At 46.0% G+C, this 104455-nt stretch carries 81 protein-coding genes (1 of these 81 running past the window's edge); 20 read left to right on the top strand and 61 right to left on the bottom strand.

Features of this window, described 5'->3' with window-relative positions; genetic code table 11:
* Window positions 1-388: 388 nt before the first annotated feature.
* Entirely contained in the window at window positions 389-1177 is a 789-nt protein-coding gene (locus AC58UU_RS17870) for a DUF2935 domain-containing protein (protein ID WP_497317823.1), read from the bottom strand.
* Window positions 1178-1365: 188 nt separating this feature from the next.
* The gene (locus AC58UU_RS17865; RefSeq protein WP_497317821.1) at window positions 1366-2316 is read right to left on the bottom strand and encodes a DMT family transporter; all 951 of its coding nucleotides are present in this window, start codon (window positions 2314-2316) and stop codon (window positions 1366-1368) included.
* 150 nt (window positions 2317-2466) lie between these two features.
* Between AC58UU_RS17865 and AC58UU_RS17860 the strand changes: the two genes are divergently transcribed.
* Window positions 2467-3807, top strand: coding sequence for an aminotransferase-like domain-containing protein (locus AC58UU_RS17860; protein WP_497317820.1), 1341 nt, complete (start codon window positions 2467-2469; stop codon window positions 3805-3807).
* 102 nt (window positions 3808-3909) lie between these two features.
* On the opposite strand, the gene AC58UU_RS17855 is transcribed toward AC58UU_RS17860, so the two are convergent.
* On the bottom strand, window positions 3910-4497 hold the full coding sequence (locus tag AC58UU_RS17855) for a TetR/AcrR family transcriptional regulator (protein WP_497317818.1): 588 nt from the start codon (window positions 4495-4497) through the stop codon (window positions 3910-3912).
* 385 nt (window positions 4498-4882) lie between these two features.
* Between AC58UU_RS17855 and AC58UU_RS17850 the strand changes: the two genes are divergently transcribed.
* Window positions 4883-6079 carry an asparaginase gene (locus AC58UU_RS17850; protein WP_497317816.1) on the top strand — a complete coding sequence of 399 codons (1197 nt, stop codon included), beginning with the start codon at window positions 4883-4885 and terminating at the stop codon, window positions 6077-6079.
* Window positions 6080-6143: 64 nt separating this feature from the next.
* Entirely contained in the window at window positions 6144-7985 is a 1842-nt protein-coding gene (locus tag AC58UU_RS17845; RefSeq protein ID WP_497317814.1) for an asparaginase domain-containing protein, read from the top strand.
* Window positions 7986-8044: 59 nt separating this feature from the next.
* Here the strand turns inward: AC58UU_RS17845 and AC58UU_RS17840 are convergent, their stop codons facing one another.
* Window positions 8045-9094 carry an NAD(P)/FAD-dependent oxidoreductase gene (locus tag AC58UU_RS17840; RefSeq protein WP_497317812.1) on the bottom strand — a complete coding sequence of 350 codons (1050 nt, stop codon included), beginning with the start codon at window positions 9092-9094 and terminating at the stop codon, window positions 8045-8047.
* 196 nt (window positions 9095-9290) lie between these two features.
* On the opposite strand from AC58UU_RS17840, the gene AC58UU_RS17835 reads away from it, so the two are divergent.
* Genes AC58UU_RS17835 through AC58UU_RS17820 form a run of 4 tightly spaced genes read left to right on the top strand, consistent with a single transcriptional unit; the run spans window position 9291 to window position 13024 of the window.
* The gene (locus AC58UU_RS17835) at window positions 9291-10136 is read left to right on the top strand and encodes an ABC transporter ATP-binding protein (RefSeq protein ID WP_497317810.1); all 846 of its coding nucleotides are present in this window, start codon (window positions 9291-9293) and stop codon (window positions 10134-10136) included.
* Window positions 10087-11010, top strand: a complete 924-nt coding sequence (locus tag AC58UU_RS17830) for an iron-hydroxamate ABC transporter substrate-binding protein (RefSeq protein WP_497317808.1) — start codon at window positions 10087-10089, stop codon at window positions 11008-11010. Before AC58UU_RS17835 ends, AC58UU_RS17830 begins: the two co-directional genes overlap by 50 nt.
* A complete protein-coding gene (locus tag AC58UU_RS17825; protein WP_497317806.1) occupies window positions 11007-12017 on the top strand; it encodes a FecCD family ABC transporter permease in 1011 nt (336 codons plus the stop codon). Before AC58UU_RS17830 ends, AC58UU_RS17825 begins: the two co-directional genes overlap by 4 nt.
* Complete coding sequence (locus AC58UU_RS17820; RefSeq protein WP_497317804.1) at window positions 12014-13024, top strand: FecCD family ABC transporter permease; 1011 nt, start codon at window positions 12014-12016, stop codon at window positions 13022-13024. Before AC58UU_RS17825 ends, AC58UU_RS17820 begins: the two co-directional genes overlap by 4 nt.
* A gap of 67 nt (window positions 13025-13091) precedes the next feature.
* Here AC58UU_RS17820 and AC58UU_RS17815 read toward each other — a convergent pair whose 3' ends face one another.
* The 23 genes from AC58UU_RS17815 to AC58UU_RS17705 form a co-directional block, all read right to left on the bottom strand.
* Window positions 13092-14852 carry a sensor histidine kinase gene (locus tag AC58UU_RS17815; protein WP_497317802.1) on the bottom strand — a complete coding sequence of 587 codons (1761 nt, stop codon included), beginning with the start codon at window positions 14850-14852 and terminating at the stop codon, window positions 13092-13094.
* An 18-nt stretch (window positions 14853-14870) separates the two neighbouring features.
* Window positions 14871-16442: a response regulator gene (locus AC58UU_RS17810; RefSeq protein WP_497317854.1), complete on the bottom strand. Its 1572-nt coding sequence runs from the start codon at window positions 16440-16442 to the stop codon at window positions 14871-14873.
* A gap of 78 nt (window positions 16443-16520) precedes the next feature.
* Window positions 16521-18179, bottom strand: coding sequence for an extracellular solute-binding protein (locus tag AC58UU_RS17805; protein ID WP_497317800.1), 1659 nt, complete (start codon window positions 18177-18179; stop codon window positions 16521-16523).
* 63 nt (window positions 18180-18242) lie between these two features.
* A complete protein-coding gene (locus AC58UU_RS17800) occupies window positions 18243-19139 on the bottom strand; it encodes a carbohydrate ABC transporter permease (RefSeq protein ID WP_497317798.1) in 897 nt (298 codons plus the stop codon).
* Between the two features lie 33 nt (window positions 19140-19172).
* Complete coding sequence (locus tag AC58UU_RS17795) at window positions 19173-20060, bottom strand: ABC transporter permease (protein WP_497317852.1); 888 nt, start codon at window positions 20058-20060, stop codon at window positions 19173-19175.
* A 372-nt stretch (window positions 20061-20432) separates the two neighbouring features.
* Window positions 20433-23408 (bottom strand): galactose-binding domain-containing protein, encoded by a 2976-nt coding sequence (locus tag AC58UU_RS17790; RefSeq protein WP_497317796.1) that lies wholly within the window; start codon window positions 23406-23408, stop codon window positions 20433-20435.
* Between the two features lie 20 nt (window positions 23409-23428).
* Window positions 23429-25264, bottom strand: coding sequence for a hypothetical protein (locus AC58UU_RS17785; protein WP_497317794.1), 1836 nt, complete (start codon window positions 25262-25264; stop codon window positions 23429-23431).
* Window positions 25265-25289: 25 nt separating this feature from the next.
* Window positions 25290-27086: a sensor histidine kinase gene (locus AC58UU_RS17780; RefSeq protein ID WP_497317792.1), complete on the bottom strand. Its 1797-nt coding sequence runs from the start codon at window positions 27084-27086 to the stop codon at window positions 25290-25292.
* On the bottom strand, window positions 27086-28141 hold the full coding sequence (locus tag AC58UU_RS17775; protein WP_497317790.1) for a response regulator transcription factor: 1056 nt from the start codon (window positions 28139-28141) through the stop codon (window positions 27086-27088). Before AC58UU_RS17775 ends, AC58UU_RS17780 begins: the two co-directional genes overlap by 1 nt.
* Before the next feature lie 86 nt (window positions 28142-28227).
* On the bottom strand, window positions 28228-29799 hold the full coding sequence (locus AC58UU_RS17770) for an extracellular solute-binding protein (protein WP_497317788.1): 1572 nt from the start codon (window positions 29797-29799) through the stop codon (window positions 28228-28230).
* A 46-nt stretch (window positions 29800-29845) separates the two neighbouring features.
* The gene (locus AC58UU_RS17765) at window positions 29846-30715 is read right to left on the bottom strand and encodes a carbohydrate ABC transporter permease (RefSeq protein WP_497317786.1); all 870 of its coding nucleotides are present in this window, start codon (window positions 30713-30715) and stop codon (window positions 29846-29848) included.
* A gap of 33 nt (window positions 30716-30748) precedes the next feature.
* The gene (locus tag AC58UU_RS17760; RefSeq protein ID WP_497317784.1) at window positions 30749-31705 is read right to left on the bottom strand and encodes an ABC transporter permease; all 957 of its coding nucleotides are present in this window, start codon (window positions 31703-31705) and stop codon (window positions 30749-30751) included.
* A 424-nt stretch (window positions 31706-32129) separates the two neighbouring features.
* A complete protein-coding gene (locus AC58UU_RS17755; protein WP_497317782.1) occupies window positions 32130-34430 on the bottom strand; it encodes a polysaccharide lyase 6 family protein in 2301 nt (766 codons plus the stop codon).
* 20 nt (window positions 34431-34450) lie between these two features.
* The gene (locus AC58UU_RS17750) at window positions 34451-36826 is read right to left on the bottom strand and encodes a helix-turn-helix domain-containing protein (protein WP_497317780.1); all 2376 of its coding nucleotides are present in this window, start codon (window positions 36824-36826) and stop codon (window positions 34451-34453) included.
* Window positions 36827-36901: 75 nt separating this feature from the next.
* The gene (locus AC58UU_RS17745; RefSeq protein ID WP_497317778.1) at window positions 36902-37777 is read right to left on the bottom strand and encodes a carbohydrate ABC transporter permease; all 876 of its coding nucleotides are present in this window, start codon (window positions 37775-37777) and stop codon (window positions 36902-36904) included.
* A 13-nt stretch (window positions 37778-37790) separates the two neighbouring features.
* On the bottom strand, window positions 37791-38759 hold the full coding sequence (locus AC58UU_RS17740) for an ABC transporter permease (protein WP_497317776.1): 969 nt from the start codon (window positions 38757-38759) through the stop codon (window positions 37791-37793).
* A 30-nt stretch (window positions 38760-38789) separates the two neighbouring features.
* A complete protein-coding gene (locus AC58UU_RS17735; protein WP_497317774.1) occupies window positions 38790-40412 on the bottom strand; it encodes a type 2 periplasmic-binding domain-containing protein in 1623 nt (540 codons plus the stop codon).
* A 319-nt stretch (window positions 40413-40731) separates the two neighbouring features.
* Window positions 40732-42285, bottom strand: coding sequence for an extracellular solute-binding protein (locus AC58UU_RS17730; RefSeq protein ID WP_497317772.1), 1554 nt, complete (start codon window positions 42283-42285; stop codon window positions 40732-40734).
* Between the two features lie 73 nt (window positions 42286-42358).
* Window positions 42359-43234, bottom strand: coding sequence for a carbohydrate ABC transporter permease (locus AC58UU_RS17725; protein WP_497317770.1), 876 nt, complete (start codon window positions 43232-43234; stop codon window positions 42359-42361).
* A 12-nt stretch (window positions 43235-43246) separates the two neighbouring features.
* Complete coding sequence (locus AC58UU_RS17720; protein WP_497317768.1) at window positions 43247-44212, bottom strand: ABC transporter permease; 966 nt, start codon at window positions 44210-44212, stop codon at window positions 43247-43249.
* Between the two features lie 127 nt (window positions 44213-44339).
* Complete coding sequence (locus AC58UU_RS17715) at window positions 44340-46184, bottom strand: cache domain-containing sensor histidine kinase (RefSeq protein ID WP_497317766.1); 1845 nt, start codon at window positions 46182-46184, stop codon at window positions 44340-44342.
* Between the two features lie 15 nt (window positions 46185-46199).
* Window positions 46200-47816, bottom strand: a complete 1617-nt coding sequence (locus tag AC58UU_RS17710) for a response regulator (RefSeq protein WP_497317764.1) — start codon at window positions 47814-47816, stop codon at window positions 46200-46202.
* A gap of 94 nt (window positions 47817-47910) precedes the next feature.
* Window positions 47911-48975 (bottom strand): LacI family DNA-binding transcriptional regulator, encoded by a 1065-nt coding sequence (locus AC58UU_RS17705; RefSeq protein WP_497317762.1) that lies wholly within the window; start codon window positions 48973-48975, stop codon window positions 47911-47913.
* A 205-nt stretch (window positions 48976-49180) separates the two neighbouring features.
* Between AC58UU_RS17705 and AC58UU_RS17700 the strand changes: the two genes are divergently transcribed.
* Window positions 49181-50587 carry an FAD-dependent oxidoreductase gene (locus AC58UU_RS17700; protein ID WP_497317760.1) on the top strand — a complete coding sequence of 469 codons (1407 nt, stop codon included), beginning with the start codon at window positions 49181-49183 and terminating at the stop codon, window positions 50585-50587.
* Window positions 50588-50606: 19 nt separating this feature from the next.
* Window positions 50607-51218 carry an SGNH/GDSL hydrolase family protein gene (locus AC58UU_RS17695; RefSeq protein WP_497317758.1) on the top strand — a complete coding sequence of 204 codons (612 nt, stop codon included), beginning with the start codon at window positions 50607-50609 and terminating at the stop codon, window positions 51216-51218.
* Window positions 51219-51312: 94 nt separating this feature from the next.
* Here the strand turns inward: AC58UU_RS17695 and AC58UU_RS17690 are convergent, their stop codons facing one another.
* Complete coding sequence (locus tag AC58UU_RS17690) at window positions 51313-52683, bottom strand: sigma-54-dependent transcriptional regulator (protein WP_497317756.1); 1371 nt, start codon at window positions 52681-52683, stop codon at window positions 51313-51315.
* A complete protein-coding gene (locus AC58UU_RS17685) occupies window positions 52676-54307 on the bottom strand; it encodes a transporter substrate-binding domain-containing protein (protein WP_497317754.1) in 1632 nt (543 codons plus the stop codon). The genes AC58UU_RS17690 and AC58UU_RS17685 overlap by 8 nt, the downstream gene beginning before the upstream one ends.
* A 255-nt stretch (window positions 54308-54562) precedes the next feature.
* Here AC58UU_RS17685 and AC58UU_RS17680 point away from each other — a divergent pair, with 255 nt between their 5' ends.
* The 5 genes from AC58UU_RS17680 (at window position 54563) to AC58UU_RS17660 (ending at window position 59068) form a co-directional block, all read left to right on the top strand.
* Window positions 54563-55450 (top strand): DMT family transporter, encoded by an 888-nt coding sequence (locus AC58UU_RS17680; protein WP_497317850.1) that lies wholly within the window; start codon window positions 54563-54565, stop codon window positions 55448-55450.
* A 295-nt stretch (window positions 55451-55745) separates the two neighbouring features.
* Window positions 55746-56579 (top strand): transporter substrate-binding domain-containing protein, encoded by an 834-nt coding sequence (locus AC58UU_RS17675; protein WP_497317752.1) that lies wholly within the window; start codon window positions 55746-55748, stop codon window positions 56577-56579.
* 19 nt (window positions 56580-56598) lie between these two features.
* Complete coding sequence (locus tag AC58UU_RS17670; RefSeq protein ID WP_171645718.1) at window positions 56599-57276, top strand: amino acid ABC transporter permease; 678 nt, start codon at window positions 56599-56601, stop codon at window positions 57274-57276.
* Window positions 57273-58034 carry an amino acid ABC transporter ATP-binding protein gene (locus AC58UU_RS17665; protein ID WP_497317749.1) on the top strand — a complete coding sequence of 254 codons (762 nt, stop codon included), beginning with the start codon at window positions 57273-57275 and terminating at the stop codon, window positions 58032-58034. The genes AC58UU_RS17670 and AC58UU_RS17665 overlap by 4 nt, the downstream gene beginning before the upstream one ends.
* Before the next feature lie 41 nt (window positions 58035-58075).
* A complete protein-coding gene (locus AC58UU_RS17660) occupies window positions 58076-59068 on the top strand; it encodes an agmatinase family protein (protein ID WP_497317747.1) in 993 nt (330 codons plus the stop codon).
* Between the two features lie 105 nt (window positions 59069-59173).
* Here the strand turns inward: AC58UU_RS17660 and AC58UU_RS17655 are convergent, their stop codons facing one another.
* Complete coding sequence (locus AC58UU_RS17655) at window positions 59174-59482, bottom strand: hypothetical protein (RefSeq protein WP_497317746.1); 309 nt, start codon at window positions 59480-59482, stop codon at window positions 59174-59176.
* 166 nt (window positions 59483-59648) lie between these two features.
* Between AC58UU_RS17655 and AC58UU_RS17650 the strand changes: the two genes are divergently transcribed.
* Window positions 59649-60548, top strand: coding sequence for an SDR family oxidoreductase (locus tag AC58UU_RS17650; protein ID WP_497317744.1), 900 nt, complete (start codon window positions 59649-59651; stop codon window positions 60546-60548).
* 67 nt (window positions 60549-60615) lie between these two features.
* Here the strand turns inward: AC58UU_RS17650 and AC58UU_RS17645 are convergent, their stop codons facing one another.
* Both AC58UU_RS17645 and AC58UU_RS17640 read right to left on the bottom strand, forming a co-directional pair.
* The gene (locus tag AC58UU_RS17645; RefSeq protein ID WP_497317742.1) at window positions 60616-61806 is read right to left on the bottom strand and encodes an oxalate decarboxylase family bicupin; all 1191 of its coding nucleotides are present in this window, start codon (window positions 61804-61806) and stop codon (window positions 60616-60618) included.
* 213 nt (window positions 61807-62019) lie between these two features.
* On the bottom strand, window positions 62020-62616 hold the full coding sequence (locus AC58UU_RS17640; protein WP_497317740.1) for a TetR/AcrR family transcriptional regulator: 597 nt from the start codon (window positions 62614-62616) through the stop codon (window positions 62020-62022).
* A gap of 198 nt (window positions 62617-62814) precedes the next feature.
* Here AC58UU_RS17640 and AC58UU_RS17635 point away from each other — a divergent pair, with 198 nt between their 5' ends.
* Window positions 62815-63573, top strand: a complete 759-nt coding sequence (locus tag AC58UU_RS17635) for an MBL fold metallo-hydrolase (RefSeq protein WP_497317738.1) — start codon at window positions 62815-62817, stop codon at window positions 63571-63573.
* Between the two features lie 110 nt (window positions 63574-63683).
* Here AC58UU_RS17635 and AC58UU_RS17630 read toward each other — a convergent pair whose 3' ends face one another.
* The 10 genes from AC58UU_RS17630 to AC58UU_RS17585 all read right to left on the bottom strand — a co-directional run bounded on the left by AC58UU_RS17630 (window position 63684) and on the right by AC58UU_RS17585 (window position 80719).
* Window positions 63684-65876 carry a heparinase II/III domain-containing protein gene (locus AC58UU_RS17630; protein WP_497317736.1) on the bottom strand — a complete coding sequence of 731 codons (2193 nt, stop codon included), beginning with the start codon at window positions 65874-65876 and terminating at the stop codon, window positions 63684-63686.
* On the bottom strand, window positions 65873-66640 hold the full coding sequence (locus tag AC58UU_RS17625) for an SDR family NAD(P)-dependent oxidoreductase (protein WP_497317848.1): 768 nt from the start codon (window positions 66638-66640) through the stop codon (window positions 65873-65875). The genes AC58UU_RS17630 and AC58UU_RS17625 overlap by 4 nt, the downstream gene beginning before the upstream one ends.
* 42 nt (window positions 66641-66682) lie before the next feature.
* Window positions 66683-67723, bottom strand: coding sequence for an SGNH/GDSL hydrolase family protein (locus tag AC58UU_RS17620; RefSeq protein WP_497317734.1), 1041 nt, complete (start codon window positions 67721-67723; stop codon window positions 66683-66685).
* 138 nt (window positions 67724-67861) lie between these two features.
* Window positions 67862-72532, bottom strand: a complete 4671-nt coding sequence (locus tag AC58UU_RS17615) for a chondroitinase-B domain-containing protein (protein WP_497317732.1) — start codon at window positions 72530-72532, stop codon at window positions 67862-67864.
* 291 nt (window positions 72533-72823) lie between these two features.
* A complete protein-coding gene (locus tag AC58UU_RS17610) occupies window positions 72824-74629 on the bottom strand; it encodes a cache domain-containing sensor histidine kinase (protein ID WP_497317730.1) in 1806 nt (601 codons plus the stop codon).
* The gene (locus AC58UU_RS17605) at window positions 74629-75642 is read right to left on the bottom strand and encodes a response regulator transcription factor (protein ID WP_497317728.1); all 1014 of its coding nucleotides are present in this window, start codon (window positions 75640-75642) and stop codon (window positions 74629-74631) included. Before AC58UU_RS17605 ends, AC58UU_RS17610 begins: the two co-directional genes overlap by 1 nt.
* 82 nt (window positions 75643-75724) lie before the next feature.
* Window positions 75725-77305, bottom strand: a complete 1581-nt coding sequence (locus AC58UU_RS17600) for a type 2 periplasmic-binding domain-containing protein (RefSeq protein WP_497317726.1) — start codon at window positions 77303-77305, stop codon at window positions 75725-75727.
* A gap of 108 nt (window positions 77306-77413) precedes the next feature.
* Window positions 77414-78280: a carbohydrate ABC transporter permease gene (locus tag AC58UU_RS17595; RefSeq protein WP_497317724.1), complete on the bottom strand. Its 867-nt coding sequence runs from the start codon at window positions 78278-78280 to the stop codon at window positions 77414-77416.
* A 17-nt stretch (window positions 78281-78297) separates the two neighbouring features.
* Window positions 78298-79209, bottom strand: coding sequence for an ABC transporter permease (locus tag AC58UU_RS17590; RefSeq protein WP_497317846.1), 912 nt, complete (start codon window positions 79207-79209; stop codon window positions 78298-78300).
* Window positions 79210-79486: 277 nt separating this feature from the next.
* Window positions 79487-80719 carry an alpha-L-fucosidase gene (locus AC58UU_RS17585; RefSeq protein ID WP_497317723.1) on the bottom strand — a complete coding sequence of 411 codons (1233 nt, stop codon included), beginning with the start codon at window positions 80717-80719 and terminating at the stop codon, window positions 79487-79489.
* Window positions 80720-80837: 118 nt separating this feature from the next.
* Here AC58UU_RS17585 and AC58UU_RS17580 point away from each other — a divergent pair, with 118 nt between their 5' ends.
* Entirely contained in the window at window positions 80838-81674 is an 837-nt protein-coding gene (locus AC58UU_RS17580) for an AraC family transcriptional regulator (protein WP_497317721.1), read from the top strand.
* A 73-nt stretch (window positions 81675-81747) separates the two neighbouring features.
* Here AC58UU_RS17580 and AC58UU_RS17575 read toward each other — a convergent pair whose 3' ends face one another.
* The 8 genes from AC58UU_RS17575 to AC58UU_RS17540 all read right to left on the bottom strand — a co-directional run bounded on the left by AC58UU_RS17575 (window position 81748) and on the right by AC58UU_RS17540 (window position 91215).
* Window positions 81748-82194 (bottom strand): hypothetical protein, encoded by a 447-nt coding sequence (locus AC58UU_RS17575; RefSeq protein ID WP_497317719.1) that lies wholly within the window; start codon window positions 82192-82194, stop codon window positions 81748-81750.
* A 17-nt stretch (window positions 82195-82211) separates the two neighbouring features.
* A complete protein-coding gene (locus AC58UU_RS17570) occupies window positions 82212-84032 on the bottom strand; it encodes an ABC transporter substrate-binding protein (RefSeq protein WP_497317717.1) in 1821 nt (606 codons plus the stop codon).
* A gap of 60 nt (window positions 84033-84092) precedes the next feature.
* Window positions 84093-85076 (bottom strand): ABC transporter ATP-binding protein, encoded by a 984-nt coding sequence (locus tag AC58UU_RS17565; RefSeq protein ID WP_171690210.1) that lies wholly within the window; start codon window positions 85074-85076, stop codon window positions 84093-84095.
* Window positions 85073-86044, bottom strand: coding sequence for an ABC transporter ATP-binding protein (locus AC58UU_RS17560; RefSeq protein WP_497317716.1), 972 nt, complete (start codon window positions 86042-86044; stop codon window positions 85073-85075). The genes AC58UU_RS17565 and AC58UU_RS17560 overlap by 4 nt, the downstream gene beginning before the upstream one ends.
* A 15-nt stretch (window positions 86045-86059) precedes the next feature.
* Entirely contained in the window at window positions 86060-87568 is a 1509-nt protein-coding gene (locus tag AC58UU_RS17555) for an ABC transporter permease (RefSeq protein WP_497317844.1), read from the bottom strand.
* 12 nt (window positions 87569-87580) lie between these two features.
* The gene (locus AC58UU_RS17550) at window positions 87581-89053 is read right to left on the bottom strand and encodes an ABC transporter permease (RefSeq protein ID WP_497317714.1); all 1473 of its coding nucleotides are present in this window, start codon (window positions 89051-89053) and stop codon (window positions 87581-87583) included.
* Window positions 89054-89333: 280 nt separating this feature from the next.
* Window positions 89334-89840: a GNAT family N-acetyltransferase gene (locus tag AC58UU_RS17545; protein WP_497317712.1), complete on the bottom strand. Its 507-nt coding sequence runs from the start codon at window positions 89838-89840 to the stop codon at window positions 89334-89336.
* 25 nt (window positions 89841-89865) lie between these two features.
* Complete coding sequence (locus tag AC58UU_RS17540; RefSeq protein ID WP_497317710.1) at window positions 89866-91215, bottom strand: LLM class flavin-dependent oxidoreductase; 1350 nt, start codon at window positions 91213-91215, stop codon at window positions 89866-89868.
* Window positions 91216-91406: 191 nt separating this feature from the next.
* Here AC58UU_RS17540 and AC58UU_RS17535 point away from each other — a divergent pair, with 191 nt between their 5' ends.
* The 3 genes from AC58UU_RS17535 to AC58UU_RS17525 all read left to right on the top strand — a co-directional run bounded on the left by AC58UU_RS17535 (window position 91407) and on the right by AC58UU_RS17525 (window position 93820).
* On the top strand, window positions 91407-92192 hold the full coding sequence (locus tag AC58UU_RS17535; protein WP_497317708.1) for a methionine ABC transporter ATP-binding protein: 786 nt from the start codon (window positions 91407-91409) through the stop codon (window positions 92190-92192).
* Window positions 92189-92857, top strand: a complete 669-nt coding sequence (locus AC58UU_RS17530; RefSeq protein ID WP_497317706.1) for a methionine ABC transporter permease — start codon at window positions 92189-92191, stop codon at window positions 92855-92857. The genes AC58UU_RS17535 and AC58UU_RS17530 overlap by 4 nt, the downstream gene beginning before the upstream one ends.
* A gap of 75 nt (window positions 92858-92932) precedes the next feature.
* Entirely contained in the window at window positions 92933-93820 is an 888-nt protein-coding gene (locus AC58UU_RS17525; RefSeq protein ID WP_497317704.1) for a MetQ/NlpA family ABC transporter substrate-binding protein, read from the top strand.
* 243 nt (window positions 93821-94063) lie between these two features.
* Here the strand turns inward: AC58UU_RS17525 and AC58UU_RS17520 are convergent, their stop codons facing one another.
* The 11 genes in view from AC58UU_RS17520 to AC58UU_RS17470 are tightly spaced (at most 51 nt apart) and all read right to left on the bottom strand, a layout consistent with a single transcriptional unit that may run on beyond the window.
* The gene (locus AC58UU_RS17520) at window positions 94064-95104 is read right to left on the bottom strand and encodes a mannose-1-phosphate guanylyltransferase (RefSeq protein WP_497317702.1); all 1041 of its coding nucleotides are present in this window, start codon (window positions 95102-95104) and stop codon (window positions 94064-94066) included.
* Between the two features lie 18 nt (window positions 95105-95122).
* Window positions 95123-96097, bottom strand: coding sequence for a beta-ketoacyl-ACP synthase III (locus AC58UU_RS17515; protein ID WP_497317700.1), 975 nt, complete (start codon window positions 96095-96097; stop codon window positions 95123-95125).
* Between the two features lie 25 nt (window positions 96098-96122).
* A complete protein-coding gene (locus AC58UU_RS17510) occupies window positions 96123-96659 on the bottom strand; it encodes an NADPH-dependent FMN reductase (RefSeq protein ID WP_497317698.1) in 537 nt (178 codons plus the stop codon).
* Window positions 96660-96683: 24 nt separating this feature from the next.
* Window positions 96684-98294, bottom strand: a complete 1611-nt coding sequence (locus AC58UU_RS17505) for a nitrilase-related carbon-nitrogen hydrolase (protein ID WP_497317697.1) — start codon at window positions 98292-98294, stop codon at window positions 96684-96686.
* A complete protein-coding gene (locus AC58UU_RS17500) occupies window positions 98263-99222 on the bottom strand; it encodes a sll0787 family AIR synthase-like protein (RefSeq protein ID WP_497317695.1) in 960 nt (319 codons plus the stop codon). The genes AC58UU_RS17505 and AC58UU_RS17500 overlap by 32 nt, the downstream gene beginning before the upstream one ends.
* Window positions 99197-100366: an MSMEG_0565 family glycosyltransferase gene (locus tag AC58UU_RS17495; RefSeq protein WP_497317693.1), complete on the bottom strand. Its 1170-nt coding sequence runs from the start codon at window positions 100364-100366 to the stop codon at window positions 99197-99199. The genes AC58UU_RS17500 and AC58UU_RS17495 overlap by 26 nt, the downstream gene beginning before the upstream one ends.
* 27 nt (window positions 100367-100393) lie before the next feature.
* Window positions 100394-101329: a methylenetetrahydrofolate reductase gene (locus AC58UU_RS17490; protein WP_497317691.1), complete on the bottom strand. Its 936-nt coding sequence runs from the start codon at window positions 101327-101329 to the stop codon at window positions 100394-100396.
* 38 nt (window positions 101330-101367) lie between these two features.
* Window positions 101368-101880, bottom strand: coding sequence for an MSMEG_0572/Sll0783 family nitrogen starvation response protein (locus tag AC58UU_RS17485; RefSeq protein ID WP_497317689.1), 513 nt, complete (start codon window positions 101878-101880; stop codon window positions 101368-101370).
* Between the two features lie 51 nt (window positions 101881-101931).
* The gene (locus AC58UU_RS17480; RefSeq protein WP_497317687.1) at window positions 101932-102888 is read right to left on the bottom strand and encodes an amidohydrolase family protein; all 957 of its coding nucleotides are present in this window, start codon (window positions 102886-102888) and stop codon (window positions 101932-101934) included.
* A complete protein-coding gene (locus AC58UU_RS17475) occupies window positions 102845-103330 on the bottom strand; it encodes an MSMEG_0567/Sll0786 family nitrogen starvation N-acetyltransferase (RefSeq protein WP_497317685.1) in 486 nt (161 codons plus the stop codon). The genes AC58UU_RS17480 and AC58UU_RS17475 overlap by 44 nt, the downstream gene beginning before the upstream one ends.
* Window positions 103331-103333: 3 nt before the next feature.
* Window positions 103334-104455, bottom strand: partial view of an MSMEG_0568 family radical SAM protein gene (locus AC58UU_RS17470; RefSeq protein WP_497317683.1) — the 3' portion only. 18 nt of this gene lie beyond the right edge of the window; only the last 1122 of its 1140 coding nucleotides appear in the window; its start codon lies off the right edge, out of view; the stop codon is at window positions 103334-103336.

The following is a 104455-nucleotide window of genomic DNA, read 5'->3' as shown; positions in this document are numbered from 1 at the left end:
TGAAAGCTGAAATGCTCATTGACTTGCTAGCGAGATTTTGCAATCTCTTTTTGAACGATTTCTCGTTCGTGCTTACTCACTCGTTGTTCAGTTTTCAAAGATCAATTTCTTTCGTTCACTGCCGTGTTACCGAAGCAGCGAGAAGTAATATACCATACTGATTTTTCTTTTGCAACTACTTTTTTTCGAGTTACTTTCACCAGCCTGTCTTGCGGCCGGAGTGATAATATACCATGGTTATTGAACGTAATGCAATGTTTTATTTTTCCAATTTAAATGTTTTTTTAAATATAAACAAAATAGGCAGATTCCAATTAGGAACCGCCCTTTTTTATCGTCTTCTTATCGCCTTTCTTATCGTCTTCTTAATAGAGATTCTTTTTAGGAACTACATAACCCTAGGTTTTGTGGGATCACAATTCTGCGGGGGAACAACTCCGCTTTGAGACAACTTCAATAAATAGTAGCACTCTTCGCGATACATATGATCCGGCACGAGAGGGTTAATCCGCGATAACAGCTCAGCACTTAGCCCAAGCTCCTCGACTTCTTTCAAGAAAGCCATGAATATAGACATTTCCATATTAACATCCGAATGGAATTTGTTAATTGAAGGGTAACTGGCTCGCAACGTACGTAAATAACCTGTAAGTTCAATCGCTTTTAAATAAAACTCATTGAAATTCTTCTCAAATTGCTCGCTTTTCTTGATTAATCTCTTCTCTACCACATCCAAGTCCGTCGCAATAATTGCCGCATGACCAGCAGCATCAGTCAGCCAAAGCAAATCATGATGCAAAGGAGCATACTTCGGGACCGGCTTACCCTCCATGAGCACGATAAGTATTTTGAAGTACTCCTCAAGCTCATTCACCATATGATTGAGAAATGTCGGTGTTAATCCAAGCTTTATTTGCCCGAGCAAAGAACGATCTAAAAGATTCAGTTTATACTCGCGTAAATTTGCCGTTAAATCGTAAGCTTGTTTGTTTAATTGAGCCAAATTGGCATCTTCCTTCATTCGCGCTTGACCAAGGAGTTGATCATATTGGTTTATGTAGGAATAGGCGATAGCAATATCATTGAGCTCCACAGGAGCAAGGGCATTATAAATAAACCTCGCATGATCCCCTAAAATTTGCAGCCAAAATCGATGCTCAAACAACGTTTGTTCCATCAGTTCGTGCCCCTTTCCCGCTAATACTTTACCTAATTGTATGTAACGATCTAATTATAAAAACCAATCCCTGTTACTTTTAAGATAAAACGAAAAAAGACGCCTCATGGCGTCATAGCGGGCAGCAACTACTTTTCTTATATAGAAGCTTCTCCAGAATCTCATCATATTTAGGAAAGGGTTAATCCTCACCCTCTTACACGATTAGCTTTAACCTTTGGTAAAGCCACTTTATATCGACCCAAATATTGCGTCCCGATCACTCCCGCTAGAATCATCACAGAGCCGATCAAGTGATATACCGTCACTTTTTCCCCAAGAAAAAGGGCTCCCGCAGCTATGGAGACAATGGTTGATAAATTAGTGAACACGCTCATTTTGGATGCTTCTATCTTAGACAAGACATAGTTACCTGTCAAAGCTGTCACCAGTGAGGAGATCAAGCCTAGGAAGAGAATGGCCACAATGAATGTCGGGTTAGACAATGGTGAAAGAAAGGCCTCAAACGTCCCCGCACTAGCATGACTCGAAAGCGAAACAACAAGAAAGGTAGCAAATCCGATACCGAGCATAAAATAACTGATCTCCGCTGGGCTAAACTGCTTCGAAAGCGAACGAGCCAGAACACTGTATCCAGCAAAGGCCACACAAGTAAGAACCAACAGGATGATCCCTGTCATGTTTGACAAATCTACCGTGCTCCCCTTCATGATGAAAATAAATAGTACGCCGAATACAGAGAGGAAAATCGACAGTTTCTGGAAGATGTTTGTGGTTTCCTTCAGAAACAATGAAGCCAACACCATCGTTACGATCGGCGTGAATGCGTACAGGATGCCTCCCTCTGCCGAAGAGGTATGCTGCAGCCCATACGCTTGAAGCGTGAAGAATCCTAGTGGATATGTCGTTGCCAGCAATAGAGCTTTGATTAGCGGTTTGCCACGGTAATTCAGCTTAACCAAACCTAGTGCAACAGGGATAGAGAAGACTGCGAACGAAACGGCAAAACGATAGGTGAGCGTATCGAGCGGGTTGGCATGATCAAGAGCTATTTTGGCAAACAAGAAAGAAAATCCAATGATCACCGCATTTAGTATGGCAAATATATAGGCAAGTTTGATTCCTTTTCGGTTATTCATAATTTCCCCCCGCTTCCTAACGAATTATGGTACTTTATTGGTATTGATGCCGGCCGGCTGTTGGTTACAATCATAGAACGAATACTGTCGAACTACAAACTATTTACGGACCAACTGTACCGGTACAATTAAAGGGCGGGGGACATATATATGCATAAATATTCGCTTATTTTCAATGACATCGAACGGCGAATTGAGAATGGACAAATACGATCCGGACAAAAGCTACCGTCAATAAGGGAGCTGTCTATCACCTATTCTTGCAATAAGAGCACGGTCATTCGTGCTTATACTGAGCTTGAGAATCGCCATCTCATTTACTCTATCCCCCAAAGCGGGTATTATGCGGTACAGAAGAGAACAGATGGCATCCATCCTACGGAACAATCAGCCTATGATTTCTCTTCGGGTGCTCCGGACCCTGAGCTGTTTCCTTATCTGGATTTTAAACATTGTATTAATAAAGCGATTGATACCTATAAGAACGAATTGTTCGTATACGGAACTCCGCAAGGACTGCCATCCTTATTAAAGGTGTTAACCAAGCATTTGGCCAACTATCAGGTGTTCACGAATCCAAGCGACATTCACGTTACATCAGGCGTGCAGCAAGCCTTATCCGTCTTGGCTTTGATGCCTTTTCCGAATGGAAGACGAGGGGTGTTGCTTGAACAACCTAGTTATTATTTGTTTATACGCCTTTTGGAGCTTTATCAAATCCCTACTTTTGGCATCACAAGAACAGTCAGCGGCATCGATCTAGATGAATTAGAGCGCTTGTTCCGTACTGAAGATATTAAGTTCTTCTATACTATGCCCCGCTTCCATAACCCTCTCGGCAGTTCTTATTCGGAACAAACGAAGAAAGCAATTGCCCAACTAGCCAAACGCTATGACGTCTACATCGTTGAAGATGATTATCTGGCTGACTTGGAGAACGATACGAAATCTGACCCCATCTTCGCTTATGCTTCAACCCATGTTGTATATTTAAAAAGTTACTCCAAGATCTTGTTTCCAGGATTACGAGTGGGCGCAGCCGTCCTCCCTACAGACCTCACGCCCACGTTCAGTAACTACAAGAAATTATCGGACATCGACAGTTCCATGCTCTCGCAAGCAGCATTAGAAATTTATATTCAAAGTGGTATGTTTGAGCGGCGCAAGCGAAAAATCAGAGATTCTTATTCGCGTAGACTGATGCATCTGAATAAATCCTTAGTTGCAAACAGTGACACTGCATACCTACCTCCATCTGAAGTGATTTCGGGTGTGTACACCCATATCATCGTCCCAGCACATCTGCACATCCCAACCCTGCTGGATAGATTGCGTAAGAAGCGTGTTATTCTGCAGGACCTCCAACCTTATTACTTACCTGCGTTTAATCCTGCGCATTTGTTAAGTCTTAGCGTAACGCAAGTATCAGAGGAGCGGATCGAAGCCGGCGTACGACTTATTGCGGATGAGATCAAGCGGATGCTTGGGTGAAACGAAGTTCCTTCGCTCCCCGAAGGCAATCAAATACCTATTTAAAAGCAAAAGCCCTTCTGATTACTTTCATCAGAAGGGCTTTATTTATACATTCATCTGCTAGGAGATTCCGTAGAGAAGCAGATCCCAAACCGAAGCAAATTCCTGTTCAATCGTGTCTGATGACCATTCCTTCGCATGTGCAGGATGATGAAAACGGGAAGTAGCGATAAAAATAGCTCTCGCAGTAACGATTGATTCAACGGATTTGAACTCCTGGGACTTCATTCCTTCTTCGATAATGCGGGCAATTTGATCGATTAATTGATTGACATGCGTATTTATCATTTCGACTGCATCTAATGTAACAGCCGCGTACATGGCAAACATTTCGGAATCATTGATTGCATAGGCCTTCTTCGTACTGATCAAGGTTTCAAACCACGTGCGCAAACGCTCTGTAGCACTACCACCAGACTGGACGGCAATAGCTTCTAAGGGATCTAAGATGATTTTGTGCAGCCATCGCTCAGTTACCGCCTCTCTTAATGAGGCTTTACTTGCAAAGTGTCGATAAAGAGTACCATGGCTAACTTGAAGTGCTCGAGCCACATCGACAACGGAAGTTTTGTCAGGTCCATAACGCCGAAGCACCTGTTCCGCCGCGTCTAATATGGTTTCCTTCGTTAGCGGAAGATCATTGGACATGTTGCTCCCCCTCTCTATTAGTAGTTCCATGATATCACAGTAAGTATCAAAAAGAAAATGACAATATCGTTATTTTGTTTTATGTTTTTATTTTATGGGAAGCAACCATGCCATAGGCATTAAAAATAAAAGCTACAGACTTTCAAATGTAACATTACATAACATAAACCTATGAATTCCCTATTATTATATTGCTTTTCCAGATCATTGGAAATAAAATATCACCCTGAAAAAACATAGAATAACAGAGTATAAGATAGATTATCGTATATAACACAGATTTGTTATCGCTTTCTAGGAGTTTGATTAATTTGTCAGTTTATCTAACACCATATAAGATTATCTTGTCTTACATACCATTATCATCCACAGGAGGTAATATTTCATGACATTGGATCGAAGCAAAAAAGTTTTCAAGCGTGTCCTTTTCTCTTTACTTACTATCACCATGTTGGGGAGCAGTTCTTCACTAGCTTTCGCAGCGGATGCTCCAGCTCAACCGGCTAGCTTTCCGATTCCTGCTCTTTCGGACTCATTTAAGCAATCATCACTCTCCAACGTGATCGTCATCGGAACTGGCGGCACCCTAGCCGGCAAAGCAGAAGATAGCACAAGCTTTCAGAACTATAGAGCTGGTACATATCTGATTGAAGATTTGGTGAAACAACTGCCGGGTAAACAGAAAATCGCGGATGTGACAACCTACCAATTCGGTAACAAAGGATCAGGCGGCTACACCATCGCTGATTTGTACGATCTTTCCCTTACTGTGGATCAAGCGCTTCAGGTTTATGACAGTGCCGTAGTTACAACTGGAACCGATACCATGGAAGAAATCGCCTACTTCCTTGATCTGACTGTTCGCAGCGAAAAGCCAGTCGTCGTAACTGGCGCTATGCGGCCTTGGGACGTTATCGGTACTGATGCTCCGGCCAACCTATATAATGCGATCAAGCTGGCAGGCAGCGGCAAGACCAAATGGTTTGGCACAGTCCTTATGTTGAACGATGTTGTTCACGCAGCTAGAGAAGTGACGAAAACCAACGCACAGCGCATGGACACCTTCGAGACGCCAATGCTTGGCGCACTGGGGTACATTGACGATAGTATCCGCATTTACCGCGCTCCTGCCCGAGCAGTGAAAGCTGGTACAACGGATTGGACTACACCTTTCGATTTGAAGTCGATCACGAAAGACAAACTGCCAGCCGTAGAAATCGTGTATAGCTATCAAGAAGCAGGCGGAGGAGCAATTAAAGGCCTGGTTGCAGATGGCGCCAAAGGGATTGTAACAGCTGGCACCGGTGCAGGCGGTATTTCTGCCAAAATGACCGCAGCTCGTACTGAGGCAATTAAACAAGGCGTACTCTTCGTTACTACGACGAGAACAGGTTCAGGTACGATGTATCCCGGAACTGCGGATGGCATTATTGCAGGTGACAACCTTAATGCGCAGCATGCTCGTCTTATGCTTCTTCTTTCACTAGCATTCTCTAACGATCAAGCCAAGATCAAAAGCTGGTTCGCTAATTATGGAACACAGGATGTCAAAATCGATGCGCAGCTTCCTACCACTCCTTAAGTCCTCCGAGACCGCAGAAAAGATGCCAATATCGGCCATCCACATAACAAGGAGGTAAACCATAATGACATGGACTCAGCATAGCAATAATAGTCGTATGAGAAAACCTTTATCGAGGCCATTCAAAGATGAGCGACCGCGTTTAGAGGTAGGTTTTATCGCCAATAAGAAAGCGGTTTTCGTGATCCGAAAACTTATACTTTCTTATGTGGTCAAAAAGCTGCTCGCTCTTCCCCTTATCGTGTCTTTGTTAGGCACCATGTTGGCATTTGGAGGAGCCGCAACAACCGTCTTAGCGGAAGAAGCTGCTCCTAAACCTGTCAGCTTCCCGATACCAGCCCTTTCCGATACGTTCAAGCAATCTTCGCTTTCGAACGTGATTGTTATTGGGACCGGCGGTACCTTAGCTGGCAAAGCTGAGGATAGCACGAGCTTTCAAAACTATAAAGCAGGCACGTATTTGATTGAAGACCTCGTCAACCAATTGCCAGGCAAACAAAAAATCGCCGATGTGACGACCTACCAATTCGGTAACAAAGGCTCTGGCGGCTACACCATCGCTGATCTATACGATCTTTCACTAGCTGTCGATCAAGCGCTTGAGGTTTACGATAGCGCCGTGGTTACGACAGGTACGGACACTATGGAGGAAATCGCCTATTTCCTCGATCTGACCGTGAGAAGTCCTAAACCAGTGGTTGTAACTGGCGCCATGCGGCCTTGGGACGTCATCGGCACCGACGCTCCTGCCAACCTGTACAACGCTATCAAGCTGGCCGGAAGCGGCAAAACCAAATGGTATGGCACTGTGATCATGCTGAACGACGTCATCCAAGCGGCCAGAGAAGTTACCAAATCGAACGCACACCGGTTGGATACATTTACGACTCCAATACTTGGTGCACTTGGGTATATCGACGAGAGCAATATTCGTATCTATCGATTGAATGGACGCGCCATGAAAGCTGGTAAAGCCGACTGGGCAACCCCATTCGACTTAAAGACCATCACCAAGGATAAGCTACCGATCGTTGAGATCGTCTCTAGCTACCAAGAAGCTAGCAGCGGGGCCATTAACGGTTTCGTCGCAGACGGTGCGAAAGGGATTGTTACTGCGGGTACAGGCGCAGGCGGGATTTCTGCCAAAATGAGCGCAGCCCGCGCAGAAGCAATTAAACAAGGCGTTGTGTTTGTGACGACGACAAGAACGGGCTCAGGCACGATGTATCCGGGAACGACGGATGGCATCTTAGCCGGTGACAGCCTGAATGCACAGCATGCCCGCCTTATGCTTCTTGTATCACTAGCATTCTCCAATGATTTCAACACGATCAAAGGCTGGTTTGCGACATACGGAACACAAAGTATTGGCGTGGATCCGTCCGACATCGCGAAGCATTGGGCAGAGGTAACCATCGGGAAAGCAATCAAGGACGGCATCGTCTCGGGCTACCCTGACACTTCGTTTAAACCGAACAAGAATGTTACTCGCGCGGAATTTGCAGTCATGCTGATGAATGGTCTGAAGCCGGTTGGCGAAGGAGCGAAGCTAGCTTTTGCTGATGAGAATGAGATCGGTACTTGGGCTAAGAATGCCGTTGCGCAAGCTGTCAAAGCAGACTTCATCCAAGGTTACGACGATGGTACATTCAGACCGAATGAACCAATTACCCGCACAGAAATGGCATCCATGATTGCAGGTGCGATGAATCTGAAAGCTGATCCTTCTACAGCTACAGGTTTTGCTGATGATCAGGAGATTCCTTCATGGGGTAAAGGCGCCGTCATTGCACTTAAGCAGGCAGGTGTAGTTAGCGGTAACGAAAACAACCAATACACTCCGAGTGGCTCTACAACAAGAGCTGAAGCTGTAACGGTCATTATTAACATGCTGAACAAGAAATAATAGCAAGCGTCATAAACCCCTCTTTGTATGATTTATTCATACAGGAGGGGTTTTTATTTCTAGGTCATCATTCGTTTGACTAATTCTCGATTGCGCTTTTTAAAGACTTCATTATGCGAAGACACCATGGCAACCTTATTAGCCTCAGGCTGGATATATTGCTTTGCTTTATTTACTGCGTTTGCTGCATCTTGGAATGCACCGGCTATTAAATGCAGCTTCCCATCATGATGTAAAATATCTCCAGCCGCATAAATTCCATCTATCGAAGATTCGCTAGCCGCATTACCAGCAATGTAATAGTTATCTGCGATCGCAATCTTTACTTCACTATTCTTAAGTAGTGTTGTATCACGTTCATAACCATGATTAATAATCACTTCATCAATGGGCAAATACGACACCTCACCTGTTTCATGGTTGGTAAGTTCGACACGTTCAATGACTTCATGATTACTGCTAGCAACTAGTTTGGTTATGGACGTATGGAAGAAACAAACAACGGAGCTCTCCATAAGCTGCTTTACTTGTGCTTCGTGACCTGTTAAAGCCTCTTTTCGATAGGTTAAATAAACGTTTTTGGCGATAGGCTCTAGTTCATTCGCCCAATCAATTGCAGAATTGCCCCCCCCAGAAATGATCACCGTTTTGTTTCTAAAATGCTGTAAAGACTTCACGGTATAGTTCAAATTCGACACTTCAAATCTCTCTGCGCCTTCGATCTCCAGCCTTTGCGGATTCAATATTCCCCCTCCAACAGCAACGATAACTGTTTTCGTGTAATGCTTTTGACCAGAAGCAGCTTGCAAGACAAAAATACCCTCTTCATTACGTGTTATCGACTCTACCTTTTCATTCAACACAACTTCTGGATGAAACGTTAGTCCTTGCTCTACAAGATTTTCAATCAGCTTCGCTCCTGGAATTGGCGTGTGTCCTCCCACATCCCAAATCATTTTCTCCGGATAGATATGTATTTTTCCACCCAGTTGGGTTTGGTACTCAATAAGCTTGGTCTTCATTTCTCTAAGTCCACTATAAAAAGCTGAGTAAAGCCCTGCTGGCCCTCCTCCAATGACAGTCACATCATACAATTCCTGTTCTTCCATTCCCCGATCACTCCTCGGCTACGAAACGTAAATGATTATCATTCTCAATTAAATATACGTCTATTCTTCTCATTTGACAACAAAAAAAGTTATTGACAAATAAAATTGTTCGCTTTATTGTGTGTATTGTAATGAAATTGATAATCATTATCAGTTAGTGGGTAGTACCTATTTTGAAATAAATGGAGGTTATCTCATGGTTCGCCTGTATACAGATCAGCTAAACATTAGTTATGGTGACCGTTTAATTGTGAAAAATCTCAGTGTAGAGATTCCAGACAAGAAAATCACCACCATGATCGGAGCGAATGGCTGTGGAAAGTCTACCCTATTGAAAGCAGCCACGCGGATTATTTCCCATCAATCAGGTTCAATTGTTCTAGATGGCGAACATATTGCCAAAGAACATACAAAGATACTCGCTAGAAAAATGGCGATCCTTCCACAAGCGCCTGAGAGTGCAAGTGGTTTAACCGTCGGTGAGTTAGTATCCTATGGGCGCTTTCCTTATCAAACGGGCTTTGGGCGCTTATCGAAAAAGGACTATGAAGTGATCGACTGGGCACTTGAAGTTACAGGTACCATTGACTTTAAGTTTCGTCCTGTAGATGCACTATCTGGAGGGCAACGACAGCGCGTATGGATTGCCATGGCGCTTGCGCAAGAAACGGAGATTATCTTCCTTGACGAACCTACCACCTATTTAGATCTAGCTCATCAATTAGAGGTTCTAGAGCTTTTGCAAAAACTAAATAGGGAACAGGAACGCACGATTGTCATGGTCCTCCATGATTTAAATCATGCAGCTCGATTTGCTGATTATATCATCGCTCTTAAAGATGGTGAAATCGTGAAAGCTGGCACTTGCGAAGAAGTGATAAATCATGACGTGCTCAAGAAAGTTTTCCACATTGACGCTGAAATCGGACGAGATCCTCGAACAAATAAACCTATGTGCGTTACCTACAATTTATTAAAGGGAGATAACCAAAATGAACAAACGACTCATTCCGTTCCTGCTCTTCATCTCATTAGCTCTTAGTGCTTGCAGCAGCCAAACAACCCAAACAGAGAAGAACGCAGCGAAAGCTGAAAACAAACCAACAACCATTACCTACCAATCTGAAAATGGACCTGTCGAAGTTCCAGCCAATCCGCAACGCGTCGTTGTCCTTTCTTCTTTTGCAGGTAATGTAATGGCTCTAAAAGTTAATCTTGTTGGTGTCGATTCATGGTCTAAAATGAACCCGCGCTTCGAAACAACATTGAAAACTGCGCAAGAAGTTTCCGATGAAAGTCTAGAAAAACTGATTGAATTAAAACCGGATTTAATCATTGGTCTATCCAGTGTTAAAAACGTGGATAAATTGAAGCAAATTGCCCCTACAGTAACGTATACATACGGAAAGGTAGATTATTTAACCCAGCACTTAGAAATCGGCAAACTTTTAAATAAAGAAAAAGAAGCGCAAGCCTGGATTACTGACTTTAAAAAACGGGCGCAGAAAGCCGGAGAAGACATTAAAACAAAGATTAGTGCGGACAAAACGATTTCTGTTGTTGAAAATTTCGACAAACAGCTTTACGTCTTCGGGAATAACTGGGGTCGTGGCACCGAAATTCTTTACCAAGAAATGAAGCTAGAAATGCCTAAAAAAGTCAAAGAAATGGCTTTAAAAGCCGGCTACTACGCCTTGTCTTTGGAAGTGCTTCCGGAGTACGCAGGTGACTACGTTATCTTCAGCAAGAACCCAGACACAGATAATTCGTTCCAACAAACCGATACCTACAAAAACATTCCAGCGGTTAAAAACAAACAACTATTTGAAGTCAATGCGAAAGAGTTCTATTTCAATGATCCACAGACATTAGAATACCAACTCGATTTCTTTGTTAAAAACTTAGGTAGTAAATGATTACCGAACATCAACGGATCATCCCATTCGTTTATAAACTGATTGCTGGAATAATAGTCTTTGTGTGTATGTTTATTGTTTCCATGGCATTTGGGGCCGCAGATGTTACCGTCAAAGATGTCTTGCTGGCCCTTACTTCTCATGCTGCAGGTGATAAAATCTCGATCATTCGCGAAATCCGTCTCCCCCGTGAAATTGCAGGGATTTTTGTTGGAGCCGCGCTGGCCGTGTCCGGTGCCATTATGCAAGGGATGACCAGAAACCCGCTTGCTGATCCAGGTTTACTTGGCTTGACCGCTGGGGCAAACGCGGCCCTGGCGTTTACGATTGCTTTTATCCCTTCAGCCAATTACTTCGGGATTACGATTGCTTGTTTTATTGGAGCTGCTGTAGGTGCAAGCATCGTCTTCGGTATTGGCGCAGCGAAAAAAGGCGGCTTCTCTCCTCTTCGCATAGTATTAGCCGGAGCAGCTGTATCTGCGTTCCTATACGCGATCTCGGAAGGTATCGGTATTTATTTTAAAATTTCAAAAGATGTATCCATGTGGACGGTAGGAGGGTTGATCGGCACTTCATGGGGCCAACTCCAAGTCATTGCGCCATTTATTACGATCGGTACACTGATTTCCCTACTCCTCTCCAGGCAGCTTACCATTCTAAGTTTAAGTGAAGAAGTCGCTGTTGGGTTAGGACAGAAGACGACACAAATCAAAACCGTTCTTTTTATCATCATTGTCTTACTCGCGGGTGCCTCTGTTGCGCTTGTTGGGAATATGGCGTTCATTGGTTTGATGATTCCACATATTGTTCGCGCCATTGTTGGAACCGATTATCGTTTTATTGTGCCAATGTCGGCAATTATAGGGGCCGTATTTATGCTTTTTGCGGATACCCTTGGACGTACGATCAATTCTCCCTATGAAACACCTGTGGCGGCCATTGTGGCAATGATGGGTTTGCCCTTTTTCTTGTTCATTATACGTAAGGGAGGAAAGGCATTCTCATGATTCATCCTCCTGCTTTAATTAAAAAACAACGGCTGCTATTATATGGTTCACTTGCACTTATTACGATGACGATCGTTCTCGGGATGGGAATGGGATACTCCTCAATATCCTATGATAGGCTGATTCCCACCCTTCTCGGTCAAGGTACATTCAAAGAAGAGTTTGTTTTATTTTCGATCCGACTGCCACGTATGGTGATTACACTGCTAGCCGGAATGGCACTTGCCTTATCGGGTGCTATTTTACAAGGAATTACACGAAATGATTTAGCTGATCCGGGCATTATTGGCATTAACTCTGGGGCTGGTGTTGCTATTGCCGTATTCTTTTTATTTTTTCCTATCAAGGCGGGATCGTTTATTTATCTGCTCCCACTTGTCGCTTTTATTGGTGCTTTAATTACGGCATGCTTCATCTATCTGCTTTCGTATAACCGCACCGTCGGCCTTCAACCCGTCAGATTAGTGCTAATTGGAGTCGGATTTTCAATGGCGCTATCCGGGATCATGATTGTCATTATTTCATCTGCTGAACGGGCCAAAGTCGATTTTATCGCAAAATGGTTAGCCGGAAGTATTTGGGGATCTGACTGGCCTTTTATTTGGGCAATTCTTCCATGGTTAGCCCTACTCATTCCATTCACCTTATACAAAGCAAATCGTTTGAATCTGCTTGGACTAGGCGAACCTGTGGCCATCGGCGTAGGTGTATCCGTTGAAAAGGAACGTATCGTCTTACTTTTAACAGCGGTTGCCCTGGCCGCTTCGGCCGTTTCTGTCACTGGAGGAATTGCCTTCATTGGACTCATGGCTCCGCACATGGCCAAAGCTTTGGTAGGACCCAGAAATCAATTATTTATTCCAGTCGCCATTCTGATTGGTGGTTGGCTGTTATTAATGGCCGACACCGTTGGACGTAATGTGATTGAACCTGATGGAATTCCCGCCGGCATTATGGTCGCTTTAATTGGGGCGCCGTATTTTATGTATTTATTATTGAAAAAATAAGCGTATATATGACAAAAAAACTGAGCCTCTGGAAAAAAGGGTTCAGTTTTTTCGTCATTCATCACAGCTATACTTCTTCCTCATTCAGCGTTGCCGGAATCACGATCCGAATCGTCGTTCCGATGCCGGGCCGACTGTAAATCGAAACCCCGTAGTCCTTGCCGTAGTAAAGGTGAATGCGCTGATCCACATTGCGGATTCCGTAGCCAGTGTTAATGCTGTCAATAGGGTCGAAGATTTGACGTATCGTTTCAGGATGGATGCCGATCCCGTCGTCAATCACTTTGAAAACAACAGTCCCACCAACCAGCTCGCCAACGATTCTCATGCGAATGCTGTCGCCGCACCAGGCGTATTTCATCACATTCTCCAAAAACGGCTGCAGAATAAGCTTAACCGTCGTATACGAGAGGATCTGCGGATCAATGTCGTAAAACACTGTCATCCGATCCCCATATTTTGTCTTCTGAATGTTCAAATAAGCCTTGGCCTGTGCGACCTCGTCACGAATCGGAATCAACGTTCGTCCTTCATTTAAGGTGAGCCGGTAAAACTTTGCCAAATCCTTGACCATCTGCACCACTTTATCCAGCTTGCCGAACATGGCAAGGCGGCTTATCGAGGATAACGTGTTATACAAGAAGTGCGGATTGATCTGGGCTTGCAGAGACGCGAGCTCGGCCTCTTTCTTTCGGAGGTTCGTTTCGTACACTTCCCGGATCAAATCACCAGTGTTTTGCCCCATCTCATTCAAAGCTAAGGAAATCTGCGTGAATTCGTCATGGCCCTTAAAGTGGATTCGCTTCCCAAAATCTCCTTCATGAAAAGCATCTAACACAGATACAATCTTGGAGACCCGCTTCGAGAAATACTTGGAAATTAATGCCCCCACTAACGAGAACACGATAAAACATAACGCACAAATCAAGATCGTCCAATTTCGCAAGCGCTTCGTGTCACGATCCGTAAGTTCCGTGGGAACGAGGGCAACAAGCCGCCAATGCGGATCCGGTAAATCCTCCTGTATGACTAGATCTGATCGTGCAAGGTCATTCCGCCATAATTGTCCGGGCTGGATATCGGCCGTTCCCGATGAGGTGAGCACTCGGCCATTCTCGTCAAGAATGAACAAAGCGGTGCTTTCGCCTATTTTTTCGTAGTCGATGCTCTCCATCAAATCGGACAACTGCGCACTGATCCGGACGAACCCCACTTCCTCCAGCGTACCCATATTGCTGTTGTCTACGATTCGTCTTAAAAGAGAGATTCGGCCGTATTTCGCATCATCCTCGATTTGCTTCCATTGCTTCGTAATACCGTATTTCTCTTGAGGGATATCCAGATACCACGAGCTTTGAGCGATTCTACTAATCTGATATAAATCGTATGTCCGGCTTTTCGCAACCATCGGGTCCTGATTCTCGTAGTTATGATAAATTTCAGGAATCGATACGTTATGAAAATACACGGACAGCCACAATTTACTGCTGGGCATTTCAATAGAGGTCATGATCTTAGGAAGAATCTGCTTGGTCGTGGCCTCATAGCTGGCCCAACCTGCATCGGCGTTCCGCAAATAGTAGATGAACGTTCTGTCAAAATAAAGCATATCGGACAGGCGAACCGAATCTTCCAGCTTATAAGTAATATTATCTCTGATCTGTTGAAGAGTTCCGGACAAGTTGCTGTGAGTTTGCTCGCGGATTGATTTAACGAAAATCGAATTCGCGGTATATGCAACAAGCAGCAGCGGAATTATGACGAACGCCGAGTAAGACAACATCAATTTATAGCCGAAGGGCATAAAGCCTTTAGTTAATCGTCTCATTATGTTATTCCGCCTCGGTCAATGTTTTCTTCTGTACTCTAACGGCGTTATTCCGAACGTTTCCCTGAATTGTCTGCTGAAATATGGCAAATAACGGTATCCTACCTGGTCTGCAATCTCATAAATTTTCAACTTCGTATGCGAGAGCAGTTCGCAAGCCTTGTGCATGCGGAGCATGATGACAAACTCGCTGAAATTTTTTCCCATTTCTTCCTTGAACAAAGAACCCAAATAATTCGGCGAAAAGGAGAAATACTCAGCAACGTCCCGCAGACTCACGTTTTCCCGCAATCGCTCCTGGACGTATTCGATCATCTCGTTAACGAGCTTCCGATTCTTCTGTTGGCCTTTTCTATACATGAGCTCGGATAGTTCAAATATCCGGCGCCTTAACCAGGCATGAAGATCTGCGATGGTCTCAAATTGATGCACGATCCCAAGGGACTTCAAATCCAAGTCGAGAAGCTGAAATAAATCCTCATTCAATGTGCGCAAGTAATCGTATAACCTCATGACGATGTAAAGGGCAAAATTTTGCGCGGACACTTTCGACTTCATCCTGACGGCCAGCTGAAATAGAGCATCCAGCTCATCGTAAATGAGAACCAGGTCATAATTCGACATGGCCGTAAACAAGGCATCCAGCTGAATGTTTAAGCTTTTCGTGTTTTCAATCTCGGATCTATCTAAGTCTTGGAACTCGATAACCTTCCCTTTCCCGTTAAACATTTTCAAATCCAGAGCCTCCAACGCTTGCTTGTAGGACCTGGACATTTGGGCAAGAGTGTCGGCCGGCTCGCCTATTCCGCCTGTCATACTGAAAGAAATGCAGTTCTTCAGTTCATCGATCCAATCACCGATCCCGTTCATCGCCGTTGGCTCAAGGAATAGCGCAATTCTTCGGTTGTTCAGCTTGCACATATGCTTGGCGCCCCTGTAGCCACACGCAACTACGATCTGGTCAGCCCATTCGCTGCCCGCCTCTTGCCTAATCGTGCTTTCATTTGGCGCCTTCCCTGGCAAATCGTCGATTTCAAGAACAATGATCCGGATCGGCCAGCCGATTTCATCCAATCCGTACTGCTGGATCAACAAATCGAGTTCCCCAGGATGATAGAAGCCTTCGAGTAACCGCAGCATCAACTCGTTCTTCATCATCGGTACCATTTGTTTATAAGCCAGCTCTGTATTGTGACGTTCCTTCTCCCGATCCAACTGGCCGCACACTTTCACCAGCGAGCTGATCAATTCGGAATCATCTATCGGTTTCAGCACATAGTCGCATGCGTTTAAGGTGAGAGCCTGCTTGACATAGTTAAAGTCTTGATACCCGCTTACGAAGATAACCCTGGTATCCTTGGATTTCTCCAACGCTTTCCTTGCCAGCTCGATCCCTGACATGTTCGGCATGTTGACATCAGTAACCAGAATATCAATATCTTTCGATTCCAGCACCTTGCACGCGGCGAAGCCGTTCATGACCGCATCCACCACTTCCAAGCCGAGCTCTTCCCACGGGATGAATGTTTTCATTCCTTCCAAATCGAGGCTTTCGTCATCAGCTAGCAGTACTTTGTACAATTCATTCATCTCCAACCAAAGCATACAAACGAGGGCATACTATCATTGTAGTATACCCTCGCTCTGTAGGCCACATTTTTGGAAATCTTACTTCGTTTTCATTTTCTTCACGTTCTCCTGCCACTTCTGGGTCTTGTATGCCAGCAACTTCGCATAACCGGCTCCTTGCGCGTCTTTCTCAGCCTTATCAAGGATTGCTGTTACTTCTTGGTCATTCTTTGCATACAGAGCTTTGGCTCTTGCTTCCAGGAAGATATCTTTCACTTGCTGCTCGATGATGCCTTCCGCAGAATCCGGCTGCGGGCTAATATTATTGAACTCGGTGGCATTCGCTTGCGTCTTCCAAGTGATTTCCTTCTGCCAGCGAGTTGCCCAGTTCTGCTTCTCAACCGGCAGCGTGCCCTCGAATTTCGATTTCGATGTATCGACATAAACCGTGTTACCGTTCCACATCAGGTTAATCGTGGTCGTTTGCAGCTTCGTCAAACCAGCGTCATCGGTGGTATATTTGTCTGTGAACTTCGGCGTGATGCCGTCATCCTGTACACCATCCCAATACAATCCCGGAGGCCCCCAAAATACCACACGCTGACCTTCAGGTCCAGTCAGCCAGTCTAGGTAGGCAAAGATCGCTTCAGGATCTTTCGCTGCTTTCGTGATCACGCTGATATTCCAGCCCAGTTGGTTATAAGTGCCCGGGAAGATTTTATTTTTGTCCAAACCGTCCTTACGAATCGGCCAAACCATGAAATAACCTGCATCCGGATCTTTCGCAGACAGCTCTGCGTTGCCCTTCAGACCAAGCTCCGTCGGACTGGAAGACGCCAATACCGCGACATTGCCTTTCATGACTTTCTCGGTTACTTGATCCAGGGTATGTGTCATGGAGTCCTGGTCCAGCAGCTTCTCACGGAACAGCTTGCTAATATACTGCATAGAATCCCGGTAGACCGGATCCGTAAAGATCGAGTTCAGCTTCTCCCCGTTCGGAACGGCACGGTTACCTACAAATACGTTAGAATGGTTCTCGGCGAAGGCGGTATACAGCACATCCAAGCCTTGTCCGTCTTTGGCAAGAGTCGGCTCAAATGGAACCACATTGGGGTATTTCTCCTTCACGTCTTTCAAATAATTATAAAGATCGTCCGTTGTTTCAAGCTTCGGGGAACCCAAGTCTTTATAGATCTTCTTGTTCACGACATAACCGGCGTTACCGTTCGGTTGGTTTGTGTACCAGTTCGGGAATCCGTAAATTTTACCGTCGGAAGCTCGCAGCATGTTCAGGCCTGCGTCTCCGAGCCACTTCTTCAGATTGGGATATTTGTTGATGTAATCATCGAGAGGAACGAGCATTCCCGCTGCACGCAGCTTCTCTACGTCGCTGCCGCGATCCATCCAGATAACGTCCGGCAAATCGCCCGAAGCAATCATTGTATTGAGCTTTTGTGATGCTGCCCCGCCGGAAGATACCGCCTTGATTTCGACTTTCTTGTTGTCTTTAATCCACTTGGTGGCCGCATCATCGCCCCACGGCGGCATGGTATACCAATCATAGTTCCCGTAGAACGTAAAGGACAAAGGCTTGCTGCCTAATTCAGAGGCTGTATTACTCTTCGGTGCATCCTGGGCCGGGCTGGCGGCTCCCCCAGTGTCTGCAGCATTGTTATTCGTGCATCCGGCAATCAAGGACACGGACAACAAGAATGCAGCTGCTACCGGCATCAGAAGCCTTTTCTTCATCTTCATTCGGTATAACCCCTCTCAAACAAGTTTGGTATATGTCTAAAGCCTTCGCTTTAAAACCAACTCCTAGCCTTTCATGGATCCGACAAGTACGCCTTTGACAAAATATTTCTGTACGAATGGATACACCAACATAATCGGTACTGTCGCCACCATCATGGTGGCCATGGATAGCGACTTGGTGGTTACCGTGCGCATTTGATCCATACGACTTTGTGCGGCGGAATCCATCTGTGACAGCTGGTCCGACATAATGTTGGAGCTGAGAATTTGCTTTAACAGTGTTTGTATCGGCAACAATTTCTCCTTATTGATGTAAATGCTGGGCAGAAACCAGTCGTTCCAGTGATAAACTGCCGTAAACAGAGCTAATGTGGCGATAACTGGACCCGAAAGCGGAAGAATAATGCGGAAGAAGATTCCCCAGTTCCCGCTGCCGTCAATTTGTGCGGACTCTTCCAATCCAGCCGGAAGCTCCTTGAAGAAGGTCCGGAATATAATCATGTTCCATACGCTGACGAGAGATGGAATAATAAATACCCAGAATGAGTTCATCAACCCCATGCCGCGGATCAGCAGGAATGAAGGAATTAAGCCACCGCTGAAATACATCGTTACTATACAGAGAACCATGTAAAACTTGCGTCCCATCAGCTCGCTTTTGGACATCCCGTAAGCGAATACCGCTGTGACCAGGATGGATGTGACGGTTCCGGCAATGGTACGGAGCACGGAAATGCCGAAAGCGGATAGCATACGTTTGTCGTTAAACACGACTTGATAATTCTCAAGGGTAAACACGCGCGGCCAAAAGGTAATGCCGCCAAGCGCGGTATCCGTTCCGCCATTGAAAGAGATAACCGCGGCGTTCCAGAATGGGTAAAACGTGCTGAAGGCCAGCAGCGCCAATAAAAAGTAAATCACAATAGTCATCATGCGATCTCCGAAACTATACCTAATCACCGGTCCCCACCTCCTTTGCTATACATATACTCATCACCATAAGCTATTTCCGGATCTCCGGGCTACGAAGTTGGCAATGGTGAGCAGCCCCACGCTGATAACGGCTTTGAACAACCCGACGGCCGTTGCATAAGAATATCGTGAGTTGAGGATACCGACCCGGTATACGTACGTATCGATAACATCGGACACATCCCGCAGAATGGGGTTGCCACCCAGAAGAAGGATATCGTCGAAGCCTGCATTAAGCAGGTTGCCGATGGCGAGAATCATAAAGATGATAACAACCGGAACAATGGATGGCAGCGTGATCATAAACATCTGTTTGAGCTTTCCAGCGCCATCCATTTCTGCAGCCTCGTACAAGTGGGGGTCGATCCCTGCGATCGCCGCTAAATAGACGATAGAAGCGAAGCCAATTTCCTTCCAAACGCCGGTTGTTACCAGAATCGCCCAGAAGTAATTCGGAATCGACAGGAAATTGATCGGTTCATGAATCAGGTGCAGCTTGCTAAACAGGATATTTATACTGCCGTTGTCCGTGGACAGCATCGACATCACGATCCCGGCTACGATAACCCATGACAGAAAGTGCGGCAAGTAGCTAACCGTTTGGACTACGCGCTTAAATACCATGTGCCTCACTTCATTAAGCATTAGTGCCAATACGATCGGAGCAGGGAACCCTATACAAAACTTCAGCAAACTGATAACGATCGTGTTTCTAATGACGTGTCCGAATTCAGGTGTGTTGAAGAACATCTCGAAATGTTTCGCCCCTACCCATTGACTATGCCAGAATCCTTTAAAAACGCTATAATCCTGAAATGCCATAAGCACACCGTACATCGGGATGTAGCTGAAAATGAGGATCAAGATTAACGCCGGCCAAACCATCAACTGAATATCGATTTGCTTCATAAACCGAGTAAACCCACTTGGTCGCTTCTTGATTAAAGCCGCTTGTTTGCTTGCCACAGGAACATAATCCATGCCTGTCCCCCCGCCTTTACTATGTTGTTCCTACCTATTTATCATACAAAACCGCAATCGCTTTCACTAGCTGCTTAAACAACGATAAATGATACTTTTCAATCCGCTTTTAAGGAAATTAGTATACAATTACGCCTGTTATTTAAAGCGCCGAGGTAATCGGTACATCTTTTGATCATTATCATAGCTGGAGCGATGGATTTCCAGCTTGGCAAACGCAAGAAAAGCCAGCAACCCATAGGGATAGGGTCTACTGGCTTTCTTCGGACCTATGGCCCGCTTTCAATTTTCTCAAACAGATTATTCACTCGTAGTTGTTCCAGTGAACCGAATATTATATCTAACCGATTGCAGCGGATTCTTCTTATCTCTAACGTTCAATATCGTTGTCCCATAGAGGGTTGAGGCTTGGATGACTTCTACATCATCCCGGTTATCATGAGGTCTGATCGATGGGATGTTCGTCGTTCCGAGCGGCAACACCACCGTGTAATCAAACACGTTCGGCGAAAACCCGCTCATTTGCTTATTGTTGATTTTGATTCCCTTCAAAAGAGGGAGACCTTGAGGTAATTTCGGAACATCAAGTGCGCCTCCGCCTACAGGAGTTTGCAGGATATTTTGTACCCCTTGCTCGCTAAGGCGATCTCGTAATTGCTGTAAATATAAGCTGCTCGGGTTCACATGGCTTCCAGCATGATCCCAGTAGGCATCACTGCGTGGCCTTTTATCATCCGAGTTAGGCAAGTATCCCTTCACTTTCGTTCCAACATGACCAATGGCATAGTTTTGCGCCGTTGGAGGCTGCTGAGAAACCAAGTCGCCTTCCGTATTCCAAGTGACATAATTGGCCCCAGACCAGCCGTGTCCGCTGCCTAGCAATCCACGATCTTGAATAGCAATATCTGCTTTCACGTTGTCATACAATCCGCCAACCGACCAGCGGTGATGCGGTTCACTTGTTGCGAATTCATTGACGGATTGGCTGTCTAGGAAAACGTTAGGACCCATCACACGACTATCCACTACAAATGCGTGTCTCGCTGTCTCCGCGTAATTCCGCTGCATCAACGTTAGCTCTCCACTCATTTTGTAAGGGTATCTGTTGCCCCCCGTAATCACGCTTACCATGTCTAAAGATTTGTTATCTTGAACGGTAACCCATTTCGCATTGCGACTGACGTGAACCAAGGCGTGATTCAGATGGAGACCTGTTACTTCCCTCACCCATGCATTTTTCACATTGCTCAATACAGCAAAACTAACCGCATGATTTTCATCAGAGTAGTAAGTTTTCCCTCCATTCGTTGCAGTTACATTAGGGTTGAACTCCGAGTCAACACGAAGGTTCTCGACTCCGACTTGTTCGAGACGATCCGGATCCTCGTATCTAATTAGTTCTCCACCGCCCCACTGACGATCCATGGCATTCGCAATAGGTGCATCAATCGTGATGAGGCTATTCTTAACTGCGGTGATAACACGTTCAAAATCCAAATCGAAGGGTGCCCATTGCGTAGTTCCGTCTCGTTCAAAAATGGTATCCATCATAATTTCATGGATCCATCTTACATTCCCGTATCGGCGTACCTTGACCTTGTCGCCAACTTGGAATCCGCTTGCGTTATCTACATGAAAGGAACGGGACCCGGATGGCACATATAAATCAGAAACTTTGGTTGCCGTATCGGTTAGCAGATTTACGGCTTGACCCTGTATTTCAAGAATATTTCGTTTGGTTGTACCTGTGGCATATAGAATGGAGCCGTCTTCCCCTTGACCTTCGCCGCGAAGAACAACACCACTGGATCGAATATATAAGGTTCCGCTAATCTCATACGTACCTTTTTTCAATAAGACCGCTCCACGGAAGCCTTCTGCAGATTGAGGCATCAGCGAAACCTGATCAATCGCAGCCTGAATACGCGCCATATCATCGCCATCACCGGGTTCTACAGCAATTCTTGCCTGTACATCCGGAAGTTTAACACCGCCGCCCATATAGCCGGCATTGGAGAAATCTATGATGCGGTTTCCGCGATAATCTGGGGCATAAACCATTTTCCCATCTGGACCGAGATAGGCAATGTTGCTTTCATCCGGGCCGATATCCGATTGATTTTGCACGGTAAAAGTGAATGTATCGTAAACCGGATTTTTCCCTGGAATTTGGTATTGCAGCCGAAGTTCATATTCTCCTTGCACCTTTACGGTTCCTGGGTAGGTAATAACCTGTTCTACTCCCGCACTCATTGTGTTAGATGGGAGTGTTGTAATGACATTTCCGTCAGATACGGAAACAAGAGAAGCGATTACGGAACCGTCCGCATAGGGATGCAGGTTTATGGAAGGATACACATTCCCGATCTGAAGCAGTGCTGGCTGACCTATTTGGCTTGTCATCGTAGGATGATCGATTTGGGCGTTGACCAACAGAATGCTAGGGTCATAAACATCCACCCATACACTGGATTCCTTTGTTACTTTTTCTAGTGTTGCTCGTGCGGTAACTTTGGCAACTCCTTCTTGGAGAGCGGTTACATTTCCATATACATTCACAGCCACTGCACCCTCATTCGTGCTTTCCCAAGCAACAGCGCCACTAGACAAGTTGGCCGGAGTGCCGTCACTCATTTTACCTGCCAGCATGAGTTGAAATGGAGATCCTTTGGTCATGCTTACGGTGTCGTACTCTCCCATCGTCCGCCCTTGAATATCTGTGATATACACGCTGTCCAAAAATGCCGGGACTGGAGCTGAACTATACAACTCAAATTCTTTCAACTGGAAATTAGTTCCGGGATTTGCAATTGAAACAAGCAATTTCACATAGCGGCCGCTTACATCTGGAAAATTGGCCGTTTCTACTTTGCCTGTAACGGAGCTTACCGCTTTGACAATCGCATCTTGCCAATCGGTCTGGTTGGAAGAAGTCTGAATGGTGTAACTGCCAACACCGCTAGCTGCTGCAAAGTTAAGAACGGCTTCATTGATGGAATAAACACCTCCCAGATCCACCTGGATCCACACCAGACCGTCATTTCTATCAGAGCTGAGAGGCTGCCAATAGGTAGCTGCCGAGCCATCAACGGCTGATACAGCTTTTCCGCACGCCGAACACTCGGAACTCTTGGATACCGCTCTATTTAATGCTAAATTTTCTTTTGGCACATCAGCAGACGTACGAACTGGAACGCTTAGTATGACGGGCATTAGCAGGGATAAGAAAAGTACAATGGCTAACCAACGGCTGACAGTTCTTTTCACTAGAAACATAAGATCTCCACCTTTTCGTTTTAAGTGTTAAGTCGGTCGTTCAACTGCTGCATATACAAGCTGCGCGGTAAAACATGCTTGCCCCGTGCATTCAAATATCCATCGCTTCTCGGGCGAGGATCATAGTCATTCGGTGCACGTCCTTTCTTGATCTCACCAACGTGACCAATCGCGTAATTTTGCGCTGTCGGCGGCTGCTGCAGCGTCAAATCTCCCTCGGTGTTCCAGGTGACATAATTTGCTCCCGCCCAACCGTGTCCGCTGCCTAGCCAAATGCGGTCTTGAATGGCGATTGGTGCCTTCACATTGTCGTACAAACCGCCTACCGACCAACGATGATGCGGTTCACTTGTGTTGTAATCGGTGGTGGACTTGCAGTCGAGAAATACATTCGGCCCCGTTACCCACTTGTCGACAACGAATGCATGCCTCGCTGTTTCCGTGTAAGCCCGCTGCACTAAAATCATTTGTCCGCAAACATGGAAGCTGTAGCGACGACCACCGGTTATAATGCTGACCATATCCATAACCGTACAATCTTGAATCGTCACCCACTTACTCCCGTAATCGGCAAGAACAAGACTATGATCGAGATGATACCCTGTAATGTCACGTACCCAAGCATTCTTCACATGATTAAGAACGGCAAAGTTGGTTGTGTGGTTTTCGTCAGCATAATACGGATCAAGAGCTCCCTTCCGATCGTCAATTTGTGTATCCGTCACAGAGGGATCAAATTCGACGTCAATACGCATATTCTCTACACCAACATGCTCGATTCGATCTGGATCTTCATATTTGAGCACCTGTGCCCCGCCCCACTGCATTTCAACCGAATTAGTTAACGGTGCGTCTATGGTTATCTTGTTACCTTCCATATGAACGATGATACGGTCAAAATCAAGTTCGAATGGGCTCCACATCTTGGTTCCACCGGTAAACGGCCGTTGGGCTATGGCATCCATACCGATTTCATGAATCCAAGCGTCGTTCCCATATCGGCGTACAATGACCGAATCGCCGACCTGGAGAAGACGTGCATCCGCCACATGGAAAGAATTCGATCCTGAAGGAACATATAGATCGGTAACCGTCGTACTTGTGTCTTCCAACAGCTTGATTCCTCTTGCACCGCCAATTTCTAATACATTTTTCTTCATAGCACCTGTCGCATACAAGAGCGTGCCGTCTTCCCCCTGTCCTTCTCCGCGAAGAACAACCCCGCTAGCTGCTATTTTCAGCGTTCCAGCCAAATGGTACATTCCACGTCTCAGCAAGACAGCACCACGTAATCCTTCTGGCGTGGGCGGCAGCAGGGACACAGCATCAATGGCTTCCTGAATGCGTGCTGTAGCATCCCCTTCTCCAGGCTCAACGGTCATTTGAGTTTGTACATCTGGAAGCTGTATGCCGCCGCCCATGTAACCTGCATGGGAAAAATCTGCGATCCGGTTTCCTTTGTAATCCGGTATGTAAACAAGCTTACCGCCTGTCCCCATATAAGCAATGTCAGATTGGTCGTTCCAAATTGCCGACGGGTCCTGTACATAAAAGTAGAAGGCATCGTGCAGATCCGGATAACCAGTGCGTGAGAAAGTTAGCCGCACGTTGTGCATCCCAAACCGCACAACCGTACCCGGGATCGCGATTTCTGCCTCATCCCCGACTTGAAGGGTTCGTGGCGGAAGGAGAATGACTTCACCTTTCTCCGGTTCTACTGTGACACGAATCGTCATAGCTGCGTACGTATGAACGCGTACGGTAGGAAATAAGTCACCTGGCTGAAGTATTGCCGGTTGCCCGATCACCCTAATAAGAGTTGGATGTTCTAACCCTGTTCTAACGATTCCCATCATTGCCTCCCCTTGATTCAAATATATTCTATATGGAAACAGGAAAAATCAGCCTGATCTTCGTCCCTCTTTCCAGCTCGCTATCAATTCGTAGACCATACTCTTCCCCGAACACCATTTGAATTCTGCGGTGTACATTTAGAATACCGATTCCGTCTTTTTTACCGTCGCTCTCGTCGCCTAATCGGTTGGCATTCAGTTTCTCATGAAGCTCCGCGAGCTTATCAGTCGTCATTCCAGTACCATTATCTTCTACACTTACCCAGAAATAGTCTTTCTCTTCTCCGGCATCAATCCGAATGAAATGATAATCCTCCAACCCGTCCGCAAAAGCATGCTGAAAAATATTTTCCACCAAAGGCTGTAACGTGAGACATGCCATGTCACGCAGTAGATATTCCGGTTTGATCGCAACATCAATTTCAAATTCAGGATTAACCCGATGGCGCAAGATGACCAAATAATGCATCAAATGCTTGAGTTCATTTGCTACCTTCGTTTCCTCCAGATTGGTTCCAACCGAATATCTGAGCATGTGTGCTAAGGCATCTACAATCTCCGAGATTTCTTTGGAATTCTGAATAAAAGCGTAACAAACGATCGTTTCCAGCGTGTTGTATAAGAAATGCGGATTGATTTGCAGCTTCAAGGATTGAATGACGGCTTTATGTCTTTCCAATTCTATTTCCTGATTGTTAAGCTCGACCTGATAGACTTTATCTACCAATTCCGAGAGTCGATTGACCATGACGTTATACCGAATCATAAGTTCGACGATTTCATCTTTTCGCTCGGGAATCGGAATGATTACCCACTGCCCTTTCCCCGTCTCCCGCATACCCTCCTTGAGCACTCTGATTGGGTCCGTAATGGATTTACCAAATCGATAGGCCAGAAACAAAGCAATGATAAACGTGAACAGCCCAACGATGAGCGTAGTCGTTCTTATGTTGGAAATCGGCTTCCGCAGATCTTCAACCGGCATCGATACGATAAGACTCCAACCGGAATAATCGGATTTCTTGACGGAATACATGCGCAGTACATCGCCATCTTTTTCTTCAAAAGAAGAGAGGTTTGCATTATTAATTTTCTGTACTAATTCTTTTTGCACTGGGGTCCCGAGCTTTTTCTTGTCTGGATGATAGATAAAACGTCCTTGCGCATCGACTATGAAAAAATAGCCATTATTACCTAATTCCATCCCTTTCCACAAGGCCGATAATTCAGCTGCGCGGATTTCAATGGCTAGAATACCCATAGTGACAGGAGATCTATATCCGCGTACTTGACGAACCAAGGTGAATAACTGATCACTTGTATTGTCCAATATGCTGCGGTTTAAGATACTTAATTTCCCATCAGAAGTCGTATTGGCTATAAAATAAGCCGCTTGATCCTGAATAGCCTCCGTGTTGAATGGCTTCCCAACCACTTCATTGTAGTAGTAAGTTGCATGGCCTTTCTGGCTAATCGCATATACGGCTGCAATTTCTGGATTACGAATGAAGATTGGGTTTATGCTCTCTTGCTTGATGTTCTTCCTATACTGATAAAATTCATAAGCATCAGCATCACTAGGTAATTCTAGCAGCTGTCTAATATCATCATTCTGCAAGATAGCAACAAACGCTCGTTCATATATTTTCAGATAAAGATCTGTTTGATAAGCTGCATTGTTAATCATTTGTGACATTTGGTGCTGCACCATCGCATCGAGCTCATTGGATGATTTGCGATACGAAAACAAACTGACACTCACGAGCGATAATACGATGACAACCAAAAAATAAATAAATAGCTTCCGATATAAGGTTCCACCCATCACTTAATCCCCAATGAGGTGCGGAATTCAGAAGGAGAAGTCCCGACTATTTTTTTAAACGTTTTGGTGAAATGGGAATAATCGTCGTAGCCGACTTCATCCGCAATGTCTATTATTTTGAGATGGGGTACCCCTAGCAGCTCCTTGGCCTTACACATCCTTTTGTTAATGCGGTACTGTACAAAGGTTTCGTTCGTCATCTTTTTAAATAGAAGGCTGAAATACGTAGGAGCTAGCCCCACCATACTTGCCACCTCATCCAGAGACAGTTCTTGAGACAATCGACAATCAATGTAGGCTTTGGCTTCTTGCATAGGATCTTTGTAGTTGCCCTTACGAGATTTCAACAATCCGGTCGCGATTTGTCGTAGATGATCATCAAAAGCATCGAGGGCGGATTTTACGTTTCCCTCCTGAACGTCCTGCAGCGTTATCGTTGGCACAAAATGGCGTGACTGAAATCTTTTTAGCAGCATGTCCGTGCATTCATTCAGTAATTCTCTCAACTGATAAAAGGAGAGGCTCGCTTTGAGACAATAGGCCTTCCATTGCTCCATCAACCCGTTTAACTCATCTGTCTGTAAGGACCAAATGCACTGCTCCATGCGATCGATCCATTCCACATAACGCGTGACGGGGATGTATCCCGGAGCTTCCCTCTTGATCATCGTATCGAAGACCTCATATAGACTCGCCTCTGTCACGGGTTTGAGTAAGTAATGCTTAACGCCATAAGACATACATTTCTGGGCATATTCAAAATCGTTATACCCGGAAACGACGAGCATCTGGATGTGGGCATGTTTATCATGGATAGTTTGGCAAAGCGCCAATCCGTCCATTTTCGGCATACGTATATCTGAAATAACCATATTGGGTTCAAAAGCAGCTATTTTCTCCAAAGCATCTAACCCGTTTTCAGCAGTTCGAATGTCCGTAAAAGATGGAAAGTAGGCTTCTGCCATCTTCTCCAGCCCGAGGCGGATAATAGGTTCGTCGTCTACAATAAGCAAATGAATAGGTATCCTCTCCTTTGCCGGATGGATTGATGTCATCAATCTTTGTTGTCGCGCTTATCGCAAAGGGGCTGCTCCATCTAGGAGCAACCCGCATGTTGAGCGATGCGGCTGCATCGCTCATTTTATTTCGCCATAATAATGACGCCGTCTTTATTGTTATAACGATCAGTGGCTTCCTTAATAACTTCATTTCCACCTTTTTGCTTGTATTCTTCAATGACTTTCGGCCAATCCGTAATCGGCTCTTTGCCGTAAATCATTTTGACCATATGATCGACAATGAGTTTAGGTCCAATATCACCTTGTGCCACCAGATCAGGGAATTTGGTGAACGCTGCCAAATCCGGATAAAATCCGATGCCTGGAAGTCCTTCGTTCGCCACTACGCTTTCAAGTGCGGTCACCGTATCTTTGCCGGACGGGTCTAACTCCATTCTCATTTTGTTGATGGTAGAATCGTGAACGCCCCATAGTGTGCCACTGCGATATCCTTCCTCATCATTTGCCTCTTTGGTTGTTGGAAACTTATAATTGATTTTCCCGCTGCCATCCACCGTATAGGTGTCTCCTTCGATCCCGAAGGTGAAGAACTTAGCCGCTTCCGGGGTAAGCATCCAATCGAAAAACTTAATGATCTCAATAGCCGTTTCCATCTTCACTTTATTGTTCACATAGAACGCACGGACAACTGGTGAATAGTAAAAATATCCGCCTTTGCCTTCCGGTCCTTTCGGAGAAGCTATAATCTCGACTTTCCCGTCTGGTACAAGCTGCTTAATATTGGTGCGATACCCTGGCAGCCCGGTCACATTAGCCGACCAACTGCCCGATTTGGCACCGTTGATATTTTTGGAATAATCGGTTGAGGAAATGGAGGCGAAATCTTTGGGAATTAATCCCTCATCCAGCATCGTTTTATAGCCCTGAAGTGCTTTCTGCATATTCTCTACATCGAAAAATTTCGGCACGACTTGTCCGTTTACGACCTCGAATTGATCCTTGTAGGGAAGTACGTCATATGCGCCAAAAAGAATATCGGAGTATTTAAAGCTGTCCCTCATTTGATACGGGTTTTCAACACCCAACTTTTTGAATGCCCTTAGAACGTTCAAGAAGTCGTCTACCGTTTTGGGAGCCGGGAGCCCCGTTTTCTCAAGCAAATCCATACGAATGAAAGTGCCGCGTCTGGACGGATTGTTTAGAAATTCGGGTATGCCATAGATTTTGCCTTTATACTTTACGGCATCCCATGCCGCTTTTGGTACCGCTTTCATCATATTCGGCGCATACTGCTTCAATAAGTCATCAAGAGGCATAAACACGCCTGCTTCCACAGAACCTGACATCGACTTGCTGGTTGGAGTGCCAACACTGCCGACAACATCAGGAATATCTCCGCCGGCAAACATGACACTCATTTTTGAGTCTTCTAAAACTTTGACATCAAGGTCCGTATTTGTCAATTGCTCCAGCTTCAGAGTCCATTTGTCTTTGTTAAGATCAACTTGCGTGTGGTAGCCGGTACTGACCGTTGTTGGATAAGAAATTGAGAATTTCGTCGGCCCTTTGGGTGCTGCGGATGTTTTACTACTTGCAGAGGGGACATCTTTAGTCTGATTTCCGTTGGAACAACCGACAACAGAAGTCGTTGCCAAAACAGCAACCAACGACAACATAACAAACTTCTTTTTCATATGAAGCCTCCCTTTTAATAGTTACCGGATTCGGAATTGGTTTTTCCTATGATTTAACTGAACCCAGCAGCATGCCTTTGATGAAATGTTTCTGCAGGAAAGGGTAAATCATCATAATAGGTAAAGTAGCGAAAACGATAACCGCCATTTTGATACCTTCGGGCGACAACTGCGTAACCCATTCAGAAGAGAGATCGGATTGTCCATAATTGTCCGTGAAAACTATTTCTCTAAGTCTCACTTGAAGAGGTACCAAAGACCGGTCATTAATAAAGTAGATGGCGGCTGAGTACGTATTCCAGTGGCCAACGGCGTAAATGATTCCCATCGTCGCCATGACGGGCTTGGACAGCGGAAGGATAATGTTCCAGACGAGACGAAACTCGCCGCAACCGTCCATTCTCGCAGAGTCGATCAATTCATTCGGCAGATTGAGAAAAAAGGAGCGCATGACGAACATATTATAAGCGCTTATTGCATTGGGAAGCATCAGTGCCCACAGCGAATTAATCAAGCCCAATTCCTTGATAAGCAAATAGTTAGGAATAAGCGGGGCGCTGAAAACAAGCGTAACTAAGATCAGGATCAGGACATATTTCCGCTCGGCATACTCAGGTCTCGATAACGAGTAAGCAAGCGTAGCCGTAGCTGCCAAGTTGATGAGCGTACCGAATCCGGCGATGATCACGCTGTTGAGGAACGATCTCCAAAGCGACGGGTCCGATAAAATGATACGATAGTTTCCAGTTGTGAATCCGACAGGCCAGAAGGAAACTTGCCCGCTGTTAATGGCGGCGTTGCCACTGAAGGATTGCGCAATGACATGTAGAATCGGAAGCATCGTACTGAGTCCAATTATGGACAGAAAAACTACATTTAACCAGTTAAACGTTTGCTGCCCTTTACTTATAATCATCCAAGCGTCCACCAACTTTCCTGTTACAGTAGATCAATATAGCCCGTCACCGGTTGTTTTTTTGGTTAGCGTGTTCCCTATGACGATCATCATCAGGCCAACAACTGATTTAAATAGTCCGATCGCGGTCGTATAACTGTATTGACGATCTACGAGCCCTGCGCGATAAACATACGTATCGATGATTTCACCATACTCGTTATTCAGCGGATTCAAGAAAATGAATACCCTTTCAAAACCAAAATCCAAGAAATTTCCGATGTGCAGCAAAAACAAAATCATAATCGTAGGTAAAATAGTCGGTATCGTAATCGAGAAGGTTTGCCGCAGCCGACCTGCCCCGTCAATCACAGCAGCCTCGTATAAATCGGGATTGATGCCAGCAATAGCGGCCAAATAAATAATCGTTCCCCATCCACTGTCTTTCCATATCCCTGATCCTATCAAAATCGACCGAATATATTCGTTCTCACCTAAGAAATAGATGGGCTCTATTCCGAATATGCCAATAACATGGTTCACAAAGCCTGTCGTGGGTGAAAGCAATCCTACCACAATACCACCAACAATGACCCAGGACAAAAAGTGCGGCATATATACGAGAGTTTGTACCAATCGTTTGAAAGCAGCAATACGTAATTCATTCAGGAGTAAAGCCAAAATGATCGGCACCGGGAAAGCGAATAGGAGATCATACAAGCCAATAATAATCGTATTTTTTAAAATAATGACAAAATCCACATAGGCAAACATTTTTTTGAAATGTTCGAGACCTACCCATGCACTGCCGGTTATCCCATGGAAAATATTGTAGTTTTGAAAAGCGATGACCGACCCAAACAAAGGGATATATTTGAATAAGAGGAAAAAAAAGATTCCCGGTATGGATAGGGCGTACACTGCCCAATTTTTCCGAATGTTGGTCCATCTTCCTTGTCGCACCCTATTCTGATATTTCGCTTGAACAGGTTCTTTGAGTTTGCTTAACATATTTACCCCCTTCCTTGATCTTAGTTTGATTCTACTATGTTGACTTCCATCTAACCATGTAAAATCTTTTTGCCTAGTTGGGTTATTTTATGGTGTTTTTTGAGGGTTGCTCAAGCGTGCATACTCAAAGCAAGTTGTATTTTTTACAACATTTGGCTGGAAAATCCGCGTTTTTCCCGCGATTGTTGCACAGAATACAACATTTTCTTCGGAAAATAGCTTATTGGAGTAAAATTAGGCTAAATTGTTGCACATTATACAACAATGACAGCTTCGAGAGAAGAAAACTCCGGAATTGTTGTACGCCGTACAACATTAGCCCCTCACCACTAACACAAACCCAAATTTCTTAGCTTGCCAAGCTAAAAAAAGGATAATCCAAACAAGCCGTGGCTTATGGAATATCCTTTTCGAAACAAAACGTTTACTGTTTCATGTGAGCGATCAACGCTTCTGTATATGCGATTATGGCGTTCTTTGCTGTGGGGGAAATATAGCTTTCTGTAACCGGCATTTCTACGATTTGCAAGAATTTTGTAAGGAACAAAGCGGTTAGCTTGGTGGATGTTTTGCTCTTGTCATAATGATGCAAAGCCTGCTTTAAGCTGTTGATGAATTGCGGTTTATACGGCCCCCTGATATCGCCTGAGGCCCAATATAGTTCGAGCATGGAAAGCAGCGTTTCCAGTGTCGGAGTAACCTTAAACTGATGAACGGATTCCCCGACATTCCCCGCAGCGTCTTCTACTCTCACAATGATCTGTTGCTCGCCTAATTTTCCGGCTAATGGAAGAACAACCTGCGTTTCGTAAGTAGCTCCCACAACGGTAATGGATGCTTTAGCTAAACCGGATACAGCATCTTGAGCTTCAAGCTTAAGCGCGAGCTTCTCGGAGTCTGGATAGACAGCCGGATCAGTCAGAGGCGTCCCGTTCGCTAGCAAGCGGTATTCGGGAGACGTTTTGTCAATGTTGATCTCAAGTAGTTTCTCCGGCTCTGCTGCTCCTTCCAGAACATAACGATACCGGATCATATGTGTCCCTTCAGCGGAAAGATGAATCGGGTCTGTGTACACTGCCTGCCATACTGTATTCGAGTTAAGCTGGTACTCTAACCGACCAGCTCCTTCTTCCACATTGAGGGCACCTAGCTTAACCCTAACATCAGATGAAAACCAGCCTGCGCCCCGCGTCGTTCCCTCCACCTGTACCTGCACCGCCGTCAATGCGTTCGGGCCGACTTCGGCTGGTGTAAGCGGCTTTCTATATTGAAGTCCTGAGTGGTATTCATCTGCTCCGACGTCGATGTTTACCCGGGGCTGTCCGTCGATATCATCAACGATCGGGTAGCTGCCTACAGCAGCATCAATAGCAGGACTCATAGCTGACAGCTTATACACCCCATCAACGACCGTATGCATAGGATCTGCTTCTTTAATTTCCGAGGCGCTTCTCGTCATGTTCGAAAGTGCTCCTCCAAAGCCGATATTGCCCTCAAATAAGGTGTTTGTTGTCTTCATCTCGTTATAAAGCGGCCCGTCTGTACCCACAACAATATTATTGGCTACGATGCTGTCCACCGGCGTGTACGTGTAGCTTTTGCTAACAACAATGCCAGACGAACTGCCTACGATCGTATTGTTGAAAACCTGAGCACGGTACACTCGCCAATGCTTGGTCAATACAGTAGAATCATATTGGCTGCCATCGGGACCTGCGTCGTAATCGCCACCATCAATGTGAATAGTACCCGGTATATTTTCAAAGTAGTTATTATAAATTTTGTGATCATTACCGTAGATTCGAAAGCCGCCTACACCGGCTTTATCTATCGTCTTGTAGAAGTAGTTTCCGTAATAGCTGTTTCCGTGGCCATGTCGTGCCGTTACTTGACCTTTATTGTTGATAAAGGTGTTGTAGCGCACAGTATTCTGCCCGCTTTTAACGGAGATAACCTCAGGATCGCTGTCTAAATTGACAAATAGATTATATTGAATCGTTGTAAAGCCGCTGGACATAGATGATCCAGACAAACCGACGCGAATCGTCTCTCCTCCATTTTGCGACTGAGATGCAGCATCATGGAAATAGTTATACTCAATTACATCATATTGGGACATAACGTTACCTTGGAAAGCGATCATTTGCCCCAGATCCACTCTCGGTCCAAACTCGTTATGGTCGATCCGATTATGATGACTTTTGGATCCTCCAAATTGTACCCATTTGATACCGCTAGGATTTCCGGAATCAGCTAGTAGGAAGGTATTCTTTGTAACCCGTATATGATTGGAATTGTTCATGTTCACAGCTGTCGCCGTTCCCGTGAACTTCATCCCCTGAATCACGACATAAGAAGAATTGGTGATGCTGAATCCTGCGCGCCCAGTTAGAATGGCCTGACCTTGAGTAGCGGCCTTAATCGTAATCGGATTGGTCTCGGTTCCATTCTTGTCAGTGATAGCGAAGGAACCGCTCTGACTGTAGGTTCCATCGGCAAGAAGAATCGTAGTTCCGGCTGTCGCATTACTGATAGCGTTTGCAAGCTCTGCCGTTGTATTGACGGTTATAACGTTCGCAGATGACTCTATTAAATTAGAGTCTGTTAAACCGGCATCTGCGATGATGGTCGGACTCTCTACTGCCGCATAACCTACAGTTGGAACAATTAAAGCGAATAAACAAAGAAATTGAATGGTTCTGATTACCGATTTACACTTTGACATAAGCTCATCCTTCCTTCTAGTCACAGGCTTTCACGGTATTTCCCTGGCGTGACGCCTTCAGTTTTTTTGAATACGCGAATAAAAGCCAAATCGTTCGAGTAGCCGACCATTTGCGCTATTTGTAGATTAGTTAATGCTTTGTTTTCCATCAGCATTTTGGCCTGATCGATGCGGATTTTTGCAATATAGTCCGTTATATTTTCCCCGCTTGCTTTTTTGAAAAAGGTGGAGAGGTACTGCGGCGTTTTCCCGCAGTGGTCGGCAATCAATGCGAGACCGAGATTTGGATCCGTGCGTTGACAGTGGATAAATCGCTTGATTTCGGTTAGCAGCTGATCGGTGTGATCACTTCGTTCAGACTGCAGCAGTCCGGTAAGACGCTCGTAAAACCGTTTCGTCTTGGCGTGCATCTCCTGAGCCGTATTGCAACCCTGCAGCTGCTTGATCGGATCGAAAGTTCCTTCCTCCTCCATCGCTTCGTAACCGGCATTCGTGGCATTCATAATTTTCAGCAGTGTACTCACCATGTTGAAAAAAATACAAGTTCCAAGTTCAGGCGTCAATTGATTCGATGAGAAATTGAGTTCGTAAATGCTGTCGAGCAGCTTTTCCACACTGTCATAATCGCCGCTCTTTACCAGATTCATCAGTTGTACTTCCGTTTCGATCGGATAATGATAGTGCCGCTCCGCTTCCTTGATGTCATCGAAGCAAATGATCACACTTTGGCCCTTGATCATTTTGTAATCTAGCGCTGCCAGGGCCTCTAAATAGCCTTCGCCAATCCCCTCGAGACTATCATGAACGTTACTGACGGCCACAGTAAGAATGAGCTTGAACCGGGTTTCGATGACCTCCTTTAGCGAGCTGGCAATAAACTTGACGTCAGTGGCAGCTTGCCCGTGCCGATCATTATCAAGGTTAATCAGCACCGCCAACCGATCACGGTCCAGATCGACGGCGTATCCCATGCAGCTCTCATTGACCAGATCCGTGCTAATGTTGGAAATGATAAACCGAATGAGTGCCCATTGCTTTTCGGAATTGTCGTCGGTAAACCGGGAAGCATCGTCCACTTGGATGACAAGAGCCGCATAAGAGTTGTATATAAATGGTGATAGGTTCATGAATCCGAGCGATTCTTCCGAATTATTCTGGCTGAAATCAACATGCCCTCGAATCAAACGGGATAGGAAATTAGCTCGTATGACAGGAGCCTGCTGAGTGAGAATGCCACGCAGCTGTTGTTCTTCAACAAGCGAGCCTTCAATGGATTCGCGAATAAATTCATATTCGTCTCCCCTAGGGCGATTCTGTGTCCGTTTGCTTTGCATAATAGCGTTGACCATATGTTTGACCGGGCTATAATTGCGGTAGGCAGCCAGATAAGCGAATCCGGCTCCCGCTACGAGACACAAGACAAATAGCCAAAACGCAGTCATCTTAATGGCATTAACCGGCTTCATATACAAATCCTTCGGCATCACCGAGATATATTTCCACCCCGCCTGACCCGTGGTCGTATAGGAAATCATCATGTCCTTCCCATTTAATGAATAGTCGAACAAGCCTGTCCCGCCCGTCAATTTCGCATAGAAATCAGCTGATAGCTTATATTCCTCAGAGGTGCTCAAGATCACTTTTTGTTTATCATTAACAATATATAGAGCGCTTTGGTTGGCTGCCTCGATCTGTTTCAGCCTATCTTTAATCTGGCGCTCGTCGATGAGCACAACTAAACTGCCTCGGATATCTGAAATTTCGCGGGCGGGCAGCGACTGCACATAAGTGATAACGTTGATCGGCGTTCTGTCTAGATTGTTCATCATGCCCATGCCGCCGTCACGCAAAAGCTTAGCGGTTGGGAGATATTGATTGTTGTGATAGCTTTGCAGCAGCCCCTTGATCCACTGCTCGTAATTCATGTCTTCATATTTGTAATAATGATCATAAAAAGTTTTGGAATCTGTTCGAATGGTAGGCGAGAGGATGGAGTCGCTGCCTTTAAAGTACACGTAAAAGTCTTTGACAAATCCGCTGTCTATTTTTTGGTAAGGTTTTAGATAATTACGGATAAATTCGATTTCATTATACGTGTTGTCCCCCGAGCTTTCGTTGTTCACCAACAGATCGAGCTTCGGGTTAAATATGATTTGTTGGGCTAATTGATCAACTTCTTTAAAGTGATTATCCATCGTTAGCCGAAGCTGTTCCAGCATGGCTAAATTGGAGCGACTGGCGTTGTGGATCATGATTTGCTCCACCTTCGCATACAGAACGAATCCGATCACTAGAGGCAGCAGCAGAAGAAGTATATTGGAAATAAGCATGCCAATAAACACACTGCGGTTATTCCGTTTTTTGTTTCTAAGGAGCTCTTTTACATAAGGCAGCATAGAAAATAACCTCCACGAAATAGTAATCCATACTATTCGTACATGCCCTGACGATTTCCTTGTACCTCGTTAAATTCATTCTTTAATGGCTCCGATCATAACCCCTTTGACGAAATACTTTTGCAGAAAAGGGTAGAGGATCAGAATGGGCAGCGTGGAGACAATGATCGTGGCGTACTTAATCGTTTCCCCCACATCAATTTTGTCCAGCGTAGATGCCCCGGTCATCATGCTGTCCGTGTTGTTGTTGACCAAGATCTCCCGCAAAATCAGTTGAAGTGGATACAGTTCCCGATCACGCAAATAGATTAATGCGCTGAAATAGGAATTCCAGTGACCAACGGTATACCACAGGATCATAACTGCGATAACCGGCATGGATAGTGGGATAATCACACGGAATAAAATCGTGAAATCATTCGCACCATCCATTCTCGCCGATTCCTCGAGGCTGATCGGCACTTGCTGAAAGGCAGTGCGCATAATAATTAGGTTAAAGGTGCTGATAGCACCCGGAACGATTAAAGCCCAAGGCGTGTTCAACAGGCCCAAGTTGCCAACGACTAGGTAAGTCGGAATCAAGCCGCCGTGAAACACCATCGTGAAGACGATCGCAAACATGAAAATATCCTTGAAATACACGTTTCTTCTAGAAAGAGCGTAGGCACCCAATGCCGTCATAAACAAGTTGAGCGCCGTTCCAGCGACTACGTAAAATATCGTATTTCGATATCCTGTGCTAATCATAGGGTTATCTAAAACTGCTTTATAAGCGTCCAGCGTGAAGCCGAGCGGGATAAGCAGTAAACCCCGGTGTTTAGCAACACTCGCGGGATCGCTGAGTGAAGCGAATAGGACATAAAGAAAAGGATACATCGTGATAAAACAAAGAATGACCATCAACAGGGCATTGAAACCGCCGAATACCTTTTCACTAGTGCTGATTCTCATGATGACTCCTCCCTCACCAAAGCTTATTTTCGCTGACGCGTTTGCTAATGCTATTGGCGCTAACGATTAAGATGAAGGAGATGACCGAGTTAAACAAGCCGACTGCGGCGGTATAGCTGTAGCTCGCCTCCAAAATCCCTTTACGGTAAACGTAAGTAGAAATGACATCAGCGGTGGAATAGGTTGATGCATTGTACATTAACAGCACTTTTTCACTGCCCACGCTTAGCATTGAACCCATATTCATGATCAGCAAAATGACAATCGTTGGCATAATGCCAGGAAGCGTAATGTGCAGAGTCTGTTTCCACCTTCCCGCCCCGTCCATTTTGGCCGCTTCGTATAGGGTGGGATCGATGGTGGCCATTGCTGCCAAATAAATGATCGATCCCCAACCGATCCCTTGCCAGATGCCCGAGGAAATGAAGAGGAAACGGAACCATTCCGGCTGGCGTAGGAACGCAATGGACTCAAAACCAAACATAACGAGCAATTGGTTAATCAGACCGTCACGAGCGAGAAAGTCAACCATCATTCCCACTACAACAACGATGGATATAAAGTGTGGCAAATACGAAATGGTCTGAACAACCCTTTTGAACATATTGCTGCGAATCTCATTCAGAAGTAAAGCCAGAACAATCGCCGCAGGGAAGGCAAACAATAGCTCATAAATGTTGATCAGCAGTGTATTTTTGATAAGCCTCCAGAAATAAAATCCATTGAAAAATTCGGTAAAATGCTGAAATCCGACCCATTCGCTCCCCCAGATTCCGAGGGCAGGGCTGAAATCCTTGAATGCGATCAGCAGACCATACATAGGGCCATAGTGAAAGATGCCATAATAGGCAAGTACCGGCAGCAGCATGATATAAATGAACTTATTTCGATTTAAGTCCTTGATAATAAACGCTAATTTACTTTCCTTCTCATAGGATTTTACCTGGTTACGAACGGGAAGCTCATTCTCCATCATCGCCATAACGATCACTTCCTTTCTTTACAACTGCTGTTATCTCTTGTTGTACCTTTCGAGTGCAGCCTGCTGAATTTTGATGGCATCGTCAATCCCCATGCTTTTCAACGTTTTTACATATTTATCAAAGTTCTCTAGAGGTTCGGCCCCCATAACAAACTTGTTGTACATCTCATCTCTGTACGTATTGATGTCTGTCATAACAGCCGCATATCTCGTGCTTTCATCTTTATTAGGAGTAACCGGAGGCATTTCCTTCTCGTTGGTTGGCAGCGACCATACCTTGATTGACTCTAATTGCTCCGGAATTTGGCTTTGATATTGCTCGGAATAACGCTTATCTTGTACCATGATTCCGTCCCAGGTAGCACGGTTATGCTTAGCCATAGCCTGGCTCATTGGCATGCCTTCCGGATTTTTCGTAATGATGTCCGTGTATTTCGGGTAGCCGTTCTCAAGTTTGTAGCTTACGCCTTCTTTACCGAAATTAAAAAGCATATGTCCTTGTTCACTGTAGCCCATATCCAGCCATTTCACAGTTTCCACAATATTCTTATTGCTTGTCGTGATCGCAGCAGATTTACCCGGTACCGGTGCATCCAGGTGTCCAAAAAGCGGCTTGTCGCCGGCTTTCAGCACGGGATACGGGACACCTGCAAGCTTAAAGTTTTTATCTTTCGGGGACATCAAGGTCATATATTTACCCAGACCTCCCCCTGCGTTTCCAATCAAGGCACCTAGTTGGTTACCAGTGACTTTGGCGTCAAGTAGCTTAGCGTCCGTTGCTGCAAAATCTTTATCAATCAGGCCTTCTTTGTACCATTTGCTCATCGTAGTCAAAAATTCTTTGTAGTTCGGTTCTATAGGACCGTATTTAACTGTATTTCCTTCCCTATAAAAGTTGTTCGGCACGCCGTAAGCTCCGATGAACGCATGAGAATTCTTCAACTCGGAGAGCGTTAAGAGAAGGGGGATTTCATCTGCTTTGCCATTTCCGTTCGGATCCTTCTCTTTAAACGCTTTCAACACGGTGTACCACTCGTCAATTGTAGTAGGCTGCTTCAGCCCCAATTTATCCAGCCAGTCCTGCCGCATAATAGGTCCTTTGAATACCTGTAAAGAACGGTCGCCACGAATAAAGTGAAACCCGATAATACTGCCATCATCCGTGGTTACTTGCTTTTTCCATTCCGGATTGGAAGCGATCGCTTTTTTGTAATTAGGAGCGTATTTGTCAATGTAGTCGTTCAGCTTGATAATCCGGTTGTCCTTGATCGCTTTCTCCGGTCCACCCGGGTACGTGTTCCAATTGTATTCGATCACATCCGGAAGACTTCCGGACGTAAGCATCAGATTGAATTGCTCCTTCTCTGCTGTCGCGCCCTGAGGGGGATGCTGGAATTCTACCTTGGTCCCGGTAATCCGCTCCATTTCCTTATAAGCTTCCATTTCACTGTAGCTCTTCATTGTAGCCGCAGCCGATGGGTTAAATGCCGACCAATAAGATAATGAAGTCAATTTAGACGCCGCTTCACTCGCTTTGGGAGCTGAATTCTGGCTGGCTTTGTTACTTCCCGGCACACACCCGGATACTACGGTTAGTGCTAGAGTTACCGATAACGCTGCTGTGCCTACTTTAGCAGGTTTTGCCTTGAACAATAAAAACGCCTCCCTATATAAAATGCTTAATCTAAGCTAATCGTAATGAAAGCGCATTCGAAATTAAACCTCGAAATTTTCATAAAGACTGGGGATTCTAAATATAGAAGGACATTCAATTTTTAATGCGAACCATTAAATATAAAGAAAACGGCCATTTTAATCATACAATGGTGGAATTATACACTCCATGGTGAAACTTTAAAGGGTGTTGTGTTTTTTTAAGATATTACAGAAAACAAAAAAAAAAATGAGGTGGCAAGGTGATTCTTGCCATCTCATTTTTTTTTGTTTTGTGCCCATTGCAAGGCAGCCATACTTATTTCTTTACTGTCCCGTACCAATCGTTGACTTCTTTGAAGCTTACATCTCCGCCGGAAGTTTTGAATTTCTGTTGGAACGCTTCCAAACCACTAATGGCTTCTGCTCCGAAAATCAGCTTCGTCGTATAGTCTCCCACCATCGTATTCAACTGTTGGAAGTTTTTCGAGAACTCAGGCAAGTATGGAGCGAAGCCTAACGGATCTTTGATTCTGGTATTCGCCGGTTCAATGGTGTTCATGAAGTTCCAAGCATCGAACAAACGCATATCCTTACGAACACGTGCCTGCCAGTAAGTCGGATAGTTTGTGTCGTCCGTACCCATCAAGAAGTTGTTCGCTCTATTGCGCTCATCAGTGAAGATCGGTTGAATCGGCGTATATGCGCCATCCTTGAAGGTATAATGCTTATTTTCTTCGCCAATCGCCATGGTCTTGAAGGTTTCTTTTTCAAGCTTAGCGTTCATCCACTTGATCGCATCTTCAGGATGCTTGGAAGCTTTTGGTATAAAAGTGATACGGTCAAAGCCTGATGGAGCGGTTAAACCGGCTTTTCCATCTTTACCTTTTAGCGCTGGAATAAAGTTAGCTTTCGCAGTAGGAATATTTTTAGCCAATGCATCAGCAATGACAGGTACGTCAGCCCAGTGAAGCATAATCATGCCTGCTCTTCCGCTTGTGAATTTCTCTTTAGCGGTAGCATCTTTATTAGCGGCAAACTCTTTGTCTAGCAAGCCTTGTTTAAAGAGATCAGCGGCAAAGGTCACATAATCTTTGTAGGCAGGGTCTAGAACTCGCGGTGTTAACTTGCCATTCACATCATTCCAGAAGGTCGATATGCCAAAAGCACCGACGATGTTATTAATGAACATCGCTTCGCCTTTTATCGTTAACGGAATATTCTTGTCTCCGTTTCCGCCAGGATCTTTCTCTTTGAAGGCTTTCAGAACGGCAACGAGCTCATCCAATGTAGTAGGCGCTTTCATACCTACTTTATCAAGCCAATCTTGCCTGATGTACAAGCTTTCGCCTGCAGAGGGAAGCGTTTTGGTTGGGATTGCATATAGTTTACCATCTACTTTTGCAGCTTCCAGGGCGTTAGGATCAATTGCCGCTTTAATATTCGGTCCATATTTGTCGATCAATGGCCCTAAGTCCGTTAATGCTCCTTTTTTCGCATAATCTGCATATATCGCTTTGTAGTCTGCGGTTCCGTTTGTAGTAATAGCATCATAAGGTTCGCCGGAAGCAATCAAGATGTTCAGCTTGTCTTGAGGCTTGTCCTGTGGCATCATATCGTATTTCACTTTGTAGCCGGTCTTTTCTTCAAGGAATTTAGCTACGGGATATGTGTTGTAATCTTCCTGCTGCCAGACTTGAAGCGATTTTAACTCCGGTTTTGGTCCCGCTGATGCTGGAGCTGTTGAGGCGGTGCTGTTTGGAGTTGCGCTGCTTCCTGAGTCTGTACTTTTCGAAGAGCAAGCGACAAGAGAAGTTACAGATAAGCTTGCTGCGAGCGTTAGCAGCATCATTTTTTTGTGTTTTTTTAACATGTGTGAACCTCCCTAGTAATTTTTAATATATCATTAAACCCTTGATGCTAGTATCAAGGGTTTTAATGCAAATTTACCCTTTTACAGAACCGATGAGCACACCTTTGACAAAATGCTTTTGCAAATAGGGATACACGAGCAGCATCGGTATGATCGAAGCGATGACGGTTGCAGCTCGAATACCTTCCGGTGATGCGTTCATCATATCGTCAACACTTTTGTTTACGGCACTTGAGTTATCTGCATCCAGGACAATATCACGCAAGTACAACTGCAAAGGCTTAAGGCTTGCGTCATTGATGTAGAGCATAGGGTGGAAGTAGTCATTCCAGAAGTAGACTGCATAGAAAAGAGCAATCGTTGCGATTACAGGTACGCTTAAAGGAAGTATGATGCGAAAAAGAATCGTAAAGTTACGAGCGCCATCCATCTTGGCTGATTCTTCAAGAGCCTCAGGCAAAGATTCATAGTAGCTTTTGATCACCAGCATATTGAACACACTAATGAGAGCAGGCAGCATCAGCGACCATAAGCTATTAATTAAGTGGAGCTGTTTCATTAGCAAGTAATTGGGAATAATACCGCCATTAAACATCATCGTGAAAACAAACAGCAGCATAATCATCGAAATGCCTGGAAGATGCCTTTTGGACAATGGATAAGCCGTTATTGCTGTTACCAGAATCGCAAGCACTGTACCTACAACCGTTATCAGTAGAGAAACCCCTATTGAGTGGAGAAACTGGCTGGAGGATACCACGTATTTCATCGTATCTAGCTGGAAGCCTACCGGAAAAATCCCTACTTTACCGGATATCACTGCCGATTCATCACTAATTGCTTTGGATAAAATATTGACTAGTGGCAGCAAAGTAGCTAAGCCGGAAAGTAGTAAAACAAGATAAATACAGATGTCTAAGGACCAATCACTAAGCGTTTTTTTATGCATGTTTCCAGCCCCCTACCATATGCTTCGCTTGATAAGCTTTTTGCTGAGTTCATTACCAGCAATAATTAGGATGAACCCAACGACAGAGTTGAACAACCCGACTGCTGTACTAAAGCTATAATCCTGTTGACCGAGCCCCTGCCTATAAACGAAAGTACCGATCACATCACCCGATTGATACACGACAGAGTTGTACATGGTTAGAATCTGCTCCGTGCCTGCTTCAAGCAAATATCCCATGCGCAAAATTAAGATGAGAATGATCGTTGGCATAATACCTGGCAATGTAATGTGGAGCATTTGTCTAATGCGTCCTGCACCGTCAATGGAAGCTGCTTCATATTGTTCCTGCTCGATGCCTGCAATGGCTGCGATAAATATAATGGCATTCCAGCCTGATTCCTTCCAACCTGCTGTAAATACAACTACACTTCGGAAGTACTGGTTGTCCAGAAAGAAGGAGATCGGCGTCCCTCCGAACCACTGAATCATATTGTTCACTAGACCGCCTGATGGGGACAGGATATTAATAAACAATCCAGAAATGATCACCCATGATAGAAAATGCGGGAGAAATATAATGGTTTGAATCGTCTTCTTGAAAAAGGCCTTCCGAACCTCATTCAAGAAAAGCGCGATGATGATGGGTATCGGAAAAAGAAGCACAAGCTTGTAAATGCTGATCAACAAGGTATTCATGAAAACCTGATAAAACTCTTCGGAATGTATGAGCTTCTCAAATTGATCCAGACCCACCCATTTACTTCCAGCAAAACCATCAAAAATGTTGAAGTCTTGAAAAGCGATAATAATCCCGTACATAGGCGCATATTTGAATAAAAACAGAACTACTAATCCCGGCACTAATAATAGGTATAAATCATAATTGGTTAGAATTAGCTTCCAACGGCCACTACCTTTTGTTTTGGGCTTGGCGTGAGCTTTTTTTTGCTCAAGCTCTGTTAGCGAAACACTCATGAATGGCTCACCTCCGTGTTCTTATAGGTTAATTATATAGGTGCCCAGAAACGACTTGTAGATGGTAATATTTCTGTTTCTGGTGCAATCTTATGGTATTTACGCAAACAAAAAGCCGACCTCTTTCTTATAGAGGCGGCTTATCAGATGAATGTTTATATGTCATTCGAACCGTGACTATTGTCCCTTCTCCGAGCGTAGAGTGAAGCTCCAGTCCATAGGCATCTCCTGCGAACAACTTGATCCTTTCATTAACATTGTACAAACCATACGAGCTTCCGGAAACGTCTGATTTCATGGTGGGACGCGGCTCTGTCAGCAGACTTTGCACAAGCTCTGGCTCCATGCCGATGCCATCGTCAGTGACGGATAAGATCAGAACCCCCTCTTCTTGTCTGGCCTTGATCAAAATAGACCCTGTCTTGCCCTTAGATTTTCTTATCCCATGCAAAAGGGCATTTTCCACAATTGGCTGCAGTGTCAGCTTAGGCATTTCAATATCATCCATGCCTTCTTCGATGTCAAAATGAACCTCAAAGCTCTTCGGAAATCGGGTTTGTTGAATCTCCAAGTAAACCTTGGCTAAATTAAGCTCATCGGTCACACTGACCAAATCTCTGCCCTTGTTTAAGCTAAGCCTGAAATATTTGGCCAAACCATCGATCATCTGGCTAATATCGTGAGCGTTATGTCCAATAGCAATCCAATTGATCGTATCCAAGGTATTGTACAAGAAATGAGGATTAATCTGCGCTTGCAAAGCCCGCAGCTGCGCCTCACGCTCCTGCACCTTCGATTTATACGTCTCTTCCATTAAATCTCGGACTCTATGAATTAGATGGTCGACGCTTTTTTCGAGTAAATAGAAGTCGCCTTCTGACGTTCCACTCCGTTCATCCAGCCCCTCCATGCCTTCTCGTTTAATTGCTCTTATCACCGTCTGCACTCTGAGATTCATTCCGCGCACGATAAAAGCAATCAGAATAAAAACAAGGATGAGGAACAGTATCGTTACTCCTGACAAAGTAGCCACACTGGCAAATTGATTCAACGAGGCCGCACGGGAGCTAATGCCATTCTTAGGCACTTCCGCAACCAGCTTCCAACCTGTGGAGCCAATCGTTGTATAGACGACATATTGCCCAATGTTGTCTTCAATGATCGGAGATACGCCTTCATTCTTTTGTTCTATAGCGCTAAGCACGGCACTTGATTTCAGCTTCGTCCCCAGTAAGGATTTGTCGTTGTGCAAGACGACGGTGCCATCCGGTGCGACCATGAATACATTTTGCTCTTTATTCAACTCGATATTTGCTAGGATATTTTCTATGGTCTTAGCAGCGATTTCAATAGATAAAACACCTGACATATGATCGTAATCATCCGGATCTCGTAGTACTCTAATACCCGAGAAAATATAGCGGGCGCTCTGTGTATCATCTAGAAAATTTTCCAAGTAAGCTCCCGTCCACACGAGATTGCCCCTGGAGTTCACTACATCTGTGTACCATGGACGGTTTTTGATGCTTTCCCACGGAAAAAAATTCACTCTCTCATGGGAAAAAAGCTTGGAGTCGTCGACATACAATCGAACGCGGAACACAATCGGATTCGTTTGGGCATTATCAACAATAATTCGCAGTTCCTTCATGGCATCGAGTTGATCGCTATCAGATGTTGAGTTGCTTAAATATTGATGCAGCTTAGGATTCATAAGAATCGTATTCGAAATATCTCTGGCGGAATCGAATTGGTGATTCAAATTGATTTCTGCCTGCTTCAGCGTCTGAAGCATCGTATGCGTTACTTCTTCTTCCAAAATTCGGGAGTACCTCTGTGAGTAAGCATATAATAATACGGAAGCCGGAATCAGGATCAACACAATGTAAGCGATTAGCCATACCCTTGCAGCAACAACGCCCTTGAAGATCATCGATACGTAATTCAACCCTCTAGTCATGAGTTGCTTCATTTCCCTCCACCGCCTTTACAAGACTTGATCGCGAAATGAGCTCGGCGTATGTCCGGTGTATTTCTTAAATATTTTGCTGAAATAACTAGGATCCGAGTAACCAACGGCATAACAAACCTCATAAAACTTGTTGCTTGGATCTTTCAAAAGCTCCTTCGCTCTGTCTACCCGAACTTTCGTCATATATTCGTTGATGGTTTCGCCAGTTTCCTGTTTGAAGAGCAGGCAAAGATAGGTTGTAGATAAGAACACTTCCTTCGCAATGTCCCCCACCTGAAGGTTTTCCGCGAATCGTTTATCGATTAGGGAGCGAATACGTTCAATGACATTTTTGGCTTTGCCGCTGCGTTTCTCAGCGATTCGCTCACATACCTCGATGAGATGAGATTCCACAAGCCGTCTTAAATCGCCTAACGTTTCTTGGTGAAAAACCTCTGCCAGAAGCTCGTTCTCTTTCTCCTCCAGCCCCTGCCTGTGAACATTAAGCTCTAGCAAGATTCGACTTGCAAGCAGCAGAAGCTGCAAGCTTAAGTTGCGCCCGTACTGCATGCCTTCTGCACGATTGCGGGAAAGAGCGCTATAAATAACGTGCAGCTCCTCCTGGACCTTGCCAGCCTCCGCAGCTTTCAGAGAAGAGATCAATCTCTCATTCTGCGCTGGATCAAAGCGGTACATGCTGTCCTTACCCTGTTCCAAATTATCCATGGAGATAACCTGGTTCTTACCGAGATACCATCTTTGATCAGCGGCTTCTCTTGCTTGCGAATACGACTGCGGTAAGCTGGCAAGCCTCGATATTCGTTCGCCCACGCCGATGGTCACACTAATTTTCAAATAGTTGTAGAGACTTTCGCGGACTTCCTCGGCTAATGTAAACAAAAGACTTTCCTGATCTTCCTGCTCCACCAGTCGAAGAATGCCAACAAACTCGCCTATTTGATTTTCAAAAACATATCCACCTATCTCTTTCTCAATAAGCTCTTGCACGATATTAAGTACAGAGTAGGATAACAACTGCTGATCCCTCTCGGAACGGTTCTGTGCAACCTCGGACGCATTATCGATGCGAATCGCAATCACCCAGTATGTCGCCTCAAACGGAAGCTCAAGCCCGAGGAATCGGGTTCGATCCTGTATACGTGCAGGAAAAGTGATTCCTTCCCTAATTAATGACATAAGAAATTTCTCCCGCAGCAAGGGCATGCTCTGAATGAGCTTGACCTGCATGTCCTCAATCAGTTTTCGTTCCTGTTTTTCCGTCTGCAAGGTACGAACCAAGCGTTCAACCACCACGCTCAGCTCCCCCAAATTGACGGGCTTAAACATATAATCGACCGCTTTGACTTGAAGCGCAGATTTCAAATATTCGGCATCATCATGGCCGCTCACAAAAACAATTTTGATATGAGGAAATCGCTCACTAAGTCTATTCGACATCTGAATGCCATCCATATTGGGCATACGTACATCCGTTAACACTATATCCGGCTTCACTCGCTCAATAACCTCTAACGCAACGTCACCGTCATCCGCATCACCCACCACTTCAATCCCATAAGCATTCCAGTCAAAATAGGTACTTAGCCCAAAACGAACTGTCGGCTCGTCGTCCACAATGACTAATTTATACATCTCGTGTCGGCCTCCCTTTAGCTGCAGATCATCTTATTATATCTTGCAAAAAAGCCAAGGACATATGAGAATCTTATGATTTCTGGTTCTATATTTACTTGAATTCAGAAAAAACACGGCTGTTTGCAGGCGCTGAGGTTGTACTCCCAACAAAAAAATCACCTTGAATACGAATGTGTTCAAATGGCAGCGTCGGATTGGCAATACGCCACAGCATCCGGTCGGCAGCACGGTAACCGGTCTCACGGATCGAAAGAAGCGGTCGGGTGAACGATGGCAGAGACTCGGATTGCTCATTCAGGAATCCAACCAAGGACACATCCTCAGGCACTCGCCACTGTAGCTCGTTGCATAACTTATATACGACCGGAACTTCATGGTCAATTCCACAGATGATAGCGCTGGGCCTAAAATGTTCCATTTGTTGCAGCAGCTCTTCACGCCACTGCGCTTGGTTGGTCCGTTCACCGATGGAATGCATAGAAGGGTCAATCTCGACACCGAGCATATTCATCGCGTGACAGAAGGCTTGCCAGCGTAAAATAAAGCCACGCTGCAAATGGATATCTCCCACATACATAATTCGCTCATGCCCAAGGCTTCGCAGATAGGTTACCGCTTGAAACGCAGCTTCGTAAACATCCCAAATCACGCTGTCTATTTTCACTCCTGGAGGAGGAAAGCTGAGCAATATTCTTGGCAGCTGCAGCCCAAACAGAGCGTGCTCCCACGCTTTAGGCACAATGCTTGGAGCGATGAAAATGCCATCCGCATAGGCCATTCCGCTTTCCTCGATCCACTCGTTCATATGTTCCTTCTTGATCTTTTGCGGCAGCATCAGCAGCTCGATTTGATGGCCGAAGGAAAAGAAACGATCTTGAAGCCCTTGAAGCAACAGACGATTGTAAGCCACGGATTCTGCGGTCTGTACCAAAAGGAAGCGCTTCCGCTCATTGGGATAAGGAGCAATGCGATCGAGCCTAAGGCTGCGAATCTGATCCATTGTATAATAGCCCAGCTTCTCGGCCGTATGGACAATAAGCTGTCTGGTAGCTTCCGACATGCCGGGTTTTCCTTTTAGCGCTTTAGACACGGTCTGTACAGTCAACCCAAGCTCCTTGGCAATCGTTTTTAACGTAACTTCCTTTCGGGTAGGCATATAGGCTGCACCTCGATATATAGTAGTCCGGATTTGTTATTCGTTTAGTTATCATATCACGTCCTCTTTTTTGATTAAACTAAAATTAAACTAGTTCATCCATGCTAGGAATCTATAATGAAAGCAATGACACTTAACACTGAGCTTTGGTAAATGATTACAAATCCAGTTTTGCTGAAGTAAAACTCTTAGGAGGAACATCAACATGACGAAATTGAACATTCAAACCGTAACGATCCCATCGCAGAGCTTACCTGTTAGCTATACCCCGGACGTGGTTGTCGTTGGAGGAGGCGCATCAGGCATTGCAGCAGCAATTGCTGCTGCCCGTAATGGCGCTAACACGTTATTGATTGAGCAAAGAGGCTACTTTGGCGGGATGGGGACAGCTGCTCTAGTTCCTGCCTTCTGCCCTTATACCGATGGGGAGAAGCCGGTCATTCGCGGCATCGGGCTTGATCTGCTCGAGAAGATGAAACACGCTGCCGGTGACGACTTTATGCGACGTTACAAGGAACAGTTGGACTGGGTTCCAATCGATGTGGAAACGCTTAAGCGCGTATATGACGCAGAAGTACTGTCAAGCGGAGCGAAGGTACTGTTCCATACAGTAGCGGATCAGGTACTGCTGGATGGCGATCGGATAACCGGGCTAGTCATAAGCAATAAATCCGGACGGTCTGTCGTCCAAGCCAAACTGTACATCGATGCTTCGGGCGATGCGGATCTCGCTGCGCTGGCAGGTGTTCCTTTTCAAGTTGGAGGAGAGCAAGGGGAGCTTCAACCTGGTACCATGTGCTATGTGGTTACCGGTGCGGACAAGGCACGCTATGAGCAGTTCCTTCAGGAGACAGGAGCGCATAGTCAACTGGAGAACATCGTCATTGAAGCGCAGCGAAACGGCGACCTCCCGGAGGGACGCAAGCGGATATCAGGTATGGCCTGGATTTCCGATTCAATCGTCGGCTTTAATTTCGGTCATATCTTCAACATTGACGGCACGAAAGCGGAGGATTTGACCCGTGCCGCGATCGAGGGCCGGAAACTTATCGACACCCAAATCCAGTTTTTACGTAAATATGTGCCTGGCTTTGAGCATATTTTCCTCGTTCACTCCGGCGACCAGATCGGTATCCGCGAAACTCGCCGAATCCAGGGGGACTATACCCTCGTAGTCGAGGACTTCATATCGATGAGGACATTCGAAGACGATATCGCACGCAATTCGTACTTTATCGATATCCATTTGGCAAACGCCAACAGCACGATGACGGTCAAGCATCTGCCAAAAGGCAAATCCCATGGCGTACCTTATCGCTGCATGCTTCCGCAAGGCAAATCGAATCTAATCGTTGCCGGACGTTCCGTCTCGTCCGATCGCCCTGTGCAAGGCTCGCTTCGCGTCATGCCTAACTGCTTTGCGATGGGAGAGGCCGCAGGTGTCGCGGCAGCTATGGCAAGCTTCGCTGGCATTGGTTTCCGCGAGGTCTCGATCTTAGAACTGCAGAACAAGCTGATCGCGCAGGGTGCATGGCTTGGTGAACGGCCGGGTAAAGCTGATGCGGATCAAACCGTTGCCGTAGGTGCCGTTACATTTGATAAAGAATGTTAGTGTAGGGAGTGTTCGCGAAATGCAAAGTAAGTGGGTAGGAAAAACCTGGGGAACACTCGGTGACAGCATTACCGAAGCAGGCGGATATCAGCCTCTCATTCAGTCTGCGCTAGGCTTTTCGAGCGTGATCAATTATGGGAAAAGCGGCTGTCCGATGACTGCCGGAGGCGACCGCGACTACGGAGCTACGACACATGTGGGCAAAACGATAGATGCTTCCTTGGATTGCGTCACCGTCTTTGCGGGAGTGAATGATTTTCGCTTGGATAAACCTATTGGCGACATCGGTTCGAACGATATTTATACGTTTTATGGAGCCTACACGACCCTTATCGAAGATATTTTGACGAAAAATCCGCGCTGCCGCCTAAGCTTGTGGACACCGCTGCAGCGGGATAAAGATGGTTATGACATCTTCTACATCAACGCAGCTGGGCACCGTTTATTCGATTATGTCAAAGCCATTAAGCATATTGCTCTTCTGTACGCGCTTCCTGTCCTTAATCTGTATGAACAAAGCGGGCTTAATAAGCTAACGCTGCCTCTCTTTACTTCAGATGGCTTGCATCCGAATGAGGCAGGGCATCGGCGTATTGCGGATATGGCGATCCCCTTTTTATTAAGTTTGTGAAAAAAAGCCGTTCCTAGGTTCATGAACCTTGGGACGGCTTTTGATTCATCAGATCATGAGCATGAATCTCGTGGCAAAAGGACAATCCCACAAGTTAAGGGAATGATCCTTCCTCCTTATATTTAGACATCTTGTCTCGCAGCGTACGTTCGCCGATATCCAGCATATCAGCTGTTTTGCGGCGGTTTCCTCCAAGCTCCCGAAGCGTTGCCAATATGAGCTTTCTCTCAGCCTCTAGGGCGGTATCGCCCACATAAACGGGAACGAGCCGACCGTCTGCCATTTGCGCACGCTGGGGCTGGAGGTCCATCGGCATATCTCGGATCGTCAAATGTTCGCCGTCCGCGAGTGCGATTGAGCGCTCGATAATGTTTTGAAGCTCCCGTACGTTGCCTGGAAAAGGATAGTCGTTCAGCAGATTGAGCGCTTCCTGCGAGATGCCCTTTATTTGCTTGGACATTTTTCCGCCGATTTTGTCCATAAAATGCCGGATTAGCAGCGGGATATCTTCCTTTCGCTCGCGGAGCGGCGGAACCTCGATCGGAATGACGTTCAACCGATAATACAAATCTTCCCTGAACTTGCCCTGCTGCACTTCTTTCTTCAAATCCCGGTTCGTTGCGGCAATAATCCGAACATCGATCCGCTTCTCCTTATGCCCTCCGATTGGCGTCACCGTCTTCTCCTGCAGCACCCGCAGCAGCTTGCTTTGCAACCCGATATCGAGCTCACCGATTTCGTCGAGAAACAAGGTGCCCCCGTCTGCTGTCTCGAAAATGCCAGCTTTGCGTACATTCGCGCCTGTAAACGCGCCTTTTTCATAGCCGAACAGCTCGGATTCCATCAAATTGGCAGGAATGGCGGCACAATTAATCGTGGAAAACACCTGCTCCCGCCGCTCCCCTGCAAAATGAACGGCACGGGCGACCAGTTCTTTTCCCGTCCCGCTTTCCCCCAGGATCAGAATGCCAGAATCGATGTTCTTCACTTTATCGATAAGCGCAAACACGTGCTTCATCCGATCGCTTTCGCCGATCAGACCGTGCACGTCGTAGGCTTTGCGGATTTCTCCGTCCAGCCATTCCACCCTTGATTGAAGGTGATACTGCTCCTGCGCTCTTCCGCACAGTACCTTGAGCTCCTCCATATCGATCGGCTTCTGCACATAATAGAAAGCGCCTAGCTTCATCGCCTCAACGGCGGAAGCGATGCTGCCGAACGCGGTCATCATGATGACGACCGTCTTAGGTGACATTTGCTTGACCGTCCTCAGCACCTCGATGCCGTCCCTCATGCCGATTCGCAGATCCAAGAGCACGATCGCAAACGAAAGATGCGCGAACAAAGCGACCGCCTCGTCAGGGTCAACAGACGTATACACTTGATAATCGTCTTCCAAAATAAACGACAACGATTTGCAGATCGAGATTTCGTCATCAATAATAAGCAAATTCGGTTTATGCACGTTCGCTCTCCTCCTGATCGCCCGGTAATTTCAGCGTCACCTTGGTTCCGCTTCCCTTCTTGCTTGCCACTTCGATCCCCCCGTTGTTCTCGGTCATCAGCCGGTAGCAAATCGACAGCCCAAGCCCGACCCCTCCGGCTTTTCGTGTGAAGAAAGGTTCATAAATGTTCGCCAAGTCCCGGGGATCGATGCCTTCGCCGGTATCTTCAATCGTCATCATGACATGGGGACCATCGCTGTAAGCCGTTATCTGCAGCTGTCCACCGTCCTTCATCGCATCGATCGCGTTTTTGAGCAAATTAATCAGCACCTGCTTGATTTGCTGGGCATCCGCCCAAACAACGCAAGACTCCGGCACTTCAAGCCGGACAACGATCCGTTGGTTCTCGAACAGCTGATGGAACAGCAGTATGACGGCTTGAATGGTTTCGCTGATAGCAAAAGTCGTTTTCTCAGGCGGCTTGTCCCGCGCGAAGTCCAGCAGTTCGCCGACGATCCGGTTCAACCGCATCACTTCCCCAGTTACGTGCTGCGCAAAAAACTCGCGGTATTCCTTGTTTTCATATTTGGTTGGCAGGAGCTGGGCATAGGATAAAATGGATGTAATTGGATTGCGAATTTCGTGGGCAATCCCTGCCACTAATTGGCCTAACGATTGCATCCTATCTTTACGCGCAAGCTCGTCCAGCGTTTTTTTGTAAGTGTCGACGCGCTTCTTCAATTCTTTCTTTAGCGTAAAATTCCACCACAAAAAGATAAGCAGCACGCAGGTTATGGCGACCAGGCCGATGATAAAATAAGTAAGCATGCCGCGTATATTGCGAGAGGACGGATAAATGTATTCGCCGAACCATTTGCGTTCAATTTTCTTGTACGTACCGTTTGTTTTGATTTTCCGCAGCCCTACGTTGATCGGCTCAAGCAACTGTTCGTTCCGCTTCAGGACGACCATGCCATAGTCGGTAGGAGAAATCGGATCGCCGACGAGTTTCACCTTGTCCTGCTGGCTATCCTTTTGCAGTAAATACTGACCGGTAATTTGATTGCCGATAAAAGCGTCCACCTTGCGCTCCAAAAGCATCTGGATTGCCTTCTCCTGATTTTCCTCGGCGAGTACGACGGCATTATGAAGCCGTTGCAACGCTTCCCCACTAATATCGCCTTCCTGTACGGCTATTTTCCGATGCTGCAAGTCATCAAGCGAGAACACGGAATAATTGTCCTTCAACACGAAGATCGCCTGCGTACTTGTAAAATACGGCTCAGAGTAGGCGTATAGCGACGCACGCTCCTTGCTGTATTTCATCCCTTGGATGGCATCCACCCGACCCGCTTCCAGCGCCTTCAGCGCTTCGCTCCACGGCATCGGATAAAACTCGAACGTAATCCCGGTTTCAATGGAAAGCGCGTTCATCATATCGACGTTAAAACCTTGAAATGTACCGTTGACCTCGAACTCGAACGGTGGAAACCTGTTATCGCCGGCAACGCGAATCACTTGCCGCAGCTCGGATGGCGTATCACCGGCAGCCGCAGCGGAAAACGGGAAGCAAAAGGTCGCTGCAAACATAGCAAGCACTATACAGAGAAGTGGAATGCCAGTAACAAGACCATCTCTGCGCATTATCCTTTCATCCCCTCTCTATCATGGATAGTCAGTATTATATCTCAATTCGGGAAATTTCACGATTCACTCCACTACGGCCCGGTCTCTGATGTCCAACGGTTTGCAGAGGGTTGAAGTCAGTAAACAGATTAAGCTCGTCCCGCCCTGTGCTCCTACTTTGCTCTATTGTATAATAATCGAGACAACAAGGAGGAATTCATCTTGGAAACTAGCAAAGAATCATTACCTACATTCATTCAGGGAGAAACAAAATTGAAACCGCTGAAAGCTGATCTTATCATGTTATTTGTCACCATATGCTGGGGATCTTCTTACCTATTTATGAAAATGGGCCTAGATTCGATACAGGAGTTTAATTTAATTGCTCTTAGGTTTGGATTAGCCTTTATTCTTGCGTCTATCATCTTTTCCCGACACCTGCTGCAGAAGATTAACTTAAAGATCTTACTTTATTCCTTCATCCTAGGCTTTATCTTATTTGCTATATTCACCTTGATTACATTTGGCTTGAAGACAACGACAACTTCCAACGCAGGGTTTTTAATAAGCTTAACCGTTGTTTTCGTTCCTTTAATTAGCACTTTCATCTTCAAAAACAAAATCCCAAAAAAAACTATGCTCAGCATCATAATAGCAATAACGGGAATTGCATTTCTGACTTTACAATTTCCTCTTACTATGAGTATTGGTGATCTTTTGTGTATAGCGGCTGCATTCTTATATGCCGTTCACATTATTGTGGCAAGCTTCGCTGCACGAAGATTTGATACTCTTAGTCTAGGTATTCTGCAACTAGGATTTACTGGATTGTTTGGTTTCATCTTTTCCATAATTTTCGAAACACCTTCGCTACCAAAAACATCTACTGGATGGTTTGCAATTCTCATGCTTAGTATCTTTTGCAGTTTAGGGTTTGTATTACAGATTATTGCCCAAAAATATACTTCGCCAGCTCGAACGGGGTTAATTTTTTCACTAGAACCTGTTTTTGCAGCTATTTGTGGGTTCTGGTTTGCACAAGAAATCCTTGGCTTTAGAGGATATATAGGTGCGATACTCGTTCTTCTTAGTATTGTTCTAACGACAGGTAACATTAAATTCCCATCAAAAGCAAAACACTTAAGCAAAGCGAACGAATGAAGAAGTTTACTATGCCAAAAAAGGGGCTGTCCTCAGGTAGAGTTTTATCTACTTTTGGGACAGCCCCTTTGCTATTAAAACTAAATTTTGCCGTTGGCTATCAAAAGGGCGGCGAAATCCACCGCAGCGGCAAAAACTGCCGCTTTTGTCTCTCCTAGCGAATCCTCTCGTTATCGCCAGGTTTATTTGAAAACCCTTACAAACACTCATGTTTTTTTCTCTATCAAACTGTTGGCATGAAACTTGCTTTAATAGAATTGCAGTAACAATTAAATCACAATGGGGGAAAAAAACAATGACTCACCAAACGAAAAAAGTAATGCTTCTCGCTGTCTTGTGCGTACTAACAATTCTTGCAACCGCTTGCGGTGGCGGGAAAGCGAATCCCGCTCCGAGCGAACAGGCCAAAACGACGAGTGCATCGGCGAAAGTCAGCACGGACGAAGTGCTGCAAAAAATCGCAAAGAACAAAACACTTACAGTCGGAACGGATGCAACTTTCAAGCCGTTCGAATACAAATCGGGCGACAAATACGATGGTTTTGACATCGAGCTCATTCAAGCGGTTGCCAAAGAACTCGGTGCGGATAAAGTGGAATTCGTTGATACGGAGTTCAAGGGGCTGATTCCAGGCTTGCAGGCTAAGAAATTCGACTTGATCGTTTCTGCCATGTACATTACCGACGAACGTAAACAGACAATCGATTTTTCGGAAACATACTACCCGGGCGGTCTGGCGATCATGATCAAAAAAGACAATGACAAGATCAAAGGCATCGAAGAATTGAAAGGCAAGAAAGTAGCTGTGCAAATCGGCACCAAATCCGTCAAATTCTTAGAAGAGAACCACAAGGACATTCCGCTGGTGAAGGTTGAGAAGAACACCGAAATGTTTCTGGAGCTCGAGACCGGTAAAGTCGAAGCCGTCGTAACAGGTGGACCTGCTGCCAAGACGTACGCTAAAGAAAAAGGCACAGTGAAGGTACTGCCTAAAGAACTGACGCAGGAATATTACGGGTACGGTATCCGCAAAGATAATCCGGAATTCCAGAAAGCCGTTAACGAAGCACTCGTGAAAGTAAAAGCGAACGGTAAATACAACGAAATCGTCAAAAAATGGTTCGAATAACAGGAAATGAGGGTTGACCATGCAGCATCTTGATTTTAGCATCCTGGCGGAATGGCAAAACATTCGTCTCCTTCTGAAGTCGTTATGGTATACGGTTGCTTACACGCTAGCGGGGTTTACGCTTAGCATCGTGGTCGGAACGATCATCTCGTTTGGGCAAATGGCCAAAAACAGACCGATACGGTTCCTGTCCCTCGCCTATCTCTCTTGGTTCCGGGGAACGCCGCTGCTCGTCCAGCTTTTCCTCTTATACTACGGCTTGCCGATCCTATTCGGTATCGATACGGTCCCGTGGGTATCTGGCATCATCGCCTTGGCGATGTACGGCGGCGCCTACTCGTCGCAAATCATCCGCAGCACAATCCAATCGATCGACCGGGGACAGATGGAGGCCGGACGATCGATCGGCTTCTCCTACGCGCAAACGATGCGGAAGATCATCATTCCGCAAGCGGTTATCCGAATGCTGGCGCCGATGACCAACGAGCTGATTTCTTTGACCAAAAACTCGTCGCTGCTTTCCACGATCACGGTGGTGGAGCTGTTCCGACAGGCGAACATCCTGATCGCCGATACGTACAAGACGCTGGAATTTTTGATTGCTGTCGCCATTCTTTATTACGTGGTCAACAACATTATCGGACTCATTGGGATGAAGCTGGAGAAACGTCTGAGCACAGGAGATGACATGCGATGATACGAATTAACGGCTTACACAAAATGTTCGGCAGCAACCGCGTGCTGCGGGGCGTGGATCTTCAGGTGAATCGCGGGGAAGTCGTGGTCATCCTCGGACCGTCCGGTTCGGGAAAAAGCACGCTGCTGCGCTGCATCAACTATTTGGAGACGTTCGAACAAGGAAACGTGTTCATCGAAGGAAAGGCAATCGGCCGCATAACGGCCGGTGGACATTCCCGGGAAATGCCGCAAAACGAACTGAATGCGATGAGGCAGGAAGTAGGAATGGTATTTCAATCGTTCAACCTTTACCCGCACATGACGGTGCTGCAGAACATCACGCTGGCTCCAATTTCATTACGCGGCATGCACAAAGAGGTAGCGGAACTACTGGCACTCGAATTGCTCCGCAAGGTCGGTTTGGAGGAAAAGGCGAATGCCCGTCCATCGAGTCTGTCCGGCGGCCAAAAGCAACGCGTTGCGATTGCCCGCGCACTTGCCATGAAGCCGAAGGTGATGCTGTTCGACGAACCTACATCCGCTCTCGATCCGGAAACGGTGGGAGAAGTGCTTCAGGTGATGCGCAATCTGGCGCAAGAAGGGATGACGATGATCATCGTAACGCATGAGATGGGATTCGCCCGCGACGTGGCCGATAAGGTTGTAGTCATGGATGGCGGCGTTATTCTCGAAGAAGGAGCGCCTTCGACCATCTTTACGAACCCGTCGCATCCGCGTACGCAAACATTTTTGAGCCAGGTGCTGCAAAACAATTGATCCGAAGCCGTGGAGGCTTCGATTCCAGATAGGAGGCATTCATGATGAACCAAATCCCTTATTTACAGCGGCCGAGCCTGGTTTACACGCCCGGTCAAGGAGATCCTAACGTGACCCGGCTCAGCGATTGGATCACCGAATGGGACGGTGCCGAATCGTTTCACGCGGCCCTTATCGGTGCGCCGCTTTCGAAGAGCTCGATCAGCTTCTCCGGCGCCCATATGCATCCGACCGTATTCCGCCAGTTATTCAGCGCGTTCACAACTTATAACTTCGAAGACGATTTGGATTTGCTACCGCTGCTCGTCCGCGACCTCGGCGACATCGTCATGCATACGACCGATATTCCGCAATGCCACCATAATATTGAACAGGCCTTCGAAGAAGTGGCGAAACGGCTCCCGACCGTCGTTCCGTGTTTAATCGGCGGCGACCATTCGATCACGTATCCAGCACTAACCGGTCTACAACGCGTCCGCGGAGAACGGATCGGATTGATCCAATTCGACGCCCATCTCGATGTGCGGGACACAGCTTCTGGGGGGAGATCGAACGGGACTCCCGTGCGCAGCCTTATGGAAACCGGAGTCTTGCGGGGCGAGGACGTCGTGACAATCGGCCTCCGCAGCTTCGCCAACTCCAAGCAGTACCGCACCTACGCCGAACAACAGGGAGTTACCCTATATACGGCGAAGCAGGTCAGAGAACGCGGCATTCAAACGATTCTAGAAGAAGCGATCGTCAAGCTTAAGATGAACGTCGATGTGGTATACGCCACGTTCGACATCGATGTGCTCGATCAGTCGGATGTGCCTGGAGTACCGGCGATCGGACCGGGCGGCCTTTCCCCACTTGACTTGTTTTATTGCGCGGAGGTACTCGGGGCGTGGGACCGCGTCATCGCTATGGACATGGTTTGCGTGGACCCGAACCGAGATACGCGAGACCGGACGACACGGATCAGCATGCACGTACTTTTATACTTTTTAACCGGATTGGCCAAGCGGCTCAAGCTTACACCTGGTCATGTTTGACGGAACCCAATGCTACACCATCGCCTTGCTCACCTTCTGCCGGAAGGGCGCTGGCATTGCAAAAAGACACCTGCGCGGTGTCTTTTTGTCTATTTACTTATGGGTTTATAAATTCGCATAAGCTAAAAAACCGAGCAAGGGCACGATCCAGAGCAGCGGGATACAATTCCAGATCAGCGAAGCCTTATACCTCCGCCGGGAAAAAAGAATCCATCCCGCGATAAGCGCGCCCAGAAGTCCCAGCGGGTAAATGACAATATAAGAAAAAATAAGCCAAGTTGTCACATCATTTACCGCATCGGGATGATCGAACATCATGACCGACATTCCGGCAACAAACAGCCATACAATTACAAACAAGACATACACGATTTGTGACACGATCAATGTCCAAAGCGTTTTTTTGCGATTCATCCGTTTTACCCCTTTTATATTGGTATTTATTACCTCACCTATATTTCGACATCATTTTCAAAACTCCTACTAGTTTTCCGTAATCAGAACCTAATCAGAACCTGATCAGAACCATACATGATCTGGGTGAATATCATGCTGTTGTAAAAATGAATGGAGGATGGCTATGTACCCGAAATATCCTTATTACAGTTATGAAACAAAGTGCGAAAATAAACCTATTACCTTTCCGCCGCAGCATCAAGACAGACAACCAGGTTTGGAGTACTTAATGGTTCCAACACCTATATCAGACAATCCAGACTATGTTGGAAACGGGAAATTACAAGGCAAGGTCGCTATTATTACAGGGGGAGACAGCGGGATCGGGAGAGCCGTGGCTATCGGCTTTGCCAAAGAGGGCGCGGATGTAGTTATTGCTTACCTTTACGAACATGAAGACGCTAATGCAACAGTGGAAATGGTATCGCGCTATGGCCGACGCTGCCTTCCGATTGCAGGGGACTTAAGAGACGAGGAGTTCTCCAATGAAATCGTGCGAAAAACATTGGAATTCTTCGGGAGAATCGATATTCTAGTGCTGAATCAGGGCGTTCAGTTTCCTCAAGAAAGCATCCTGAATATAAGTACCCAGCAGCTCGAGGATACGTTCCGTACCAATATTTTCCCTCTTTTCTTTATGACCAAAGCCGCGCTCCCGTATTTGCAGCCTGGAAGCTCGATCATCAGCACGGCCTCTGTTACCGCATACGCAGGTGCGCCTTTGCTTGTAGATTACTCATCGACCAAAGGGGCAATCGTATCGTTCACCCGTTCGCTTTCGCTTCAGCTAGTGAAACAAGGAATCCGGGTGAATGCGGTAGCTCCGGGCCCGATTTGGACCCCGTTAATCGTTTCCAGTTACTCCGCAGAATACGTAAAAACATTCGGTACAGAGACACCGATGAAACGTGCCGGTCAGCCGTTCGAGCTTGCTCCGACCTACATCTACTTGGCATCGGATGATTCCTCTTTTGTTACCGGACAGGTACTGCATGTAAATGGCGGCGTAATGACTGAGACTTGAAAATGGCAGGTGGGCATGCTCGTGTGCAGCATGCCTTTTTCGCAAATATAACTTCGCCCATTTGCCCTTACTTAGGGTAATAGGAAAATCCCGGATATTTGACGACCGGCCATTCCTCTTTGCGAAGCGCATCCAATAATTCGGGTCCAACATGCAAATTGTTTCTAACCAGGTCGCGAGGGGTAAGCGCCATCCATTGATTCAATGACACGTCAGCAAATCGGTCACTCTTGAATATTTCCAGAAACCATAACGGTTGATTACCGGTATTTTGAATATAGTGACCCGTAGCAAATGGTACATAGCCGACATCACCCGCTCTATAATCAAATGTTCGGGCTATCCCATTACCAGCAAATACCGTCATGCGCCCTTGTCCGGTAAGGTAATACTGCCACTCGTCGTTATTCGGATGCCAATGCAGTTCTCTCATAGCACCTGGTTCAATCTCCACAAGCGCTGCTGCGATAGTTTTTGATATTGGAAAATTAGAAGAGTCAACGATTCGTACGCTTCCTCCTGGTGTTTTAATCGGTGTTTGTGCTAGCAGCTGATGCTTGAAGCTCAGGGGTGTAGTTCCGTATGGGGACTGTACCTTCTCGTTTTCCAGAGGACCAGGAATCTTGTCTTGATAGATATAAACCTGCCCGGAAGGAATGTTGTTAAAGGCACTCATGGGTACACCGAAATTGGCCGACAGTACATCTTTGGGCGTATGTGCAAACCAATCGGAGATCGATAAGGTGCTAAGGTCTGAAAAGTTACCGTCATCGAAGACGAGCAAGAATTCGCAGTGCTCCAACCCCTGAATGGAATGCGGCAGTCCCGGAGGAAAGTACCACAGGTCGCCTGGGCCGACATCGGCAATGAAGCTTCGTCCTTCTGAGTCGATTGACGTAATTCGCGCCCGCCCCAAAATCATATAGGACCATTCTGCTTGTTGATGCCAATGCAATTCCCGGACACCACCGGGTGTCAAGCTCATATTTACACCTGCGAGCGTGGTCGCAATGGGCAGCTCCCTGACGGTGATTTCCCGTGACCACCCTCCGTGATTTAACGTCATAGAAGTGTCAGAAAATGAAAATTTCATGTTAGGGAGCAAGCCAGAATCCGTTACAGGCGGAACCAGCATGTCAGGGTTTTCAATATCCCTCATAACATCCCGAGGACCGGTATCCATCCCTCCCGCTCCGTCATTTCGGATGGGCTGTGGCACATTTCCGTACGCACCTTGATTCCGTCTCGGAATTTCCATTTCATTGACTCCTCTCATGTTCCGCGTTCTTTGCATACTCATTCTAAAAGATATATGATACAGAATCTGTGTAAATGACTTTCGTATCTCTAACAAAAACTTGCATAGATGAATAAAAAATAGGGACCTGCTGCGGCAGGCCCCTGTTTTTATTTAGGTACAATAGTAATAATATGATTTCTCAACTGCAGTGTCAGAAGCTGTTTACACACTTTACTTGATCAGCATCCGACCATCGATATATTGCCTAACATTACTCGCGCAATGTCGAATGTACTTGCTATCATCAAATAATTTACTCAGCATAACGCCGCCTTCTACCACAGCAATAATATAGCTGCACACCTCGTCTGTATCTATATCTTTTCTAAATTCTTGATGCTCAATGCCATTGTTAATGATCAAGGTTAGCTTCTCGATAAAAATTTTCATCGCATGTTGAGCCCGTTCTTTGAGATGAGGGTGTCCATCGTCGCTTTCAATCGCTGTATTTAATATCGGACATCCTCCTTCTAAAGAGTTGGTTTCAATGAGGTCGATATAAACCTTGCATATGGCCAACAGTCTCTCTTTGGAGTTGGATGCATTCTCTAGTGCTTTGGAAAGGCGCTCTAGAATTTGCGAAAAAGAATAATCAAAGGCCGCAAGAGCAATTTCATCTTTGTTTTCAAAATGATTATAAATTCCGCCTTTGCGTATACCGCAACGATCTATAATTTCAGATAGGGAAGCCCCCGTATATCCCTTTGTATTAAACAAACCAGCGGACTCACGAATGATATGTTCTTTCGTTATTTGGCCCTTACGCATGGTACAACCTCCTATCAAAAAAGTACCGTTTGGTCTTAAAATAGCATACTACTTTTTGAAAAACAATCAAAATTACATAAGACTCGCAATACAAGGTGGAAAAAATTTCTTGCAGAATACCTACCGCTGTGTTAATTTAAAAACAGACCGGTCGGTATTATTTTAGAAGCAATATTTAATATTTAGGAGTTGATAGCCATGTCTTTTTCTATTCAACATATCCGTAATGCAACTTCCCTTGTTACAATGAATGGCAAAAGAATTCTTGTCGACCCTATGTTAAGTGATGTGGGACAGCTCCCTCCAGTTCCTTTTACAAGAACTTTACGTAGAAACCCCTCCGTACCTCTCCCCGTAACATTGGATACTTTTGAAAATATTGATGCTATACTACTAACTCATTTACACTTTGATCACTTCGATAAAACAGCAAAGACCGTTCTAAACAAGAATGTCCCCGTCTTTTGCCAACCTGCTGATCAAAAATATATTAAATCCTGTGGTTTCTATAACATTTTCCCAATAGATGATACCCATCAATGGTGCGGAATTGATTTCAGGAGAATTAGTGGCCAGCACGCAAAGGGAATCGTATCTAAATTGCTTGGTCCAGTATCCGGATATATTCTGAGTACTTCAGATGAGGGCTCCTTGTATATAGTAGGAGATTGCATTTTCACCGATCAAATCAACCAAATTTTTAAGCAGTACCAACCTAGGGTATGTATCCTAAATACACCAAGGGCTCAGCTGCTGTTGGGTTCTATAATTACTATGACCCCTCAAGATATCATTAAAGTCTTACAGGTATCTCCCTCGTCTAAAATTGTAGCCGTGCATATGGATGCAATTAGTCACTGCACGTTATCCAGAAAAGATCTTTCTACGTATCTAGAGAAACAAAATGCGTTAGATTCGGTGTTTATTCCCCAAGATGGCGAGTTCATTTATTTTTGAATGACTTAAAAGAAGAGCAGGCTAGCCTCAGATTAAATAGAAAACAAATAAATAAGCGTTCACCTAATAGAGTGAACGCCCATTTGATAGAAATATTATCTATTCAAACTTCAATACTTACTAGCGATCTGCAGCCCTTGATCTTGTGTTAAGCAAATAGTCGTTGAGTGACCTTGAGCAAAAACTTCAATTGTGTCGTCTGCGGCCAGCCGCAAATCGACGCCTGGACTGGCTCGGTAGACATGGATGAAGCTGGCGCGGTTCCCAATGTGGCGATGAAGCAGCGCGGTTAGAGGCACGCTCGGATCGACGGAATCGCCAAGCGTTTCAACCGCAAGCAGTTCGTCGCCGGGAAGCGCAAACGCCGTGTGAAACACGTCCACTCCGGAAGTCAGTGAGTACTTAACTTGGATAACTGCATGAGAAGATTGATCTGTTACCGCCACTTCAATCGATTCCATGGATGCAGGAGTTACCCTATCGCTGAGTTGCTCATCCCCCATATAACGACCAATCACTTTCAGATCTAGCACCGAAGGCTGCATGCGGATCGGAGCGTACGCTTGCCGCTGCTCCGATTCGATCCATTGAAGCTGCTCAGACACAGGTGCCACCACCGGATGCATCCACCATTCAATGGATCGGCTAGCGTCGCCTTCCAAAGTGACTTGAAACCAATCCAGCAGCCAGTCGCTAGTCAGTAGCAAATGACGATCAAGGCGGCAATCCGCATACGCAGCATCTGATTGCAGCCATGCATAAGTACCTGCTGCCGATTGCTCAAAGCGTTCGCACCGGCCCGTGTGAGCAGCTTGCGAGGTACCGTCAAGTGAAACCGTGTTATGGCTGGCGGTTTCACCGAACCACGGCCGCAACGAGGAGCCGTAAGGAACGACGCCAAAGTCCGGCGTCAGTGTGCAAGCTTCGTGCATCAAAGTAAGATGCAGCTTATCGTAATGGCCGTGTGCGCCGCCGTGCTCGCCGAAGTCCACGAGAAACGAGAGCGGATTATCTTCGTGTCTACCCACAATGAAGCCGGAATCCGGCCATAATTTGGAGCTGCGAGGTAGGGTTGCGGAAGCCGATGCTGATACTGATACCGATGCGGATCGAACCGCATCATTGAGAATGCGCAGCGTTGAACGGTGCCGCATATCGACTTGCTCTTCCCCCTCGCCATACAGCAGCGATTCGAGCTGAATGCGCGAACCGTCTGGTGAGCCCATTTGCCGGTAAGCTTCGCGCAGAATAGGGCCGAGCCCCTCGATCGCATAGCGGGCGAGCCCCTGCTCGGCAATCTCGGCGATCTCGCGGGCATAGGGCAGCCGCCCCATCGGCCCGTCGTGCAGCGCAGGCAGCACGCCTTGGTCGTCGGCCAGCTCCACCAAAGCCGAGAACATGCCTGGCATCGATTGCCCCGCCGTGCCTTCGCACGCGTATAGATCGATGCCGCATCGCTCGGCCATCTCGGCGGAGATCAAATATGCTCGCAGCACGAATATGTGATAATACGTGCTGCCCTCGAACTCAAGCTGATCTGGCTTCACGCCGATAGACAGATGGTGGCGGAAGCCGCCCTCCCCGATAATCAGCTGTTGTATCGCTTCCCTGTCATTCCGGGCGGCATATACACAGGACAGCGAAGCGTTCAACCAAGCTGTATAGTTGTTCTCCGCATTCTTCCGTTCATGAACAAGAATACCGCGGTACTCCGTCATACTTACATCGAGAAGTCTCAGGAACATATCGATCTTGCCCTGCTCCTCATCACTGAATACGACTCCCTCATCTAGAAGCAGTAAGTAGGCTCGAATCAGCGTCGTTGACCAAATCGCCTCGGTCAGCGCTTGATGAAACGCGCGACCCTTGAGCATCCAATGCTGAGCCTCTGGATGCACCGGAAACAAAGGGAACTGCGCCGCATAATCCACGATCAGTCGCTTGCTGAGCTCAGCATACGACACCTCGCGCAGCGCCGAGTACACTGCCGCAGACTGCAGCGCCACACGCGCTAGCAGCTGATGCTTATACACCAGCCAAGCCCCTCGGTACTCGGCGCCCTCAACCTTACAGCCGTGCGGACAAAGGAACTGCGCCGCATCGGCAACGAAAGGATCGAACCGAAGCTCCGTGTGGTGCTTCGGGCACACATACTGGTGCCACCAGCCGCCCGGCTCCAGCGGAATAGACAAGCTCCCGGCGTCACCCAGCCGGTCGATCTCCTCCTTCAGCGAAGCCGCTACGCGCTTCGCCCATTCCAACCGCTGCACCTTCGAGTCCAGCGCTTCATTCAACCTGCTCATCGCATCATCATCCCGCCGTTAACCTCAATCGTTTCACCGGTGACATAAGCGGCCAGATCCGATGCCAAATACAAAACCGCGCCTGCGACATCCTCCGGCGTTCCTTCCCGCTGCAGCGGAATGCCACCAATCGTCGCTTGGCGCGCTGCATCCGTCGTGAACGTGGCGTGAAACATGGTGTTCCCGATAAAGCCTGGCGACACGTTGTTTACGGTAATGCCCCCCGCTGCCACTTCCTTCGCCAGCCCCTTCGAATAAGCCATCACGGCCGCCTTGCTTGCCGCATAGATACTGGAACCCGGTCCGCCGCCATTATGCGCAGCGACAGACGACATATTTATGATGCGCCCGTACCCTTTGGCTCTCATCCCGGACAGCACTCTTTTGCTCATAAAGACGGTGCTCTTAAGGTTGACGTTCATGATGCGCTCGTACATCTCTTCGGTCATCTCTGCGTTCGGCACACGCTGTACTAGATGCCCCGCATTGTTGACGAGAATGTCGATCGTACCGCCGAAAGCCTGCTCCACCTCATTCACCAGACGATCGATCTGCCCTGGGTCCGTCACATCCGCCTGCACCAAGATCGCCTCGCCGCCAGCCGCCCGAATCGCAGCCACCGCTTCCTCACCTTGAGCAACGTTATTCAAGCAGTTCACGCCGACCTTCGCCCCGTTAACCGCCAAGGCAAGAGCAATGGCACGCCCGATGCCTGCGTTAGATCCTGTGACCAGTGCAATTTTACCCGTTAAATTGATATTCATATGATTTCTTCCTCCCACAATGTTTTTATTTTTGTATGTTGATCAGCCTATTGCAGCACGTAACTTATCCACAACAGGTCGTAAAAACCCTGCCAAATGTTCGCCCATCCTGATATGACCATAATCGGAAGGGTGAATCAGATCGCTCGTTAATGAAGTGAAATCAGTCATAATCTGCTTCCCGTCCAGCATGATGAGCTTTTCGTGACGACGGCTCGCGCAATAACGTTCCAGAAATTCATTGAAACGTTTCTCAGCCTCGCTGAACGAGTGAGTCGGATCTTGAAAGTAGGTCGCGCGGTTCGGATAGATGGTCGTCAGAAAGATCGGCTTATCAGGGTGACGCTCGATGATTCCATCCAATAAATAAGTCGTACGTTTCTGAAATTCCTCAACGGGAATTACACCTCTCATATTGACGCCCATCTCCAGATAGGCGATATCCCAGTCGTCCCGCGCCGCCAAATGATCCGCTATCTCGGCCTCACAAAAACATGATCCACTCAGTCCCAAATTCAGCACATCAACACCAAGTCTGCGAGCGGTCTGCTGGACATAGCTATTGTAATGGCTTAACGCTCCTGCCCCCTGTGTGATTGACGAGCCATATGCTAGCAGCGTCAACTGCGGCACCTCGTGACTTTCAGGCGGACGAACCGTGAATCCGAATGCATCTATATCATAAAAAACAGCGCTGAACCGACCGCAAAACACACGCCAAACCTTCGATGAAAAGGCCGCATTATCCAGCTTCTCCGGCAACACCTCAGTGAATCTTTCCGGTTCTTCCAATTGAATAGTGGTGATAACCCCGACCTTCAGGTCATAAGCGGCATGGAACAAATCCCCCTTAAATACGAGCGCTTGCCCATCTATTTCCTGAGAGGCCAGAGTCAATCTGATAAATTTCGCTTCCGTCACAAATCTTAGCTCGCAACCATTGGATTCAGCAGCCTTCAAGCGGCCTTTTTCCGTTAATGATTGGCGCACTTGCTTTGGAAAGCGCTGAAGTCTAAACCCCGGCAAGTGACTCCTCTGTTCCAATTCCATCACATTATGAAAAAATACGTCGTTACGCAGCACAGCTTCTCTCCACTCTTTCTGTCTATTTAGAATTAAGACTCATTATAGATTTGCGCACTCGATAAGCACATGATCGAATTTAAGCTGCTTTGTGTTTTTTTTAAAGCAAGGGCTGGAGTTTGCGTGTTAGTTTTTCTTTCATTTAATACTGCCCTTGAACTCCTGATTGATGGCTTGAAACGCTGGTTCGACTGATGTGTCGGCTCCGCTCCAAATCAGCAGGGTGATCGTTTGCGATTTTTGGGTGTCTTGTACGATAAGTCGAATCGTGTACTGGTTTCCATTCTCGTCGCGTGCGGTTCCCTGCATAGACGTGGTACCATCGTCAGCGGACACCGCGAAGCCGCTATCGGATATCAAGCGAACCCCTTGCGGTGTGCCCTTTAATTCAATCTGCCCGCTTAATACGGCTGCGGAGGAGTTGAAGCTCCATTCGGTGTCAAGGTGCAGCTTTTTTGCTTTACCTCCGATGATCGGATTTGGCTCGTTGACATCCAAAGTTCCCTTGACTTCCAACTTCGCCAAGCTAGACCCATTGACCGTGATAATCGTTACCGCATCTGCCGTTTGAAAACGCCCGTTCGCAGCAAGACTCGATTTCACCTGATAGATGCCGGCAGACAACATCACAGGGACACGAACGCTTCCCGACGGATCCGTCGCATACACCGATTCGGAAACGGATGTAGGGTATTCAACAAACAGACCACTTGCGTCCATCTTGTACAGTACGAAAATAACCGGCAGCTTGCCGACATCGCCAAGCTCTCCATCCTGCTGTTGCGAGACGCTCGCCGCAATCGTAACCGGCATTTGATCCACGGTTGAAAGCGTACCTGAATAAGTAATGCCAGCCTCTTCTTTTAGCACAGTCAATACAGCGGTAGACTGGCTTGCTTTCAAGCCAACTGCAGCATTCCCAGCAAAAGAAGCCTCAATCAAATGTTGAGAAGAGCCTTGTTCCGAATGAACCGCGTTGCTGCTTTCTGGATCGGTAGTTCCCTGCACTTGATACGGCAGCGTGGCAATTCCTGTTAAATCCGTTACGGCAATACCAGCTTCGACCCCATTCACTTTGAACGCTACGGTCTCTCCTATTGCCGGTTGATCCGCACTATCTTTCAATACAGCCTTTAATTCCATAGTATCGCTATACACACCTGTCGTGGAATGAACGCTTAGGGTGGTGCTCCGATCAATCGTCGTAACAATTAAAGTAGGAGCTTGAAGGATATCACTTCCTTCCAATGTACTTACCGGAGCAGTATTGCTTGATGACTCCATCGTTAAGCGGAAGCTGAGTACCTTATCGTACTGCGACTGAGAAAATTTCGTAATATCAAATGTGACATAACTGTTATCCTTCAGCGATGCAATCTTGCCCAGATCAATATCGCTGAAGCTTCGAGCGGGCTGATTATTGGCAGTTATCGTTGCAGCATCCCAAGTGTCATCAACAATGCCTCTAAGCACAAGATCGGACCCATTATCCACATCGCCGACATACAGTTTAAGCTGTACGGTGTCCACTGTATCGCCCATGTCCGCCATCGTCGCTTTCAGATAACCGCTTTGTTTGCCTGATGCTGTGCGTATCGGCATCACCTCAGCATGGTTATAATTCGTGTCCGCATTCGTCGAAGTAATGTTATCCACATAGGTATCTGCATCCACTAGCTTCGTTGTTTGTAAGGATGGGAATACGGTGAATGTCAACGGTTGAGAAGTCGTACCGTTAAAGGTCGCAGTAACAGAGGAGCCCCCAAGTCCAGTCGCAGTAATCTTCCCGCTCTCGGATACGCTTACCGCATTCGGATTACTGCTGGCGAAAGATGAGCTAGCGGTTACATCTTCGGTTGACATGTCCTCAAAGTGAGCCGTTACAGCAAGCTGCTTGGCGGTTCCGCCAAGAGCCATATCACTTGGGACCCCACTCACGCTAATTCCTGTAAAAGCTGGCGTCGTTACGCTGATCGTATTGCTAGCTGCCTTCCGATTCGCTTGATCCACAGCTTCTACTTTGAACGTATGCTCTGCACCCGGCTCCAACGAAATTGCGCTGTACCTTAGTACATCGCCAAAGGCAATGTCGTGCAAAACGCCATCTCGATAAATATTGTAAGCCACAATGTACGTGTCGTCGGACGCCGCTGTCCATTGAAGCTGAGCCTGACGTGGTGCAACACCCGCTATTGTCAAAGGCTGAGTTGAATTCCACATCGGAGCTGTCAGATCCGTTAGCTGATTAGGGGTCAACTCATCCGCCCCTGCATCAGGGATGCCGACCCGAGGCTCATGTTCCATATCTTCTGTTATTAGTGATAACGAGCCGCCATTGTCTAAGGAGGCTTCGATGGCTGGACTGATCTGGGTTAGCTTTTTATACTTGATCGTTCTAAGTCGTTCGTATTCACTGGATGTCCATAACCAGGCATACTCGTTACGGTCAAGCTCCAATACTTCGTCGCGCATCTGCGGGTAAGCCACCCTGACTTCAGACTCGCTAAGCGGTGCAGAGTTGCCGGTAACCAGCGGAATGCCTCTCTGTGGAAACATCTGATTGCCTGACCATACGAGTCCCGGGATCGGCGTCATGATTTTGATCAATTCCTGCTGCCCGCTGACTACAATGTTATTGATAAACGTCAAGTTTTCCGCCGCTCGGCCGTAACGTGTCATCCCCAGCTCGATGCTGCCTTTGTTATTAATAAGCGTGTTGTTGGCGATGAGCGCATTTTTGGCAATGTAATGGTTAGCCGTTCTGGAAATCGGCTGTGTCATATTGTCATTATCACCGGTTGTGAAAGTAATCGCCGCATCCCATACGGTGCCCGCTAAGTCTTGGAAGTAATTGTTGTAAATTTTGTGGTTTTCGCCGTATACACGCACGCCGCCGGTGCCTAAATCTCTGCCGTCAGGGTCGGTTGCAGGCTCATTCCGTCCGTTGCCGATAAACATATTGCCATATACACTTGAGCCGTTGCCCGATCTAAGCGCTACCGTTCCCAGCGATTCGATAAAATAGTTGTAGCGGATCGTGTTGGCGCTGCTTTTGACCGAAACAAACTCCGGATCGCTATCCACATGATCGAAAATATTATACTGAATGACTGTATAGGCGTTCAGATGAACCAAATCGCTCACGCCGAGCCTTATACCCTCCGATTCGTTCTCTTGCCTAGGCAAGGTGTTGCGGAAAATATTGTATTCCACCATATCGTTTTGCGTAATTTCGTAAATTCCCGCCACTGTGTCTCGGAATCCGTCGAGTGTGATGAATTTGCCGGTATCCTTTTTGTTTTCCATTAAATTGTGGTCTATCAGGTTCTGCTGGCTGTTCCGGCCGTCAATGAGTACCCAAGTGGATTTGGTTGCCGATGTAGCTGTATCTGGTGAGTAAAAATAGTTATTGGTGACACGCATATGGTTGGACCCGGTCAGTCTCACCCAGTTGGATGCAGCGCTGCTCATCGAGAATTCGAAGTCCTGCATCGTAATATAAGAACTGTTCGTGAAACGGATACCGGTTGAGTTGAAGACGGCCAATCCTTTATTCTTCGCTCTAACGACGATTGGCTTGTCGGGCGATCCGTTAACCCCGGTAACCCCGAAACCAGCATAGTTCCCGTTCTCAAGCTCAATGACATCCCCGGGTGATGCCGCTTTAAGCGCTTGAACAAGCTGGGTCGAGTTCGTGACGGTAACCGGGGGATTCGGTTGTGGAACCGCAGACAGCGCAGGAGAACTGTTGCTGCTTTCGCCCGCTGCGTTTACAGCACTGATGACAAAGTAGTAGGTTTGACCCACAGTCAAATTGCTTGCTGTGTATGAGGCCGATATGACAGGCGTACCATTTATTGTGGAAAAAGGTCCGTCTGCACTGGAAGCTATTTTCACGTTATAACTTGTTGCATTGGCGGAGGGTGTCCAAGTTAGCTTCACGGCTCCGGTGCCTGGAAGAGTTGCAGCTACGCCGGTTGGAGCATCTGGAATCGTCGGCACAACCGCTGTATAAGCGGATACCGCAATGTCGTCAAAAGCCGTCGTACCCGCGTTGCTGTACAAGCCGACATGCCCTGTGTTAAATGGCGCCGCATCAGTACCGGACAAGACGAGCGAGCTGCCGTAATACCCTTCCAGCGTTAATGTGGAATCAGTGTTCTTGATGACATTCAGCTTGAGAGGCATATAGCCAAGCGCATCGTAAGAGGATGCCAGTGTTTCATTCGGGATTGAGATACCGCTAGCATTCGGTGTTCCTGGAGTTTGCGTGACGGCTGCTCTCGTATTGCCGGTCACCTTTTCCAAGTAAAATTGGTAGCTCAGCGTGTTCTTCTTCATCATGAATCGGTAGTAGGAACGAGTTGACCCACTGCCCGAATATTTAGCTACGAGTCCCGCGTAGGTACTGTTCGGACCGGTTATCTTCGCCTTTCCTGACAGTGTGATGCTATTGGTAGTAATCGCCGGGTTGCTGTTCCCCCAAAATTCATTCGTCACCACATAGGATGAAGCCGTAGAGGGATCTGTTTGCCGTAAAAAATGGTTCGGTGCGGCACCGGGTGTGGACGTTTCTTCGTAAACAGCCCAGTTGACGCTTCCTCCTATGGCGGCCTTCCACGGCTGCAAAGCAGTGATAGAGCTCCCAACTGGTAGCTCATATCCAGACTGTGCGTTGCCGTAGGTTTCGAAACTTTCTTGCAGCGGTTCGCTTGCTGCTGCGAGCGCTACTGCCTGTACAGGCAGTAAGCTAAGACACAGGGAGAGCGTAAGCAGCACACTCAATAAACCGCTTACATTTTTCTTCATCGCCGATATGCTCTTCAAAATATTATTCACCATCCTTCTATTCGAGTTAACAAGCTTCATTATAATTTGGGGAGCTTGGTAAGCACATGATTGATTTTAAGCACGTTTATGTTTTTTTAACCTCCGTTTACTGCTAGTCTGGCGCAGGTGCGGGTAGCAGTCTCCTACATTGTAATGGCGTATGATTATTGCTTGAGGCCTAGACACGCGTTCGGGTTCCGGAAATCCGAACCCCGCATCGCTCAGGCCCAACATAAATCCCCCCGCTCCAGGAAAGAGCGGGGGATCAGATTAAGTCCCTATATCGGGAAAACGGATATAGATGCGAGTGCCTCGGCCGAGCTCGCTTTCGATACGCAGGCCGTATTGCTCGCCGAACACGAGCTGGATGCGGCGGTGTACGTTCATTAGCCCGATGCCGCCGCTGTTGCCCATGCCCCGATGCAGCTTCGCTTCGGCCAATTGATTAGCATCAAGCTGGCTTTGCAGCTTGGCCAGACGCTCCGGCGTAATGCCGACGCCGTTGTCCTCCAGCACGATGACGAGGTCATCGTCCTGAACCCACGCATCCAGCCGAATATAATGGTACTCTTCGATCCCATCGGAGAATCCGTGTTGGAAAATATTTTCGATCAGCGGCTGCAGCGTCAGCCGGGCCGTCTTCTTCAAGAAATACTCCGGTGGAATCCGTACGTCCAGCTCGAACTCCCGCCCAACCCGGTGCTTCATGATCGTCATATAATTCAACACATGCTTAAGCTCATTGACGATCGCTGTCTCTTCGATATGCGTCTGTACCGAGTAGCGGAACATTGAGGCGATGGCATCCACGATCTCGGTGATTTCAGATGACTGTTGAATGACCGCATAGACGATAATATTTTCCAAGGTGTTATACAGAAAATGTGGGTTGATTTGTAGCTGCAGCGATTGCAGCTCAGCTTTCTGACGCTCCAGCTCAGCGTCCTTCTTACTTAGCTCCGTTCGATACAGCGTGTCCATTAATTCCGACAGACTGATGACCATCAGATTGTAGCGGTGAATCAGCTCATCAAGCTCATTCTTCGTCTGGAGCTGCGGAATCTTAACCCAGTTTCCCTTCTCCGTCTGGCGCATGCCATTTTTCAAAATCTGGATCGGCTTCGTAATGTTCCTGCCAAATCGATAGGATAGCAGCAGCGCAATCAACAAGGTGATTCCACCTACCCAGAAGGAGGAGTAGCGGATGCTGGACAAGGGCTCATTAATATCAGCGGTCGGGATCGACACCATCAGGTTCCAACCGGTATACGCGGACTTCGAGCTAACGACCAAGCGTTCATCACCAAACGAAGAATCCTTGAATGATTTGAGCTGATTCCCATCAATTTTAGCCATTAACTCCGTATTGACCGAAGTTCCAACCCGCTGTTTGTCCGGATGGTACACGATGCGCCCGTCATTATCCACGATAGCAAAGAAGCCGTTAGGCCCCAGATTGACCCCCTTCCACAAGGTCGAGAACTCATCTGCCTTAATCTCAATCGCCAGTATCCCCTTGAACTCGTTGAACACTTCCCCATGAATTTTGCGTGCCAGAGTAATGAATTGGTTGTTGCTCTCCGAGAATACACTGTTGCTAATAATCGTCAAATTCCCTTGCGGATCCGCTTCATTGTCCAACTCCTCCATCGTGAAGGCAGGTACCGGATCGACAATCGGCTTCAGCGCCGGATTCTCATAATACACCCAATGGCCATTGTAGTCTGCCAAATACACGGTCATAATCTCCGGAGATTTAATAAACAACGGGTTAATGACATTGTCCATCAAGTTATCCGTGAACAGGTAATACTCGTAATCCCCCGTCGGCGGGGCATCGAGAAACTTCTTTACATGACTATTGGTAAAAAGCGACAAATGCGCCCGCTCGTAATTTTTCAAATATAAGTCCGTATGGTTAACCGCATTCGATACGATTTCAGTTAGATGCTGCTCGCTTTGCTCCTTGAGTTTGTTCGAAGAAATGTAGTAGGAGAAAAAGCCGATCGAAACGACTGTAATGAGCACAACAGAGGCAATATAAGCAAATATGCTGCGGGCTAAGGAGGGCTTCATTATTTAATTCCCATCATATGCCGGTATTCGAGTGGTGAAAGTCCGGTCACTTTCTTGAACATTCTGGAAAAATGCGGGTAATTTTCATATCCGACCTCATAAGCGATATCGTTTGTTCGGTAATGCGGCATTTCCAACATCCTTTTGGCCAACTCGATTCGCTTCATAATTCTGTACTGCACGAATGTTTCCTTATGCACCTTTTTGAACAACAGGCTTAAGTAAGGCGGAGTAATACCGAGATAGTCAGCGACATCCTCAAGCGATAGATCCTGCGTAATATGCGCATCCATATAAGCCTTAGCCTTCTGCATTAAATCCTTCCCGCCCCGCTGGAGCGCCAGCTCATCAATCATCTTCAGGATTTGAATCTGCAGCTGCATGAAATAGTGAAGCTTATCGGTCGTTTCGGCGAGTTCTTCGGTCCTAGGATGAAAACTTCGGAGAGACAAGCGCTTTTTCAGCATCGGCAGACAGTCCTTAAGCAGCTGCATGAAATCAGAATCCGACGTTGAAGCTGACATACAATACGATTTCAATTCCTCCAAATGAGCCTCGACTTCCTCAATGCGCAGCATCCACATGGCCTCTACAATTTTCTCGATCCAGTCCTCATACTTGGAAATAGAAAAAACAGCATGACTGCTCTGTGTAATGATCTTATTGAGTAGGCCGTTAATTTTTGACGGTGTAAACGGTTTCAGTAAATATTCCTTCACGCCGTAGGAAATGCATGTTTGTGCATACTCAAAGTCGCCATATCCGGAAATGATGACCTTCTGGATCAATGGGTATTTCTCATGCACCTGCTTGCACAGCTCAAGTCCGTCCATCTTCGGCATGCGGATATCGGTAAACAATAGCTGCGGCATCGATTCCTCAATCATTTGCAGCGCCTTCACCCCGTTACTCGCCGTACGGATCGTTTCAAATGTATGCGGATGCTGCTTCAGCATAATGACCAGTCCTTTAAGAATAAGCGGTTCGTCGTCTACAACCAGAATATGCTTCATCAATCCGCCTCCCTCTATGGCAAAAAACATTTAGCCTCTTCTCAGAGGATAAATGCTTTTCACCTATATCACAAGATTTTGTTCAGTCGCCCATCAAGACGCCTTGTTTTTTATTATAACGCTCGGTAGCTTCTTTGATAATTTCATTGCCGCCTTTGGCTTTCCAGTCCTCCAGCGCTTTCGGCCAATCGGAGATCGGTTCCTTGCCGTACACCATCTTCAGCATATGATCCAGAATTACTGGAGGCATATCGGAGAACTTCAGACCTGCATCCGTGAACTTGGCGCTTGAAGTAAGCTCAGGCGCAAAGGAAATACCGTTGCGACCTTCCTTCGTGACGATCGAGTCGAACTGTTGAATCAATCTTTTGCCGTCCTCGGTTGTGTTAAGTAGCGTTCTGTTCAGCGCATTATCCTCAACCAGTCTTAACATAACGGAGCGGAACTGCTCTTCAAGCGTCGCTTCCGGTGTCTTAGGCTGCTTATAGACCACCTTGCCATCCTGCATCGTGTACGTATCGCCTTCGATACCGAAGTTGAAAAATTTATCTCCCGCTTCTGTGACCATGTAATTCATCATTTTCACGATCGCAATCGCCTTATCTTTGCTCACCTTGCTGTTGATATAAGACAAACCGCCTGTGTAGCTGTATTTCATCATACCACCCTTGCCGTCATCGCCGACAGGAGAAGGAATGATCATGACCTCAGCTTTCGGATTCGCTGGCTTCGTCGTGTTGACCCAGTTCGTCATTAGATTAGCATTATGGTTCCATACGCCGGATTTACCTGCATTAATGTTGTTCGTCCATTTGTTGCCGTCGAGACTTGCGAAGTCCTTCGCCATTAAGCCTTCATCGTACATCGTCTTGTAGACCGTTAGAGCCTTTTGCATCGCTTCCACTTTGAAAAATTTCGGTACGACCTGATCGCCAATCTTTTCGAACATGGTACTATAAGGCATAACATCATAAGCTCCGAATATAGCATCTGAGTACACAAAATCTTTGCGGAACGCGTACGGCTCAGCGACACCGTTTTTCTTCATCGCGCGCAGTACGTTCAGGAAGTCATCCACCGTCTTCGGAACTGGAAGTCCGGTTTGATCGAGCAAATCTTTACGAATGAAAGTCGCACGACGACTGGCGTGGGATAAATATTCAGGGATCGCATAAATTTTGCCGTTATATTTGACTTCATCCCAGGCTTGCTGCGGAATCGCTTTCAATAAATCCTTGCCGTGCTCTTTGAGCAGATCGTCGAGTGGCATAAATAATCCACCTTTGATCGCTCCACTCATATCCGGTCCTTCAGGGAACATCCCTTGGATCGTGTTCATTACATCAGGGAGATCGGTACTTGCGAACATCAGTGCCGTCTTCGGCTTGAATTCAGCGTGTGGAACGAGACGGAGATCGAGCTGTGTATTCGTCAACTCGCCAAGCTTTTTCACCCATTTGTCGTTGTTAATGTCAGTGCTTCCTAGCGCGTATTTATTCAACGAATCGCTCAAAGAAATGGAGATTTTCACTGGTGCTTGCGATTTCTGTGATTCCTTCGGCTTTGTCGTTTCCGATCCGGTACCCGGTGAAGAATTGGAGCAACCGGCTATAACCAAGCATGCTAGCGTTGATACGAGACCCGTTTTCAGCCATGCTTTCATTGTTAAATCCCCCTATATGATATGTTGTTATTTCGTGATCATCTTATCGTGAAAGAAAAGTTTGAAACATTGTGTTTTTTAATCTGTGTTGATCTTTATTATACAGAATTAAGATTTAATCGAGCCAATTAACATCCCTTTGATGAAATGCTTTTGCAAAAAAGGGTACACGAGCATGATGGGGATCGTTGCAATGACGATGACCGCCATCTTGAGTCCTTCCGGTGATAAATTGGCAATGTCCCCCGCCGTATTGGCCAGATCTGACGAATCGGTGACGACGAATTCTCTTAGCTTAACCTGCAGCGGAAACAATGCACGCTTATTAATATAATAAAGGGCATTGGAATAGTTGTTCCACAAAGCAACCGAATAAATAATGCTCATCGTCGCCATAGCCGGCTTCGACAGCGGTAGAATAATGCTCCATATGGTGCGGACCTCACCTGCCCCGTCGATACGGGCGGATTCGATCAGTTCATTGGGAATAGAGAGAAAGAAGGACCGCATAACGAACAAGTTAAATGCGCTAATTGCTCCGGGCAACATCAAAGCCCATAAGCTGTCGAGAATGCCAAGAGACCGGATCAGCAAGTAGTTGGGAATTAATGGCGCGTGAAAAATCATCGTAATCAAGACGAGCAGCAAGATGTACTTGCGTTCCCTGTACTCCTGTCTAGATAAGGGGTATGCGAGACTTGCCGTCATAATCAGGCTGATCAATGTACCGAAGACGGTAATGATCACGCTAACGCCAAACGCTCTCCAGATCGCTACCTGCTGCAAAACCGTCGTATAATTCTCAACGGTGAACTGCACCGGCCAAAGCACGACCTTCCCCGTACTTAGTGCTACAGGTCCACTGAACGATTGGGAAACAATATTAATAATCGGTAAAACCATAATTAAGCTAATGAACAGCAGACCTATGGGGTTAAGCAGCGCTGTTCGACTTGGTTTATTTAATGCAGGCATACGGTCGCTCCTTCCTATTAGTATAATCCCTCACCAGTTGTTTTTTTGCTGAACATATTGGCCGTTACGATCAGAATAAGTCCGATAACTGACTTGAACAACCCAATAGCTGTCGTGTAACTATATTCCCGCCCAATGAGCCCAACCCTATAAATATAAGTATCCAGAATATCGCCGTAGGCATTGTTCAGTGGGTTTAAGAAGACGAAAACCCGCTCAAAGCCTAAATCCAGAAAATTACCAATTTGCAGCAAGAACAGAATCGTGATCGTAGACAAAATGCTAGGAATCGTAATCGAAAATGTCTGTCTCCATCGGCTTGCACCGTCGATTTGCGCTGCTTCATACAAATCGGGATTAATCCCGCTCATCGCCGCCAAATATATAATTGTGCTCCAGCCTGCATCACGCCAAACACTAGAACTGACGATAATCTTCCGCACATAGGAATCCTCGCCCATGAAGTAAATCGGCTCATGCCCGAACAGCGTTACGATGTAATTGACAACACCGCTTGTCGGATTCAGAATTTCAATGACGATTCCACCGACCACGACCCACGACAGAAAGTGCGGCAAGTAAACGGCCGTTTGTACGAACCGCTTGAATACTTGATTGCGCAGCTCGTTCATCATCAACGCCAATAGGATTGGAATCGGGAACGCGAAGAACAAGGTATAGAAACCGATGGCCATCGTATTTTTCAATATGCGCCAGAAATCTGCATACTCCATCATGCGTCGGAAATTCGCCAAGCCGACCCATTCGCTTTTCCATATGCCTGTAAAAATACTGTAGTCCTGAAACGCCATCACCGAGCCTGTCAGTGGGATATATTTGAAAACCAAGAAGTAAATAATACCCGGAATCGACAGTAAGTACAGCACCTTGAACCGATTGTAGTACGAGAATAATCCTGTTTTTTTCAACGTTTGTCCTTGATGCTTTTTCGGTACAGGCTTGACCTCTGTATAGTTCACATTCCATCACCCTATCATCGTTGTTATGATTGAAGTGTACCTGAAGAGTCAGGAAAGAGGGATACCGTGAATTAAGGGCACTTATCTTTTTTTAATATGGACCGGTCATGGCGACAACCGGTTCTTGGTCCCTAGCATTTGGTGGTTTTGAAATGCCAAAAACCAGCAACCTCAAGGGTTTGCTGGTATCTTTTTGGAGAGTGATTTGCAAATTAAGTCCACATGTTCAGCAATTATAAGCTGCAAAGCTCCGTATCAGAGCTTTGTCTACGCTAGCCGTAACTCGAAGCCGCAGCTGCTTGGTACGGACCGTTTCAAATCGGTCGATTTTTTTGTGACCGACGGCACTTCCTTTGACCAATTCTATCCATTGCCCTTGCTGCTCTGCTTCAATCACATATGAGCGAATGCGTTCGCCGTGTGCAATATCTTCCATTAGAATTACGTGATTGACATCGGTTTCCGCCTCAAACGACAATAGTACAGAATCTCCCTCTCCATCCGTCGCGGCAATGGGGTTAGAGAATCTTCTCTTGATTTCGCCTGTGAATTCAATTAGTCGATTAACGTCCACCTCAGGCAAGAGTCCACGGTTATCGGGGGCCAAATTTAGCAAAAGCGTGCAGCCATGTCCAACTGAGCGATAGTAAATATCGAGTAAGTTGTCCAGCGAGCGAAGTGTGTGTTCGTCATTCGGATGCCAGAACCAGCGATCCTTGCGGATCGGCACATCGCACTCGGCGGGCACCCAAGCCGGGGTTTCCGGCAGCCATGCCGCCATATCCTGCGTATACATGCTTAGCTTGGCGGATTCAGCCGTATTCCAGCACGGATAAGGCGCAACGCCATCCTCATTGCCTACCCATCGGATCGTGGGCGCACCCATGTTGAAAACCATCGCATCCGGTTGATACTGCTTCACTAATCCCATGATGCGTCTCCAGTCGTATTCCCTGCCATGAGAGCCGGCCCCGTCGAACCAAAGCTCGACAAGCGGCCCGTATTGCGTAAGCAACTCCGTCAGCTGGGCAGCGTAAAAATCGTCATAAGCCTCCTTGTCCGGATAACACGGTTCATGCCGATCCCACGGCGACAAATACAGACCAAAACGGATACCCTCCTGCTTACACGCATCCGCAACTTCACGAACGACATCGCCTTGTCCATTTTTCCAAGGGCTCGATTTAACGGAATAATCGGTCGTTTCCGTCGGCCATAAACAGAAGCCATCATGGTGCTTGGCCGTTAAAACAAAATAAGCGGCTCCCGCTAGTTTGGCTGAGCGAACCCACTGCAGAGCATCAAACTGCGTCGGGTTAAACAATTCCGGAGAATCCGTACCTTCCCCCCACTCCTGATCGCAAAACGTATTGATACCGAAATGACAAAACATCCCAAATTCCAAATCCTGCCACTGAAGCTGCTGCTCCGATGGCTTGGCTAGTATAGTGTGATTCATTATATTAATCCCCTTTCAAACAATGTGATTAATATTCATTGTAAGATGCGGAAAGTGGGAAATGAATATATAATAATAGGAGGTTTTTGCACAATAGTAAGCTATCTTCATGAAAAAGGTGAGTAACAGGATGGATTTGGCTCGTACCTATTTATCGAATACACAGATCCACATGTCGACAGGTGCTCTTACGAGAGTGAGACCTGATTGGGGTGGTACCAACATCATTCAAGGAGAAAACGTCCTCTATTTTTTTCTGGAAGGAGAAGGTTGGCTGAAAATCAATAATATCGAATACTACCCTGTTCCAGGGGAGCTGTTTCTTGTGCCAGCCGGTACGCGTATATCTTGTTCAACCGATGAGAGCAATCCTTTTTTAACATATTGGTGCCACTTTACCGCAACCGTTGGGGAAAATAATTTGTTTGATTTGTTGATCACACCTCATTGCATCGCCATGAGAAATGACGAAACGATAAAAAACCAGTTTCAAGAGCTGATTACCCAGCATGAAAGCGATGGACTAGCTGCGCCTTTTATTGTCAAATCGTTATTATTTCATATGATGTCACGATTCATTGAACGATCAACAGTAGATCCGCTGCAAACGGCATCGATTCCATCCGTCCATAAACTGTATATCGTACTGCAATATATCGAAAAGCACCTGACCGAGCAAATGACAGTAGACATGTTATCCCAACTCGTCCACTTTCACCCTAAGTATTTTTTACATTATTTCAAATCGATGCTAGGCGTCTCACCTATCGTCTACATCAATAAAAAGAGAATGCAAAAGGCTAACTCACTGCTCCTCCATTCGGATATGACCATCGCTGAAATAGCCGAACAACTAGGCATGCAAACGCCTTATTTATCCCGAATGTTCAAAAGGTTTACGGGCTTTTCACCGAATGAATTTAGGCAGCAGCATAGGACGAGTCAACGTTTGTAAGGCAAAAAACCAGCAAACCCAACCCAAGGGTTTGCTGGTTCTTCTCGTTCTTCTCGTTCTTCTCTAAACGCAACTATTTCTGTAAAAGCTCAATACGGACATGGTGAAGCCCCTCAACCTCATGAGGCTTCCCTTCAGTTATTGACCAATATTTCGAGACAATCTCCCGCAGTTTATTCAAGTCCTCCGTACGAAGCTCAACATCTGCCAGATAATCGCCTTCATCTCGCGTCAATCGCTCAACTTCTTTGCCAAATTTAACTCGCAATAAATACCTGATTCCATTTATGGTATTGAATTTGATTTCATATCCCTCTAGAATCGCTGCTTCAAAGGATGCCCAATCCGCGTTAGCGAAGGGCAGCAATTCACGATAATCAAAATCACCATTCCCTGAAGCTTGCAGATCAGTGAGGTTTCCACTTCTCACTAGCTCAAGCAGAGCTTGATCGGAAGTTCCCTGTGCTCGAATACTTTCGATCATCAGTGCATCGTGTTGAGAGATTTTAACAGCAGACATGCGTCATCACCCTTCACTTATTTACTTTCATTGTAGTTCTTCAAGAATTCCTTCACTTTGCTAGGATCCGCCTTCAACTCCAAGCCTGTTTTAACTAGTGGCGTTAACGTTGAAACTGCCTTAAATTTATTGTTATTGTACGTTTTAATAAGCTCATCTTGATTAATAGCATATAAGACTGCTTTTCTCAAATCTTCACTTTTGGATACTTCTCGGTTGTTCAAGTTAAACAAGAGATAAGCTACCCCATTGCTTTCAAGCGTTTGCAGCTTGAGCTTGCTGTCATTTTTCACTAAATCAAACTTGGTTTCGGAAACTCCGTAGTACACATGAATCTCGCCGCTTCTTAATGCCGATAACGCGCTATCCGCATCTTTGATGAAACGTACGACTATTTTAGAAATCTTAGGCTCGAATTCCGTACCTTTTCTGTAACCTGGATTCTTATAAAATACCGCTTCATAATCATTCTTATAAGAAAGAATGTATGGGCCGCTTGCCGCGAGTGCATTGTTATACTTTGCACCTTCTGTTACTGTCGCTTGATCACCGTAGGAAATATCCTTATTCACATCATACTTGGCCACATCAAATGTATTAATACTTTCGACCTGCTTCTTCGAAACAATACCTGCCGATTGATGCGCCAAATAGTTCAATACTTGCGGGAATGGCTCGGTTGTCGTTAATTTAACAACTTGGTATTTCCCGGATTGATTGTTAACATCCGTCTTATTGCCCGACAATTCACTGATCGGAGACTTCAATCCTTTTTCAAGAGCTTCTTTAATCGTGCTGTTTGATCCTGATTGTTTGACAGACGATAACGTGTTTAGATCGGTTACAATCTCGACACTTTTGATATGCTCATGCAAGCTGTACGTTCTGTGGTCTGGAACAGAGTCCTTGTTTTTAGCACGATTTAGGGAGAATACCACATCCTCAGCGCCAACTCGATCTTTGGAATCGACAGCGGCTTTCGCTTGAATTTTGGCAAAATTGATGTCATCCCTCAAGAGGAAATAATATTCTGAATTGCCATTAGCAATGGCGAAGTTATGGGATAATGCTCCATCTGCCGTGATTTTATCATCATCAGTCAAATTAACAAGCCTTACATACATGTTCGTGTTCAGCATGTTAATCGATCCATCATTCCCTTTGATCGGATCAAGGGAGGTTAAGCTTGCAATACTCTGTTGTAAAATTAACGGATCCTTATCCCTTTTGGATGTATCCGCGAAATCAATAGCTTCCCATACCATCGATCTTGATTTGGACAGTCGTACGGAGGTATCGTTCAATACATTCTTATTTAAGCCTTGGTTCTTCAAGGATACATATAATGGAGCGATATACGCTTTATCGAACACCAAACGCTGCTCCAATTTTTCATACGTAGCCTTATACTGTTCAGGCGTTTGAGACGCTGCTGTATCAATTAACTTGTCGACTTCAGGATCGCTGATCGGTCCTTTATTATAGTCTCCACCTGTTTTGAACAAGGACCTCACCGCATAATCCGGATTTCCGGTTACTGTCGTCCAGCTGGAAATGGCAATATCAAAGTTGCCCGCCTTTTGCTGAGCTGTAAAGCTTCCGAAGTCCGGCTGCAGGTTCAATTTCACATTGAAGCCTGATTTGGATAGCTGATCCCGAATGACGTTGGCATCTGTTTCATTGCTGCTCATTGTAAGCAGTTCGATGTCCACCGGTTTCTGAATAGCAGCGGGTTCCTTACTTGTCTCTGCGACAACATCTTTCTTCGTTGCGATTTCGCAACCTCCTAGTACAAGCATACTGCTTAGTAATAGTGCGGGTATGGCTCTCTTTTTCATCTAAAATCCTCCCAGTAATTGTTGTATAGCTATATATAACCCACTCAAATAGTTGAGGAATTAATGATAATGAAGTAGTCCTTGAGCAAATTCTTCAACCCGATGACAGGCAACGAAATGATCATCTTCAATTTCCTTAAATTCAGGATCTTTCTCCAGACATGCGTCTTGAACGAAAGGACACCTTGGAGCAAAACGGCAGCCCGGCTTCGGATTAATAGGAGATGAAATTTCCCCCTTCAAAATGATCTTGTCCTTCTTCTCCTTCACGTTGACAGACGGGATTGCTGATAATAGAGCCATGCTATAGGGATGCAGCGGTCTTTTGAAAAACGCCGACTTGGATGCTTTCTCAATCAGCTGACCTAGGTACATCACACCGACATGGTTGGAGATATGTTTGACGACTGATAGATCATGAGAAATGAACATATAGGTCAGCCCCAGCTGCTTTTGCAAATCCACCATCAGATTGAGAATTTGCGCTTGAACGGATACGTCGAGTGCACTGACCGGTTCATCACACACGATAAAGTCAGGATTTATGGCTAAGGCTCTAGCGATAACGACCCGCTGCCTTCGTCCTCCATCAAATTCATGCGGATAAGCATTGTATGCTCTCTGCGGCAGCCCGATCAAATCCATCAATTCTGCTACTCTGGCTTTGCGTTCTTTGTCTGTTTTGTAAAGTTTAAAGAAGGTTAATGGCTCCTCAATGATCTGTGAAACAGTCAATCTTGGATTTAGAGAAGCATACGGGTCTTGGAAAATAATCTGCATATGCTGTCTCATTTGCCGCATCTCCTCTTTACTGAAGGTGGTAATGTCCATATCCTTAAACAAGATATTACCTGCTGTCGGTTCATGTAATCTTAGAATGACTCTTCCTAAGGTACTCTTCCCACATCCGGATTCCCCTACAATCCCTAAGGTCTCACCCTTCTTCACGCTAAAAGAAACATCATCTACGGCATGAAGTAAGCCTTTTGGAACGGCAAAATGTTTTTTTACGTGTTTGATCTCTAACACATTCTGTGAACTCATGCCAACACCTCATCTCGTAGTGAGAAATGGCATTTGCTAAGATGTTCTTCTCCCTGCATTCCCGGTGAAATCGTTTCACAAATGTCCGCTTTGTATTTGCATCTAGGGTGAAAGTAGCAGCCTTTCGGCAATGAGGCGGGACTAGCCATAGTTCCTTCAATTTGAAATAACCTGGATTGATCTTCCTCGAGCTTGGGTATCGATTCGAAGAGCCCTCTCGTATAAGGATGCTTTGGATGAGTGTAGACTTCTTCAACCGTGCCAATTTCGACGATTTCCCCGGCATACATGATCGCAACTCTGTCGCATGTCTCCGCAACAACACCCAAATCATGACTGATTAATATCATAGACATGTTATATTTTTTTCTTAGCTGCTTTATAAGCTCGAGTACCTGAGCCTGAATAGTTACATCCAAGGCTGTCGTAGGTTCATCTGCAATCAACAATTTCGGATTACACAGCAGCGCCATCGTGATCAACACCCTTTGCTTCATGCCACCGGAAAATTGATGCGGGTAATCATTATAGCGGTCAGCCTTCACCCCAACGGTTTCCAATAAATCGATGACTTGTCTTTTGGCTTCCGCTTTACTCACCTTGGTATGCGTGATGACCACTTCGGCTAGTTGATCGCCAACCCGCATAATCGGGTTTAACGCCGTCATCGAATCCTGAAAGATCATGGAAATTCCGTTGCCTCTGAGCTGTTTGTTCTCTTTTTCTGTGTTATGAATTAAATTTTTCCCGTTAAAAAGAATCTCACCCTCTACGATTATTCCCGGAGGGTCGGGGATCAGTTGAATAATCGATAGCGCTGTTGTCGTTTTCCCTGCGCCCGTTTCGCCGACCAGACCTAGACTGTCCCCTTTCTTGATTGCCAGATTCACACCATTTACAGCTTTAATCTCGCTATCCTCCGTCACATAATGAACGTGGAGATTTTTGATTTCTAGTATGTTGTCCAATGTTCCATCCATCTCCTATTTCAACTTCGGATCCAAGGCATCTCTAAGCCCATCCCCAAAAAAGTTAAAGGATAACACCATCATAATGATCGCGAGCCCCGGGTAAACGGCCAAATACGATTTGGATTCCAGATAATCGCTTCCTATTTTCAAAATATTGCCCCACTCCGGGATATGAGGTTCAACGCCCAGACCTAGGTAACTTAAACTGCTAGTAGAGATGACAGCTACTCCTATCGTCAACGTTGCTTTCACAATAATCGGTGCCAAGGAATTCGGAATAATATGTTTGAAAATGATGATATGATCCTTCGCTCCACATGCTCTAGCCGCTTCAATAAATTCATAATTCGAAACGCTTAAAACCGTCGCCCGCATAGTCCTTGCATAGGTTGGAATGTACCCAATACTGAGCGCTAGTATTAAATTAGTTGTATTAGCCCCGAATGCTGCCACGATTGCAATGGCTAAGAGCATCCCTGGAACCGCATATAAAATATCTAAAGCCCTCATAATGAAGTTATCGATGTACTTACCGTAATAACCGGATAAAGCACCCAAGCATCCACCCGCAAGGACCGGGATTAATGTCGAAATGAAACCTACTAATAATGAAATGCGTCCGCCGAACACAATTCTTGTAAACACACATCTTCCGAAATCATCCGTTCCAAACGGATACTCCAGACTTGGAGGCAGCAGAAGTGTTGAATAATTATTTTCTATCGCAAGCGTATACTCAAAGGTAAAATAACTGCAGATCGATATAGAGAGCAAAACTGTGATGAATAAAAGACCGAGTACAGCCATGGAATTCCTAAATAATCTTCGCAAAATATCTATCCATGTCACGAGTATTTCCTTGTTGCCATTCTTAATTTTGGATAACAACGTAAACCCTAGAAGCAAGGAGAATATATTGCCTGTAATCGAAGTGAGGATTAGCAGGTAGGCCAGTGGTGCAAGCCTGCGATCCACCGCTCCGTTCTTCACAAAGACAGAGATTATAAACATGGAAAGTATGTGTAGGATGCTGATCGCAATAAGAATGCCCATGCCTAGTAAAAACAAATCAGAAACATAGGGTTTGAATACATTCAAAGCTGAGATACTGATGATACAAAAGTTCGTCAAAGCCATATAAATGGCTAGTGTATATTCAATCGATTTTTCTTTTTTGATCATATCGAGCGCAGCGATTGCAACGAATATATTCCCTGTCAGCAGTGCAACAATCAGTGAAAATCCGAAGATCCGAGTCGACGTTTTGATCGCATGGCCTTCCAAGACATCCTTTTTGATTTTCACCGAAACGAGCAGTTGTAACAGTCCGAAAATTAAATAGATACCTGCAAAAGTAAGAAATGGAATATGTACGGTCCGCTCGAACAAATCATAACCATTGAATAAAAATAAGATGGATATTACAAGAGAAGAAGACCATGCAAAGTTAGAAAGCTTGTATTCCTGAAAAGCTATAAGTTTACGTTTGGTTTCACGTTTCATATAGTGTTGTTTGCTCATCATGCACCCGCTTTAGTAGTCTCTCATTTTGGATCTGATTCGGGGGTCTAGGAACGCATATAATAGATCTACCAGCAAATTGACCAGTGAAATGGTCACGGCTACATAGATCACTCCAGCTAGAATGCCCGGAATATCTGGAATAAACTGCTTATCTACGATATAGCTGCCAATCCCGTTGATATTGAATACTTTTTCCGTTACAGCAGCGCCGCCAAGCATACCGCCAAACTGTAATCCGATCACAGTGACGATGGGAATGAGCGCATTGCCGAGTGCGTGTTTTAAGATGACTTTGCGTTCACTTAATCCTTTGGCTTTAGCCGTAACGATATAATCTTGATGAATTACCTCGAGCGTGGAAGACCTTGTCATCCTGGCTACCGATGCTGCGAGTCCCGTACCTAACACGATGGCTGGATTGATTAAGGACAACCAGTTGTCCGGATTATAGGTGGCTGGCAGCCAATTTACCTTAATCGAGAAATTTAATATGGCTACGAGCCCCTGCCAAAAATCTGGGATCGATAAGCCAATTAATACAAGTAACATGAAGCCATAATCGAAGAACGAATACTGCCTTGTTGCCGAAATAAGGCCAGCAGGTATAGCCATAAGAATGGCGATGATTAACGAAATAACCGTTAATTTCAATGTGATCGGAAGCTTGCGAGTAATCTCTGTTGACACCATCTCGTTCCCGGAGAACGACTTGCCTAGATCAAAGGTAATGAGTCCTTTAAAGGAGTTCCACAATTGAATGAGATAAGGCTGATCCAGCCCATAAACCTGATTGAATTGATTCAGTTGATCCGGTGTTGCCGTCTGACCTAGTATGTTAGCCGCAGGGTCCAGAGGAGATAAATATAGAATCGTGAAGACTAGAAATGTGACTCCGAAAATAACGAAGACCATCATGACTAAGCGATCGAACACATATTTCAGATATGGCTTGCTGTAGATGTAAATGATCAGGTACATCAATAATCCCGGAAGTAGTGAAACCATAAAAAATAACGGATTCGAGATCAGCATTTTAAAAGTACCGCCATAAGTAACTTTATTGACACCGCTAACTCTCATGACTTCCTCTACTTTTTTCGTAACCTCTTCATGAAAGGCGTTGTCTGCGAATCGTTTCACCTCTTTTTGAAGCTTGATTGTGTTAATCGGTTTATTAAAAAACAAATACTTGTTAGTAAGCTGTTTTTTAGCCTCCTCTATAAGTCGGTTTTCATATCCCTCTTGACGAAAACGATTTACTGTCTCCTTTCTAATCTGCAAATATGGATCGGATTTCTTTCGAACGAGATAAATAAGGGTCACAATCAGATTGACTGGCAGTCCCGATACAAAAAGCAAGAACTTGTACAGTGAGTTCCTTAGCATCTTTTCATAGGTGCCGCCGATCTGTTGTGGGATGTTTCGATTGTTACTTGTAATTGTGTTTCTCAGCGCCATACGATTCGTGTGGGTAGTTGCCATAGAACAGCCTCCAAATGTGAAAATGCAAAAAAGACAACAAGAAACAAACTGGATCAGTTTGCTTCTCGTTGTCGAGTTAGCTGTATTTATTATCCAAAGGTTAAATAATTATAATTGTACTTCATCCTGCTGAGGATGCGTTGGGGTGCGAAATATATGTCCAGTATATCTGGTACATCAAACACCTTTAATCCCTAGTTATTTAGTATGAATTACAACCCTTGGTTAATTCTATTAAAAACATCTGCAACAGTCAACAGTAAATTTGCGAAACCTGTATTTATAATTCCTTCTCATACAAGCTTCCTCGCCAGCTAACCTTCCCATTACTCAAGTCAAAGGTGCCTTTATACGTAAAATCATGGCTGCGATAAAAGGTATTCAATACCTCATTGGTTGCCATGCAATCGAGTCTCAAGAATTTTTTGTCTTTGGATTTCACGTAGTCTTCGATCCATGCCAGGAAATAACGGCCAAATCCGCGTCCTGCCTGCGTTCTACGAACCGCAAACCGATGCAAATAACCGGATTCCTCGTTATGTAAATCCCCCCATACGCTAGGGTCGGACCATTGTATGGCAAAGCTGCCCACATATTCATTGTTATATTTGGCTAGAAAGATATGCCGATTCGTAAAATAATCCAAAACAACATCTCGATTAAAATGTTCAGGCCGCCATTGGTCTATGCCTTTAGACTGCATCCAATAAGCGGCCTCCAGCCATATCGCTAACACCTCTTCTACCTGAGATGGCAACGCTTCAAATATTTCTAAATCCTTTAACATGTTGTTCCTCCTCGTAAGGAAAGCATTACTTATTGGATGCCGACTGCGTTAAGCTATACCGATTTGGTGGCACTGGCAAATTCAGATGATCACGAAGCGTATCACCTTCATATTCGGTCCGGAACAATCCTTTCTCCTGCAAAAGTGGGACGACCAGATTTACAAAATCCTCCAAACTGCTCGGCAAAAGCGGTGACATCAGCATAAAGCCGTCTACTGCTCTTTCAACAAACCATTTTTCTAAATTATTGGCTATTTTTTCAGGCGTTCCTACAAAGTCGTTGACGGTATAAGACCCGGTTAACAAAGAATACAGTTCTCTAAGAGTTGGGTTTTCTTTGATAACGAAAGGACGAAATTTCTCATATTCGAATCGTACACCCTTTAGTTCGCCAAATCCAATATCAAGCGTTCGGGTTTCGAGCGTATGCTCACTCAAATCCAAACCTCCAAAATAATCGATCAGGAACTTTAAGCCTGTTTCGTCAGTGATTAATGATTCCAAGTAGGCAAGCTTCTGCTGCGCAATCTCCTCGGTTTCCCCAATAATCGGCGAAATGCCCTGTAGAATATGCACTTCATCCGCGGAGCGGCCGAATGAGACGACCTTGCTTTTGAAAGAACGGTAAAATTCTTGAGAGTCCTCGAGGCTATTTTTATGTGAAAAAATAACCTCTGCACTCCTAGCTGCAAACAGTTGTCCTGGTTCTGAAGATCCGGCTTGCACCAGCACAGGATGGCCTTGTCTAGAGCGATGAATATTTAACGGCCCCTGCACCGAGAAAAACTCGCCTACATGGTCCAGCTTGTGAAGCTTGCTGCGGTCAAAAAACTGCCCGCTTTCTTTGTCGCGAATAAAGGCGTCATCCTCCCAGGAATCCCATAAGCCTTTGATCACGTCAATAAATTCTTCAGCCCGCTTATATCGATAGCTATGCTCATAATGCTCACTGCCATTGAAATTCAATGCTGTATTCCCGGACAAATCTCTAGTCGTTACTATGTTCCAACCGGCTCTGCCCTTGCTGATATGATCAACGGACATGAATTGTCGCGCCAGATTAAAGGGTTCTACGTAAGAGGTGGAGGCTGTCGCAACAACGCCGATCTTCGACGTCGCCCCTGCTAACGCTGTAATTAAGGTGATAGGTTCATAGCGGGTCAAAATATTCGGATGCGACTCCTCGTTGATAGCCAAGCTATCCGCAATAAAGGCAATATCAAACTTCCCTCTCTCCGCAATTTGAGCCAGATGTTTGTAATAATCAATATCAATGCTGGCATCCGCTTGAGCTTCAGGATGTCTCCAAGATGCTACATGCATGCCGGTTCCCACCAAATAGGCGGACAGTTTTATTTGTCTTTTACGAGACATGAGGTTTCCTCCTTTAATTCCAAGTAATACAATAAATTTAATTTGTTTTAATTTACCACCCTCCCCAATAACCGTCAATCCCAGGATGAAAAGCCTGAAAAAGCGGCTAGAGAAATATTCTTGACAGGATTTGAGACATCATTTAAATTAAACTAACACGGTCGGATTAATTGGTATTAAGGAGGGTCGCCATGATCGTCATCAAAAATCTCAATAAAACATATCGAACACCCCAATCCGTGTTCACTGCTTTAGAGAACGTCAACCTTGAGATCGAAAAAGGGGATATCTTTGGCATTATAGGCTTTAGCGGTGCAGGCAAATCAACACTAATTCGATGTCTAAACCGATTGGAGGAGCCTGATTCCGGGAGCATTGAGATCGAAGGCAAGGTCATTACAGACCTCTCAGAGAAAGACTTGCGCCTAGCTAGACTGAAAATCGGCATGATTTTTCAACAGTTTAACCTCCTTGATTCCAAGACTGTATTTGAAAATGTGGCCTTCCCCTTGCAAGTTGCAGGTCATCCCAAATCGTACATTCGCCAGCGTGTTAGAGAAATACTGGAACTTGTAGAACTTAGTGATAAAGAGAATGCTCATCCATCCCAGTTGAGCGGAGGTCAGAAGCAGCGGGTTGGCATCGCCAGAGCTCTCGCTAATGAGCCAGACGTACTGCTTAGTGATGAAGCGACATCAGCGCTTGATCCTCAAACGACCTACTCGATTCTAGAGCTGCTAAAAGACATCAACCGTAAGCTTAATTTGACCATTGTGCTGATCACCCATGAACTCGATGTGCTGCAGCACATTTGCAAAAACTTTGCGGTTATCGAGAAAGGTAAAATCGTTGAGCATGGATCCGTGGACAAATTTTTCTTACATCCCGAAAGCGACACTGCCAAGAAATTTGTGAAAATCATTGATTTCTACCGCAATAAGCATCACGTCGAAGAAAGGGTGAGAGTCAGCATATGATTCAAGAATTGATCGAATTACTCTGGCCTGCTCTTTTAGAGACACTCTATATGCTGTTTTGGTCTTCCATTTTCGCATTGATTATGGGTATTGCACTCGGCGTCACTCTGGTGGTAACGGAGAAAGGCGGTATTCTTGAAGCTACGGGGCTCCATAGAGTCATTAGTATGATCATTAACTGCATTCGCTCCATTCCTTCTATCATATTAATCGTCCTGCTGCTGCCTTTATCTCGTTTGATAGTCGGAACCACCTTGGGACCTACGGCCGCAATCGTGTCACTTTCGATCGGTATCGCACCTTTCTTAGGAAGGATTATCGAAACATCGCTGAAGGAAGTTGGCATTGGGAAAATAGAAGCGGCTAAAGCTGTTGGAGCTTCCCCGTTTACGATCATTTTCAGAGTGCTTATTCCTGAAGCCCTGCCAGCACTTGTGCGCGGAGTAACGATTGCCATCATTGCCATCACCGAGTTTACTGCCATTGCCGGAGCTATCGGTGCCGGAGGGCTGGGCAGTTTAGCGATTCGCTTCGGATATCAGAGATTTCGTGAAGATGTCCTCATCGCAACTGTCATTATCATTATTCTTCTTGTGCAAATTTTTCAGTGGACAGGAGACTACATCTCTAGGTCCATAAATAAAAAACGCTTCAAGCTTGATTAAAGCTAGAGCAAGATTGTTCCTAGCGGTTTCATTGCATGACCAAATATACATAAAAGAAATAGGAGTGAGTTATCCATGGGTAAAAAGGGATTATTTTCTATCGTTTCATTATTTGTAGCTTTTAGTGTCATCCTTGCTGGGTGCGGTGCCAAGAGCAGCACGGAAGCATCAAACAGCCCTAAAGCGTCCTCACCAGTAGCAACTGCGGCAGCACCAAGCAGCGCTCCAACAGAAGCGCCAAAAAAAGAAGTCACTTTAACCATTGGATCCGCAGAAATCCCGCACTCTGAAATCCTTAATTTCGTTAAACCGAAGCTCAAGGAACAAGGAATTAACCTTGTTGTTAAAGTCACGGATGAAGGTCTGTTGAATCAGCTGCTTAAAGATAAGCAAATCGACGCGAACTTCTTCCAACATGTGCCTTACTTCGATTCGGTCAAAACTGAAAAAGGCTTCGACTTTGTGAATCCGATCAAAGTTCACGTTGAGCCTATTGGTTTCTACTCCACTAAGCTCAAATCGAAGGATGATGTTAAAGATGGAGCGAAAATTGGTATTCCAAACAACCCATCCAACGAATATAGAGCGCTTGTCCTCCTTCAGCAGCAAGGATTAATCAAGTTGAAAGATGGTTTGACTACCTACCAGGCAACACCTAAAGACATCGTCAGCAACCCGAAAAACCTGAAATTTGTAGAAGCTGAAGCTCCTACTTTAGCTAGATCCTTACAAGATCTTGATGGCGCGGTTATCAACACGAACATTATTATTGAGGCTAAAATCGATCCAAAAACAGCCTTGTTCAGAGAAGATGCAAACTCTCCTTACGCCAACGTAATTACCGTCCGTAAAGGCGACGAAAACCGCGATGAAATCAAAAAACTGGGAGCTGCTTTGACCTCATCTGAAGTGAAAAAATTTATCCAAGACAAGTACGGGGTAGCGGTAGTTCCTGCCTTCTAAAAAGGAAAAAGCGTCCTTCAAACCGGTTGTACGGTTTGGAGGACGCTTTTTATAATAGACTGTGCTATTTGAAGTTCGGAAATTATATCAGCTCTTTGCGCGCTTTTAAATATCTATACAATATAGAACCTGATAAAGCTCAAATGAGCGCACACAATCCAATAAATCCATATCCATGAGGATAACGGCAAATGTGATGGCGGTTTCACTGATATATATAAAACCGACTGCAAGGGCAGCCGGTTAATTCTTGTTGTATGAATCTGTGCCTTCTTTTATCCTCGCATTCTGCTTCAACATAGGTTTCACTTTGTGTGAGGATCCTCGTTTGGATATTAAAATACCATCTTTCGAAGCAATAATAATCAAATCTTCAACATCAATCAAAGCAACGGTTACGCTTTCCGAAAAAACCACATTGCTGCTTGATTGAAATTGAAGAATTTCCGACTCTCCCGCAATCCATCCCGCAGATTGCTCATATAGCTCGGCAAGGTCTTCAAAGGATCCTAAGTCGGACCAGCCCGTTTCCAACAGCACCATTTTAACGCGATTGCTCTGTTGGATAACGGCTCGGTCGATACTCTCTTCGATCAGGTTTTCCATACTGGGATAGCTGAATTGATTAGAAGCTACCTTGATTTGCTTTTGATAAACACTTTTACAGCTCTTCCAAATAGATGGAGCATGGGTTCGAAGCTCCTCTAACAGAATACCGGCTTTAAAACAGTAAATGCCACTGTTCCAAAAATAGGTGCTATCTTTCAAGAAATCCACCGCTTGATGGGTTTTCGGTTTTTCACAAAAGGAAATAACATCCTCACCCTCAGCTCGTATGTAGCCATATTCTTCATAGGGGCGGGTTGGCTTTACAGCGATTGCAGTTATATCATTCTTTTTTGCCATTTCAACAGCGCGCAGCACAGCTTTATTATATTCTTCCTGCTCTTCAATCCAATGATCAGAGGGGGTTACGAGGACGATTTCTTCAGGCTTAAGCCCGAAGCATGTCAACGCGATGGCTGTAGCCGTACCACGAGCTCTGGATTCCCATAAGAACTGTAGATGATCGCACGGAATTTCTTCCGATTGACTTAGCGTTAAAGCCGTGTGACGTTCATTTGCAACGACAATAGCTTTCTCACAGAGTTGACTATTTCTTTGGATCGTTTGTTGATACATGGATGGTTGACTGCCGAACTTGAGAAACGATTTGGGACATTCCTCATTCGATATAGGCCACAATCTCCTGCCAAGTCCGCCGCAGAGCATAAGGTGAACCATGACTTACTCCCCTCCCATCTAAAATCGGACTAACGCTGAACCCCACACCAATCCAGCACCGAACGCAACCATGAGTACCAAGTCTCCGCACTTAATCCGTCCATCCATTTTGGCTTGATGGAATGATATCGGTATTGTCGCAGAACAACTATTTCCATAATATTGAATCGTCTTAATAATCTTGTGTCCGGGCATGCCCAGATTACGGGCAACCGCATCAATAATCCGTTCATTCGCTTGATGAGGGATGACCCAATCAATGTCTTCAGGACTAAGGCCGTTATTCTGTAATATCTCTTCTGCACCGCTAGTCATCGATTTTACAGCCAACTTAAACACCTTCGAACCGTCCATAACCATTTTCGCCTTATGTTCAGCTGAGGCAGGATGACGGCTCCCACCCCCGGGAACAAACAAAGCTTCAAAAGCTCCTCCATCCGCATGCAGTAAGGTAGAGAGGATTCCTGCTCCATTGGTCTCATCGCTTCTAGAAACAATGACCGCCCCTGCGCCGTCACCGAACAATATGCTGGTAAAAGGATCTGTATAGTCGGTCAGTTTAGATAAAGTATCTGCACCTATGACTAAAATGTTCCTACTTGTGCCCAACTTGATGTACTGCTCTGCGATTTGAAGCGAAGAAAGAAATCCAACACAGGTGGAATGAATATCCATGGCACCGATACTGCGACAACCTAACCGATGCTGAATTTGGCATGCTACAGGTGGAAGAATATGATCCGGCGTTTCTGTTGCGACAAGGATCATGTCGATGTCTGAAGGAGAGAGACCCGCATCTTCCAAGGCACCAACAGCTGCTTGATAGGCAAAATCGGAGGTCGCTTCTGATTGATCCGCGATTCTTCTTTCTTTAATCCCTGTTCGACTAACTACCCATTCGTCAGATGCTGCTACCATCTTTTCCAGGTCAGCATTGGTCAACCGTTTCTCAGGTAATGAAGATCCTACTCCATTGATCGTTGCGCTGTACATTTCCGCTCACCTCATTCGCTGTTTGCTAAGATATCAAGGATTTGGACATATGAAGCACCTGTGCGGCAAGCGCCTCTATGCGCTCCACAACGGATGAATCTACAATTCGGTTGTTTGAATCAAAATGGTCCCGGTTTGCGTACACATAATCCGGTGCCGTATAGGCACGAAAGTAACCTGCAATTGGCTTCAGCTGATTTTCGATAACGAGAAAATGTTGATAGGTTCCGCCTGTGCCCACGAAGCCTATCACTTTGTTGCGAAAGGCCGTAGGAGGCAGGAGGTCGAATAGATTTTTTAATGGCGCAGCGAGAGAAGCTTGAAAAATTGGAGTGCCGATGATAAAGCAATCCGCAGATAGGACAGCATGTATGACCTTCTGCGTATCTTCGTTGTATGCGGTAGCTTCCCGCCCATCGCAAAACTCTACCTTATATTCTTTTAAGTCTAATAACTCAACCTCCAATCGATCGTCTAACAATTTGGCATGCTCAACGACTTGTTTCACGGCAGAAGCCGTTTTTTCGCCAATAATCGTACCCGAAATACCCAATAGTTTCATTCTGCTCATCCCCTCAAGGTATGGTTAAACCAGCAAGTCATACAGATGTGTTTTAGAGCGCCTCAAAAAAGTTCTACTCCGAGCAGCAGCCGTCATTTCTGGATCAAATCTTTGCAGAAGCGGAGCAGCTTCTGGCCCACTCTCCAAATTCATTTGTCGATGCAAAAACAACAGGCTCCCCGATTGTGAGAAGGAATTGGCATAGGCAAGTACGGCATCGTTCTCGAATGCCCATATCCTTTTCATCCATAAGGCCTCTGAGGTACGGGCTGCTCCACTTATTGCGATAACATCCGCCCCTTGCTTAGCTAGAATCCTGTATGATTCCGGAAGCTCCGCATCCTTTTCTGACAAGATCCCCACCCTGCCGAATGGAAGCTTGAAAGTGCGAAAGCCCTCCATATTGATGCTCTTTTCCGAACTCGAAGCATTCCCATGAACCTGCTCGTAGGACCCTACAATCCCCTCTGACCCGATGAGGAATGACTCTATTTTCAAAGAGTTCTGAAGAGAGACTGCGATGTACCCATCGTAAATAGCTGCCAGTTGCTGGAGTTGAATGACAACATCCGCTAATTCATCTGTAGAGGACTCCGAATCATTCAGCAGTTCCAATTCTGGTAGCACATACAATCTATTTGTTGTGGATAAATGTCCTTCCGTTTGAGCTAGGAGCGATCGAAGTTCGAGAAACAGCCTATCGTTCCATCTAGTTTCGTTCAGCGGACATACAACAATCTCATATGGAAGGGGCTCAAAAACCGACCGTGTCTCCCCCTCTTTCCACAAATAGGGCTGAAGCAGTAGTTCCTGATAAGCTTTGGGCCTTCGTGAATCCAATAGTTTCCGTCTGACCTGGCGATCCAGTTTAACTTCTCCGTAGACGATCCCTTCACCGGATAAAAGGGAATGCTGGACATCACCGTTCGAATCAATGATCGCGCTGCCCCCAGTAAACTGTGCTCCTCTCTCCGTGTCTGATCGATTGGACGCAATCCAGAACAGACCATTTTCCTTGGCGCGCAGGCACCATGTCTTACTAGGCGGATTATTCGAAGCCCCTACCCAGTTGGTCGGGAATGCGATGATATCCGCCCCCTGCAGAGCCGCTATCCGCGATGGTTCGAAGTACATGGCATCCATACAGATTAAAAGGGCGATTCGCCCAATTTCCGTTTCAAACACCTGAACACCATCGTTACCTTCCCGAGCCCACCTAGGATCTGCAGCAAAAAGATGCGTCTTGCGGTAGGAACCTACAACACCCTCCGGTCCGACTAATACTGCTGAATTGTAATAGGCTCCGGTCCCCGAATCTACCTCGGGTAAGCCAATGATCACATAGCATTGATACTTACTAACTACCGCGAGTATAGCATCCGTAGTAGGACCAGGTATTGTCTCCACATAAGGGGATATTTCTTTTCTGTCCTCCCACACATAACCGCTGCTCGCCATTTCCGGAAACACGATTAGCTTAGCGCCTTGCTCAGCCGCTTCCTCAAGCATGTTCACCATGCGGTTACGGTTATTTTCCACATCTCCAAGTACCGGATTAAACTGCACCGCCGCAGCTATAAAACTGGACAACTCTTCCAGCATACTATCCATGCTGTCCCACCACCATCGCTTCATTCGCCCAATCTATGAGATCAGCTTCTTCAGCACCATGCTGAATGATAACACGTGTATCCGATGTCAACTCTCCAATAACAGCAGCAGTAATCCCTTCCTTTGCGAAAAGTGATGTGATCTCGTCTGTCATACTCGGATCTGCTGCAACAATAAACCCGTAACCTGGAAACATGTTAAGCCAACGCTCCAGATCAATTCCTTCTGGTTTTGGGATTCGATCTAACTGAATACGTGCCCCACACCCCGTATTTTCAGCAAGCATTGCGATTGTACCTACGATTCCAGCGTTGCTAATGTCTCTAGCAGCCGACGCTAACCCACGTTCTGCAAGAGCGGGCATAATCTCTAGCTTTCTCTGCAGTTCCTGAGGTTCCTTATTACTGGTACAATCCCACTGGAGATACTGCTTGACAGGCTTCCCATTCAGATCAATTGCGATGAGTAAGGACTGTCCTGCTTTTCCCTGTGTTGCCCTTAATAAATGGCTTGCTTTGCCAATAATCGCAGTTGCAACACCCTCTGATTCTTCAGGTAAATAGTGGCCGCCAACCATGGGGACTCCGAGCTTGCGGCAGCCTTCAGCCATCCCTTCTGCGATTAGCGAGGCTGTCTCGTCATCGGGAGCGCTGAGCATATTGACAACAGCCAATGGACGACCGCCCATCGCATAAATGTCACTTACGCTGACTAGAACTGCACAGTAGCCAGCCCAGCGAGGTTCATCTTGGACAAGCTTCGGAATGATGCCATCGCAGGATAAGAGCAAATACCCATCATTTGTGACTAATATGGCTGCATCATCACCGATGGGATCCAACATCTTCTCCGGATCCCAAGTGAACAGCTTGAGAGGGGCTTGAATGTTTCTTTTGCGGCTAAAGCCCTTAGATACAGCAATACGTTCAACGAGATTCTGTAATTCGCCCATGGGACACCAACCTTCTCTCGTAAAATTCAATATGTCTTTCAGCGGCTTTCGCCCATGTATATCGAGAAGCTGTCTCATAACCGTTTATGGTCATTAGTCGGTTACGATCTTTCTCCGATACTGCCTCAGTCATCTTCTCAGCAATAGCTGGGATGTCTTCAGGATCCGCAAGCAGCGCGTTATAGCCATCTCGCATAAATTCTTGAAACACATCGATCGTTGAAGCCACGACAGGAGTCCTGCTAGCCATTGCTTCCAGCAGAGAGAGACCCCACCCCTCTTTCTTCGAGGGTTGTACATAGCAATCCGCCAATCGATAAAGTTCCTGAACCGTGTCATTGTCTGGAGATCCGATGATCTGAACATCTTCCTGAATGGAAGGTGGCATGATGCGAAGCAGGTCATGAAAATGTTCCAGGTAATATTTATAATCAAAAAGTGTCGTTCCACCGACAATCAAAAGATGAGCATCGGGAATCGTTTCTTTTACTCGTTCAAAAGCCAATAGAGTACCGATTGTATTTTTTCTAGGTTCAACTCCGCCAATCGTGAGATAGACCGTTTTATTTTGAAGTCCATATTTAACTTTCAAGGCCTGTTGATCCTGCTTACTTTGAAAAAAGCGGCTCTCCACGCCGTTGTGGATAACCGATGATGGACGACCGTAATCTAACTGTAGCCTTTGCTGCCAAGCTTCACTGACTGTGACAAGCGACTCTGGCAGCATAACAGACTTTTTCTGACAATCAATCAGCGCTGGCGTCGTGAAATCATCAAGATGATGAACGGTTCGAATAAAGAACGGGATACGCCCCTGCATCATCAGACGATGCAGCGCATTTGCACTTATGCAATCCTGTACGTGATGAATGTCGAATGCTTCTAAAGATTCTTGCGACAACCCATCCGCATATGTGTCAATGTACCGAAGAATTCTGCTTTCAAATGCTTCGTGCTGCTGAACGGCGAACGGAAACACCTTTGTTTCCGTTCGTACAGGCCGGAAAAACTGCCTCTCCCCATTCGCGCCTAGAGCGAATACCGTCACAGAACAACCTTGTTCTTTGAGCGCTTCAGCCAAAGCAAGTGTATGCACAACGCCGCCTCTCGGCTTTATATTATAGGTATAGAGAGCAATTCTCATCTTGCAGCCCTCCTTGGCTTCTTCTCTTTAAGCGCCTAAAGCTCCGATAGAAAGAGGTGCAATCGGCATAAGTCCAGCAGCTTTCACAAGATTATTAACGCTGTCCTCTGCGCCGCCGATCGGTCGGATATGAACGCCTTTAATGCCTTCAATACGGCGAAGCTGTGTGATCAACTCGGCTGCAATAGCGATTCCTTCATCCTTGGATTCGGAGGCTGCAAGTCTGGCATGGAATGATTCGGGTATGACAATGCCCGGTATTTTTAGCGCAGTGTTCACATGATCAGCATTTCTCAACGGTAGTACACTTGCCATTATCGAGGCTCTTTCGTGAAGTCCGCGTCGGCGAGCTTCAGCCATCCATTCTTCGATCAAATCAATATCGAACACCAACTGGGTCCTAACAAAGTTAGTGCCATTGTCTACCTTCGATTCAAGACGGTCGATCAGCTCTTTGATCGGCTTACCGGCGATATTTTCAACCGTGCCAATTGTAAACTTTGGCGCTTCCTCCATTTGGGTACCGTCGAACAGCTTACCTTCATCTACCATTTTACGGACGTATCGTACTAACTCCATCGTTTCCAGATCATATACTTCTTTAGCGTTGGGTTCTGTCCCCACTTTAGCTGGGTAACCGCCAAGAATCGTAATGTTTTTAACACCTAGCGCTGCAAGCCCCAACAAATCGCTTTGAATCCCCATTCGGTTGCGATCCCTCAGGTTAATCTGTACGATCGGCTCAACACCGACCTGACGAACGAAGAAAGCTCCAACTACAGGGGATAAACGCGCGATGGCGAGCAAGTTATCGCTGAGATCGACGGCATCTACATATCCTCTATAGCGCACCGCCTGTTCAACAAGCGGACGAGGATTCCAATTGCGGGGCGGAATCAGTTCCGCAGTAACCAAGAAATTATCGGGTCGCATGGACGACCCGTGACCCAAATAAATAGTCATATTCACTCACCTATTCTTTATTTATATAGGACTACCGATTAGATTTGGAATGTGCTCAATATAAATGCGCCTGCACGTGAATATTCGATTAAACAATCTTGAAGATCAAGAGGATGTGCGGGTATGGTTCCTTCTATCAAATCTTCTTCACGAAGTCCATGGAGCCCAAGACCGAAACGACATACGTACACTTTTCCGCCTTCTTTGATAAAAGTTGCCAAACCATCGTTTATATTCATTTGCCCTCCGAAAGCAGCTTGACCTACTGTTGGAAACCCTCTTGTTGCGAGTGCATTAATGGCACCAGTGCCGTAGAAATAAATAGCCGTTTCATAGCCCTTGCGCTGAGCACGGGTCGCTTGCAGAATCGCTACATAAGATAAAGATGATTCATGTGCAATACCATGGATAATAGCAAGAAACTTTTCACCTGGATTTGCTTTGTAGTCGGGGAATATCTTTGTGCCTCCGTAAAGTTTGGTGCCATTCGGTAAAGTCGGGTGTTGAATCTCGTTCATTGATTGAATTTCAAGTTCTGTGAATTGTGCCATTGTTCATCTTCCTTCCAATTTTTAATTTTTATATGGTTAAGAGGTTAACCCCTATGCCAACTTCGTAAAGTATTGCTCTTGTGCGTTGCCCCAGAAAATTCTTTCTTTAATTTCGTCCGATATCCGGGCGCCTTGGATTTTCCAAAATTCACTTTCATAATCACTCCATGGTTCATCACAACCAAACATAATGCGATCAGCGCCAATACCGGTCTTATCCACTTCTTGGAGGAGATTCCTTACGGCAAATCCAATCGCCCAGCTCGTATCGAGATAAACTTGATAGCCGCCTTCGATGAGGTCCTTCCACTGGGAGAGCAGCCGGATATGGCCGCTAACTCCCCCGCCCATATGTACCAGGTGGATTTTCATATCTTTGCCCCATCGCTTAATCAGTTCGAAAAACCCCAATATATCAGACCCTCCGCCTGGACTCGTATGAAAGTGAATAGAAATATCCTTCTCCATGGCGGCTTGGAAAATCTTCTCATGCTGTCTAAGCGTAGGCTCATCCCATTTACGGGGATCTGCTGTTCCACCAAGTAGATAACTCATCTTAAGTGCCCGAATCCCTGGTTCATGAATGAGCTGGAGAGCTTCATCTGTCAAATCCCTATTCTGGGGCAGGCCTGATACCCAAAGCGCTCCAGCAATTTCCCCTGCTCCCTCTTGGCACAGCTGAACAACTCTCTTATTGTGTGAAAAGGGCTGTGACTGAACAGGTATCCCATAGTTAGGAATAATCAACGTCTTTTCGATGCCACGGCATTTCATAAAATGATTTAATTCTTCGGTCGTCATCGGACCCGGCTCAGCTGGAGAAATCGGCACCTCAGATTCGTAAAAAGGCCAAGGCGGCAAATCGCCAACATGATTGTGCACGCTGAATACACGTCTTCCAAAGCCCATTGTTAGCGGGGTCTCATGTTCAAGACCCGGCTCATGACCGCATGCAGACACTGAATCAGATCCTGCTGCTTTGTTTATGTTTCCGTGCATCATGCACATGTAAATTCGCCTCCATGATTTGATGTGGAAGTCCTTGAGCAAACGTTGGCGCCCCCACTTTGGTCCATCCTAATTTTTCAAATAATTGAACATTCTGCTCCTGCACCTGAGCCCTGAAACAAGGGACTTGCCGCTGCTTCATTTGCTGAACTGCAGCCTCAATCAGGTAAACACCGATTCCTCGAATCCGGTAGTGTTCATGAACCGCAAGCCTCCCCCCCCACCATAAAGAGGGAGTGTTCCGATCCGGATAACATCTTACTGTTCCTACAAGGATTGTTCCCTGCTTCCAAATATTGATTGTGATCGAAGAAGAATCGTTCTCATCCGCATCACTCTCTTCAAACAGCTGCTGCTCCTCAACGAACACTTGTCGGCGCAGCACTAGGGAAGCTTGCGTTTCTAATTCCGTTTCAGCGATGCGAATCTCATAATTTTTCATTCCTCAACTCCCCGTTTGAGCCATCTTCTCGAAAGAAGGAAGCGCAGAGCAAGCTCCACATTTTGCACACCCCGCACTACTGCCTGACGAAGATAAGCTTTCATCTGCAAGAATATCGGCAACATGCCGGTACATCGTCTCCATGTATTCGCTGGACGGTGGCGGCGAGTCTTCCAGCATCGTGCCACGAAGCGGCCGTAAAGGAACGACAAATGGGTAAACACCAAGCTCGGCGGCACGCTTGCATCCTTCTAACGTTTTCTCCATACTCTCACCCATACCCAAGATGACATAGGTACTTACTTGATTGCGGCCAAATACCGCTACAGCCTTCTCGAATGCTGCGTAATAGGTGTCTAAGGTGATGCTTGATTTAGAGGGCATCATCTTGCGCCGCACATCTTCATCGAACGATTCCACATGAAGCCCGATCGTGTCTGCTCCCGCTTCTTTAAGGAATCGGTATAAGCTATCATCCGTAGGGGGCTCACATTGAACTTGTATCGGAAGCTTGCTGACCTTGCGAATCGCTCTTACGCATTCTGCTAGATAGAGTGCACCCCGATCGATCTCATTCGGTGTGCCTGTCGTTAACGTAATATGTTTAATGCCATCTAGCTTTTCCGCAGCCTGTACGACCTCTGCAAGCTGCTCGGGCGTCTTCATAGCAACTGTATTTCCCGCTTCAAGCGACTGCCCGATGGCACAAAATTTACACCGCCCGCTTGGAGCCCAGCGAATACAGCTTTGAATGACCGTGCTAGCCAAGACATCGGCTCCGTGCAGCACCGCTATGTGGTTGTAAGGGATACCCTCTTTGGTCTTGAGATCATAAAAGCGAGGTCTCGCGATCGGATCCACATACATGAGTGTTCTACCCTCATACTGCAAGGATAGTCCAGATTGTGTTTGTACTAAGGAATAAGGGGAATGTTCAGCAGGACCATTTAGAGTTGGAAGCATAACGGCTTGATCTCCCAATATAAATGCACGATCATCAGAAGGACCTGCTCCCCCGCGTCTTCCTCCCTCAATTAACCCGGAAGTTCGTAAACCTTTATTCTGAAGATCTACTAACCAGCTTGCATCGTCTTGGAAAGATGACGTGTCATCAACACTTTTGAT

The organism is Paenibacillus sp. JT22N1 (assembly GCF_059692155.1).
Note: the sequence above shows the minus strand (reverse complement) of the source record. Positions and strands in the feature narration are given on the sequence as shown.

What these genes read in the sequence shown, in the direction of transcription:
- AC58UU_RS17500 (WP_497317695.1), bottom strand. Translation starts at nt 99,222, where the DNA reads ATGGGCGAATTACAGAATCTCGTTGAACGTATTGCTGTATCTAAGGGC.
- AC58UU_RS17670 (WP_171645718.1), top strand. Translation starts at nt 56,599, where the DNA reads ATGCAGCATCTTGATTTTAGCATCCTGGCGGAATGGCAAAACATTCGT.
- AC58UU_RS17845 (WP_497317814.1), top strand. Translation starts at nt 6,144, where the DNA reads ATGACATGGACTCAGCATAGCAATAATAGTCGTATGAGAAAACCTTTA.
- AC58UU_RS17475 (WP_497317685.1), bottom strand. Translation starts at nt 103,330, where the DNA reads ATGAAAAATTATGAGATTCGCATCGCTGAAACGGAATTAGAAACGCAA.
- AC58UU_RS17515 (WP_497317700.1), bottom strand. Translation starts at nt 96,097, where the DNA reads ATGTACAGCGCAACGATCAATGGAGTAGGATCTTCATTACCTGAGAAA.
- AC58UU_RS17685 (WP_497317754.1), bottom strand. Translation starts at nt 54,307, where the DNA reads ATGCGCAGAGATGGTCTTGTTACTGGCATTCCACTTCTCTGTATAGTG.
- AC58UU_RS17785 (WP_497317794.1), bottom strand. Translation starts at nt 25,264, where the DNA reads ATGATGGGAATCGTTAGAACAGGGTTAGAACATCCAACTCTTATTAGG.
- AC58UU_RS17755 (WP_497317782.1), bottom strand. Translation starts at nt 34,430, where the DNA reads ATGTCAAAGTGTAAATCGGTAATCAGAACCATTCAATTTCTTTGTTTA.
- AC58UU_RS17650 (WP_497317744.1), top strand. Translation starts at nt 59,649, where the DNA reads ATGTACCCGAAATATCCTTATTACAGTTATGAAACAAAGTGCGAAAAT.
- AC58UU_RS17850 (WP_497317816.1), top strand. Translation starts at nt 4,883, where the DNA reads ATGACATTGGATCGAAGCAAAAAAGTTTTCAAGCGTGTCCTTTTCTCT.
- AC58UU_RS17775 (WP_497317790.1), bottom strand. Translation starts at nt 28,141, where the DNA reads ATGACATCAATCCATCCGGCAAAGGAGAGGATACCTATTCATTTGCTT.
- AC58UU_RS17540 (WP_497317710.1), bottom strand. Translation starts at nt 91,215, where the DNA reads ATGTCTCGTAAAAGACAAATAAAACTGTCCGCCTATTTGGTGGGAACC.
- AC58UU_RS17550 (WP_497317714.1), bottom strand. Translation starts at nt 89,053, where the DNA reads ATGGCAACTACCCACACGAATCGTATGGCGCTGAGAAACACAATTACA.
- AC58UU_RS17860 (WP_497317820.1), top strand. Translation starts at nt 2,467, where the DNA reads ATGCATAAATATTCGCTTATTTTCAATGACATCGAACGGCGAATTGAG.
- AC58UU_RS17530 (WP_497317706.1), top strand. Translation starts at nt 92,189, where the DNA reads ATGATTCAAGAATTGATCGAATTACTCTGGCCTGCTCTTTTAGAGACA.
- AC58UU_RS17595 (WP_497317724.1), bottom strand. Translation starts at nt 78,280, where the DNA reads ATGCCTGCATTAAATAAACCAAGTCGAACAGCGCTGCTTAACCCCATA.
- AC58UU_RS17570 (WP_497317717.1), bottom strand. Translation starts at nt 84,032, where the DNA reads ATGAAAAAGAGAGCCATACCCGCACTATTACTAAGCAGTATGCTTGTA.
- AC58UU_RS17610 (WP_497317730.1), bottom strand. Translation starts at nt 74,629, where the DNA reads ATGAAGCCCTCCTTAGCCCGCAGCATATTTGCTTATATTGCCTCTGTT.
- AC58UU_RS17715 (WP_497317766.1), bottom strand. Translation starts at nt 46,184, where the DNA reads ATGAAGCAACTCATGACTAGAGGGTTGAATTACGTATCGATGATCTTC.
- AC58UU_RS17705 (WP_497317762.1), bottom strand. Translation starts at nt 48,975, where the DNA reads ATGCCTACCCGAAAGGAAGTTACGTTAAAAACGATTGCCAAGGAGCTT.
- AC58UU_RS17605 (WP_497317728.1), bottom strand. Translation starts at nt 75,642, where the DNA reads ATGAAGCATATTCTGGTTGTAGACGACGAACCGCTTATTCTTAAAGGA.
- AC58UU_RS17600 (WP_497317726.1), bottom strand. Translation starts at nt 77,305, where the DNA reads ATGAAAGCATGGCTGAAAACGGGTCTCGTATCAACGCTAGCATGCTTG.
- AC58UU_RS17760 (WP_497317784.1), bottom strand. Translation starts at nt 31,705, where the DNA reads ATGTTAAGCAAACTCAAAGAACCTGTTCAAGCGAAATATCAGAATAGG.
- AC58UU_RS17545 (WP_497317712.1), bottom strand. Translation starts at nt 89,840, where the DNA reads ATGTTAAAGGATTTAGAAATATTTGAAGCGTTGCCATCTCAGGTAGAA.
- AC58UU_RS17745 (WP_497317778.1), bottom strand. Translation starts at nt 37,777, where the DNA reads ATGAGAATCAGCACTAGTGAAAAGGTATTCGGCGGTTTCAATGCCCTG.
- AC58UU_RS17495 (WP_497317693.1), bottom strand. Translation starts at nt 100,366, where the DNA reads ATGAGAATTGCTCTCTATACCTATAATATAAAGCCGAGAGGCGGCGTT.
- AC58UU_RS17780 (WP_497317792.1), bottom strand. Translation starts at nt 27,086, where the DNA reads ATGGGTGGAACCTTATATCGGAAGCTATTTATTTATTTTTTGGTTGTC.
- AC58UU_RS17795 (WP_497317852.1), bottom strand. Translation starts at nt 20,060, where the DNA reads ATGAAGCAAATCGATATTCAGTTGATGGTTTGGCCGGCGTTAATCTTG.
- AC58UU_RS17710 (WP_497317764.1), bottom strand. Translation starts at nt 47,816, where the DNA reads ATGTATAAATTAGTCATTGTGGACGACGAGCCGACAGTTCGTTTTGGG.
- AC58UU_RS17830 (WP_497317808.1), top strand. Translation starts at nt 10,087, where the DNA reads ATGAACAAACGACTCATTCCGTTCCTGCTCTTCATCTCATTAGCTCTT.
- AC58UU_RS17510 (WP_497317698.1), bottom strand. Translation starts at nt 96,659, where the DNA reads ATGAAACTATTGGGTATTTCGGGTACGATTATTGGCGAAAAAACGGCT.
- AC58UU_RS17750 (WP_497317780.1), bottom strand. Translation starts at nt 36,826, where the DNA reads ATGCTGCCTTATGTAAAAGAGCTCCTTAGAAACAAAAAACGGAATAAC.
- AC58UU_RS17695 (WP_497317758.1), top strand. Translation starts at nt 50,607, where the DNA reads ATGCAAAGTAAGTGGGTAGGAAAAACCTGGGGAACACTCGGTGACAGC.
- AC58UU_RS17490 (WP_497317691.1), bottom strand. Translation starts at nt 101,329, where the DNA reads ATGACTATTTATTTGGGTCACGGGTCGTCCATGCGACCCGATAATTTC.
- AC58UU_RS17520 (WP_497317702.1), bottom strand. Translation starts at nt 95,104, where the DNA reads ATGGTTCACCTTATGCTCTGCGGCGGACTTGGCAGGAGATTGTGGCCT.
- AC58UU_RS17640 (WP_497317740.1), bottom strand. Translation starts at nt 62,616, where the DNA reads ATGCGTAAGGGCCAAATAACGAAAGAACATATCATTCGTGAGTCCGCT.
- AC58UU_RS17645 (WP_497317742.1), bottom strand. Translation starts at nt 61,806, where the DNA reads ATGGAAATTCCGAGACGGAATCAAGGTGCGTACGGAAATGTGCCACAG.
- AC58UU_RS17730 (WP_497317772.1), bottom strand. Translation starts at nt 42,285, where the DNA reads ATGTTAAAAAAACACAAAAAAATGATGCTGCTAACGCTCGCAGCAAGC.
- AC58UU_RS17585 (WP_497317723.1), bottom strand. Translation starts at nt 80,719, where the DNA reads ATGAATCACACTATACTAGCCAAGCCATCGGAGCAGCAGCTTCAGTGG.
- AC58UU_RS17535 (WP_497317708.1), top strand. Translation starts at nt 91,407, where the DNA reads ATGATCGTCATCAAAAATCTCAATAAAACATATCGAACACCCCAATCC.
- AC58UU_RS17700 (WP_497317760.1), top strand. Translation starts at nt 49,181, where the DNA reads ATGACGAAATTGAACATTCAAACCGTAACGATCCCATCGCAGAGCTTA.
- AC58UU_RS17575 (WP_497317719.1), bottom strand. Translation starts at nt 82,194, where the DNA reads ATGTCTGCTGTTAAAATCTCTCAACACGATGCACTGATGATCGAAAGT.
- AC58UU_RS17480 (WP_497317687.1), bottom strand. Translation starts at nt 102,888, where the DNA reads ATGTGCATGATGCACGGAAACATAAACAAAGCAGCAGGATCTGATTCA.
- AC58UU_RS17630 (WP_497317736.1), bottom strand. Translation starts at nt 65,876, where the DNA reads ATGAGCAGGTTGAATGAAGCGCTGGACTCGAAGGTGCAGCGGTTGGAA.
- AC58UU_RS17805 (WP_497317800.1), bottom strand. Translation starts at nt 18,179, where the DNA reads ATGAAGATGAAGAAAAGGCTTCTGATGCCGGTAGCAGCTGCATTCTTG.
- AC58UU_RS17720 (WP_497317768.1), bottom strand. Translation starts at nt 44,212, where the DNA reads ATGAGTGTTTCGCTAACAGAGCTTGAGCAAAAAAAAGCTCACGCCAAG.
- AC58UU_RS17555 (WP_497317844.1), bottom strand. Translation starts at nt 87,568, where the DNA reads ATGAGCAAACAACACTATATGAAACGTGAAACCAAACGTAAACTTATA.
- AC58UU_RS17855 (WP_497317818.1), bottom strand. Translation starts at nt 4,497, where the DNA reads ATGTCCAATGATCTTCCGCTAACGAAGGAAACCATATTAGACGCGGCG.
- AC58UU_RS17660 (WP_497317747.1), top strand. Translation starts at nt 58,076, where the DNA reads ATGATGAACCAAATCCCTTATTTACAGCGGCCGAGCCTGGTTTACACG.
- AC58UU_RS17505 (WP_497317697.1), bottom strand. Translation starts at nt 98,294, where the DNA reads ATGAAGCGATGGTGGTGGGACAGCATGGATAGTATGCTGGAAGAGTTG.
- AC58UU_RS17840 (WP_497317812.1), bottom strand. Translation starts at nt 9,094, where the DNA reads ATGGAAGAACAGGAATTGTATGATGTGACTGTCATTGGAGGAGGGCCA.
- AC58UU_RS17625 (WP_497317848.1), bottom strand. Translation starts at nt 66,640, where the DNA reads ATGAATATCAATTTAACGGGTAAAATTGCACTGGTCACAGGATCTAAC.
- AC58UU_RS17485 (WP_497317689.1), bottom strand. Translation starts at nt 101,880, where the DNA reads ATGGCACAATTCACAGAACTTGAAATTCAATCAATGAACGAGATTCAA.
- AC58UU_RS17615 (WP_497317732.1), bottom strand. Translation starts at nt 72,532, where the DNA reads ATGAAGAAAAATGTAAGCGGTTTATTGAGTGTGCTGCTTACGCTCTCC.
- AC58UU_RS17740 (WP_497317776.1), bottom strand. Translation starts at nt 38,759, where the DNA reads ATGGCGATGATGGAGAATGAGCTTCCCGTTCGTAACCAGGTAAAATCC.
- AC58UU_RS17790 (WP_497317796.1), bottom strand. Translation starts at nt 23,408, where the DNA reads ATGTTTCTAGTGAAAAGAACTGTCAGCCGTTGGTTAGCCATTGTACTT.
- AC58UU_RS17865 (WP_497317821.1), bottom strand. Translation starts at nt 2,316, where the DNA reads ATGAATAACCGAAAAGGAATCAAACTTGCCTATATATTTGCCATACTA.
- AC58UU_RS17725 (WP_497317770.1), bottom strand. Translation starts at nt 43,234, where the DNA reads ATGCATAAAAAAACGCTTAGTGATTGGTCCTTAGACATCTGTATTTAT.
- AC58UU_RS17635 (WP_497317738.1), top strand. Translation starts at nt 62,815, where the DNA reads ATGTCTTTTTCTATTCAACATATCCGTAATGCAACTTCCCTTGTTACA.
- AC58UU_RS17810 (WP_497317854.1), bottom strand. Translation starts at nt 16,442, where the DNA reads ATGAATGAATTGTACAAAGTACTGCTAGCTGATGACGAAAGCCTCGAT.
- AC58UU_RS17770 (WP_497317788.1), bottom strand. Translation starts at nt 29,799, where the DNA reads ATGAAAAAGAAGTTTGTTATGTTGTCGTTGGTTGCTGTTTTGGCAACG.
- AC58UU_RS17815 (WP_497317802.1), bottom strand. Translation starts at nt 14,852, where the DNA reads ATGAGACGATTAACTAAAGGCTTTATGCCCTTCGGCTATAAATTGATG.
- AC58UU_RS17675 (WP_497317752.1), top strand. Translation starts at nt 55,746, where the DNA reads ATGACTCACCAAACGAAAAAAGTAATGCTTCTCGCTGTCTTGTGCGTA.
- AC58UU_RS17655 (WP_497317746.1), bottom strand. Translation starts at nt 59,482, where the DNA reads ATGAATCGCAAAAAAACGCTTTGGACATTGATCGTGTCACAAATCGTG.
- AC58UU_RS17870 (WP_497317823.1), bottom strand. Translation starts at nt 1,177, where the DNA reads ATGGAACAAACGTTGTTTGAGCATCGATTTTGGCTGCAAATTTTAGGG.
- AC58UU_RS17835 (WP_497317810.1), top strand. Translation starts at nt 9,291, where the DNA reads ATGGTTCGCCTGTATACAGATCAGCTAAACATTAGTTATGGTGACCGT.
- AC58UU_RS17820 (WP_497317804.1), top strand. Translation starts at nt 12,014, where the DNA reads ATGATTCATCCTCCTGCTTTAATTAAAAAACAACGGCTGCTATTATAT.
- AC58UU_RS17665 (WP_497317749.1), top strand. Translation starts at nt 57,273, where the DNA reads ATGATACGAATTAACGGCTTACACAAAATGTTCGGCAGCAACCGCGTG.
- AC58UU_RS17765 (WP_497317786.1), bottom strand. Translation starts at nt 30,715, where the DNA reads ATGATTATAAGTAAAGGGCAGCAAACGTTTAACTGGTTAAATGTAGTT.
- AC58UU_RS17565 (WP_171690210.1), bottom strand. Translation starts at nt 85,076, where the DNA reads ATGAGTTCACAGAATGTGTTAGAGATCAAACACGTAAAAAAACATTTT.
- AC58UU_RS17825 (WP_497317806.1), top strand. Translation starts at nt 11,007, where the DNA reads ATGATTACCGAACATCAACGGATCATCCCATTCGTTTATAAACTGATT.
- AC58UU_RS17525 (WP_497317704.1), top strand. Translation starts at nt 92,933, where the DNA reads ATGGGTAAAAAGGGATTATTTTCTATCGTTTCATTATTTGTAGCTTTT.